At 54.7% G+C, this 115343-nt stretch carries 103 protein-coding genes, 2 tRNA genes and 1 pseudogene (2 of these 106 running past the window's edge); 62 read left to right on the top strand and 44 right to left on the bottom strand.

Translation table 11 applies throughout. From position 1 onward, the window contains the following. The 4 genes in view from ftsE to H6853_06320 are tightly spaced (at most 35 nt apart) and all read left to right on the top strand, a layout consistent with a single transcriptional unit that may run on beyond the window. Window positions 1-205: the 3' end of a cell division ATP-binding protein FtsE gene (ftsE, locus tag H6853_06335; protein ID USO03151.1), read on the top strand. Its footprint begins 494 nt before the window's first position; the window shows 205 of its 699 coding nt (coding positions 495-699); its start codon lies beyond the left edge, outside the window; the stop codon is at window positions 203-205. Between the two features lie 35 nt (window positions 206-240). Further along, on the top strand, window positions 241-1146 hold the full coding sequence (locus tag H6853_06330) for a permease (GenBank protein USO04626.1): 906 nt from the start codon (window positions 241-243) through the stop codon (window positions 1144-1146). A 17-nt stretch (window positions 1147-1163) separates the two neighbouring features. Continuing rightward, the gene (locus H6853_06325) at window positions 1164-1757 is read left to right on the top strand and encodes a YdcF family protein (protein USO03150.1); all 594 of its coding nucleotides are present in this window, start codon (window positions 1164-1166) and stop codon (window positions 1755-1757) included. Then, on the top strand, window positions 1754-2500 hold the full coding sequence (locus H6853_06320; protein ID USO03149.1) for a 1-acyl-sn-glycerol-3-phosphate acyltransferase: 747 nt from the start codon (window positions 1754-1756) through the stop codon (window positions 2498-2500). Before H6853_06325 ends, H6853_06320 begins: the two co-directional genes overlap by 4 nt. A gap of 722 nt (window positions 2501-3222) precedes the next feature. Here the strand turns inward: H6853_06320 and H6853_06315 are convergent. The 3 genes from H6853_06315 to H6853_06305 are packed head-to-tail and all read right to left on the bottom strand — an operon-like array spanning window position 3223 to window position 6239. Continuing rightward, window positions 3223-4194 (bottom strand): prephenate/arogenate dehydrogenase family protein, encoded by a 972-nt coding sequence (locus H6853_06315; GenBank protein ID USO03148.1) that lies wholly within the window; start codon window positions 4192-4194, stop codon window positions 3223-3225. Between the two features lie 24 nt (window positions 4195-4218). Next, window positions 4219-5319 carry a histidinol-phosphate transaminase gene (locus H6853_06310; GenBank protein USO03147.1) on the bottom strand — a complete coding sequence of 367 codons (1101 nt, stop codon included), beginning with the start codon at window positions 5317-5319 and terminating at the stop codon, window positions 4219-4221. Beyond that, window positions 5316-6239, bottom strand: a complete 924-nt coding sequence (locus H6853_06305; protein USO03146.1) for a chorismate mutase — start codon at window positions 6237-6239, stop codon at window positions 5316-5318. Before H6853_06305 ends, H6853_06310 begins: the two co-directional genes overlap by 4 nt. A gap of 79 nt (window positions 6240-6318) precedes the next feature. On the opposite strand from H6853_06305, the gene H6853_06300 reads away from it, so the two are divergent. Then, the gene (locus tag H6853_06300; GenBank protein USO03145.1) at window positions 6319-7359 is read left to right on the top strand and encodes a homoserine O-succinyltransferase; all 1041 of its coding nucleotides are present in this window, start codon (window positions 6319-6321) and stop codon (window positions 7357-7359) included. On the opposite strand, the gene H6853_06295 is transcribed toward H6853_06300, so the two are convergent. Genes H6853_06295 through H6853_06285 form a run of 3 tightly spaced genes read right to left on the bottom strand, consistent with a single transcriptional unit; the run spans window position 7354 to window position 9627 of the window. Next, window positions 7354-8106 (bottom strand): methyltransferase domain-containing protein, encoded by a 753-nt coding sequence (locus tag H6853_06295; protein ID USO03144.1) that lies wholly within the window; start codon window positions 8104-8106, stop codon window positions 7354-7356. The genes H6853_06300 and H6853_06295 overlap by 6 nt on opposite strands. Before the next feature lie 10 nt (window positions 8107-8116). Further along, a complete protein-coding gene (locus H6853_06290; GenBank protein ID USO03143.1) occupies window positions 8117-8566 on the bottom strand; it encodes a (deoxy)nucleoside triphosphate pyrophosphohydrolase in 450 nt (149 codons plus the stop codon). A gap of 5 nt (window positions 8567-8571) precedes the next feature. Then, the gene (locus H6853_06285) at window positions 8572-9627 is read right to left on the bottom strand and encodes a peptidylprolyl isomerase (protein ID USO03142.1); all 1056 of its coding nucleotides are present in this window, start codon (window positions 9625-9627) and stop codon (window positions 8572-8574) included. A gap of 124 nt (window positions 9628-9751) precedes the next feature. On the opposite strand from H6853_06285, the gene secA reads away from it, so the two are divergent. Then, window positions 9752-12490 carry a preprotein translocase subunit SecA gene (gene secA, locus H6853_06280; GenBank protein ID USO04625.1) on the top strand — a complete coding sequence of 913 codons (2739 nt, stop codon included), beginning with the start codon at window positions 9752-9754 and terminating at the stop codon, window positions 12488-12490. Window positions 12491-12500: 10 nt separating this feature from the next. Here the strand turns inward: secA and H6853_06275 are convergent, their stop codons facing one another. From H6853_06275 to H6853_06260, 4 genes are read right to left on the bottom strand one after another with little or no spacing between them, the layout of a single operon-like run. Further along, window positions 12501-12785, bottom strand: coding sequence for a hypothetical protein (locus H6853_06275; protein ID USO03141.1), 285 nt, complete (start codon window positions 12783-12785; stop codon window positions 12501-12503). A 49-nt stretch (window positions 12786-12834) separates the two neighbouring features. After that, the gene (locus tag H6853_06270; GenBank protein USO03140.1) at window positions 12835-14115 is read right to left on the bottom strand and encodes an HlyC/CorC family transporter; all 1281 of its coding nucleotides are present in this window, start codon (window positions 14113-14115) and stop codon (window positions 12835-12837) included. 9 nt (window positions 14116-14124) lie between these two features. Further along, window positions 14125-15237 (bottom strand): 3-dehydroquinate synthase, encoded by a 1113-nt coding sequence (locus H6853_06265; GenBank protein ID USO03139.1) that lies wholly within the window; start codon window positions 15235-15237, stop codon window positions 14125-14127. A 9-nt stretch (window positions 15238-15246) separates the two neighbouring features. Then, window positions 15247-15825, bottom strand: a complete 579-nt coding sequence (locus H6853_06260; GenBank protein ID USO03138.1) for a shikimate kinase — start codon at window positions 15823-15825, stop codon at window positions 15247-15249. A gap of 83 nt (window positions 15826-15908) precedes the next feature. Between H6853_06260 and H6853_06255 the strand changes: the two genes are divergently transcribed. From H6853_06255 to H6853_06245, 3 genes are all read left to right on the top strand, one after another. Beyond that, window positions 15909-17669: a hypothetical protein gene (locus H6853_06255; GenBank protein USO03137.1), complete on the top strand. Its 1761-nt coding sequence runs from the start codon at window positions 15909-15911 to the stop codon at window positions 17667-17669. Window positions 17670-17671: 2 nt separating this feature from the next. Beyond that, complete coding sequence (locus H6853_06250) at window positions 17672-18670, top strand: site-specific tyrosine recombinase XerD (GenBank protein ID USO03136.1); 999 nt, start codon at window positions 17672-17674, stop codon at window positions 18668-18670. 294 nt (window positions 18671-18964) lie between these two features. Further along, window positions 18965-19909 carry an acetyl-CoA carboxylase carboxyltransferase subunit alpha gene (locus H6853_06245; protein ID USO03135.1) on the top strand — a complete coding sequence of 315 codons (945 nt, stop codon included), beginning with the start codon at window positions 18965-18967 and terminating at the stop codon, window positions 19907-19909. A 151-nt stretch (window positions 19910-20060) separates the two neighbouring features. Here the strand turns inward: H6853_06245 and H6853_06240 are convergent, their stop codons facing one another. Further along, window positions 20061-20477 carry a ribbon-helix-helix domain-containing protein gene (locus H6853_06240; GenBank protein ID USO03134.1) on the bottom strand — a complete coding sequence of 139 codons (417 nt, stop codon included), beginning with the start codon at window positions 20475-20477 and terminating at the stop codon, window positions 20061-20063. 103 nt (window positions 20478-20580) lie between these two features. After that, window positions 20581-20850: a BolA family transcriptional regulator gene (locus tag H6853_06235; GenBank protein USO03133.1), complete on the bottom strand. Its 270-nt coding sequence runs from the start codon at window positions 20848-20850 to the stop codon at window positions 20581-20583. Between the two features lie 116 nt (window positions 20851-20966). Between H6853_06235 and H6853_06230 the strand changes: the two genes are divergently transcribed. Both H6853_06230 and H6853_06225 read left to right on the top strand, forming a co-directional pair. Beyond that, entirely contained in the window at window positions 20967-21482 is a 516-nt protein-coding gene (locus H6853_06230; protein USO04624.1) for a J domain-containing protein, read from the top strand. A gap of 137 nt (window positions 21483-21619) precedes the next feature. Beyond that, window positions 21620-22615 (top strand): AAA family ATPase, encoded by a 996-nt coding sequence (locus H6853_06225; protein ID USO04623.1) that lies wholly within the window; start codon window positions 21620-21622, stop codon window positions 22613-22615. Window positions 22616-22731: 116 nt separating this feature from the next. Here H6853_06225 and H6853_06220 read toward each other — a convergent pair whose 3' ends face one another. After that, a complete protein-coding gene (locus H6853_06220; GenBank protein USO03132.1) occupies window positions 22732-23073 on the bottom strand; it encodes a hypothetical protein in 342 nt (113 codons plus the stop codon). A 368-nt stretch (window positions 23074-23441) separates the two neighbouring features. Between H6853_06220 and H6853_06215 the strand changes: the two genes are divergently transcribed. Next, window positions 23442-25346, top strand: a complete 1905-nt coding sequence (locus H6853_06215) for a cobaltochelatase subunit CobT (GenBank protein USO03131.1) — start codon at window positions 23442-23444, stop codon at window positions 25344-25346. A gap of 27 nt (window positions 25347-25373) precedes the next feature. Here H6853_06215 and H6853_06210 read toward each other — a convergent pair whose 3' ends face one another. After that, window positions 25374-25661 carry a hypothetical protein gene (locus H6853_06210; GenBank protein USO03130.1) on the bottom strand — a complete coding sequence of 96 codons (288 nt, stop codon included), beginning with the start codon at window positions 25659-25661 and terminating at the stop codon, window positions 25374-25376. 113 nt (window positions 25662-25774) lie between these two features. On the opposite strand from H6853_06210, the gene H6853_06205 reads away from it, so the two are divergent. Next, window positions 25775-25990 carry a hypothetical protein gene (locus H6853_06205; protein ID USO03129.1) on the top strand — a complete coding sequence of 72 codons (216 nt, stop codon included), beginning with the start codon at window positions 25775-25777 and terminating at the stop codon, window positions 25988-25990. Window positions 25991-26098: 108 nt separating this feature from the next. On the opposite strand, the gene H6853_06200 is transcribed toward H6853_06205, so the two are convergent. Continuing rightward, a complete protein-coding gene (locus H6853_06200) occupies window positions 26099-26614 on the bottom strand; it encodes a hypothetical protein (GenBank protein USO03128.1) in 516 nt (171 codons plus the stop codon). Between the two features lie 147 nt (window positions 26615-26761). On the opposite strand from H6853_06200, the gene H6853_06195 reads away from it, so the two are divergent. Then, window positions 26762-28096, top strand: a complete 1335-nt coding sequence (locus tag H6853_06195) for a histidine--tRNA ligase (GenBank protein ID USO04622.1) — start codon at window positions 26762-26764, stop codon at window positions 28094-28096. Window positions 28097-28188: 92 nt separating this feature from the next. Continuing rightward, complete coding sequence (locus tag H6853_06190) at window positions 28189-28827, top strand: hypothetical protein (protein ID USO03127.1); 639 nt, start codon at window positions 28189-28191, stop codon at window positions 28825-28827. A 156-nt stretch (window positions 28828-28983) separates the two neighbouring features. Here the strand turns inward: H6853_06190 and H6853_06185 are convergent, their stop codons facing one another. Continuing rightward, on the bottom strand, window positions 28984-29388 hold the full coding sequence (locus H6853_06185) for a SufE family protein (GenBank protein USO04621.1): 405 nt from the start codon (window positions 29386-29388) through the stop codon (window positions 28984-28986). Window positions 29389-29534: 146 nt separating this feature from the next. Between H6853_06185 and clpX the strand changes: the two genes are divergently transcribed. From clpX to H6853_06165, 4 genes are read left to right on the top strand one after another with little or no spacing between them, the layout of a single operon-like run. Then, window positions 29535-30827, top strand: a complete 1293-nt coding sequence (gene clpX / locus H6853_06180; protein ID USO03126.1) for an ATP-dependent Clp protease ATP-binding subunit ClpX — start codon at window positions 29535-29537, stop codon at window positions 30825-30827. 26 nt (window positions 30828-30853) lie between these two features. Beyond that, a complete protein-coding gene (locus tag H6853_06175; protein ID USO03125.1) occupies window positions 30854-31813 on the top strand; it encodes an exopolyphosphatase in 960 nt (319 codons plus the stop codon). A 10-nt stretch (window positions 31814-31823) separates the two neighbouring features. After that, window positions 31824-33071, top strand: a complete 1248-nt coding sequence (locus tag H6853_06170) for an NAD(P)-binding protein (GenBank protein USO03124.1) — start codon at window positions 31824-31826, stop codon at window positions 33069-33071. After that, complete coding sequence (locus H6853_06165; protein ID USO03123.1) at window positions 33055-33996, top strand: LD-carboxypeptidase; 942 nt, start codon at window positions 33055-33057, stop codon at window positions 33994-33996. Before H6853_06170 ends, H6853_06165 begins: the two co-directional genes overlap by 17 nt. An 11-nt stretch (window positions 33997-34007) precedes the next feature. Here H6853_06165 and H6853_06160 read toward each other — a convergent pair whose 3' ends face one another. Beyond that, window positions 34008-34190 (bottom strand): hypothetical protein, encoded by a 183-nt coding sequence (locus H6853_06160; protein ID USO03122.1) that lies wholly within the window; start codon window positions 34188-34190, stop codon window positions 34008-34010. 183 nt (window positions 34191-34373) lie between these two features. On the opposite strand from H6853_06160, the gene H6853_06155 reads away from it, so the two are divergent. From H6853_06155 to H6853_06145, 3 genes are all read left to right on the top strand, one after another. Next, complete coding sequence (locus H6853_06155; protein ID USO03121.1) at window positions 34374-34712, top strand: ferredoxin family protein; 339 nt, start codon at window positions 34374-34376, stop codon at window positions 34710-34712. Window positions 34713-34988: 276 nt separating this feature from the next. After that, window positions 34989-35540 carry a CarD family transcriptional regulator gene (locus H6853_06150; protein ID USO03120.1) on the top strand — a complete coding sequence of 184 codons (552 nt, stop codon included), beginning with the start codon at window positions 34989-34991 and terminating at the stop codon, window positions 35538-35540. A gap of 922 nt (window positions 35541-36462) precedes the next feature. Beyond that, window positions 36463-37206 (top strand): hypothetical protein, encoded by a 744-nt coding sequence (locus H6853_06145; GenBank protein USO04620.1) that lies wholly within the window; start codon window positions 36463-36465, stop codon window positions 37204-37206. 199 nt (window positions 37207-37405) lie between these two features. Here H6853_06145 and H6853_06140 read toward each other — a convergent pair whose 3' ends face one another. Continuing rightward, window positions 37406-38884 (bottom strand): M48 family metalloprotease, encoded by a 1479-nt coding sequence (locus H6853_06140; protein ID USO04619.1) that lies wholly within the window; start codon window positions 38882-38884, stop codon window positions 37406-37408. 127 nt (window positions 38885-39011) lie between these two features. Between H6853_06140 and H6853_06135 the strand changes: the two genes are divergently transcribed. Genes H6853_06135 through H6853_06125 form a run of 3 tightly spaced genes read left to right on the top strand, consistent with a single transcriptional unit; the run spans window position 39012 to window position 41933 of the window. Further along, window positions 39012-39728, top strand: a complete 717-nt coding sequence (locus tag H6853_06135; GenBank protein ID USO03119.1) for a thermonuclease family protein — start codon at window positions 39012-39014, stop codon at window positions 39726-39728. Window positions 39729-39738: 10 nt separating this feature from the next. Then, window positions 39739-40701 (top strand): prolyl aminopeptidase, encoded by a 963-nt coding sequence (pip, locus tag H6853_06130; GenBank protein USO03118.1) that lies wholly within the window; start codon window positions 39739-39741, stop codon window positions 40699-40701. A 14-nt stretch (window positions 40702-40715) separates the two neighbouring features. Next, complete coding sequence (locus H6853_06125) at window positions 40716-41933, top strand: phosphoglycerate kinase (protein ID USO03117.1); 1218 nt, start codon at window positions 40716-40718, stop codon at window positions 41931-41933. A 204-nt stretch (window positions 41934-42137) separates the two neighbouring features. Here H6853_06125 and H6853_06120 read toward each other — a convergent pair whose 3' ends face one another. Next, a complete protein-coding gene (locus H6853_06120) occupies window positions 42138-43220 on the bottom strand; it encodes a DUF2336 domain-containing protein (protein ID USO03116.1) in 1083 nt (360 codons plus the stop codon). A 301-nt stretch (window positions 43221-43521) separates the two neighbouring features. Between H6853_06120 and H6853_06115 the strand changes: the two genes are divergently transcribed. Continuing rightward, window positions 43522-43797: a hypothetical protein gene (locus tag H6853_06115; GenBank protein USO03115.1), complete on the top strand. Its 276-nt coding sequence runs from the start codon at window positions 43522-43524 to the stop codon at window positions 43795-43797. 61 nt (window positions 43798-43858) lie between these two features. Here the strand turns inward: H6853_06115 and H6853_06110 are convergent, their stop codons facing one another. From H6853_06110 to H6853_06085, 6 genes are read right to left on the bottom strand one after another with little or no spacing between them, the layout of a single operon-like run. Continuing rightward, on the bottom strand, window positions 43859-45277 hold the full coding sequence (locus H6853_06110) for an AMP nucleosidase (GenBank protein USO03114.1): 1419 nt from the start codon (window positions 45275-45277) through the stop codon (window positions 43859-43861). Between the two features lie 53 nt (window positions 45278-45330). Further along, window positions 45331-45639 (bottom strand): hypothetical protein, encoded by a 309-nt coding sequence (locus H6853_06105; GenBank protein USO03113.1) that lies wholly within the window; start codon window positions 45637-45639, stop codon window positions 45331-45333. Window positions 45640-45694: 55 nt separating this feature from the next. Further along, complete coding sequence (gene ftsY, locus H6853_06100; GenBank protein ID USO03112.1) at window positions 45695-46879, bottom strand: signal recognition particle-docking protein FtsY; 1185 nt, start codon at window positions 46877-46879, stop codon at window positions 45695-45697. After that, window positions 46879-48168 (bottom strand): tRNA (N(6)-L-threonylcarbamoyladenosine(37)-C(2))-methylthiotransferase MtaB, encoded by a 1290-nt coding sequence (gene mtaB / locus H6853_06095; protein USO03111.1) that lies wholly within the window; start codon window positions 48166-48168, stop codon window positions 46879-46881. Before mtaB ends, ftsY begins: the two co-directional genes overlap by 1 nt. Window positions 48169-48191: 23 nt before the next feature. Continuing rightward, a complete protein-coding gene (locus H6853_06090) occupies window positions 48192-48797 on the bottom strand; it encodes an isoprenylcysteine carboxylmethyltransferase family protein (GenBank protein USO03110.1) in 606 nt (201 codons plus the stop codon). Window positions 48798-48833: 36 nt separating this feature from the next. Next, window positions 48834-49643, bottom strand: coding sequence for a diaminopimelate epimerase (locus H6853_06085; protein ID USO03109.1), 810 nt, complete (start codon window positions 49641-49643; stop codon window positions 48834-48836). Between the two features lie 394 nt (window positions 49644-50037). On the opposite strand from H6853_06085, the gene ffh reads away from it, so the two are divergent. From ffh to rplS, 5 genes are all read left to right on the top strand, one after another. After that, window positions 50038-51627, top strand: coding sequence for a signal recognition particle protein (gene ffh / locus H6853_06080; protein USO03108.1), 1590 nt, complete (start codon window positions 50038-50040; stop codon window positions 51625-51627). 141 nt (window positions 51628-51768) lie between these two features. After that, window positions 51769-52278 carry a 30S ribosomal protein S16 gene (gene rpsP, locus H6853_06075; GenBank protein USO03107.1) on the top strand — a complete coding sequence of 170 codons (510 nt, stop codon included), beginning with the start codon at window positions 51769-51771 and terminating at the stop codon, window positions 52276-52278. Window positions 52279-52361: 83 nt separating this feature from the next. Further along, window positions 52362-52856 (top strand): 16S rRNA processing protein RimM, encoded by a 495-nt coding sequence (gene rimM, locus H6853_06070; GenBank protein USO03106.1) that lies wholly within the window; start codon window positions 52362-52364, stop codon window positions 52854-52856. Then, window positions 52853-53629, top strand: coding sequence for a tRNA (guanosine(37)-N1)-methyltransferase TrmD (gene trmD / locus H6853_06065; protein USO03105.1), 777 nt, complete (start codon window positions 52853-52855; stop codon window positions 53627-53629). Before rimM ends, trmD begins: the two co-directional genes overlap by 4 nt. 126 nt (window positions 53630-53755) lie before the next feature. Further along, window positions 53756-54367, top strand: coding sequence for a 50S ribosomal protein L19 (gene rplS, locus H6853_06060; protein ID USO03104.1), 612 nt, complete (start codon window positions 53756-53758; stop codon window positions 54365-54367). 78 nt (window positions 54368-54445) lie between these two features. Here rplS and H6853_06055 read toward each other — a convergent pair whose 3' ends face one another. After that, window positions 54446-55129, bottom strand: coding sequence for a hypothetical protein (locus tag H6853_06055; GenBank protein USO03103.1), 684 nt, complete (start codon window positions 55127-55129; stop codon window positions 54446-54448). Window positions 55130-55285: 156 nt separating this feature from the next. Here H6853_06055 and leuC point away from each other — a divergent pair, with 156 nt between their 5' ends. From leuC to H6853_06020, 7 genes are all read left to right on the top strand, one after another. Further along, on the top strand, window positions 55286-56689 hold the full coding sequence (gene leuC / locus H6853_06050) for a 3-isopropylmalate dehydratase large subunit (protein ID USO03102.1): 1404 nt from the start codon (window positions 55286-55288) through the stop codon (window positions 56687-56689). 79 nt (window positions 56690-56768) lie between these two features. Beyond that, entirely contained in the window at window positions 56769-57629 is an 861-nt protein-coding gene (locus tag H6853_06045; protein USO03101.1) for a hypothetical protein, read from the top strand. A 118-nt stretch (window positions 57630-57747) separates the two neighbouring features. Further along, entirely contained in the window at window positions 57748-58506 is a 759-nt protein-coding gene (locus tag H6853_06040) for a hypothetical protein (GenBank protein ID USO03100.1), read from the top strand. A 209-nt stretch (window positions 58507-58715) separates the two neighbouring features. Further along, window positions 58716-59339: a 3-isopropylmalate dehydratase small subunit gene (gene leuD / locus H6853_06035; protein USO03099.1), complete on the top strand. Its 624-nt coding sequence runs from the start codon at window positions 58716-58718 to the stop codon at window positions 59337-59339. Continuing rightward, window positions 59336-60445, top strand: a complete 1110-nt coding sequence (leuB, locus tag H6853_06030) for a 3-isopropylmalate dehydrogenase (protein ID USO03098.1) — start codon at window positions 59336-59338, stop codon at window positions 60443-60445. Before leuD ends, leuB begins: the two co-directional genes overlap by 4 nt. Beyond that, complete coding sequence (locus H6853_06025; protein USO03097.1) at window positions 60442-60930, top strand: hypothetical protein; 489 nt, start codon at window positions 60442-60444, stop codon at window positions 60928-60930. Before leuB ends, H6853_06025 begins: the two co-directional genes overlap by 4 nt. A gap of 16 nt (window positions 60931-60946) precedes the next feature. Then, window positions 60947-61690, top strand: coding sequence for a slipin family protein (locus tag H6853_06020; protein ID USO03096.1), 744 nt, complete (start codon window positions 60947-60949; stop codon window positions 61688-61690). Here H6853_06020 and H6853_06015 read toward each other — a convergent pair. The 5 genes from H6853_06015 to H6853_05995 form a co-directional block, all read right to left on the bottom strand. Further along, complete coding sequence (locus H6853_06015) at window positions 61687-62562, bottom strand: tetratricopeptide repeat protein (protein USO03095.1); 876 nt, start codon at window positions 62560-62562, stop codon at window positions 61687-61689. The two genes, H6853_06020 and H6853_06015, sit on opposite strands and share 4 nt — an antisense overlap. 102 nt (window positions 62563-62664) lie before the next feature. Further along, window positions 62665-63303, bottom strand: a complete 639-nt coding sequence (locus H6853_06010; GenBank protein ID USO03094.1) for a hypothetical protein — start codon at window positions 63301-63303, stop codon at window positions 62665-62667. Beyond that, the gene (locus H6853_06005) at window positions 63300-64808 is read right to left on the bottom strand and encodes a hypothetical protein (protein ID USO03093.1); all 1509 of its coding nucleotides are present in this window, start codon (window positions 64806-64808) and stop codon (window positions 63300-63302) included. Before H6853_06005 ends, H6853_06010 begins: the two co-directional genes overlap by 4 nt. Before the next feature lie 82 nt (window positions 64809-64890). Continuing rightward, on the bottom strand, window positions 64891-66834 hold the full coding sequence (gene tadA / locus H6853_06000; protein ID USO03092.1) for a Flp pilus assembly complex ATPase component TadA: 1944 nt from the start codon (window positions 66832-66834) through the stop codon (window positions 64891-64893). A 154-nt stretch (window positions 66835-66988) separates the two neighbouring features. Further along, window positions 66989-67065: transfer RNA gene (locus tag H6853_05995), tRNA-Arg, on the bottom strand. Window positions 67066-67297: 232 nt separating this feature from the next. Between H6853_05995 and H6853_05990 the strand changes: the two genes are divergently transcribed. Together H6853_05990 and H6853_05985 are read left to right on the top strand one after the other, a co-directional pair. Next, window positions 67298-68626, top strand: coding sequence for a hypothetical protein (locus tag H6853_05990; protein ID USO03091.1), 1329 nt, complete (start codon window positions 67298-67300; stop codon window positions 68624-68626). Continuing rightward, a complete protein-coding gene (locus H6853_05985) occupies window positions 68626-69849 on the top strand; it encodes a hypothetical protein (GenBank protein ID USO03090.1) in 1224 nt (407 codons plus the stop codon). The genes H6853_05990 and H6853_05985 overlap by 1 nt, the downstream gene beginning before the upstream one ends. 159 nt (window positions 69850-70008) lie before the next feature. Here the strand turns inward: H6853_05985 and H6853_05980 are convergent. Further along, window positions 70009-70085, bottom strand: a tRNA-Arg gene (locus H6853_05980). A 124-nt stretch (window positions 70086-70209) separates the two neighbouring features. Here H6853_05980 and H6853_05975 point away from each other — a divergent pair. The 11 genes from H6853_05975 (at window position 70210) to H6853_05925 (ending at window position 81030) form a co-directional block, all read left to right on the top strand. Then, a complete protein-coding gene (locus tag H6853_05975) occupies window positions 70210-71022 on the top strand; it encodes a GNAT family N-acetyltransferase (GenBank protein ID USO03089.1) in 813 nt (270 codons plus the stop codon). A 2-nt stretch (window positions 71023-71024) separates the two neighbouring features. After that, entirely contained in the window at window positions 71025-71783 is a 759-nt protein-coding gene (locus H6853_05970; protein ID USO03088.1) for a 1-acyl-sn-glycerol-3-phosphate acyltransferase, read from the top strand. A 27-nt stretch (window positions 71784-71810) separates the two neighbouring features. Next, entirely contained in the window at window positions 71811-72035 is a 225-nt protein-coding gene (locus H6853_05965; protein ID USO03087.1) for a DUF3126 family protein, read from the top strand. Further along, window positions 71986-72465, top strand: a complete 480-nt coding sequence (locus H6853_05960) for a hypothetical protein (protein USO03086.1) — start codon at window positions 71986-71988, stop codon at window positions 72463-72465. The genes H6853_05965 and H6853_05960 overlap by 50 nt, the downstream gene beginning before the upstream one ends. A 13-nt stretch (window positions 72466-72478) precedes the next feature. Then, window positions 72479-73402: a hypothetical protein gene (locus tag H6853_05955; GenBank protein USO03085.1), complete on the top strand. Its 924-nt coding sequence runs from the start codon at window positions 72479-72481 to the stop codon at window positions 73400-73402. Between the two features lie 75 nt (window positions 73403-73477). After that, the gene (locus H6853_05950) at window positions 73478-74431 is read left to right on the top strand and encodes a hypothetical protein (protein ID USO03084.1); all 954 of its coding nucleotides are present in this window, start codon (window positions 73478-73480) and stop codon (window positions 74429-74431) included. 69 nt (window positions 74432-74500) lie between these two features. After that, on the top strand, window positions 74501-75796 hold the full coding sequence (locus H6853_05945) for a 3-deoxy-D-manno-octulosonic acid transferase (GenBank protein USO04618.1): 1296 nt from the start codon (window positions 74501-74503) through the stop codon (window positions 75794-75796). After that, window positions 75786-76751 carry a tetraacyldisaccharide 4'-kinase gene (gene lpxK, locus H6853_05940; GenBank protein ID USO03083.1) on the top strand — a complete coding sequence of 322 codons (966 nt, stop codon included), beginning with the start codon at window positions 75786-75788 and terminating at the stop codon, window positions 76749-76751. Before H6853_05945 ends, lpxK begins: the two co-directional genes overlap by 11 nt. After that, complete coding sequence (locus H6853_05935; GenBank protein ID USO03082.1) at window positions 76748-77614, top strand: hypothetical protein; 867 nt, start codon at window positions 76748-76750, stop codon at window positions 77612-77614. The genes lpxK and H6853_05935 overlap by 4 nt, the downstream gene beginning before the upstream one ends. 39 nt (window positions 77615-77653) lie before the next feature. Next, on the top strand, window positions 77654-79003 hold the full coding sequence (locus H6853_05930; protein USO03081.1) for a 3-deoxy-7-phosphoheptulonate synthase class II: 1350 nt from the start codon (window positions 77654-77656) through the stop codon (window positions 79001-79003). 389 nt (window positions 79004-79392) lie between these two features. Next, window positions 79393-81030: an NAD+ synthase gene (locus tag H6853_05925; GenBank protein USO04617.1), complete on the top strand. Its 1638-nt coding sequence runs from the start codon at window positions 79393-79395 to the stop codon at window positions 81028-81030. Between the two features lie 19 nt (window positions 81031-81049). On the opposite strand, the gene H6853_05920 is transcribed toward H6853_05925, so the two are convergent. Beyond that, window positions 81050-81433 (bottom strand): hypothetical protein, encoded by a 384-nt coding sequence (locus H6853_05920; GenBank protein ID USO03080.1) that lies wholly within the window; start codon window positions 81431-81433, stop codon window positions 81050-81052. A gap of 160 nt (window positions 81434-81593) precedes the next feature. On the opposite strand from H6853_05920, the gene H6853_05915 reads away from it, so the two are divergent. From H6853_05915 to H6853_05905, 3 genes are read left to right on the top strand one after another with little or no spacing between them, the layout of a single operon-like run. Next, entirely contained in the window at window positions 81594-82940 is a 1347-nt protein-coding gene (locus H6853_05915; GenBank protein USO03079.1) for a glutamate--tRNA ligase, read from the top strand. Between the two features lie 4 nt (window positions 82941-82944). Then, entirely contained in the window at window positions 82945-83673 is a 729-nt protein-coding gene (locus H6853_05910; protein ID USO03078.1) for an RNA methyltransferase, read from the top strand. Then, complete coding sequence (locus H6853_05905) at window positions 83670-84302, top strand: hypothetical protein (GenBank protein ID USO03077.1); 633 nt, start codon at window positions 83670-83672, stop codon at window positions 84300-84302. The genes H6853_05910 and H6853_05905 overlap by 4 nt, the downstream gene beginning before the upstream one ends. A gap of 33 nt (window positions 84303-84335) precedes the next feature. Here H6853_05905 and rpsD read toward each other — a convergent pair whose 3' ends face one another. Continuing rightward, window positions 84336-84953, bottom strand: a complete 618-nt coding sequence (rpsD, locus tag H6853_05900) for a 30S ribosomal protein S4 (GenBank protein USO03076.1) — start codon at window positions 84951-84953, stop codon at window positions 84336-84338. Between the two features lie 129 nt (window positions 84954-85082). Further along, entirely contained in the window at window positions 85083-85649 is a 567-nt protein-coding gene (locus H6853_05895) for a rhodanese-like domain-containing protein (protein ID USO03075.1), read from the bottom strand. A 98-nt stretch (window positions 85650-85747) separates the two neighbouring features. Here H6853_05895 and H6853_05890 point away from each other — a divergent pair, with 98 nt between their 5' ends. Next, window positions 85748-86089, top strand: a complete 342-nt coding sequence (locus tag H6853_05890; GenBank protein ID USO03074.1) for a carboxymuconolactone decarboxylase family protein — start codon at window positions 85748-85750, stop codon at window positions 86087-86089. A 120-nt stretch (window positions 86090-86209) separates the two neighbouring features. Here H6853_05890 and H6853_05885 read toward each other — a convergent pair whose 3' ends face one another. Then, on the bottom strand, window positions 86210-87883 hold the full coding sequence (locus H6853_05885) for a ShlB/FhaC/HecB family hemolysin secretion/activation protein (protein ID USO03073.1): 1674 nt from the start codon (window positions 87881-87883) through the stop codon (window positions 86210-86212). A gap of 451 nt (window positions 87884-88334) precedes the next feature. Between H6853_05885 and H6853_05880 the strand changes: the two genes are divergently transcribed. Both H6853_05880 and H6853_05875 read left to right on the top strand, forming a co-directional pair. After that, window positions 88335-98567, top strand: coding sequence for a right-handed parallel beta-helix repeat-containing protein (locus H6853_05880; GenBank protein ID USO03072.1), 10233 nt, complete (start codon window positions 88335-88337; stop codon window positions 98565-98567). Between the two features lie 477 nt (window positions 98568-99044). Then, the gene (locus tag H6853_05875) at window positions 99045-99752 is read left to right on the top strand and encodes an alpha/beta hydrolase (protein ID USO03071.1); all 708 of its coding nucleotides are present in this window, start codon (window positions 99045-99047) and stop codon (window positions 99750-99752) included. 210 nt (window positions 99753-99962) lie between these two features. Here H6853_05875 and H6853_05870 read toward each other — a convergent pair whose 3' ends face one another. The 8 genes and pseudogenes from H6853_05870 to H6853_05835 form a co-directional block, all read right to left on the bottom strand. Further along, window positions 99963-103742 (bottom strand): autotransporter domain-containing protein, encoded by a 3780-nt coding sequence (locus tag H6853_05870; GenBank protein ID USO03070.1) that lies wholly within the window; start codon window positions 103740-103742, stop codon window positions 99963-99965. 285 nt (window positions 103743-104027) lie between these two features. Further along, window positions 104028-104573 carry an invasion associated locus B family protein gene (locus tag H6853_05865; protein ID USO03069.1) on the bottom strand — a complete coding sequence of 182 codons (546 nt, stop codon included), beginning with the start codon at window positions 104571-104573 and terminating at the stop codon, window positions 104028-104030. 112 nt (window positions 104574-104685) lie between these two features. Then, window positions 104686-106020, bottom strand: coding sequence for a sensor histidine kinase N-terminal domain-containing protein (locus H6853_05860; GenBank protein ID USO03068.1), 1335 nt, complete (start codon window positions 106018-106020; stop codon window positions 104686-104688). Further along, entirely contained in the window at window positions 106017-106673 is a 657-nt protein-coding gene (locus H6853_05855; protein USO03067.1) for a response regulator, read from the bottom strand. The genes H6853_05860 and H6853_05855 overlap by 4 nt, the downstream gene beginning before the upstream one ends. A gap of 13 nt (window positions 106674-106686) precedes the next feature. Further along, window positions 106687-107421 carry a tetratricopeptide repeat protein gene (locus H6853_05850; protein USO03066.1) on the bottom strand — a complete coding sequence of 245 codons (735 nt, stop codon included), beginning with the start codon at window positions 107419-107421 and terminating at the stop codon, window positions 106687-106689. Between the two features lie 42 nt (window positions 107422-107463). Then, window positions 107464-108243, bottom strand: a complete 780-nt coding sequence (locus tag H6853_05845) for an SDR family NAD(P)-dependent oxidoreductase (protein ID USO03065.1) — start codon at window positions 108241-108243, stop codon at window positions 107464-107466. Continuing rightward, window positions 108233-110234: pseudogene (locus H6853_05840) on the bottom strand (AMP-binding protein). The gene H6853_05845 and the pseudogene H6853_05840 overlap by 11 nt, the downstream one beginning before the upstream one ends. Before the next feature lie 5 nt (window positions 110235-110239). After that, entirely contained in the window at window positions 110240-110938 is a 699-nt protein-coding gene (locus H6853_05835; GenBank protein ID USO03064.1) for a thermostable hemolysin, read from the bottom strand. A 179-nt stretch (window positions 110939-111117) separates the two neighbouring features. On the opposite strand from H6853_05835, the gene H6853_05830 reads away from it, so the two are divergent. The 5 genes in view from H6853_05830 to H6853_05810 are tightly spaced (at most 12 nt apart) and all read left to right on the top strand, a layout consistent with a single transcriptional unit that may run on beyond the window. Then, window positions 111118-112098, top strand: a complete 981-nt coding sequence (locus H6853_05830; GenBank protein ID USO03063.1) for a mechanosensitive ion channel — start codon at window positions 111118-111120, stop codon at window positions 112096-112098. A gap of 5 nt (window positions 112099-112103) precedes the next feature. Further along, a complete protein-coding gene (locus tag H6853_05825) occupies window positions 112104-113297 on the top strand; it encodes a cation:proton antiporter (GenBank protein ID USO03062.1) in 1194 nt (397 codons plus the stop codon). Next, window positions 113287-114264 (top strand): zinc transporter ZntB, encoded by a 978-nt coding sequence (locus H6853_05820; protein ID USO03061.1) that lies wholly within the window; start codon window positions 113287-113289, stop codon window positions 114262-114264. Before H6853_05825 ends, H6853_05820 begins: the two co-directional genes overlap by 11 nt. A 12-nt stretch (window positions 114265-114276) precedes the next feature. Further along, window positions 114277-115179 (top strand): 30S ribosomal protein S6--L-glutamate ligase, encoded by a 903-nt coding sequence (gene rimK, locus H6853_05815; GenBank protein ID USO03060.1) that lies wholly within the window; start codon window positions 114277-114279, stop codon window positions 115177-115179. A gap of 2 nt (window positions 115180-115181) precedes the next feature. After that, window positions 115182-115343 carry the start of a succinylglutamate desuccinylase/aspartoacylase family protein gene (locus H6853_05810; GenBank protein USO03059.1) on the top strand. It continues 870 nt past the right edge of the window, so 162 of the gene's 1032 nt are visible here — the first part of the coding sequence; its start codon is at window positions 115182-115184; its stop codon lies beyond the right edge, outside the window.

Here is a 115343-nt window from a genome sequence, read left to right as displayed (position 1 = left end):
CGGAAACCTCGATGACGAAATCGGTTTTCGCCTGATGACCCTTTTCGACCAGCTTAACCGCATGGGCACAACCGTCGTGATAGCCACCCACAACCTGAAGATAATGGAGAAATTCGGCCATCCGCGGCTTATCCTCGACCAGGGAAGCCTCGTCGTCGAGGAAAAGAAAAACTGGCTCCGCAGCAAACTGGAAGGTGTGTTTTGACAAGAAAAATTTTCCGGCGCGAGCGCTCTTTGGGCATGGCCCGCACACGCAGACGCTACGACCTGCCTTTGGAAGGCGGCGAAGGCTCCGGATTCCTGAGGCTTTTGATTGCGCTCATGACCCTGCTCGCCGTTTTGGGCCTCAGCGCCTCTTTCGTCCTGTCCGAAATGACGCAGCGCTGGTCTTCCGGGCTGGAAGGCCGCCTGAGCGTCGAAATCCCGGCAGAGGATTCAAACGGACAGATCATGGACGCCGAAAAAGTCAAAGACATGACGCAAAAAGCCGCCCAAATCTTTGAAACCCATCCGGCCGTTTCCGGCGTCGAAATCATGAGTGACGCGGAGATTCGCGATCTTCTCTCCCCGTGGCTGGGCAAGGACCTCGCCATGGGCAATATCCCCCTCCCCGGCCTGATTTCCGTGCATTTGCAGGAAGGCGCGGAGGTGGATCTGGACGCCCTGCAAGAGCGCCTGCAGAAAATCAACGGGGCCGCCCGCATCGACACCCATGAAAGCTGGCTGAAAGACGTCCTGCAATTTACCGGCGCCCTGCAATTTGCCGCCATGGCTCTCACGCTTATCATCGGGGCCACGACGATCGCCGCCGTTGCGGGGGGCGTGCGCTCCCAAACGGCCGTCCACAAGGACGCGCTGGAACTCCTGCACCTGATGGGCGCCAGCGATTCCTATATTTCAAGACAAATCCAGCGCCATATCCTTATCCTCGCCTTTCAGGGCGCCCTGGCCGGCGCGGCGGCCGGAGGTATTCTCCTGCTGCTGATCGGCTGGTTTTCGGTCGAAACACAAGCGTCTTTACTGCCCGAATTTTCCCTCAGCCTCCTCCAGAAAACGGAGCTTGCCCTGATTCCGGCCCTTGTCGCCTTCCTTGCCATGCTGACCGCCAGAAGGACACTCTTGCGCACTCTGGCACAAATGCCGTAAAAAGAGCCCCGATGATAATGATACACAGAATTGTTTCTTTTTCAGCCGCCGCGACATTTACCCTTTTTGTCCTTTGGGGGATCGGATTTTTATGGTTTGCGCTCGATGTCCGGACCATGAAGCCCGAACCTTCCGCCGAACCTGTCGAAGCCATCATCGTCCTGACCGGCGGGGAAAACCGTGTCAAGACCGGCCTGGACCTTCTCGAAGCCGGGCAATCGGACAAGCTCTTTATCTCCGGGGTCAACCCCAAAACAAGCACGCAGGATATTTTAAAAATGTGGAAAGACGGGCCGCACAAAGCGCCCTGCTGCATCACGCTGGGGCATGAAGCCCAAAATACGGAAGAAAACGCCCGCGAAACAAAAGACTGGATCGAAAAAAACGGTATCCAGTCCATCCGCCTTGTGACCTCCGATTACCATATGTCCCGCTCGCTTCTGGAATTTGGAAAAGGGCTGCCCGACCTGACCATCCTGCCCCACCCCATCCGTTCCGACGATATTTCCGTGCGCAACGCGAAATTCTGGAAACTCATTTTCGGGGAATATAACAAAACAATCCTGACATGGCTGCGCCTGCGCCGCACATCGCTGGAGGCTGACCCATGATAATCTGGCTGAGGTCCCTCCTGTTCAATATCGTTTTTTACTCTTTTTCGCTGTGCCTTTGCATCGCCGTTCTGCCTTGCCTTTTGCTGCCCAGAGCCGTCACGCTTTTTATAACCCGGCTGTATGTCCGGATTGTAAGCCTGCTGGAAGAACTCATCCTGGGACTGTCCTGTGAAATCCGCGGACGCGAAAACCTCCCCGAAAGCGGCGCTTACATCGTCGCCGCCAAACACCAGTCCGCCTACGAAACCCTGAAACTGCACTGCCTGTTCGACGACCCTTCCATCATCCTGAAACAGGAGCTTTTACACATCCCGTTCTGGGGATGGTTCCTGGGCAAACTCGACCCCATCGCCATCGACCGCTCGGACAAGGAAGGCGCCATGGTGTCCATTATCAAAGGTGCGCTTCGCGTAAAGGACCAGGGCCGCCCCATTGTCATTTTTCCGCAGGGCACGCGCGTGCATCCGCACGCCACCACAGAGGAAAAACCTTACAAAGGCGGCATTATCAAAATGTATAACGCGACAAAGCTGCCCATTATTCCCATGGCGCTGAATACCGGCCTGTTCTGGGAAAAAAACAGCTTCCTGAAAAAACCGGGCCGCGTCGTGCTGGAATTCCTGCCCGCCATCGAACCCGGCCTGCCGGAAAAGAAAGTCATGAAAGCCCTTGAAGACCGTCTGGAACTGAATTCCCTGCGCCTGATGAACGAGGCCAGAGAAAGAAATCCCGCTTTATAAACCATGAGTAAAACAAACCATGCGTAAAATGAAAGGCAGCCTCTCCCTTTTGACCGCTTTCCTCGCGCTTGCCGGCGCGTTATATGCGGGGCTGTGGCTTTATTCATGGCAACGCTTCACGCAGGAAATCGACTCCGTTTACGCGCAGGCGCCGGAAAAGGATCTCCTGTTTTTAGGTGCAAAGCCCAAAGTCACAGGCTTTCCCTTTGTGCCCGAAATCTCCTATACCCACGGCGTGCGTTACAAGGATGTGCTTGTCACCTTTCCAATGTTTCATGTCCGGGGATATCCCCTGCCGGGCCGGGCCTTAAACGCCGTTTTCCCCGAAGGGCTCGCCATCGCCGGAAAAGGGATTCCGGCCGGACTGGCGCTGGATTTTTTTAACGCCGTCATTCGCATTCCAAACGCCCTGCCCGAAAGCACCTACGCGGAAGACCTTCTGGACTGGCAGCAAAAAGGCGGCCTTATTGACGTGCCCTCTTTCACCCTGACGCGCGAAACCATGAGCGCCGCAGGGTACGGGCAGCTTTCGCTGGACGAAGACCTGCAGCCCGCCTTTGAGGCGCAGGCCGCCCTGCAGGGCTATTCCGATTTTATCGACCTGCTTGTGGCGCAAGACGCCATGGCCCCCTTTCCCGCCATGGCGTCCAAAGCGCTCCTGAACGGCCTGTCCGAAACGGACCCGCAAACGGGGCGGCAAAGCGTCTCTTTAACGGTTCAGGTCAGGAACCGGACCCTTTCCGCAGGTCCGGTGCAGGCGGTACGCCTGCCGAAGATTGCCTGGCCCCGGAAGAACCAGAAGGAAACTCAGGGTAGCGGTAATCCGCCTGCCCCGCTTCCACAATAGCCCGCCTTATCTCCCGCGTCTTTTTGAAAGTCTCGTAGAGATACTCCCCATCGCCCTTGCGGATCGCCTTTTGCGCCGCCGAGAGATCTTCGGTGAAGCGCTGCAGGATTTCCAGCACCGCATCGCGATTGTTCAGGAACACATCCCGCCACATGACCGGATCGGACGCGGCAATGCGGGTAAAATCGCGAAAGCCGGAGGCCGAAAATTTAATCACTTCCCCTTTGATATCCTCTTCCAGATCCGTGGCCGTTCCCACAATGGTGTAGGCAATCAAATGCGGCAGGTGGGACGTAATCCCCAAAACCAGATCGTGGTGGTCCGCATCCATAATCTCGATATCGGACCCGCAGGCCTCCCAAAGCCTGGTGAGTTTTTCGAGCTGGCGCACATCCGTATGGGCCAGCGGCGTCAGGATGCACCAGCGGTTCTCGAACAGTTCCGCAAAACCGTTTTCAGGGCCGGATTGCTCCGTCCCCGCGATCGGGTGCGCCGGGATTAAATGAACCTTCGCGGGCAAGCGCGGTTGCAGCGCCTTTATCACATCCTTTTTCACAGAACCGACATCCGTGACGATCGCGCCGGAATCCAGCGCCGGTCCGATCTTGTCCCCCACCGCCGCCATCACCCCTACGGGAACGCACAAAACAACAAGATCGCTGCCCTTCACGCTCCGGGCGAGATCGGTAGACACCTCGTCCGCCAGCCCAAGACGCTGCACCGTCTCGCACACCTGCCTCGATTTATCGGCGCAGATAATCCTGTCCGCGAGGGCGTGCTTGCGAATGGCCCGCGCCAGAGAAGAGCCGATCAGGCCAAACCCGATAATGGTCACTTGTTTAAACATAAAAAATCTTCCTCTTTTCCTACCTCATCCGGAATGGGATGCCCGGATAAAGTCCTTGACCCCCTCAAACACAAGCGCCATCTCTTCCCCCGTCCCGATGGAAATGCGCAGGCACGCCGGCAGTTTATAACGCTCCACCTGCCGGACAAGAATACCGCGGTCTTTTAAGAAAAGACGGCATTCTTCCGCCCTGCCGACGTCCCCGAAATCCACCAATATGAAATTGGCCGCGCTGGGGTAAACATGCAGGCCCAGCCCCGAAAGCTTTTCCGCCAGCCAGCCGCGCCAGCGCGTGTTATGCGCGATCGATTTTTGCACGAAATCCTCGTCCGCCAGAGCGGCCAGACCGGCCGCCTGCGCAACGCTGCTGACATTGAAAGGCCCGCGCACCCGGTTCAAAACATCCGCGATCTCCGGCGGGCAATGCCCCCAGCCCAGCCGCAGACCGCCCATGCCGTACAACTTCGAAAAGGTGCGCGTCACCACGACATTGCCGAACGCTTCCACCAGTTCATGCCCCGCGCTGTAATCCGGTGCATCCACATATTCCGCATAGGCGCAATCCAGAACCAGCAGCACATCCTTCGGCAAGCCTTCCCGCAAGCGCCGCACCTCGTCTCTGGTCAAATAACTTCCCGTGGGATTGTTCGGGTTGGCCAGAAAAACGATTTTCGTTTTTTCGCTCACCTTACCGAGTAAAGCATCCATATCGGCCTTGAGCCCCTTTTCCGGCGCGCACACAGGCACGGCCCCCGCCGCCTGCGCGTTGATCGCATACATCAGGAATCCGTGCTCGCTATAAAGAACCTCGTCGCCTGCGCCGACATACGCCTGACACAGCAGGGAAATGATTTCGTCCGAGCCCGCGCCGCAAACGATATGCTCCACCGGAATACCGTGTTTGCGCGCCAGCGCCGCCCGCAAATCCGCGCAGGAGCCGTCCGGATACCGGTGCTTGTCCAGCGCCGCTTTTTGAAGCGCCTCCACCGCCAGAGGAGACGGCCCCAGCGCCCCTTCATTCGAGGAAAGCTTCACAACGCGCGCCGCGCCATGCGCCTTGCTTTCGCCGCCGACATAGGGCGCAATATCCAGAATGCCGGCTTTGGGTTTGATGTCCGGCGTCATTTCACCGCGCTTTCTTTGGCCGGGACCGTTTTTGAATAGACAGGCGGCGTGGGATACCCCCCGACGCAAACAATTTTGGCGGATTCATCTTCCAGCGCCGCTTTAAACTCTTTTATCCTGTCTTGAGACCCATCGCCCATATACCGGTTCACCTCCAACAAATGCAGACGCCTTTCATCGGAATCCGCCGCAGGTTTCGAGGCCAGACTTAGCGCCGCCATGCCTGTTTTTTCCACCGCCCCCACAATTTTCGCCCGGCTGACCTCCGCGCCGCACTCGATCAGGAGAAACGAACGGTCCCGATCCGGCGTATCTTCATCGCCGGAAGAATCAAACCCCGATTTGGACACCACCAGAGCCTTTTGGTCCGGCCCCGCAGAATCCGGGTCATCCCCGTGCGGCAGGCGCACGATAATCTGCAACCTTTCCCCGCCGTCCTCCCCCAGATAAGACCACCAGGGATTCGGGTCCTGATTGTCCGGCCACGGCAAAACCGCAAACGTAACCCGTCCCTCCCGGACCGCCCCGATGGCGGAAGAGGAAGAGAGAATTTTCTGCATCGGCAGGCAGCTCCCGAAATAGTCCTTCGCCAGATCCCAGTATTCGGGATAGCCTTCCGGCGCCACCACAGCCACCTTCAGCCCCGTCTGCAGCAAAGACACCGCCCCCACCAGTTCACGCCAGATCCGCACCACCGCCATTTCAGGCAGCGCCCCGTGATGCCGCCCCAGCAGACGCCGGATCATCCGCGCCTCCCGCGCGGGCTGGACAATCTGGATATTATTTTTCCGCTTTTCCTCCCCAACCTTCAAAACCAGCTCCGCCCGTTCCATAAGCGCATCGTGAATACGTTCATCCAGCGCATCAATCTGCCGGCGGATTTTATCAAGCTGCGGGGAATTATAAGGTTTTTCTGACATAGACCTGACTTTCGCGAAACGGTATAACAAATAATATAAAGGACATCTTTGTACTGTGAGTAAACAGGGAAATCAATAAATGCCGCTTGTCGCCCATACCGGATTGCCGACCTATAAGCGCCTCCTTTCGGAAGGGCGGCAGATCCTCAGCCCCGAGCGCGCGCTCACACAGGAAATCAGGGAGCTTCATATCGGCTTTTTGAACATGATGCCAGACGCCGCGCTGGAAGCCACCGAACGCCAGTTCTTCCGGCTGGTGAACGAAAGCTCCCGCGTCGCGCAGATATACATCCATCCCTTCACCCTGCCCGAATTAAAGCGCGGGAAGAAAGCAACGGCCCATATAGACCAATATTACGAACGTTTCGAAAAAATCAAAGAAGACGGGCTGGACGCCCTGATCGTCACGGGCGCGAACGTCACCAACCCCAACCTGGCGGACGAGGCTTTCTGGAAGCCTCTCCAGGGCGTTTTGGAGTGGGCCCGCGCCCATGTCACCTCCACGCTGTGTTCGTGCCTGGCCACCCATGCGGTCATGGAATTCCAGTACGGCCAGCGCCGACAACCGCTGCCTGAAAAAAAATGGGGCGTGTACGAGCACCGCGTCGTCGACAGGACGCATCCGGTCGTCCGGGGCATGAACACCCGGTTCCATGTCCCCCATTCCCGCTGGAACGCCATTACCCCGGAGCAATTTAAAAAAGCCGGCATGAAAATCCTGATCCGGAGCGAAGAGGCCGGCGTGCACATGGCCACGAGCAAAGACGGCTTTCGCCTGATTTGCTTTCAGGGCCACCCCGAATACGACATTATGAGCCTTCTCAAGGAATATAAACGCGAGATCCTTTTGCATCTGGAAGGAAAGCGCAGCAATTACCCGCCTTTCCCGGCCCATTATTTCTCCAAAGACGTGAAGGAAATAGCCACAAATTTCCGGAAAAACCCGGCAGGCGAATTCCCGGAAAAAGAAATCACCAAACTGCTCGACAACACATGGTCCGACAGCGCGCGCTCCTGCGTGGGAAACTGGATCGGGCTTGTCTACCAGACCACTCATGTCGCGCGCAAAAAACTCTTCATGGACGGCATCGACCCGGAAAACCCGCTGGAGTCTTTATAGTTTCTCCCGCCGCGCGGCTTCCGGCACTTCCAGCCCGCTTTTGCGGATCCTTTTAAGCGCCAAAGAACGCTGCGTCTGCCCGGTTCCGGCATAAAGCTGCTTGGAGGCTTCCACAAAATGAACCCCGCCCATCGCGGGAAAAAGCATGCGCCCGATTTCCTCGAAATATCCCGCCGCCCGCAAAAAAAAGTCGCGCCGAAACGGCGGCACAAAGAGCGCTTTTTCGGTGCGCTCGTGCACAAATAAATTCTCCCGCAGGAAAAGTTCCACCTGCCGCGCCGAAAAAGGCGTTCCCTGCCCGAAAGGGCTCCAGTCGGCGCGCGCCCACATCCCCATCCGGTTGGGCACGATCATCAAAAGACGGCCGTTGCTCTTGAGCACCCGCCAAAGCTCTTCAAATTCCGGCGTCAAAAACCCCGAAAATTCCAGAGAATGCACCATCAGGATGCGATCCACCGAATTCGTTTCGAAAGGAAGCGCCGTTTCATCGGACAGACAGACAAGGTTTTCCCCGTCCGAAGGCCAGCCATGCGCCCCCTGCCCCGAAGGCATGACGCACACAACCCGCTCGGCCTTGTCCATATAGGACGCCAGATAAGGAACCGCATACCCCACGCCAAGAACACGCAACGCTTTCGTATCGGTGTCGGGCCAGAAATCCGCCACGCGCGCGCGCAAAATCCGCCGGACGATCCGCCCGCGCGCAGAGTTGTAAAAAGATTTCAGGTCATAGGCCGAGGGATGCATGTCCGGAAGCTTACAACCTGTCGATCAACTGGGCAATAAGGGGAACGTCCGCCGGCGGCATCGGATAGTTATAAAGCCCTTTGGGACGGACCCATTTCAGGGACTGCCCCTCGCGGGGCGCTGGAATCCCTTTCCAGACGCGGCACACATAAAGCGGCATCAGGAGATGAAAGTCATCGTAAGCATGAGAGGCAAAGGCAACCGGCGACAAACAGCACTCCCGCAACTCCACGCCGAGCTCTTCCTCCAGTTCCCGGCAGAGCGCAAATTCGGGGCTTTCCCCTTCCCGGACCTTCCCGCCGGGAAATTCCCACAGGCCCGCCATCGACTTGCCTTCCGGCCTTTGCGCGATCAAAACGCGCCCGTCGGAATCCAAAAGAACGCCCGCAGACACGAGAAGGACCGGAAGACCTCCAGGTGTTTGCGGGCGCGGTTTTTCAAGAGCCTCTGCGCAGCTCATAAAGACTATTCTCCGGCAGCGGGAGATGTCTCGTTCAGCGGGCCGCCGTTGATGTCAAACTGCTCGATCGTCGCGTCCTTGCGCCAGTCCTGAACCAGCGTATCCAGCGCTTCGCGGCGAAGCTCCGCCTGAATCATCGGCCTGACCTGCTCCAGCGTCGGTTTGGGACGCTGGCGAATATCTTCGACCTTGATGACATGCCAGCCGAACTGCGTTTTGACAGGCTCGGCCGTAAAGGCGCCTTTCTTGCCTTCAAAAGCGGCAGCCGAAAATTCAGGCACCATGTCGGCCTGGGCGAACCAGCCCAAATCCCCGCCTTTTACGCTCGTCGGCCCTTTGGATTTTTCCTTGGCAAGCTGTTCAAAATCCGCCCCTTCCTTGAGTTCGGCGATGACGGCTTTGGCCTCTTCCTCCGTATCCAGCAGGATGTGGCGCGCGCGGCGTTCTTCAACTTCCGGCACGGCGGTTATATATTTTTCATAGGCGTTTTTGATATCGCCCTCTGAAATTTCGCTATCCACAGCGCGCTGAACGTAGATGTTGCGCATAATCTGCTGACGCGCCATCGCAAGCTGTTCCTTCACTTCCGGATCGTTTTCCAGATCGGCCTCGTCCGCCTTGTTCTGAATTACGCGGGTGTTGATGACCTGATCCATAGCCAGCGGATAAACCTGCGTGGCCGGCAGCCTTTGGATATTGGCCGGCATGCCCTGAACGTAGCGGTAAACATCCACACGTGTGATCTCTTTTCCATCGACCTTGGCAACGACGGGATTTCCCGGCTTGACCTCCACCCCGTCAAAACTGGCAACCCCGGTTTCATTTCCGGCTTGCGACCCTTCTTCTTTTTCGGCCGATTGCGCAGGCGCCGTTTCTTCCTCTCCGGCCGCCGTGGCAACGTCATTGCCCTGCGCCGAAATCTCAGCCGCCGCGGATTCCGCTGCTTCGGGCGTTTTTTCCTTGTTCATCACAAGATAAGCCCCGCCGGCCGCCACCAGAATGGCGAGCGCGACGGAAAACAATATTGTCGTTGTCTTGTTGTTTTTCTGCTGTTCAGACATTTTATAACCTCACTTGAGTATAGCAAAAACAGGTAGGAACACTGCACTCTATAGCAACAAAGTGCAAGTCCGAATTGACATTACAGGCCGGATGCTTATACCAGATGGGCTTGGATAAAAAAGGATTCGCGTCTTGCTCGCTTTGGCACAAAAACTTTTTGGTTCACATAATGAACGGCAGCTTAAAAAGCTCTATAAGCATGTGGGGCCGATTAACGCCCTTGAGCCGAAATACGCCGCCCTCAACGACGAGGACCTCCGGGCGCAGACAAAGGTCCTGCGCGGGCGTCTGGCGCAGGGGGAAAGTCTTGACGACATCCTTCACGATTCCTTTGCCGTCGTCCGCGAAGCCGCCAAGCGAACGCTGAAACAGCGCCATTTCGACGTGCAGCTGATCGGCGGGCTGACCCTGAACGAAGGCAAGATCGCCGAAATGCGCACGGGGGAAGGGAAAACCCTTGTCTCCACCCTGCCCTCCTACCTCAACGCCCTGTCCGGCGAAGGGGTCCACGTGGTCACCGTCAACGACTACCTCGCCCGCCGGGATTCCCAGTGGATGGGCCAGATATACAAGTTTCTGGGGCTGTCCGTGGGCTGCATCGTCGCCAATATGCCCGAAGAGGAAAGGCGCAAAGCCTATGCCGCGGACATCACCTACGGAACAAACAACGAATTCGGTTTCGATTATCTGCGCGACAACATGAAATTCCGTCTGGAAGACATGGTCCAGCGGCCTTTCAACTTTGCCGTCGTCGACGAGGTCGACTCGATCCTGATCGACGAGGCCCGGACGCCGCTGATTATCTCCGGCCCCTCCGAAGGCTCCACAGAGCTTTACACCCGCGTCGATAAAATCATCCCCCTGCTCGATACCGACGATTACGACCTGGACGAAAAAACCCGCAACGTCTCCCTGAACGAACAGGGGAACGAAAAAGTCGAAAAACTTCTGGAAACGCACGGCATTATCACCGAAGGCAGCCTTTACGACGCCCAGAACATCTCGCTTGTCCACCACGTCAATCAGGCATTGCGCGCCCACAAGGTGTTCGCCCGCGACACCGACTACATCGTCAAGGACAACAAGGTCGTTATCATTGACGAATTTACAGGAAGGATGATGGACGGACGGCGTTATTCCGAAGGGCTGCATCAGGCACTGGAAGCCAAGGAACATGTCGAAATCCAGAAGGAAAACCAGACGCTCGCCTCCATCACCTTCCAGAATTATTTCCGCATGTATCCCAAACTCTCCGGCATGACGGGGACCGCCATGACCGAAGCGACGGAATTTGCGCAGATTTACAATCTCGGCGTGGTCGATATCCCCACCAATGTCGATGTGGCCCGTATCGACCACGACGACAAAATCTATAAATCCCTCGATGAAAAATTCGACGCGATCTGCAAGCTTGTCGAAGACTGCCGGGAACGCCGGCAACCCGTTCTGGTGGGCACCGTTTCCATCGAAAAATCCGAACGGCTCTCCGCAGCCCTGAAGAAAAAGAAAATCCCGCATCACGTCCTGAACGCGCGCTATCACGAACAGGAAGCCTATATCGTCTCGCAGGCCGGACGGCCCGGCGCCGTCACCATCGCCACCAACATGGCCGGACGCGGCACGGACATCCAGCTCGGCGGAAACCTGGATATGCGCCTTGAAGAAGAAATCCAGACGGACTGGCCCGAAGACAAAAAAGCAAAAGAAACGGAAAAAATCCGCAAGGAAATCGAAGAAAACGCGAAGCTCGTCAAAGAGGCCGGCGGGCTTTTTGTGATCGGCACGGAGCGCCATGAATCCCGCCGCATCGACAACCAGCTCCGCGGACGCTCCGGGCGTCAGGGCGACCCCGGCGCCTCCGTCTTTTTCCTGTCCGTCGAAGACGACCTGATGCGCATTTTTGCCGCCGACAAAATGGAATCCCTGCTAAAAAGCCAGATCGGCCTCAAGGAAGGCGAATCCCTGACCCATCCGTGGCTGTCCAAAGCGCTGGAGCGCGCCCAGGCCCGCGTCGAACAGCAGAACTTTGAAATCCGCAAAAACCTGCTGAAATACGACAACGTGATGAACGACCAGCGCAAGGTTATTTACGACCAGCGCCGGGAAATCATGGACTCCAGCGAAGATCTGGACGAACTGGTCACCGAGATGCGCCACGACGTGATTGAAGATCTCGTCATGCGCTGCATCCCCGCCGGCTCCTACGCCGAAAAATGGGACACGGAAACCATCGCCTCCGAATGCCAGCGCCTGTTGGGACTCTCCCTTCCGGTGGCGCAATGGGCCAAGGAAGAAGGCATCGGCGACAATGAAATCATGGAGCGCATCTTCAAAGCCTCCGACGAAAAAATGGAAGCCAAACAAAATATCGCAGGGACGGACATGTTCCGGCAGATGGAAAAATCCTTCGTCCTGCAAATCCTCGACCAAAACTGGAAAGAGCATCTTTTAAATCTGGACCACCTGCGACAAGGCATAAACCTGCGCGCCTTCGGACAGCGTGACCCCCTGAACGAGTATAAAACGGAAGCCTTCGCCCTGTTCGAAGCCATGCTGCAAAGCCTGCGCGAAACCGCCACGCAAACGCTCAGCCTTGTCGAAATCCAGATCGACCCGCGCGCCATGGCCGCCCTGCACCATCACGAAGAACCGGAAATGCGCGAAACGCGCAGCGACCCGGCCCTTGCGGGAACGGGCGAACTGCGTGAATCCCAGCAAAGACGCAGGGGCGTGCAAAACCTGCCCAAACGCAACAAATTTGACGAAAACGACCCGGAGACATGGCGGAAGACGCCGCGCAACGCCCCCTGCCCTTGCGGCTCAGGCAAGAAATACAAGCAGTGCCACGGGAAGGTGGAGTAGGTTAGGCTTTCTACTTTACTTGCCAAGAGGCCAAATAATCCCAGCCCCTCACACGATCAATCGTACGTGTGCTGCGATCATCTATAATAACGGGAATTCTGCCTGCGGCAGCCTCTCCCAGCGCCTCTGAAAGCCATGCGATAACTTCGCCCGGGTTATTCCTTGTAGATACGGTTCTACCGCCGTTGAGATGAACATTGGTGACTTCTTTACAACGCGAAGTCACCCTCTGCTGCATTCCTGTTACATTTTGCGGAGATACTTGTTTTTTAAATTCCTGACCCAATGTAGACATGCTCTACCCCTCTTTTTTAAAGAAATTCCTGCCATAACTAAGCAAAGGATTAAGTTATGTCAACAGATTGTCTCGGCGGGGTGACCCTGATTAAGGTCAGCTGGTTCCTCTGGCGTTTTACGATATCAAAACGGAAACCGTAGAAGCTGAAACTCTGCCCTTTTTCGGGAATGGATTTGGATTCGTGGATAATCAGGCCGGCAACCGTCGAATAATCCTGATCCGGCAACTCCCATTCGAATTCCCGGTTCAAATCACGGATGGTCACCGTGCCGTCCACCAGAAAAGAGCCGCCGGACTGCTTGCGCACGCCGCTCACCGCCACATCGTGCTCGTCATCAATTTCGCCGACGATTTCTTCCAGAATATCTTCCAGCGTCACAATCCCCATGAACGTGCCGTATTCATCAATCACCACGGCAAAATGCTCGCAGCGCGCCCGAAAGGCCTGAAGCTGGTCATAAAGACTCGTGCTTTCGGGAATGAACCAGGGCGGCGTCAGAAGCCCCTCTATATCAAAATGTTCCTCGAAATTTTCACCCAGCCCGGATTTGGCGCGAAGCTCCTTCAGAAGCTCCTTCACATGAAGAACGCCGATAATGTTGTCCGTATCGCCCTTGTAAACGGGCAGGCGGGTAAAGGGACTGTTTAAAACGTCATCGATGATTTTTTCGGCCGGGTTTTCGGCGTCAATCATAATCACGTTTTTCCGGTGCGTCGTGATTTCCTCCACCTCCACATCGGCCAGATCCAAGATGGAGCGCAGCATGGCGCGCTGGTCCTGCACGTCTTCCTCGCCTTCGTGCAGGTCGATCACCCCGCGCAAAACATCCTCGTCGCTTCCCTGGGGCGGAGACATATCCGTCCCGAGCACTTTCAGGGAAAGACGCACGACCCAGTTCACGCTTTCCACAAACGGCGCAAAAACCCAGATCACAAGCCGGATAACCGGCGCAATGAACACCGCCATCTTGTCCGCATGGTGAATGGCGTAGGTCTTGGGCAGGACTTCCGCAAAAATCAGCACCAGAATCGTCATGCCAAGCGTCGCGTAAACAACCCCGGCTTCCCCGAACAGCTTGATAAGGATGCTGGTGGCCATCGCGGAGGCCAGAATATTGACCAGATTGTTCCCCAGCAAAAGCGCCCCGATCATCCGGTCCTTGCGCTTGCGAATGTCGTTCACAAGGTCCGCCCGGCGGTTTCCTTTTTTGGACCAGGCGTGCAGCCGCGCCCGCGAAGCCGCCGTCATCGCCGTTTCCGACCCGGAGAAGAAGCCGGAAAGCAGAATAAGAACAAAAATGATCGCAACCGAAAGCCAGAAATCCATTTCTAAAACCTACATCGATTCCCGAAGAACCGCCACGACATCCTCCATTTTAACCTCCCGGCAGGTAAAAGCCTGCCCGATCCCTCTGGCTAAAATAAAGGTTACCACGCCCCCTTCGACCTTTTTATCATGGCTCATCAGCCCCGCAATCTCTTCCGCGCTTTGCGTCAAAGCCGGCGAAATATCGGACAGCCGCGTTTTCAGGCCGCAGCCTTTGAGATGCGTTTCAAGACGGGTTTTATCCTCCTGAGCACAAAGCCCCATCCGCGCCGACAGGTCAAAGGCCAGAACCATCCCGATCCCGACGGCCTCTCCATGCAAAAGCCGCCCGTCGTACCCCGCCGCCGCCTCCAGCGCATGCCCGAAGGTATGACCGAAATTCAGCAGCGCCCGCGTTCCGGCCTCCCGCTCATCCTGCGCGACAATCTCCGCCTTGGCCGCGCAGCTTGTTTCAATGGCGCGGGACAGGGGCCCTTCCTCCAGCGCAAGAACGTCCTTCCCTTTTTCCTCCAGCCAATCAAAAAAGTCCGGCTTGTTTATCAGCCCGTATTTCACCACTTCCGCGTAACCCGTTTTCAATTCACGCTCGGGAAGCGTTTTCAGGGTCTGCATATCGCAGATCACAGCCCGGGGCTGGTAAAAGCTGCCGACAAGATTTTTGCCCTGGCGCGTATTGATTCCTGTTTTCCCGCCCACGGAACTGTCCACCTGCGCCAGAAGCGTCGTGGGAACCTGCACAAACGGAATGCCGCGCAGGACAGCCGAGGCCGCGAAACCTCCCAGATCGCCGATCACACCGCCGCCGAGCGCGAACAAAACGGAAGAGCGCTCCACCCCGCCTTCCAGAAGCCAGTCCAGAACATGTTGAAGCCCCTCGTAACTCTTGGCGGGTTCGCCCCCTTCGATCAGGAGCGTATCGACCTGCGCCGCCGTTCCTTCCAGCGCCCCGCACAATATCTCCTGATGCGCCTTGACGTTCCGGTCCGCCAGAATAAAAACGCGCCGGCCCGCCAAGTCCATCGGCAACAAACCGGGCGCCTGCGCCAGAAGCCCCGCCCCGATATGAATATCGTAGGACCGCGCCCCCAGATCGACCTTCCATGTTTTGCGTGTATCGCTCATAACCCGGAACTATAGCTTTAGATGGGCCCGCAGCGCCATAACAACTTCACGCGCGACTTCTTGCGGCTCTTTCCCGACCGTTTCAACGGCCATATCGGCGCGGGCATAAACCGGACAGCGTTTGTCGCACAGCGCCGAAAACGAGGAAAAATCCTGCAGCTTCGGCCTGTTTTCATCCCCCTCAATGCGCACATACAGCGCCTTTGGGTCGCCGCGAAGCCAGACCGAAAGGCCACGCTCCCGAATGACCGCGCGCGTATTTTCTTCAACAAAAGCGCCGCCGCCGACCGCTAAAACGCCAACCTCTTCAAACAGGGAGCGTATCGTCCGGCCTTCGATTTTCCTGAATTCCGCTTCGCCGTCTTTTTCAAAAATTTCGGGAATGCCGCGGCCTTCGCGCGCCACAATCACATCATCCAGATCCCGGAACGTCACACCCAGAAGATCCGCCAGATGTTTGCCCACCGTCGTTTTCCCGGCCCCCATCATCCCGACAAGGACAGGACTCTTCCCAAGCTCCTGCAGTTTTTCTGTTACGTCTTTTGCCACGCGCATAAATTCGTCCCGAACCGTTCCTTCCGTCGGCATGTACTGGCATAAAAGAAAAAAATGTTCAATTGCAAAGGACGCGATGCTCCCTTATGGTCACGTCTCGAAATTAAAGAATCGCGATGAAAAAACACCTGTCTCTTCTTTTTGCCTTCCTGCTGCTGGCCTCTTTGGGGGCCGGCTTTTCCGCCCGTGCGGAAGACGCGGAAGACAGGGCCGCTGAAAAAGCGGTAGAAAAAACGGTAAAAACCTCCCCCGAAAATGCCATGGAAGATGCCGGGGAAAGCACGGAAACCAAAGAAACCGCAGACGGCGCAAAAACAGAAAACACAGAAAACGAAGAAACGCCGCCGCCGGAAATCGATTTCGTCTCCATCGAATCCGCCGGAACGATGAGCAATGTGCGCGAAGGCGCTTTGGGGAAAGGGCTTTGGAAAGACCAGAAACGCTCTGATATTCTGGCCTTGCTTGAAAACCTTCCGGCCCGCCATAAAATGCTCAGCCTGCAGCGCCTGAAAAAGAACCTGCTCCTGTCCGTGACCTCTGCCGACCTGATCGAAAACGACATCCCGCCGAAAGAAGGAGAAGACCTTCTTACAATACGGCTTCAGAAACTGATCGAATCCGGCCTGTATGACGAAGCCTACGACCTGTACACGCAAAATGTGGACGATCCCTATCACGACGCCCTCGCCCGGATCGGAATCCTGCTGATTATCTATAACGGCGAACTTCCAACCGCCTGCCTGGAAGAAAAAGTCCTCTCCAAACGCTACGGACAAGGCGCGTTCTGGAACCTCCTGCGCGAGAGCTGCCATCAGGAACTCGGCGCAGAGCCGCAGACGGGCGAAACCGCAGAAGCAGAAGACACCTTCAGGGACAGCCCCGTCCTGAAAGCCTCCTATAGCGCCGAAGGCTACGCCATCCCGTCGCAGGACCAGAAAACGCTGATGGCGATGAGCCTGCTGGAACGCGCCATCCTCTTCGCCCGGCATCAGGTGACCTACGACTCCTTCACGATAGAACCGGCGGCCCTTTCGGAGATTCCCTCGCCCCTCCTGACGCTCTTCATCAAGGACGAAACGCTCCCCGAATCCCTGTTTTCGCCCTTGCAAAAAGAAGCCGCGGCAAGAGGGCTTGTTTCGCCGGAAATCCTGCGCAAATCCGATGAAAATTACGAGAAAATCAGGGATATGGAACCCGGACCGGAGCAATGGAGCGCCCTGGAAGATATTTTATCCACAGAATCCTCCTTTCCTTCCCTGGTCGTTTTGAGCCCCTATATCGACCTTATTCTGGACAACCAGCCCGATGATATAGCGCAGGACACGCTGTTGGAAATTGTGACCCTCATGCTCCTGAATGACATCCGGGTTCCCCCTTTCTGGATCCGGAAAATGGAAGAGGCCGCACCAGAAAACCCCAAAAATTATGTCTACTTACAGACGCTTAAAGCGCTGGGAAACAGCGATGTAAAAGGAACCATTTCCCCAAAAAAATTGACAGAGGGGCTGGAGGCCCTTAAGGTCGGCGATGCCGAGCAAGTTCTTGCGATCATTGAAACACTTGACAAAAAGAGCGTTTTTGACCATAATCCGGAAAAATTTTATGGAAACAATTCCGCCTTGACTTTGGATGGATATTATGTAATGCCATCTATAGGCTTGACGAAGCAGATAGAAACCGCAAAAAAGGAGCAACAAACGGGACTTGTGGTTTTAATGCTTTTGAATGTGCTTCATGATAAACCGGAGCGTATATATCCGGAAACACTGCGAGAGACACTGGAAGGTCTTCAAGCTGTGGGGTTAATAGAAGATGCCCGCAAGGTTGCAAAAGAGAGCCTTGCGCGTATCATACAGAACAATAATAAAGGAGAATAAAAATGGGTCGTCCAGGTCGTCCAAAACTACCAAAACCGGATCTTCATCCTTCTGTGGATGGATTTCTGGATATGCTGACAACAGAGCGCGGGGCCGCGCTGAACACGCGTCACGCCTACTGGCGGGATCTGGCGGATGTCAGCCTGTATTTGCGTGAAAACCTCAACACCGATATCGACAGGGCATCCACGGATGACCTGAAAGCCTATATCGACTATCTGGGCAACAAAATTCATGTCAAAGGCAAAAACAAATCCCAGATCGCCGTCAGAACCGTCGCCCGGCGCCTGTCCGCCCTGCGCCAGTTCTACCGCTATCTGAACTCCGAAAATATCCGTCAGGACGACCCGACATCGACAATCGAAAGCCCGAAACAGGGCCGGACACTGCCGAAAACGCTGAGCCAGTCCGAGGTTTCCCACCTCATCAAGACAGCCGCAGAAAACGGCGGCGCGGAAAGCGTCCGTCTTGTCTGCCTGCTGGAAATGCTGTACGCAACGGGCCTGCGCGTTTCCGAACTGGTCGGATTGCCCCTGTCTGCCATCGGCGAAGAAACGCAATTCCTGACCGTTGACGGAAAAGGCGGACGCGAGCGCATGGTGCCGATTTCCGACCAGGCGCAAAAAGCGATCAACAGCTATCTGGGCGTCCGCACACAGTTTATCAGCCCAGAGGACAACGGAACGCAGGCCCAGTGGGTCTTCCCGTCCCGCACCTCCGAAAGCGGACATTTGACCCGCCAGCGTTTTGCCCAGCTCCTGAAGGATCTGGCGCGTGCCGCAGAGGTCGAGGAAGGCCGCGTAAGCCCGCACATCCTGCGTCACGCTTTCGCCACGCACCTCCTGAGCAACGGCGCAGACCTGCGCTCCGTTCAGAAAATGCTGGGACATGCCGACATCGCCACAACGCAGATTTACACGCACCTTGTCGGTGAAGGGCTTAAAGAGACGGTGGAAGACAAGCATCCCATCTCTAAAAAAGCAGCCGGGGCGCAGCGCTAGCCGCCGCCCGGGCCGTCCGTTAACTTTATTCCATCAGGCAGAGGTGATTTACGTCCCCTGCCTGATTTTTACCGTAAAGAGCAGTTTTGTTTTTAAACACCAAGGACACTAAGGACACGAAGAAATCGAGAAAAACCTAGGCGCGAAGCGCAATAAAGCATGTTCCGGCGTATTGATTCTTTTGTTTTTTGCGCCTTCGGCGCGATTATTTCCGGAGTGCTTTGTGGTCTTTGTGTCCTTAGTGGTTTATAAAAAATATTCCCGTTTTCGCAAAGGATAACAGGCTGAAAGCAGATGACTCAACTCGGCTTTGAAAAAAACATTTTGGAACTGGAAGGTAAAATTTCCGAACTCAGGAACGTGGAAAGCGATTCCGACGTCAATATCGCGGAAGAAATCTCCCGCATGCAAAACAAAGTCTCAAAACTGCTGAACCAGACTTACGAAAAGCTGACCCCGGCCCAGAAAGTGCAGGTCGCCCGCCATCAGGACAGGCCCCATTTCATGGACTATGTGGAGGCCATGATCGAAGACTTCACCCCGCTGGCCGGCGACAGGAACTTCGCCGAAGATCTCGCCCTCCTGGGCGGGCTCGGGCGCTTTAAGGGACGCTCTGTCGTCATTATAGGACATGAGCGCGGCCACGACACCGAAAGCCGCATCAAGCATAATTTCGGCATGACCCGGCCCGAAGGTTACCGCAAATCCCAGCGCCTGATGAAAATGGCGCAGCAATTCAACCTGCCTATCATTACGCTGGTCGATACGGCCGGCGCCTACCCGGGAAGAGGCGCGGAAGAGCGCGGCCAGGCCGAAGCCATCGCCCGCTCCATCGAAACCTGCCTGAATGTCAGCGTGCCCATTATCTCCGTGATTATCGGTGAAGGCGGCTCCGGCGGGGCCATAGCCATCGCCACCGCCGACCAGATTTATATGCTGGAGCATGCCATTTATTCCGTTATTTCACCGGAAGGCTGCGCCTCCATTCTCTGGCGCAGCGGAGATTACGCGCCCGAAGCCGCGGCGGCCCTGAAACTGACCGCGCAGGACCTTTATAAAATGAAACTGATCGACGGCATCATTGCCGAACCTGTCGGCGGCGCCCACCGCATGAGAGAGGAAACCATTCAGAATGTCTCAACCCAGATTGAAAAAGCCCTCTCCAAACTCTCCCCGTGGAACGGTGAAGACTTAAAAAAGGCCCGCCGGAAAAAATTCCTGGCCATGGGGCGCACGTAAAAATCATTCCCCGTCATTGCCCGAATTTGCGAAGCGGATTCCAGGGCAGTCCATAGACTCCCCTAGGATTGGCCACGCCAATCCGGGGAATGACGGTATAGAAAAAATGTCCGATTCTTAACTCAAATCACTATAACTGCGCAGACTTAGCTTAAACGGCCAGACGCCTTCCGGTTCCGTTGCCGGATTTTTGAAAAGCCCCGTTAAACGCTGTTTCCAGCCGCCCCCAATCCGGCGGCATGCCCGCCCGGATTTTCATGTTCCTGAAATTTCCATGACCGGCGCGGCGGTGCCCCTCTTCCGTACTCGAGGCCCTGTAATATAACATTAAAAAGACCCGGATAGCCGCGGTCAAAGACGTCTTCTTGTCTTTCCTGAGACTGATCAGCGAACAAAGATCATGGATGGAACAATTTTCGTAGTTCGAAATATCCTTCAACGCCTGCCACATTTCAGGTTCCAGCCGGACCGACGTGCGCTTGTCAAGAACCGTAATGTTCCGCGAAACCAGTGTACTTTTAAGTTCGTGCCCGCTCTCGCAAGCATCGTTGGCATAATACCCAGGCATCCTGCCTCCTTCCATAAAACAAAATGACAGAACAACACTTCATACAACCGTAAGGATATACGAATAAAAAACAATGCAACCTTGCAGTGTGTATTATGCTTTTCTAACATTCTTTCGGGCTAAAAGCCTTGATCGACAAGGCATGGAGCGGCCCGTCCATTTCCCGGCGCAACAGATTCAAGATCATGCGCTGGCGTTCGATCCTGGATTTCCCGTCAAAACGGCTCGAAACGATTCGAAGCGTGAAATGACTCTCCCCACTTCCGTCATGCCCCGCATGCCCCACGTGCCGGGCGCTGTCATTGCGAAGTTCCAGAAAATCGGGGGAGAGTTCTTTCGTAAGAATCTCTTGGATTTTTTGCGCCAAAGTCATAGGTTTCAAAACCTTATATATTGTATACTGGTAGAATTATGCCGAAGATCCGATTAAAAGCAAAGTCTCCCGAATTTGAAGATGGTGCGTCGAAAGAAAAAACGCATGCCTGCGACATGCCCGGCTGCTCTGCGGAAGGGTGTCACAAGGCCCCCAAAGACCGCTCCTTAAGCGAATATTACGTCTTTTGCGCCGACCATATCGGCGAATATAACAGGGCGTGGGATTTTTTCTCCGGCATGCACCCGGAGGAAATCGAAAACCACATCCTGAGCAGCCAGTACGGCGACCGCCCGACATGGCGGTATGACCCGGAGGCCCCCCTGGAGGAAATGCTCTACCAGACCGCCTGGCAAAGCTACCACTTCACGGAAAAAAAACCGCAGCGTGAAAAAACCTCCCCGCCGGAAAGCCCGCACAACACGCCGGAGTTCGAGGCGCTCGCGCTCATGGGACTGGCGCCGCCGGTGGATCTGCGCCTTATCAAAACACGCTACAAGGAACTGGCCAAAAAGCACCATCCCGACCTGCGGCCGGACGACCCGGAAGCCGAAGAACTTCTCAAGCGCATCAATATGGCCTATACCATTTTAAAGATTGCCTACGAAAAATTTGAAAAGATAGAGAAATAGTATGTAACAAGTTGTCACCCCGAGCGTAGTCGAGGGATCTTGAATTTATAAACCCAATAAGATCCCTCCACTCCCTTACGGTCGGTCGGGATGACAGGAAGGAAAAAATGCCTGAAAAAATCAAAGACAGCGAACCCATGTCCTCCTCCTTCGACATCACCAAGGTCGTGGGCAGCGAAGAAAAATACACCTCCATCCCCGATACGAAATATGACGTGCGGGAGACTTTCGGGCTGGATGTCGACTGGAAAGTGCCGGGCTTTAGAAACGACCATCCGAACGTGCCGGACGCCGACCCCACATACCGGTTCGACCATAACACGACCATGGCCATTCTGGCAGGATTCGCGCATAACCGCCGCGTCATGATCCACGGCTATCACGGCACCGGGAAATCCACCCATATCGAACAGGTCGCCGCGCGGCTGAACTGGCCCTGCGTGCGGATCAACCTGGATTCCCATGTCAGCCGGATCGACCTTCTGGGCAAGGACATGATCTCCATCAAGGAAGGCAAACAGATCACGGAATGGAAAGAAGGGCTGTTGCCCTGGTCGGTCCAGAACCCTGTGGCCCTCGTCTTCGACGAATATGACGCCGGACGGCCCGACGTGATGTTCGTAATCCAGCGCATTCTGGAGGCCGAAGGCCGCCTCACCCTGCTGGACCAGAACCTGATTATCCGCCCGCATCCGGCTTTCCGCCTCTTCGCCACGGCCAACACCATCGGCCTGGGCGACACCAGCGGCCTGTATCACGGCACGCAGCAGATCAACCAGGGCCAGATGGACCGCTGGAACGTCGTAGTACAGCTCAACTACCTCCCCCACGACACGGAGGAAGGGATCGTGCTGGCCAAGCTGCCGGACTTCGACACCAAAGAAGGCAAAGAAACCGTGAGCGCCATGGTCCGGCTGGCCGGCCTGACGCGGCAGGGCTTTATCAACGGGGACCTGTCCACCCTCATGTCCCCGCGGACCGTCCTAGCCTGGGCCGAGAACACGCAGATTTTCGGCAACCGCGACCTCGCCTTCAAATTCAGCTTCCTGAACAAATGCGACGAAATGGAATGGCCCGTTATCGCCGAGTATTACCAGAGATGTTTCGGCGTGGAAATTCTGGAAAAACCATAGATCGTCCTTGCGCGGAAGCGAAGCCAAGCCTGCCCCCGCCGGAGGCGGAGGAAGAAATCCAAAGTTTTTGCCGGATTGCCGCGCTCCCTGCGGGCGCTCGCAATGACGTATTTTGTTTAACCTTGAGACGGAGGTCTGGGTTTGGATACGGTCTCTATGTAGCATCTGCCGCTATCCTCATCAAACCCTGAAATCAAAGCGGGAATCTTTTCGCGTTGGGGCCCTGCTGCTTCTTTATACGATTTTTCCAGATCCACGGTAATCTCGGGCAAGTCCAGACGACAAGCCGTTTCCAAAGTCCATGACCCATCCGCCGCCTGCGCTTTTGTCAGAGGAGAAACTTTAGTGTCAATATCTGTTAAGGCACTCTGCAAAGCCGCGCCTGCGGTAAAAAAAGCCACAGATAAAGTCGCAACCAAACTCACACCAACCGTAGCCCGGATATTATCAGGTAACATCTCAAAAACCCCCTTTATTTCAACCAGAATGCTAACAAACTAAGCGATATGTAAAAAAAATCAAGCTTTTTCGTAAAATAGTTTTAGGAAGGTTTTTCACGTCAAGGACGCGAAAGGTGTCAGGGGTTTCTCTTTTTTCGTTATCCCGGACAAGCGAAGCGCGATCCGGGATCCATGCGGTTTAACGGAAATATTCAATGGATCCCGGCTTTCGCCGGGATGACAAAGAGGGACCGGGATGACGAGGAGGGACCAGGATGACGAAGAGGGGCCGGGATGACGAGGAGGAAGAATCCCCGGAGTGAAACGAAAAAAGAAAATTTCGTGATATTCGTGCGTTCTTCCCGGTCTTCGTGTTAAAAACAGACATGGATAAAACAACCGACCGGAACGAAAAATTCAAAACAGCCACGGCGGCGGCGCTGCGGGCGCTCGCGGGCAAAAAGAATCTGGATGTGACCTATACCGCCGGCGAAAAACCGGAAGCGCCCGCCCGCCCGGACAAAAAAGCGGCGCGCCTGCCCCTGCCCTCGCGGGACATACCCCCGGAGGAAAAGGCCCTTTTGCGCGGAAGCGCCGATTCCAGAGCCCTGCGCCTGAAACATCACGCCCCGCACCTGCACCTTGAAAACGCGCCGATGGCCCTCACCGCCGCCGCCGCGTTCGACGCCATGGAACAGGCCAGATGCGAAGCCATCGGCGCGCTTCAGATGCAGGGCGTTGCGCAAAACCTGGGCCGCCTGCTGGAAGACAAGGGAAAGCGTCTGGGTTACGACCGGATAGAGCGCCGCGAAGACAGCAATATCGCCGACGCCCTGCACGCCCTGACGCGCGTTGCGCTCACGGAAGAGCCCGTCCCCGAAAGCCTGCGCCCCCTTTTCGAGTTGTGGACCCCGTGGGTGGAGGAAAAGCTGGGCTGTTCACTATCTGAATTTTTTGCCCCCCTCTCCCCCGCAGGAAGAGGGAATCGCCGGGAAGCGCAGGGTGAGGGGGATAATATCCACGACCAAAAAGCCTTCGCAGAGCTTTCCAAAAAGCTTCTACGGGAAATCGGCCTGAGCGCGGGCGAAACGGGAGAAAGCGAAAAAACAGAAGAAACCGCCGAAGACGGCGAATCCGAACAGGAAGGCGGTGAAAACGGCACGGAAGAGCAAGCCGAAAGCGCAGCGGCAGCGGCAGCGGCAGCGGAAAGCGAAGACGACGGCAGCGAAGAAAACAATTCTGCCGCCGGCACGGAAGATACGGACGAAGACGGCTCCGCAACGGATGAAGACGCCGAAATGTCCGGCGATGCGCGCCAGAAACATTTCGAAAAATCCTCCCTCTCTTCCGGCGGCGAGTATGTCATTTACACGGAAAAATTCGACGAAGTCGTCAAGGCCGAAGACCTCGCCGACCCGGAGGAACTGATGCGCCTGCGCCAAATGCTGGACCAGCAGCTCGCCCATTTGCACGGTGTCATCGGCAAGCTCGCCAACCGGCTCCAAAGAAAGCTCATGGCCCGCCAGCAGCGCTCCTGGAAATTCGACCAGGACGAAGGCTATATCGACTGCGCCCGCCTCGCCCGCGTGGTCGCCAACCCCACCGTCCCCATGAGTTTCAAACAGGAGCGCGACACCAATTTCCGCGATACCGTGGTCACCCTTTTGATCGACAATTCCGGCTCCATGCGCGGGCGCCCCATTGCCATTGCCGCGGTCTGCACGGATATCCTCGCCCGCACGCTGGAGCGCTGCGGAGTCAAGGTCGAAATCCTGGGATTCACCACGCGGGCATGGAAAGGCGGACGCGCCCGCGAACTGTGGATCGAAAACGGCCGCCCGCCTCATCCGGGCCGCCTGAACGATTTGCGCCATATCATCTATAAGGCCGCCGACGCCCCCCTGCGCCGCGCCCGCAAGAATATCGGCCTGATGCTCAAAGAAGGATTGCTGAAGGAAAACATAGACGGCGAAGCCCTCGCCTGGGCGCATAACCGCCTCGCCCGCAGGCCCGAAGCCCGCAAAATCCTGATCGTTATTTCAGACGGCGCGCCGGTGGACGATTCCACACTGTCCGTCAATCTCTCCAATATCCTGGAGCGGGACCTGCGCACCGTCATCGCGTGGGTCGAAGGACTGGGACAGGTGGAACTCAGCGCCATCGGGATCGGCCACGACGTGGGGCGCTACTACGCCCGCGCCATGACCATCGCCGACGCGGACGAACTGGCCGAAGCGCTCGTCAAACGGCTCGAAAACCTCTTCCATCTGGATGAAAGAAAGACCAGATAAAACGGGCTAAAAAGCCCTTTCTGGAGGCTATTTTACAACAGGACCAGGTGCAGTTGCAGTGCGGGCCTGATAGTTTTTAACGGTTTTCGCAGCCAAAGCCGTGCACTCTGATGTATCGGCAGGAGCGTGCGAGATAGAAATATTGGGAACATCAATTACAGCCTCCACACGATTGTCAGGAGTTTTCAAAACAGCCTGAAAGCCCCTTCCATCATTCACACTTTTCCAATCAACCGTTAACCCTCCTTTACCCGCAATCATAGAAATAGAGCTGTGAGGATCAAATATGTGGTCATTTTCGTCTTTATACGACATTTTGCGTCATCCTTTTTATTTTCTGAAGTTTAATTATACTTTTCCGTAACTATAAAGAAGATTCTTTCCAATTTGCAACAAAAATTTTAAGATTGACAATCGTGCAGAAAGATATGATTGTGAACACTATGGAAAACAAAGCGTCAGATAAGGATAAATACGCCCCCATCGCGCACCGCGTGAACGCATTCCGCGCGGCCGCAAAAGCGATGGAGTATGTGAGCGATCCTGCAGAAAAAATGAGAGTCTACAACGAAGTAATCGGGCGCGCCGTCAAAAACGATGAGAATTGCGGGTCTGTCTTCAAGCCTGACAATAAGCCTCAGTAACCCCTCACCCACTCAGCCATCGCTTTGCCTTGCGCCAAAGCGGGGCTTCGTTGCCCTCTCCCTTAAGGGGACTCAGGATGAGAAAATGGGGCGTGAACCGGGCGTTTTTTACGATTTTCCCTGAATGCGGATGATCTTGCCGGACGCATGGTCGACCCTGACCTGAATCGGATCGTTCGCAGGCCGCGCCGCGTCTTCCCGCGAACCGGAAGAAGCGAAAAACGAAGATCCCCTGCCGGACGAATCGGAGGTTTCCTCCATCTGATCGGAAATCAACTTGATCATAAGATCCATCATTTTGCTGAAAGAGGTATTCATATTCGCCAGCACTTCCTTTATCAGGCCGGCCTGATCGCGGTTCACTTCCTGTTGCTGGCGCTGGAAATCCTGTTGCTGGCGCTGAAACTCCTGCTGTTGCACAAGCATCTGCTGAAACGTCTCATAGTCGAAAGACACAAAACCACCCCTTCCCTGTCCCGGGGGTCTTGTCGGAACGCCCGGGGAAAAATGCGGCGAAGCAGGCATGCAGGCGTGCGCCGAAAAGACGGCCCCGCTGCCGGACATGCGGACACCGCCCGCCGCCGCCAATTCTCCGAAACTTCGCGTCAGGTAGCCTCTGCTCATTCCCGCGAGGCCGAACACTCTCTCTAGCCGCATTTATTCTCTAGCCGCACTTGTTTTTTCATTCGGTTTGAATAGGATAAGATTACCATTTAATACGCTTTTATCAATTTCTTTTTAGGCATTTCGATAACAAGAAAATTATAAATTATTATGGATAACAAGATTTACAAGCCCGCGCCCATCAGCGGCTTTCCCGAATGGCTTCCCGAAGAACGGATTGTGGAGCAGCGCTGGCTCGACCATATCCGCCGCACCTTCGAGAGCTACGGGTTTTGCTCCATCGAAACGCCCAGCGTCGAGGCGCTGGAAGCCATCACCGCCAAGGGCGAAGTGGATAAGGAAATCTACGTGCTCGAGCGCCTCCAGAAAGATGCGGATGAAAAATCAGAAGCGCGGCTGGCCCTGCATTTCGACCAGACGGTGCCGCTGGCGCGCTATACCGCCCAGCATTTCAACGACCTGGTCTTTCCGTTCAAGCGCTACCAGATGCAGCGCGTCTGGCGCGGCGAGCGCCCGCAGATGGGCCGCATGCGCGAATTCACCCAGTGCGATATCGACGTCATTAATGTCGACCACCTCCCGCTTTCTTTCGACGCCGAACTCGCCGCCATGATGTATGAGGTGCTGGACGGGCTGGGGATCGGCAAGGTGCAGATGCGGATCAGCAACCGGAAGATTTTGATGGGGTTGCTAAACGAATGTGATCTTAATGAAGACCGTCATGTAGACGTTCTAAGAACCGTCGACAAGCTAGAAAAAATTGGAGAAGATGCCGTAAAAGAGATCCTCCTTAATGAACTAGACATGAGGGGGGTTGATGTTGATTCAATTTTGGCTCTGGTAAAACTGAAATTACCTCCAAAAAAGATAAGCGAATTGTCCGAAAACTGCCCCAGCACAAACAACCTAATTGATGAGGGCGTTCGAGAATTAACAGAAACAATAAACCAACTTTCCCACCTGCCGGAAGGGGCGGTGGTAGCGGACCTGTCCATCGTGCGGGGGCTGGATTACTACACCGGCACGGTTTACGAGACGATTCTGCCGGACGTGCCGGAATTTACCGGCTCGGTTTGCAGCGGCGGGCGCTATGACGACCTGGCCGGCAGCTTTATCAACAAGCATCTGCCCGGCGTGGGAATCTCTATCGGCTTTTCCCGCCTGTTCGACGTCATAAGACAGACGCGGCCCGACCTGATGAAGATCGGCCCCAAATCCCCGGCGGATATTTTAATGGTCCTGCCCGGCGAAGACCGGCGCGCAGACGCCGCCGCCACAGCAAGGACTTTGCGGACACGCGGATTTAAGGTAGAAATGTACCACGCGCCGCAAAAACTGAAAAAACAGCTCTCCTACGCGGAGAAAAAAGGAATCCCCTATGTCTGGTTCCCGCCGTTTGAAGAAGGCGCAGCGCACGAAGTGAAAGAAATGGCCACAGGCACGCAGACACAAGCGGACCCGAAAGAGTGGAGGAAAGAATGAGAAATCCAGACCGTCATCCCGGCGAACATCGGAATCCATACGATCTAGCCGATATATTCCATGGATCCCGGATCGCGCTTCGCTTGTCCGGGATGACGATTTTGTTAATCTTTCTGTCTCTTTCCGTACCTGCCGCGGCCGAAGAAACGCCTGCACCGGAAGAACAGGCCGCACAGGCGCAACAAACAGAGCCCGCCGCAGGAACAGAGGGCCCTTCCCCCGCCTTTCGTTACGCCCCGGATTTTTGCGACTTCGAAATCACGTTCCCCGAAGCCCCTTTCAAAACCAAGCGCTGCCCGCAGGGCCCCGGAAGCTGTTACGAACTCACCAGCTACACGATGGTCTACGACCTGCGCACGACCGTAGATGTCAGCGTCACCTGCAACCCCTCCACGCAGGAAAGTTTCGAACATTATACCGAACAGGTGATGCGGGCCGCCCTTGAAGGCATGGTCACGCGCAAATCCGTGGAAGACTATAAAATAGGATTTGTCGATGAGGGCAACGTCCGCCAGGCAACGCTCACGGGAACCGGCACCATCGGCCGCCAGAACAAAATCTACACGGCCCAGCTCTGGTCCGGGCCGCATTCCCTTCTGACGGTGCAGGCCGAACTGGTCGGCGGGGCGCATGAACAGGCCGACAAGGTCTTCGGAGACATCCTGCGCAGCATCCGTGGGAAAGAAGGAAAATACCTCCCGAAACCGGAGCCGGCAAAGGCGCGGAATTGACCCCCGAAGGGGGCATCCCGTTGGCGTGTCGCGTGAGCGTTCATCGTTTAAGGCCGGTTCCATCCTGTCATTTCCGAGCACAGCGAAGAATCTCCCGGAAAAATTGAGATCCTTCGCCTTCGGCTCAGGATGACAAAACGGGTGCTCAGGGTGACGTTAGGAAGACGCAAGCGTTTTGATCCGTTCCACCATGGAGAAAAATCCGTTCCGGCGGCTGGGGCTTAGATGCTGGTCCAGCCCCATGTGCGCAAAGGCGGCCTCGATATCCACCGCCATAATGTCCTGCGCGGTTTTGCCCTGATAAGCCAAAAGCAATATGGCAATAAGACCGCGCACAATATGCGCATCGCTATCGGCCGTAAAATAAAAACGCCCGTCTTTTTCCTCCGCCACCATCCACACGCGCGATGTGCAGCCGCGCACAAGGCTCGCCTGCGTTTTCAGGGCCTCCTCCATGGGAGAAAGCGCCTTTCCCAGATCGATAAGGTAGGCGTAGCGCCCTTCCCAATCGTCAAACAGCGCGAAGTTTTCAACCAGTTCTTCTAATGTGTCAGGCTGCATAAATTCACCAAAAATTAACCACTTCATGACCTTAATATAAAGTAGGTATAATATAATCGGATTAAGGGCTTGCGTGCTACTTAAACCGTGGGCTAATTTGAACAAGGGATTCATTATCGTTCGATAAAACATCAGGACATCACTCCATGAGCAAAGACGAAGACAAAACAGACAGCAAAAACACCCTTTACTGCTCCTTCTGCGGCAAGAGCCAGCACGAAGTCCGCAAGCTTATCGCCGGGCCGAATGTCTTCATCTGCAATGAATGTGTCGAACTTTGCATGGATATTATCCGCGAAGAAGACAAGACCCAGATGGTGCGCTCCGGCGAAGGCGTCCCGACCCCGAGCGAAATCAAAAGCGTTCTGGACGATTACGTGATCGGACAGGAAGGCGCCAAACGCGTTTTATCCGTGGCCGTTCACAACCATTACAAACGCCTGGAACAAGGCGGCACAGGCTCCGGCGCGGATATCGAGCTGTCCAAATCCAACATTCTTCTGCTCGGTCCGACAGGATGCGGGAAAACATTGCTCGCACAGACGCTTGCCAAGATCATCGACGTCCCCTTCACCATGGCGGACGCCACAACCCTGACCGAAGCCGGTTATGTCGGGGAAGACGTCGAAAACATCGTTCTCAAGCTCCTGCAGGCTTCGGATTACAATGTCGAACGCGCCCAGCGCGGGATCGTCTATATCGACGAAATCGACAAAGTCTCCCGCAAGGGGGACAATCCGTCCATCACACGGGACGTTTCCGGCGAGGGCGTGCAGCAGGCGCTGCTCAAACTCATGGAAGGCACGGTTGCCTCCGTTCCGCCACAAGGCGGACGGAAACACCCGCAACAGGAATTCCTGCAGGTCGATACCGCCAATATCCTGTTTATCTGCGGCGGCGCCTTTGCGGGCATTGAAAAAATCCTGGCCAACAAGGGACGCGGAACAACCATCGGGTTCGGCGCGGACGTGAAAAACCCGGACGAAAGCAAGGTCGGGGAGCTTTTGAAAAAACTCGAACCGGAAGATCTCCTGAAATACGGACTGATTCCCGAATTCGTCGGACGCCTGCCTGTTCTTGCCACACTGGAGGATCTGGACGAAGACGCCCTGATCACCATCCTGACCGAACCTAAAAACGCGCTTGTGAAACAATACCAGCGGCTCTTCGAAATGGAAGACGCCCATCTGGAATTTTCCGAAGATGCGCTCATCGCCATTGCCAAAAAAGCGATCGAACGCAAAACAGGCGCACGGGGCCTGCGCTCCATCATGGAGGCCCTGCTGCTGGACACGATGTTCGAACTCCCCGATATGGAGGATGTCGAAAAGGTCGTCATCAGCAAGGAAACGGTCGATGACGGCATTCCCCCTGTTTACGTCCTCGCTAAAAAGAAAAAACCGGGAACAAAAAAGAAGAGCGAAACGGGAACGAACTAAAAGCGCATAGAAGGTGTGATCGATAAATGGCGCAATCCAAAATAAAACTTGAAGAAAATAAAAAATACCGCCTGATTACGAGGTCCGATATGGACGGCCTTATCTGCGCCGTCCTCCTCAAGGAACTGGACGTCATCGACGAGATTACCTTTGCGCATCCCAAAGACATGCAGGACGGACGCATCGACACAAGGCCGGACGACATCACAACCAACCTTCCTTACGTGGAAGGCGTTTACCTGTCCTTCGACCATCACTCCAGCGAAATGGACCGCGTCGGCAAGCGCCCCTTCAACCATGTCATCGACCCGGACGCTCCGTCCGCCGCCCGCGTTGTGTACGAATATTTCGGCGGCGCGGCGCAGTTCCCGAACATCCCGGAAGAGATGATCGCCGCCGTGGATAAAGCCGATTCCGCCGCCTTCACCAAGGAAGATATCCTGAACCCGCAAGGGTGGGAACTGCTTAGCTTTATCATGGACTCCCGTACGGGACTGGGCCGGTTTCAGGACTTCAACATCTCCAACTTCCAGTTGATGATGAACCTCATCGATGCGTGCCGGGAACACAGCTCCATTGAAGACATCCTCGCCCTGCCGGATGTGAAGGAACGGGTCGACCTGTATTTCGACCACCAGTCAAAAGCCCAGGAACAGATCGAACGCTGTTCCACGATCCACCGGAACCTTGTCGTTCTGGACCTGAGAAAAGAAAACACCATCTGGGCCGGAAACAGGTTCGTCATCTACGGCCTGTTTCCCCAGTGCAATATCTCCATGCATGTCATGTGGGGAAAGAACAAGCAAAACACGATTGCCGCCGTCGGAAAATCCATCCTGAACAAAACCAGTAAAACGAATATCGGCGCGCTGATGCTTGAGTATGGCGGCGGCGGACACGAAGCCGCCGGCACCTGCCAGATGGAAAATTTAAAAGCCGAAAGCCAGATCGAAACGCTCATCGCCAGAATAAACGCGGACGGCTAACGGATCAGACATGAAACTCGCGATCGTCGGAACCGGAATCACAGGAAACGCCGCAGCATGGCTTCTTCACAAGGACCATGACATCACGGTCTACGAACGCCATCCACGGATCGGCGGCCATGCCAACACCATGCAGATGGGCAATCACCCGCCGGTGGATATCGCCTTCATGGCCTATAATGAAACGGGATACCCCAACCTTCTGGAGCTTTTCGACAGGCTCGGCGTTGAAACGGAAAAAACGGATTTTTCCTTCAGCGCCTCCCTGAAAAACGGAGATCTGGAATATGCGGGGCGAGATGTCCTGCAACAAAGGAACATACAAAAAGACGTCAAACGCTTCCGCGAACATGCCGCCGAATACCTGACGAGCAAGGAGCCGAACATGCCCATCGGCATGTATCTTAAAAAGAACGGCTACTCTCTTGCCTTTATGCAGAATTATCTTTTTCCGCTCGCCGCGACAATCTGGCATATCGGCATTGGCGAAATCGGAAAATTCCCCGCCCGCAGCTTTATCCATTTTTTCAAAAACCAGGGGCTTTTTTTGCCTGAAGAAGAGCAAAGCTGGCACAGCATCATCGGGGGCAGCAAAAATTATGTCGCCAAACTCACCGAGCCGTTTAAAGAAAACCTCCGCCCCGACAAAGAGGCTGTGTCCATCTATCGCCGCCCGACATGCGTGGAAATCACGGACAAGATCGGCCAGATCCACAGCCACGACCAGGTGATCCTCGCCTGCCACGCCGATCAAAGCATCCGCCTGCTTCAGGACGTGACAGAGCGGGAAAAAGAAATCCTGGGCGGAATCCCTTACGCCTTTTCAACCGCCTTCCTGCATCAGGACGAAAAATTCATGCCCGTATCGAAAAAAATATGGGCGGCGCGCAACTACCTGCACTCCACCAAAGAGGGCCGCGTTTGCATGACCTACTGGCTCAACAAAATCCACCCGTCCCTGAACACAAAAGAGAATTATTTCCTGACCCTGAATCCGCCTGCCCCGCCGGAAAAGACGATTCAAAAAACAAGTTACAACCATCCGCATTACACCCGCGAGGCCCTTAAGACGTGGCGAACCCTGCGCCAGATTCAGGGCGTCAACAAAACATGGTTCTGCGGCGCATGGTGCGGATACGGCAATCACGAAGACGGCCTGTCGGCCGGACTGGCGGTCGCCGAAAGCATCGGCCCGTCCATTCGCCCATGGAGCGCGGGAACCGCCTCTCCCGCCGGAAGCTATGCCTCGACCGAGTAACAGGCTCCGCCCCCCTCTTCGCCCGCCCGCATTGAAACAGGGCGGAACGATCGGCATCATCGCTCCTTCAAGCTTCCCTCCGCAGGTGCCGTTTGAAGAGGGAGTTGCCTTCCTGAAAAAAGAGGGATTCAACGTAAAAATCCATCCGCAGGTCGAAAGCAGGCACGGACAATTTTCCGGCACGGACGAGGAAAAAACCGAAGCCCTGCACGCTTTTTTCAAAGACCCGTCCATTGACGCCATCTTCACCGCGTGCGGCGGCAACGGCGCCATCCACCTGCTGGATAAACTCGACTACCCCCTTATCAAGGCCCACCCGAAAATCCTGATGGGCTTTAGCGACGCCACCGCCCTGCTCAACACCATTACCGCCCGGACAGGACTTGTCACCTTTCACGGCCCAAGCATGAGCAGTTTTTCCAAAATCAAACCCGAAGACCGGCAAAGCGTCGTGGCCCTTCTCAAGGGCGAAAAGGACTCTTACAATTTCAGCGCGGCCCGTATTCTTCGCAAAGGCAACGACAGCGGCGAGGGCGTGCTAACCGGCGGAAACCTCAGCGTCCTGCAAGCCCTGACCGGCACGGCATACGCCCCCGACATGCACGGCGCCCTTTTGTTTATCGAAGATACCAGCGATCATCTGAGCCGTTATGACCGGATGCTCGGCCATATGCGCCTTGCCGGATGGTTCGAACATCTCTCCGGCATCCTGACCGGCGACTTCCTGAACACACAGGACAACCCGGAGCGCCCTTTCGGATTTTCTATAGAAGAGCGCGTTCTGGAACACACGAAAGCTATGGACATCCCCGTCCTCTCGAACGTCCCCATCGGGCACGGCGAACATCTCACAGCCCTGCCCGTCGGCTGCAAAGCGCGACTCGAAGGACAGAGTCTGACCCTGCTCGAAAAAGCCGTCGCCTGAGAGTCCGTTTTTTAGTGAAGCGTTCTGTTCGAGAAAAGCCCCCCTTCGGGAACCGTCTGACCGAACAATTTAAGCTGGCGTAAAATACGGGCATGCTCTTCCGGCATCTCCCGCGCAGAATCCAGGCGCGCCTGCATCATCAAAACGCGCCCCTCCCGCCCCTCTTCGAAGGCCCGCCGCAGAATCTTTTTCATCAGATCGAGATTTCTTCTCCTCATTCTCCCATTTTACCAAACAGGTCTTAACGATTTCTTAAGTATTTTTCAGGAACTCTGCTGCGCCGCAAGATAAGATAACGCGCAAAAGATATTGCATCGCCCGTCCAAATACGCGAAATTCGGGGTCGGCGTGTTAAAGGCGAATTAGAGGATTTCATCATGACTTTTGTCGTTCTTGAAAACTGCATCAAGTGCAAATATACGGACTGCGTCGAGGTCTGCCCCGTCGATTGCTTCTATGAGGGGGAGAATATGCTCGTCATCCACCCGGATGAATGCATCGATTGCGGCGTGTGCGAACCCGAATGTCCCATCGAAGCCATCGTGCCGGATGTCGACCCCCGCGCGGAAGCTGTTCTGGAAATGAATCTGAAATATTCCGAAAGATGGCCGAACATCACGCGGAAAAAAGACCCGCTGCCCACAGCCGAAAAATACAAAGACAAGAAAAACAAGCTAAAAGAGGACTTTAGCGAGAATCCCGGAGAAGGTGATTGAAGTTCTTTTTAAGCTTTTCTTAAAGAATTCGGTTGAAATTTTACGAAATTTCAAGTATGCTCCCTGACATTGGCTGAACGAAGAATGTGAAGATCTGGCGTGCCGGCTGCCTGCTGGAAGGCAATTTGACCGCACGCAATGAAATCGAAAAGACCTTCTCGTTTCCCAGAATTTTGATCCCATGCCGCCAGGCATCATTGTGTGGCGGAAGGGTATTTTTGACTGTTTGAATACACCGCAACAACAAACGCAAAAGAAAAGAAAGGCACAACCAATATGGCTGATAACGACAACTTCTCTAAAGGTGATTATGTGGTTTACCCTGCGCACGGCGTGGGACAGGTCGAGGGCATCGAAACGCAGAATATTGCGGGTATGCAAATCAAGCTCTACGCCATTCACTTCGAGAAAGATCGTATGCGCCTGAAAATTCCGGTCATGAAAGCCGATGAATCCGGTCTGCGCAAACTCTCCACCGCAGGACGCCTGAAAGACGCCATGAAAACGCTCAAGGGCAACGCCCGCGTCCGCCGCACCATGTGGAGCCGCCGGGCCCAGGAATATGAACTCAAAATCAATTCCGGCGACCCTGTTGCGATCGCGGAAGTCCTGCGCGACCTCAAACGGAGCAACGACGATACGGAGCAATCCTACTCTGAGCGCCAGATTTACCAGTCTGCGCTGGAACGCCTCGCCCGGGAAGTCGCCGCCGTCGAAAAAACGTCCGAAGACAAGGCCACAAACCGCCTGGAAAAAATCATGGGCATCGATTCCAAAAAGAAAACCGCCCTGCTTCAGGCCGCCAACGACGCGCAGCAGGCGGCTTAAAAGCGGATATTCCACATAATTTTTTAAAGCGGGGCCCGGCGGCCCCGTTTTTTTTTGCTCATTGACATATAAATGAAAAGATGCAACCTTGCGCCTTACCATAAAAACAAGAGAGTCAGATCAATGAGTACCGACAGTAAAAAAAGAGGCTATCGGCGCAAATCCCTGGAAGGCGTGAAACAGCAGCACACAGAATTCAACAGGGCCGCAGAACAAGCATTGGCCGAGCGCCGGAGTCAGCTTGAGGCTAAACAGATACGCCCTTCTCTGTACCCTGTTGGATCCCGTGTTCTGTGCCGTCCATTTTCTGGAGATGACACAGAGGTGCCAGCTACGGTCATAAGACACAATAACTGCCATTTCGATTATATGCTCAGAGCAGATCGAGACGCACATAGAGATGTTAGGGGGCAACTCCTTTGGGCAGATTCAAAGGACGTTAGAAAAGCCCCTGCCGCCCCCGGACGAAACCGCACCCCGGCATAGAACCCCACAGGTAAACCCGTGATTCTACGGGCCGCGCGGCAATCCCGTTTCATGTCATCCCGAGCAAGGTCGAGGGATCTTGTATATATCCACCGTCAAAGATCCTTCGACTGCGCGCCTGACGGCGCTTCGCTCAGGATGACAAAAAGGGAGGCTTTCTGGATTGCTTCGTCAGCTTCGCTTCCTCGCAATGACAAAATTGAGGGGGGATTAGTATGCCGCGACATGACACTTCCATCTCCTTGATTTTCTTGTATAATGGTGTTGATTCTGGGAACTCTTCCCGTCCGCCTTCGCCCGCCGTCCGGGCAAACGTCCAAAAAGAAAACGCCTTTTTTCGCCCGTGTGCCAGACAACGCCAGATAACCGTTTCGTTTCTCTGAAAGCCCCGCAAAGGGTGTGGGCCGTGTCCTCCATTCACGGCGAAGCGCAGCGCCTGACGGACCTTCACGATTGCCTGCTGGAACGCATCGCCCCCGGCGACCGCCTTGTCTATCTGGGCAATTATACGGGATACGGCCCGCATTCGCGTGAAGCCGTGGACGAACTTCTCACCTTCCGCCGCCTCGTCCTGTCCCTTCCGGGCATGATCCCGAACGATATCGTTTACCTGCGGGGAGGACAGGAAGACCTCTGGCAGCGGCTGATGCAACTCCATTTTTCACAAGCGCCCGTCGATACGCTCCTGTGGATGCTGGGTAACGGCATGGGCGCCGCCCTGCAGGACTACGGCATATGCCATCATGACGGCATCGTCGCCGCCCGCGAGGGAATCATCTCCCTTACCCGCTGGACAACCTCCATCCGCGCCTCTTTGCGCCAGAATCCGGGCCATGACATTTTCATGGCGCAGCACCGCCGCGCCGCCTTCACCCATCTTCATGACAACGAAACGGAAGAGGACCGCTACCCCATCCTGTTCGTCCATGCCGGAATCGACCGCGCCAAAACCCTTCAGGACCAGGGAGACAGCCTGTGGTGGTCCGGGGAATGTTTCAACGATATGAACGAAGCCTACCGCCCCTTTGAAAAAGTCATTCGCGGATTCGACCCCAAACATCAGGGCATCAACATCAACTGCGTCACGGCCTCTCTGGACGGCGGCTGCGGTTTCGGGGGAGCCCTCGTCTGCGCCGGCATGGACGCGGGCGGAGACGTCTTCGAACTTCTGGAAGCCTGATTTAACCTGAACTATGGATAAGAGATAAATATTCCTGTCATTCCGAGTTAAAGGCCACGCAAGCGGCCTGAAGCAGAGGAATCTTCGTCGTTTGATATATTCAGGATCCCTCGACTTCGCCCGGGATGACATTCAAGGTGCCGACATACAATGATAGTTATCCATAGTTGGGCTTGCTTTAAAAATGCGGCACTTACCCCTACTCCACCACGATTTTATATTGCCGCCCTGCGACGAGAGACTCGCCCGCCTTCAAACCGTTGAGAACCCGGAAACGCTCTTCCCTGTAATCCCGAAACGCCATCCGACCCGCCAGAGAAGATACGCCCTGCCCCGGATCTGCCGTGACAACCCTGATCCGGGCCGGTGAAATATTTTTCTCGGAGTCCCTTAACCGCCGGAAGCTGTAAGTCGTTTTCTTCAGCCCCTCGACGATAGAGGCGGACGTTCCTGTCGGAATGGCCATCTGGAACCGGAAATACTGCCCCGGCTTCCATTCGATCGCCACGGCCCGGATGGTCACGGGCCGTCCCTGAACCGTGCCGGAAAAAGCCGCCGTGCCCGCCCGAAACCCGTTGATCGTTACGTTTTCGGGAGACGAAACCTCCTTGCCGCCGAGCCACCCTTGCGTCAGGTAGGTCAGGGGATCGCGTTTTTGCTTATCCCCCGCGGCATCGAACAGAATAATCGTTTTGCTGGCGCTGTGGGTCGCCACAACCTGCTGCGGCGAATTGTGAATATCGAACCCGTCCGGAACACTGAAGGTAAAGCCCAGCTTCGGATGATAAAAGCTCTGCCCGCGGACAAATCCCTGATCCGCGCTGTCCCCGTAGATCAGTCCGTTAATCGCATTCAAATGCGTCTCATGTCCCTGCACACCCTTCCCCGGCGCGTATTTTTGCGCTTCTGCCGCCGCCTGCACAACACGATCATGTGTTACGGGGTGCGTGGAAAAATAATTGAACCGGGACTCTTTCTGGCCGGAAATTTTCTGCTCCAGCTTGCTGTCCTGATCGAGACTGTTCAAAAAGCCGGCCATGGCCATCGTGTCGTATCCGCTGCGGCTTATATAGCGCACGCCCAGCTCGTCCGCCTGACTTTCCTGCCCGCGCGAATAGGATTTGATATAAAGCTCGGAGCCAAGCCCCGCCGCCCGGCTGACGCCCGGATCCCCCACGGCGGCGGACAAAATCGCCGCGCCAAGCCCGACCAGCGCCCCTTGCGACACACGCTCTGCCGCATGACGGGCCGTAATGTGGCCGATTTCATGCCCCAGAACACCCGCCACTTCCGCCTCGCTGTTGGCCAGCGCTAAAAGCCCGCGGGAAACGTAAATATAGCCTCCCGGAAGGGCAAAAGCGTTCACGACGGGAGAATCAATGACAAAGAATTTATACTGCACATCCTTGCGCTCCGTATGGGCCGCTATCTTGTTCCCGATCCGGCTGACGTAATCCGCCACGGGCCCGTCGACAAAATCCCCGAAGGTCTGCTGAACTTTTTGATGTTCCTGCGCGCCGACAGACGCTTCCTGAGAGGCCGGCAGAAGCGCCGTAAACTGGTTGTCTCCCGTCGCGGGATTGGTGCTGCAGGCACTTAAGAACATCATCCCGACAGCAAAAAAGAGCAAAAATATCCTCTTGCCAAAAACCCGTCCTCCGGTCCAAGCTGCTTTCATCATGCGCGTCTTCCTGTTCATTCTTCTGTTTCTTTCCTGCGGAAACCTCATTCTGCCACAGGCAAGGGCCGAGGGCCAAGACTCAAAAACCGATTTTTCCAGCCTGAAGCACACCGGGTCGGGCCGTGTGGACCAAGTCATTGACGGGCTGAGCGTCCTGCTCAAAAACAAAAAAATCGTCCGCCTGTCCTCCCTCGAGATACCGGACGAGGATTTTTCCCTCGCCGCAAAACAGGCCCTCGAAAAGGCCCTGCCCGAAGGCACCGAGGTCATCCTCTACCAGACACTTAAGGCAAAAAAAGGGCGGGTCAACAGGATGGGGCACCATCTGGCCCATCTTGTAACAAAAAAAGACCCTGTCTGGATCAACGGCCTCCTGCTGGAAAAAGGACTGGCGCGCACGCTGCCCTCGGAGTCCAATGCGGAAATGACGCCGCAAATGTACGCGATGGAAGAAAAAGCCCGCAGGAAGAACGAGGGCCTGTGGGCCAAAGACAAACAGCCCGTTTTAACGGCGCAAAACGCCGCCGAAGGCATCGGGCAGTACAGGCTGGTGGAAGGCACGCCCCTCAAAGCCGCCGTGATACGCAACAATGTCTACCTGAATTTCGGCCCGGACTGGAAAACGGATTTCAGCGTCATGATCGCCCCGCCCGTGCGCAAACAGCTTGCGCGGCAAGGGCTGGACGCGCTCTCGCTGGCGCACCGGCCGCTACGGGTGCGCGGCTATTTGCGCGCCTATAACGGTCCTTTCATGGAACTGGAACATCCCGAACGGCTTGAAATATTTGAAATAACTGACGAACAGAAAAAAAGCCCTGACAGGGACGCAAATCCCCAATAGATTACCCTTCATGGCCCGTAAAACCGCATATCCGGACTTGTTTCCACACCTCACGCCTTATTCCACAGGCTTTCTGGACCTGTCCCACGGCCATCAAATGTACTGGGAGCAAAGCGGCAACCCCGACGGCGTACCCGTTCTCTTTTTGCATGGCGGCCCCGGCGCCGGCTGCGCCCCCGTCCACCGGCAGTTTTTCGATCCGGAAGCCTACCGGATTATCCTCTACGACCAGCGCGGCGCCGGACGCTCTACACCGCACGGCAGCCTCGAACACAACACACGCGTGCATCTGATCCGGGATATCAAACAGCTTCAGACACATTTGTCCGTCGAACGCTGGCATGTGTTCGGCGGCTCATGGGGAAGCACCCTGGCCCTGTCCTACGCCGCCGCGTTCCCTGAAGACTGCATCAGCCTGATCCTGCGCGGCATTTACCTGCTGGAAAAAGAAGAGAACGACTGGTGGCTCTACGGCGCCCGCGCCCTCTTCCCCGAAGCCTGGGAACAATTCGCCGGCTTTATCCCCGAAGAAGAACAGGGCGATCTTCTGGAAGCTTACTACAAACGCCTGACCGGCCCCGATCCCGATACACAGATGGAAGCTGCCATTAGCTGGGCCCTGTATGAAAGCGCCTGCTCTTCCCTGATTCCCAACTACGAAACCATTACGACGGAGGAACAAAAAGCGCATGCGCTTTCGCTGGCCCGGATCGAATGTCATTATTTCCGGAACGAACAGATCGCCGCCGAAAACTCCCTTCTCAAAGCAGTCGAAAAATTCCGCCATATTCCGTCCGTCATTATTCACGGCCGCTATGACGCCGTCTGCCCGATCGTGACCGCGCACAAGCTCCATCTCGCATGGCCGGAAGCGGATTATATCGTCGTGCCGGACGGCGGGCATTCCGCCCTTGATCCGGCCATCCGTTCCCGCTTGATCCAGGCCACCGAACATGCCAAAACCATCTCTTGAACCGGGGAGATAAAATGAATTTTAAAACGCTCGAAACCATAAACAAAGAGATCCCTCTTGAAGGTAAAAAAATCCTGCTGCGGGCGGATTTAAACGTGCCCGTCCAGGACGGAAAGGTCAGCGACACCACCCGGATCGACCGCCTGAAGCCCACCATCGACACCCTGACGCGCAAAGGCGCGCGCGTCATCCTGCTGTCCCATTTCGGACGTCCCAAAGGCGAGGCTAAGGAAGAATATTCCCTGTCCTTCCTGCCGCCCGTTTTAAAGGCGCAGTGGGGACAAGAGGTTTCCTTCGCCGCAGAGTGCACCGGTCCTGAAGCCGAAAAGGCTGTAAGCAACCTCCAAAACGGCGATATCCTGCTGCTGGAAAATGTGCGCTTCCACAAAGGCGAGGAAACAAATGACGTGGCCTTTGCAAAGGCGCTGGCAAAGCTCGGCGATATTTACGTGAATGACGCCTTTTCCGCGTCCCACCGCGCCCATGCCTCGACCGAGGGCCTCGCGCATCTGCTGCCCTGCGCGGCCGGCCATCTGATGGAAACGGAACTTGGCGCGCTTCAAAACGCGTTGGAATCGCCGAAAAAACCCGTCGCCGCAATCGTCGGCGGAGCAAAAATTTCTTCCAAGCTCAGCGTCCTGAACAACCTCGTCCAAAAGGTCGATTTCCTGATTTTGGGCGGCGGCATGGCCAACACGTTCCTGTTTGCCCGGGGCGCGGAAGTCGGCGCGTCCTTATGCGAAAAGGATATGGCCGCAGAAGCCAGAAACATCATGGAAAAAGCGCAGAACAAGGGGTGCGAAATTATCCTGCCCACGGACCGGATCATTGTAGACACCATCGAAGAAGGCGCCCCGTACGAGATTGTTTCGCTGGCAGATATGCCCGAAGACAAGGAAGCCATAGATATCGGCCCCGAAACGATCCGCCATATCGGAGAGATTCTCCAGACCTGCAAGACCGTCCTGTGGAACGGCCCCATGGGCGTTTTTGAGGTCAAACCCTTCGACAAGGGAACAAACGAGGTCGCCAAAATCGCGGCAAACCTTACCAAAAGCGGACAGGTGCTGAGTGTCGCAGGCGGCGGGGATACCGTCTCCGCGCTCGCCAATGCGCATGTCCTCGAAGATTTCAGCTATGTCTCATCCGCCGGCGGGGCCTTCCTTGAATGGCTGGAAGGCAAAACGCTGCCCGGCGTCGCCGCCCTGAGCGCACACGCCAGAGCCGCCTGATCCAGGTCTTTATAGTCCATTTCGTTAAAAATCTGACGCGTTGATTGTTTTGGGTTGTTAACACGAAGACCACAAAGGATATGAAGTTTCACGAAGTTTTTCTTCTTCAAACAATGACTTCGTGTTTCTTCGCAAGCTTCGTAAGCTTCGTGGTAAAAACGATTTACCGGTTTTTGCGATGTCCGGCCTTAAGCGATGAACGCTTTAATGGCGGTACTTGTTTAAAATCTTCTGCGCCTGCTCCCTGTTGAGCATGTCATAAGCCTGAAGCGCCATACCCATCTTTTCCTGATCTATAACGCGCGCGTCTTTTCCGCGGGCTGCATGAGTCAGCAAAAAGAAGCTCATAAAATCCGATTTCCGGATTCCCATCGCCTTGCAGGACAGGGCCAGCCCCTTCCCCGTCGGCTGCTGTATCATGTTATAAACCGTTTCCCTGGACAGACCGCAAAAGACGGAATACATCGCGATGAAGCTGGCAAGCTGCCCGCGCTTTAACACGCTTATCATTTTGGAAATTTCAAGCTGCCCTCTTTCATGAAGCTGTTCAGCCGCACGTATCATCTGGCTGTTGGGCATAAATTCGCGCCGATCCGCATTTTTAAATTCGGAAACAACCTCATCTACGGCCGTTTTGAAACGGAAGGAAAACGATTTTTTAAGCTCCTCGCCCACAAATTCGTAAATTTTACGCGCAACGCCTTCCGGAAGTTCCGGCCGCATCAAAAGCGGGCGTGCAAGCGCATCCGACGTTTTGGACATCTGCGCAAAAATATCGATCGCGCGATCGCTCAGCGTTACCTTTTTGTTTTTGGTCAAAGTAACAGCCGTAGGAAAATCCCTCGTCTCTGCGAGAAGATCAACGACCTTCCCGCCAAGCCCTTCCCGTGAGGCGATGGAACGCCAGTGTGCAGGTCCTTTGGCTTTGATAATATAAATCAAGTCCATGTCCTGGAGAACCGGGCTTTGCCGCAACACAGGCTCCGCGATTTTAATTTCATCGTTGGCCAGTTGCAAAATAATCCGCAAGGGAACGTTATCCATCGCCGCAAAACGCTCCGACAGGGCCATCCGCAGATCTTCTTCGGCCTGACGCATAATCCCCATCAGAACGTCCGTGATAAGTTCCCGTTCCCGCGGGTTTAATTCAATATCAAGGAGATCCGCCATCACGCCCGTCAAAGCTGCGCGTGAAGAAGGATCCTGGCTGCGGGCCAGACCGTTCAGTTTTTGCTTGTCGTAAAGGCTCACCAATAAAGGAGCCACCTCAGGATAGTTTTCCAGCATCTCTTTTTATCCATCCCCCCGCCTGCTTTTCGGCACGTCCCCAAACTTTTGGCGCCGCCAGACAGTTTTTTTGTTAATTATCGTACTTTTTAAGAATATGACAAGAAAGGACCGTAAAAAACCAAGGAAATCCGCCCTGTTCATCTCTTGCCTTTATTCATATACAAAAATCATTTACAATCCCTTAACGACTGTGCATTTTCTTCATTTATGTCCACATTCTCCCATGTAATTCTTTGTTAACGCTTTCCTGTTATTCTTAACTTCACACTTATTTTTCTTCTATTCGGGGGTTCAAAACATGGTTGGCTTGGTCAATAGCGGCATTCAGCAACAAATTCCGGCGGCAAACACGTTCCAGCCCGGCAATAATGAAACGGCCCGTCAGGCAAATGAAGTACGTGAAGACTCGACCGAAACGCGCCCCACCGGAACGGCGGCAGCAAAAGGACAGGAAACGGAAACACGCAATAACGGCCACGAAAAAGAGGCAGAATTTCAGGCTTCCGCCAATCAGGACACCGAAAGGTCTTCCGGCAGTTCAGGCCGCGGAAGCGTGGTCGATATCACGGTTTAAAAATACCGGAACACCGGGAAGGAAGAGCGCTCTGTAAAGGAGCGCTTTTTTATTGGAAGATTTACTGAAACGCGACTTCGTTGAAAGAGCGTAATTTCCGGCTGTGCAGTTTTTCCGGCCCGATTTCGCGCAGAATCTCCATGGCGCGCAAGCCGATCTGCAAATGCTGCACCACCCTTTCGCGGTAGAAACTGTCCGCCATCCCGGGCAGTTTAAGCTGTCCGTGCAGCGGCTTGTCCGACACGCATAAAAGCGTCCCGTAAGGCACACGGAAACGAAAGCCATTCGCCGCGACCGTGCCCGATTCCATATCCAGCGCAATCGCCCGGCTCTGGCTGAAACGGATATTCTGCCGCACCGAAGCGCGCAATTCCCAGTTCCGGTCATCCACCGTGGCCACGGTCCCGGTCCGCAGGATTTTCTTTTTCTCATAGCCTTCCAGCCCCGTAATCTCGCTCACCGCCTGCTCCAGCGACAACTGGATTTCCGACAGAGCCGGAAGGGGAATCGTCGGGTTCAAATCGTGATAGAGCACGTTGTCTTCGCGCAAATATCCATGCGCCAGCACATAATCCCCCAGGCGCTGGGAGTTCCGCAGCCCCGCGCAATGCCCCAGCATCAGCCACGCATGCGGGCGCAGCACCGCCACGTGGTCCGTAATGGTTTTGGCGTTGGACGGCCCCACCCCGATATTGACCATGGTGATTCCCGATCCATCCGCCCGCTTCAGGTGATAAGCCGGCATCTGCGGTAAACGCGCGCCCTCCGCAGGTTTGGTAAAGCCGGTATAATCGGGCAGTCCCGCGAGTTTTTCACCGATTTTTACAAATTCATCGATATAAAACTGGTAGTTCGTGAAAATAACGTAATTTTGAAAATCCCCCGCCTTCGTGCCGGTGTAATGTTTCAGACGCAGCAGGCTTAAATCCACACGCGGCGCGGTAAAAAGCGCCAGAGGCATTGGCCCTTTTCCGGGAGTGTACGTCCCGTTCGGGATCTGATCGTCCAGTATATCCAGATCCGGCTGGTCGAACAGACCGGGAAGCGCCCTGATCTGCTCGGGCGACAAATCCTTTTCCAGATGAAAATCCTCCCCCAGGGCAAAATGGAGCGGAACGGGCGTATCGCTCACACCGATCTCCACAGATCCGCCATGGTTCTTGAGAAGGAGGCCGATTTGCTCCTCGTAATAATGCGCAAAAATGTCAGGCCGCGTGAGCGTCGTTTCGTAAAGCCCCGCCCCCTGTACAAAACCGTAGGACAGACGGCTGTCCTGCTGACGCCGCGCCGAACCCGCCTCTATCCTCACAAAAGGGTAACAGGCCCGGATTTTTCCGGCCGGCAGCTTGTTTTTTGTAAAAAGATCAAAGCTTTCGCGCAAATACGCCACATGCGCGTTATAAATCCCGCTGGCCGCCGCCACAGCTTCCCCGGCAGAGTCAAAAGCGCGCGTTTCGAATGATTTCAAAGCGTCCGACATAGCCTATTATCGCCCGAAATGGTTAATATTTCAATGAACCAACACCCTGCCGCTCAGGATTTCCGGAACGCCGGAAGCGACCTGCCGGGGACCGGCGAACGGCTTTCGGGGCATTTCTCTATCTCTGAAGAAAACGCCCATGTCTCTGCGCCGCGATAAAAATTCCCGCCTGCTTCCCGTATGGCAAGAGAATAAAGCCTCGTGGCTTCACAATAGCCGTCAGGCGCCGCCCGATGTGGAACGATCTCGGCCTTTAACAGATAATCACGCCCATAGTAATGATGTTTGAGCAGGACCTCCTCCCCAAGGGAAAACCGGCCGGTTTTTCCGGCATTCTCCGCATTAAAATCTCCACGAACCATTGCATTACTCCTTTTTTACGGTAAGTCTCCCGCCTCTTCCAGAGAGAGGCGGAGATTATTGAGCCACGCCCATCAGGGCTTTGGCGAAATCTTCGGCCTTGAAGGGACTGAGATCGTTTTCTTTCTCCCCCACGCCAATAGCATGAATCGGCAGGCCGAATTCACGCGCCAGAGACACGATCACCCCGCCCTTGGCGCTGCCGTCGAGCTTGGTCACGATCAGGCCCGTCACGTCCACCGCCTCTTTGAAAATCTCGACCTGGGAGTGTGCGTTCTGCCCCGTCGTCGCATCCAGCACAAGCAAAACGGCATGCGGCAGATTTTCGTCCTGCTTCTTCAGAACACGGACAATTTTCTCCAGCTCTTCCATCAGGTTGGCCTTATTCTGCAAACGCCCGGCCGTGTCGATCATCAGGATTTCAGCCCCGTCGGCCTTGGCCTTTTCGTAGGCTTCAAACGCCACGGACGCCGCGTCCGCGCCAATATCCTTTTTCAAAACCGGGCAATGGGCTTTTTTGGCCCAGACTTCCAGCTGCTCAATCGCGGCGGCGCGGAACGTATCCCCCGCCGCAATCATCACGGGCTTATGCCGGCGCATATGCCAGTCATAGGCCATTTTGCCGATCGTCGTGGTCTTTCCCGCCCCGTTGACGCCGCAAACCAGAACAACAAACGGACCATTTTCCGGTTTTTCGATCTCCAGCGGCGCCGCCACAGGCGCCAGAATTTCCGCCATGTTTTCGGCCAAAGCGGACCGTATCTCTTCGGGCTCCACCTCTTTATCAAAACGCGTTTCTGACAGGCCAGAGACAAGCTGCGCGGCCGTTTTAGGCCCCAGATCCGCCGAAATCAAAAGATCTTCAAGTTCCGAAAGCGCAGCGGCATCCAGCTTCTTTTTGGTGAAGATATCCGAAACCCCCTGCCCAATCTTGTTCGTGGACTTGGACAGCCCCCTTGAAAGCCGTGAAAGCCAGCCCCCTTCCGCGCTATGATCGCTCAGGTCTTTCGCTTCCTGCGCGTCCGCCACCGCCGTATGTTCCGGCACAGGCACCACCCCGAGTTCGTCCAGAATTTCCGCCGAGCTTTCTTCCAGTTCGCGCTCCACAAAATCCGGATTCATTTCCGGATCGGATTCGGTCAAAGGACCCAGCGCGGGATCCTTTGAATGATGAATAACCTTATCCTCGCGCTCTTCCTGTTCCTGCGCGGCCTGATTTTTCTTTTTACGCCATAAAACCATTATTGCACGTTTCCCGTTAAACAATCCCCCTCTATGCCCGTTATCCTAACACGCAGAAGGCTTCCGGGCGAATGATTTCCATCAATCCTGACCTGCGCAAAATGTTCCGTGTGCCCGGTATTGTCTTTCTCTACAATAACTTGGCGAGTCTGTTTCACATGAAACCTCAAGAACTTATCCACCTGTTTGTCCCCCAACTTACGCAAGAGCGCCGCCCGCGCTTTACGCACGTCATGCGGCACCTGCGGCATCCGGGCCGCCGGCGTTCCTTCCCTTTCCGAATAAGGAAACACGTGCAGGAACGTCAAATCGCATTCGGCGACAATATCCAGCGTCTTCTGGAACATCTCGTCGGTTTCGGTCGGAAAGCCGGCAATGATATCCGCGCCAAACGCCATATCGGGCCGGCAGGCCCGCGCCCTTTCACACAGCGCCGCCACGTCTTCCCTCGTATGGCGCCGCTTCATACGTTTGAGAATCATGTTATCCCCGGCCTGAAGGCTTAAATGCAGATGCGGGCACAGGCGCGGCTCCCCGGCGATAAGCTCCCAAAGATCCGCGTCTATTTCAACCGGATCAAGCGAGGACAAACGAATACGCGGCAATTCCGGCACCAGCGCAAGCACCCGCCGGATCATCTGCCCCAGCGTCGGCCGCCCCGGCAAATCCGCGCCGTAAGAAGTAACGTCAACTCCTGTAAAAACGATTTCGTTATAACCGCTTGCAACAAGTTTTTGAACCTGCCTGGCAACTTCACCGATTGGCACGGAACGCGAATTGCCCCGCCCGTAAGGAATGATACAAAACGTGCAGCGATGATCGCACCCGTTTTGCACCTGTACAAAGGCGCGCGCGTGCCCCTCCACCCCTTCGATCAAATGGGAAGCCGTTTCGCGCACGGACATGATGTCGTTGACGAAGACTTTAGCCTTATGCCCCTCACCCTCCCCATGGGGAGAGGGTGCGAGTGAAGGGTTCAAAATCCACCCTTCCTTCTTCAGTTTCACATCATTGCCCAGCACGACATCCACTTCTTCCATCTGTGCATAAGTCTGGGGATCAATCTGTGCCGCACAGCCGGTCACAATGATTTTAGCGTGTGGATTGTCCTTGCGGGCCCGCCGAATGGCTTGCCGCGCCTGCCGCTCTGCCTCTTTGGTCACCGCGCAGGTATTGAAGATAATCGCCTCCTCCAGCCCCGCATCGCACGCATGGGCGCGCATCACCTCGGACTCGTAAGTGTTGAGGCGACATCCAAAGGTCACAAGCTGCGGATGTTTTTTGGTCATAATAATCGTTTATTACAAGAGTTCTAGGGCAACATCAAGACCGGCCTGATCAAACCGGACTCTTGCAAAAACTCGGCAAATTCAAACAGGGGATAAGCCGCAAACCACCAAATCGCATCCAGAAAAGCCTTTTTGAGATATTTGGGCGCCACTTCAACTTTATGCGGCGCTTTGTAAAGCCTGAAATTCGGAAACAGCCGGGGAGTCGAATCCATATAATCCAGATAGGCCTGCCCAAATGTCTCTTTCAAAAACGCCTCTTCCCGCAGAATAAGAAAATGGTACAACACCAGAAACGTCAGCGGCATCACGATAATAATCGCAAGATGCGCCGAAATCAGGGCAACCCCCGTCATTCCCAGAAGGGAAAAGAAATAAAGCGGGTTGCGGCAAATCGAAAACGCGCCGTACGTGATAAGCTTTTCGTTTTTAAAACCGCCGAGAAAAGCCGTTGAATAAAGGCGGCCCAAAGCGCAGAAAGCAACCAGAACATATCCCGCGAAATCCAGCATATCATGGAACGGCGTTTCATACCCTACGAGCGCTTTGGTAAAAAACGCCGCGCAAAGAACAAGCGCAAGAACGATGCGTGAATTCCGCATCCTCGATTTATTAAGGCTTCTGGCCATCTCTGAACCTTTCTGCAAAAAAAAGGAAGGGGGACGCTAGACCATTTCCAGCCTGCCGTCAAAAACATATGCATAAGGGCCCGTCATCAGGACATGGCCGTCTTCTTCGCGCCATTCTATAACGAGGTCCCCGCCATCGAGCGTTACGGCGACTTTCCGGTCCGTCAGCCCCCGGCGCACCGCCGCCACGCCGGCCGCACAGGCGCCGGACCCGCAGGCCTGCGTCACGCCTGCCCCACGCTCCCACACCCGCATGCGCAAGTGCTGCCTGTCCTTCACTTCCACAAACTCGACATTGGTCTTTTCAGGAAAGAGCAGGTCCTTCTCAAAACGCGGCCCCCATTCTTCCAGCGGCGCGTTTTCCGCATCCTCGACAAAAAACACGCAATGCGGGTTGCCCATACTGACGGCGACAGGGTCGCCTTCCAGCGGCAAATGAAGCGTATCGCATTCTTTCGAAAGCGGAATATCCCGCCACGCCAGCCTGGGGGGACCCATATCCACGGTAACGAGATATTCCCCGGCCCGAACGCAAGAGAGCAAGCCCGACACCGTTTCGATGACAGCGTGGTCTTCCCCGGTTTCCTGCATTAAAATGTCCGCCACACAGCGCGTGGCATTGCCGCACGCCCCGGCCTGCGTGCCGTCCGGGTTGTAAATCCGCATAAAAGCTCTCGCCTCCGGGGCCTCAGGCGTTTCAATCACGATGAACTGATCGCAGCCCACCCCGCGCTGGCGGTCCGCGATCCGGGCAATACGCTCCGGCGTCAGGTTCAAATCCTGCCCCCGGCCGTCCATGATGACAAAATCGTTCCCGAGCCCATGCATTTTTTTAAATTTCAACATGGATATCTCCTAACACGTCATCCCGAGCGAAGTCGAGGGATCTTGCACGGGGAGCATTGACAAAGATCCTTCGGCTGCGCGCTAACGCGCTTCGCTCAGGATGACAACAAAGGTTGACTTTTTAATACCATCAATCTATAAAACCCCTCAAATTCCGGCATTTTGGATAAATGTTGGTGCTTAACGGTACACCCCGGTCGGCGAAGTTACGCTCACCGGGGCTGTTTTGGCATTTGTTTATTTTAACCACTAAGGACACTAAGGGCACAGAGAATCCGCGTGCGTTAGCACGCTATAAAAACAAAAGAGACTTTAAAAATTTACTGCGGCTGCGCCGTATTTTTCCGGGTATCTTCGTGTTCTTAGTGTCCTTAGTGGTAAGAAAAGAAAAAAGATGTTTGAAAGTCTGAGCGATAAACTGGGCGGGGTCTTTGACAAGCTCCGCGGACGGGGAAGCCTGACGGAAGAAGATGTCAACGAAGCCGCACGGGAAATCCGCGTCGCGCTGCTGGAGGCCGACGTCGCCCTGCCGGTCGTCAAAGACTTTATCGAAACCGTCAAAACAAAAGCCGTCGGCGCGGAAGTGACCAAATCCGTCACGCCGGGCCAGCAGGTCGTCAAAATCGTCCATGACGCCATGGTCGAAATGCTGGGCGGCGCACAAAGCACCGAAGAAGAACTGCGCTTTGCCACCCCGCCCTGCGCTTACCTGATGGTCGGGCTGCAGGGCTCCGGTAAAACGACCTCCACGGCCAAGATCGCACGTTTCCTCACCGAAAAGCACCGCAAGAAAGTCCTGATGGCCTCGCTGGATACCTCCCGCCCGGCCGCGATGGAACAACTGGCGGTTCTGGGAGAACAAACCGGCGTGGCCACGCTCGAAATCGTCAAAGACCAAAACCCGATCGAGATCGCCCGGCGCGCCATGCAAACCGCCCGCAAGGAAGGCTATGACATCGTCATGCTGGACACCGCCGGACGGCTTGCGATTGACGCGGAATTGATGGCGGAAGTCGCCGCCGTTTCCAAAGAAACAAACCCGGTCGAAACCCTTCTGGTCGCCGATGCCATGACCGGGCAGGACGCCGTGAATATTGCTCGAGAATTTGACCAGAAAGTCGGCCTTACGGGCATCATGCTCACGAGGATCGACGGGGACGCCCGCGGCGGCGCGGCCATGTCCATGCGCGCCGTCACAGGCAAGCCCATCAAGCTCATGGGGACAGGTGAAAAATGGGACGCGATCGAACCCTTCCATCCGGACCGGATCGCCGGGCGCATATTGGGGATGGGCGACGTCGTCTCGCTGGTCGAAAAGGCCGCAGATACCATCGAAGCCGAAGACGCCGCCAAAATGGCGGAAAAATTCAAAAAAGGCCAGTTCGACTTCAACGACCTGCTGACCCAGATGCGCCAGATGAAAAAAATGGGCGGAATCGGCGCCATGGCCAAGATGCTGCCGGGCCTTGGAAAAATGGCGGGCGCGCTGGAACAGGCCGGCGTGGATGAAAAAATGATGGGCCAGCAGGAAGCCATCATCCTGTCCATGACGAAGCAAGAGCGCGAAGCCCCGAAACTGATGAACGCCTCGCGCAAAAAACGCATCGCCGCAGGCTCCGGCACGTCCGTGCAGGACGTCAACAAGCTCCTCAAGCAGCAGCAGCAAATGCAGACCGTCATGAAACGCATGAAAAAAATGGGCATGGGCAAGATGATGGGCATGATGAAGGGCCTGATGGGCGGGAAGGACGCCGAACTGCTGGGGCAAAGCATGGACCCGGACGCCCTGGCCGCCGATATGGAAGCCAGCCAAAACGAGGGTCCGCTCGGTCCCAACCCGTTCGCAGGCGGCGCGATGCCGGGTTTAGGTGGCCCGGCCCTGCCCGGCCTGGGCTTCGGCGGCATGGGTGCCGATCCACTCCAAGGGCTGGGCGCCCGTGGCGGCAGCAAAAAGAACCGGAAGAAAAAGGGGCGGAGGAAATAGGTTTTAACACGAAGAACTTAAAGAAAACAAAAATCACGAAGACTTTAAGGAATCCTCTTCGTGATTCTTCGAGAGCTTCGAGAGCTTCGTGTTAGTTTTTTTAATTTTTAACCAAAACATTTAACAAAGGAGAAAGTAAAAATGGCACTAGCAATGAGACTGGCACGCGGCGGCCGGAAAAAACGCCCGCATTATTCCATCGTGGTCGCAGATAAACGTATGGACCGCGACGGCCGGTTTATCGAAAAACTGGGCACGTACAACCCGCTTCTTTCAACAGAAAGCGGCGACCGCGTCAAATTCAACGAAGAACGCGTCAAATACTGGCTCGGCCAGGGCGCGCAGCCGTCCCGCCGGATCGAGATTTTCCTGAGCGACGCCGGACTGGTCCCCAAACCGGCCGTACGGGTCAACCCGAAAAAATCAGCGCCGTCCGAGAAAACGACCATGCGGATCGAAGAGAAAAAAGAAAAGCAAAAAGCCGCTGCTGAAGCCGCCAAAGCCGCAGAAGAAGAAGCCAAGGCTGCAAAAGCCGCGGAAGCTGCCGCCCCGGCTGAAGAGGCGCCCGCTGCAGAAGAAGCCAAGGCTGAAGAGGCCCCTGCTGAAGAGGCAAAGGCTGAAGAGGCTGCTGAGGAAAAGAAAGCGGAATAAACCACAGAGACACGGAGACACAGAGAATTTTTTATATATTCTCTGTGTTTCAAACTCCGCCTCTCTGTGGCTCTGTGGTTAAAATGACAAAGCGCCTTTGCCTCACACAGATTGCCACGGCGCACGGGGTCAAGGGCCTCGTGAAGCTGCACGTTTTTGTAGAAGATACGAGCCTGTTGAACGGCGCGCTGTTTACGTCCGAAACGGGGCCGGAAACACTTTCGGTCACGCTCAAAAACGCCACGGCCAAACATTTTCTGGCTGAAATTGAAGGGATAAAAGACCGGGACGCAGCCCTCGCCCTGCGCGGCACAAAACTCTATCTGGACCGGGAAGCATTGCCCGAACCCGAAGAGGGGGAATTTTACGTCTCCGACCTGATCGGGCTGGACGTTATCGACGAGGCGGACGAAAAAATCGGCAAGGTTATAGACGTGGCCAATTTCGGCGCAGGCGACATGCTGGAAATCCGGCCCCTGTCCGGCCCCTCTTTCTACCTGCCCTTTACGGATGAAAATGTGCCGGAGATCGGAGAAGATTATGTGCGCGTCCATATCCCGGAAGGGTTGGTGGAATGACGTGGCACGTTAACCTCTTAACCCTCTTCCCGGAAATGTTTCCGGGGCCGCTGGGTGCGTCCTTGAGCGGCAAGGCGCTGGAAAAGGGCCTGTGGTCCTATAAGGCGGTAAATATCCGTGATTTTGCGGAAGGCGTGCATAAAACCGTCGACGACACGCCCTATGGCGGCGGCGCAGGCATGGTCATGCGCGCGGACGTGATCGAGAAGGCGCTGTTGTCTCTTTCCTGTCATCCTGATGGAGCGTCAGCGATGGAAGTATCTCATGAGATTCTTCGCTGCGCTCGGAATGACAAAAAACGTTCAGGCCGCCTCGTTTATTTAAGCCCGCGCGGAAAGCCGTTGACTCAAAGGCTGGTGGAAGAACTGGCGCAGGAACCATCCCTGACCCTCCTGTGCGGACGGTACGAAGGGGTCGACCAGCGCGTACTGGACGCCTATGCGTTCGAGGAAATTTCCATCGGAGATTATGTGCTTTCGGGCGGCGAACCCGCCGCGCTGATCCTGATGGATGCCTGCATCCGCCTGCTGCCCGGCGTCATGGGCAACGACGCCACCCCGGAGGAGGAAAGCTTCGGCCGCGCCACAGGCGGCCTTTTGGAATATCCGCACTACACCCGCCCCGCCGACTGGAAAACCGCTGGCGGCGAGGTTCTAGGCGTGCCGGACGTACTCAAATCCGGCGACCACGCAAAGATTGCCGACTGGCGGCAGGAAACGTCGGAAAAACTGACAAAAGAGCGCCGCCCGGACCTTTTGCCCAAAAAGTCATAATTTTCTTGCGTCCGGCGCCGCATTCTAGTAGAACCACCCCGAGTTTTAACCCGTAAAAACAACAAATGGGCCGCCGGCGATTGAAAGCTGATTATCGGGCCTTTATAAGGGAAAAGGTAAGAAAAGATGACCAACACACTGAAAAAATTTGAAAATCGCCAGATGGAGAAACTCTCCGAAGGCAAAAAAATTCCGGCCTTTTCGCCCGGAGACACCGTTAAAGTAAACGTCCGCATCAAAGAAGGCTCCCGCGAGCGGGTACAGGCCTATGAAGGCGTTTGCATCGCCCGCCACAGCAACGACGGAGACGTGAACGCGAGCTTCACCGTGCGTAAAATCAGCCTCGGCGAGGGCGTTGAGCGGGTCTTCCCCCTCTATTCCCCCCGGATCGACTCCATTGAACTGGTCCGCCGCGGCTCCGTCCGCCGCGCCAAGCTTTATTACCTGCGCGACCGCCGCGGTAAATCCGCCCGTATTTCCGAACGCACCGCCGGACACGGGCTGGACACAGAGGTGGATGAAGCAACCAAGGATATGACGCAAACGGCCAAGCGCGCCGCGAAAAAAGCCGAAAAAGGCAAAAACCGCGAAGCCGCCCGCAAGGAGCAGGAAAAAATCAAAGCGGATAAAAGGGCCGCCAAGGCAGAAGCCGCAAAAGCCAAAGCAGCGGAAGCTGCCGCTGCGGAAGCGCCTGCCGAAGCGCCTGCAGAAGCAGCAGAAGGCAAAAACGAAGAATAAGCCTTCTTTTCCAAATTCGAGAATCAAAAACGCGGCGCAAAAGGCCGCGTTTTTTTTACGAATGAAACTTTTGTATCCTTATTTCATGTCCATCGAGGGTGGACGCGTAAGAACGCTCCTTACCTGTTCCTGTTCATGATAGCCCAGCGGCCCTTCCTCAAGCCCTTCTATCAGATCCACGCGGTAGCGCGCGAGCGTCTCCGCCTTGCGAATGCCCGCCTGCGCCTTTTTTACAACGTAAAGATCGTCAATAACCAGGTCATATTTTGCGTTAAGCTCAGCGTTTTTATCGCCTAATTTGTTCATATTTCCCGCTTCTGACCACAATCTGTCATGGATAAGCTCCAGCCCTTGCTTAAGAGCCGGAAAATCCTGCGCCGACAAGTCCTTATCGGGTGTTTTCAGGAAATGTACATCCCCGACTACCCCCGTATATCCGGCAAAGGAGCTATAAATGTCCCTTGCCAGAACCGCCGCCCTGTTTTCTTCTTCACGAATTTTTTCCGGGGAAAGCGCTTCAAGCTCGAAGCAGTTTTTAAGCGTCGTCCCGCAGCCTTCAAGCTCTTCGGTATCCGCCTCTATAACCTGCCCTTTGCCATCCTTGACCGCATAGGCATAAGCCGTACTCGCACCGGCCGTCAGATCCAGAGGCGCCAGAAATTCATAATTTTCGAGATCTTCATCCCCCCAAAAAGCTGCCGTTGCGATCATGGTCAATCCAATCCCGTATCCAACGGCCTTTCGTATTAATCCAGCTCCCATCACACACCCTCTTGTTTCATAAATTAACGTTCGGTTAATTTATGCTTTTTTATGTATTATGTCAAGTAATTTACCTTCCCCCCGCAAAAAGCTGTTGATTTACAGGCCATACATCTTAAAGTACGGACCACCTGAAACATAAGGAATCTCAGCTTCATGCCCGGGCCCCGCAATTTATTCCAAAAAATATGGGACGATCACCTTGTCCAGGAAGGACAGGACGGAACCGGCCTGATCTATATCGACCGGCATCTGGTGCATGAAGTCACCTCTCCGCAGGCTTTCGAAGGGCTGCGGCTGGCAGGCCGAAAGGTGCGCAGGCCGGAGGCCACGCTGGCCGTCGCAGACCACAACGTCCCCACCACGGACCGCAGCAAGGGCATCGCCGAGGAAGACAGCCGTATCCAGGTCGAAACACTGTCCCAAAACTGCGCGCAGTTCGGCGTGCAGCTGTTCGACATGAACGACAGGCGTCAGGGAATCGTCCATATTATCGGCCCCGAACAAGGCTTTACCCAGCCCGGCATGACCATTGTCTGCGGCGACAGCCATACCTCGACCCACGGCGCGTTCGGCTCCCTCGCCTTCGGGATCGGGACGTCGGAGGTCGAACATGTGCTGGCCACACAAACGCTGATCCAGAAACCCGCCAAATCCATGCGGATTGCCGTGGAAGGCGCCCTCCCGGCCGGCGTCACCGCCAAAGACCTGGCCCTGCACATCATCGGGGAGATCGGCACGGCCGGCGGCACAGGCTATGTCATCGAATATGCCGGGGAAGCGGTCCGCGCGCTTTCCATGGAAGGGCGCATGACCTTGTGCAACATGTCGATCGAGGCCGGCGCGCGGGCCGGCATGGTCGCGCCGGATGAGACAACATTCGACTATTTAAAAGGCCGCCCGATGGCCCCGCAGGGCGCGGATTGGGAGAAGGCCGTCGCCTACTGGAAAACCCTGCCCGGCGACGAAAGCGCCTCCTTTGATCGGGAAATCCATATCAGGGCCGCAGATATCGCCCCGACCGTCACATGGGGTACCAGCCCCGAAGATGTCCTGCCGATTACGGGCGTTATCCCCTCCCCGTCCGACATTCAGGATGAAAACAAAAAACGCTCCATGCAGCGCATGCTCGATTATATGGGCCTTGCCCCCGGCACCCCGCTGCAGGAAATAAAAATCGACAAGGTTTTTATCGGCTCCTGCACCAACGGCCGCATCGAGGATTTACGCGCCGCCGCCGCTATCGCCAAAGGCAAAAAGGTCGCCACAGGAGTCCACGCCATGGTCGTCCCCGGCTCCGGTCTCGTCAAGGCGCAGGCCGAGGCCGAAGGACTGGCAGATATTTTGATTGAAGCCGGTTTCGACTGGCGGGAAGCCGGCTGCTCCATGTGTCTGGCCATGAACGCCGACCGCTTGGCGCCGGGCGAGCGCTGCGCCTCCACCTCCAACCGCAATTTCGAAGGCCGTCAGGGACGCGGCGGACGCACCCATCTGATGAGCCCTGCCATGGCCGCCGCCGCGGCAATCACCGGAAAACTGACGGATGTCCGGGATTTTTAAGTTTTGGCTTGCAAAACATTCTTATTTTCCGTAAAAATGCCTTTCTTTGTAACAAACCGCCGATAAAGAGGACCGTATCATGTCTCTGAACCGCTCCCCCCTTCGCACAGCCGCCGGCGCGTTTCTCATCGCCGTCTCTGCCAATGTCATGAGCGCGGAAAACGCCCCCGCAGAACCCCAGGCCGCCGGAATGGTAACCGCCGAAGACTACCGGAAAGAGCGAAAAGCGGCGGCGGAAAAAGTGCATGAAGCCATGGTCAAAGTCGGAGAAAGCCTTTTACGTCTTGAAAAGAGACCCATGCCTCCCTTTGCGAAAATCACCTTAAAAAGAGAAACCAGAAATCTGCAGATTCAATTGGACGCCTATCGTGCAGCCGGAGGATATGGCGACACACTGGACAGGGTCCCCACAGATGGCCTTCTCAATCCGGTGACTGCCGGAACCCTCTTCGACGTCGCGGAGCTTGAGAATATGAAAGATTTTCTTCTCGGCGGCGACAGTGCAAAAACAGAGGAAAAATCCGCCTTGACCGCCCTGAGAGAAAAGGCACACAGGCTAAACCCTGAAGCTTTTTCGGCAGCTCTGCGTTCCATGGCCCGGCTGGCAATACAGGGCTCGGAAAAAAAGGAGCAAAAAGTAACGGAGATGGCAAAAGCAGCCTTCGCCGAATGTGCGATGCCCCAAATGCCCCCGACGTCATCAACCCTTGTCTTCCAGGAAATGGAAAAGCTGGCGCAGGATCCCGACTATATCACGCCGCTTGTGCCCCGTCGCTGCGGTCTGTATCTGGGAGGCTTGCCTGCCGGTGAAAGGCAAACGTCGCAACTCGAAGCCCTGATCGCCATTTACAATGGGCTGCCGTCGGCAAATGACGACTGGTGCAAAAGCTGGATTTCAACGCCCGGTAAAGCGCACTACTGCCAACTGCGCGCCCTCTAACAAAAAGGTCCGGCCCCATGAAAACACGCGGAAAGCCTGTTTAAAACTTTGGCATAATCCTTTCGCATCTGCACAAATATGTGGTAAGCAGGTCGCGGAATATACGTCAGGGACGCCCATGTTTGACCCAAACTCTTTCAACCTTCTGGAACTGGACCGTATCATCGAGAGCTACGATTACGAAAGCGACCCGGTTTTATATGAACTCTTCCGCCCCGTCGAAGCCACGCTCTGGGGCTGCATCGAAAATTACGGCGCCGGAATCAATAATTTCGGCATCCAGATGGCGAACCATCTGCGCCGGACATCCCTGGATGTCATGAAATTCATGGTCGAAGAGCTGGGCTTTTCCGAATCGGCCGGCCGGAACTTTCAGGCCGCCAACCTGTTTCAGGACCTGGGAAAAATCCATCCCGATTACGACCCCCATATCTGGGTACTGCCGCACCGTCCCACCGAAGAAGAACGCGCCGAAAAACGCAAGCACGCCGCCCGCGGACCGGAAATCATCGAGTCCGCACTGGAAGGCGCCCCGCAGGAGCTTCTGGACCACCCGCATATCAAAACCGTCATTCCCGCCATCCAGCTCTTTCATCATGAGCGCGTGGACGGCAGCGGCCTGTTCCACAAAAAGGGAAACGAAATGGGCCTCGTCATCAAGGCCGTCTGTATCGCGGACGCCAAAGACGGCGACATGATCCGCCGCGGCCATCACGATTTTCACCGCACCGAAGCGCAGGCCCTGTTCCGGATGAAAGGATTGCCGGAATACGACCCGAAAGGGAAATATGTCGGCGCGTTTGACGATCTGCTGGATACATATATCGCCTACCGCGAAAAAATCTCCGGGCACTTCGACCCGCCTGCAAAAGCGTGAGTTTTTGAACCACTAAGGGCACAAAGAAATCGAGAATAAAACCGCGCACAGTGCATAAATACCAGACAACAGAACGTACCGGTTTTTATTCAATGCGCCCTCGGCGTAAATTCTTCCGGAGCGCTTTGTGCCGTTGGTGGTTAAAAAATACCGGACAACTCGTTTCCGGAAATCTTTGATTATTTATTTGAAAGCGTTATAAAAAACGCATGGAAAAATTTACAAAACTTTCCGGCATTGCCGCGCCTTTGCGCATGATGAACGTCGATACCGATATCATCATCCCGAAACAGTTTTTGCGGACCATTCAGCGCACCGGCCTTGGCGTCCATGCGTTTAACGACATTCGCTACAACGAAGACGGCAGCGAAAAACCGGACTTTGTCTTAAACAAGGAGCCTTACCGCCACGCCGCCATCCTTCTGGCGGGCGAGAATTTCGGCTGCGGCTCCAGCCGCGAACACGCCCCGTGGGCCATTGCGGATTTCGGCATCCGCTGCCTCATCGCCCCCTCTTTTGCCGATATTTTTTACAATAACAGCTTTAAAAACGGCCTGCTGCCGATTACGCTTCCCAAAGAGCAGGTGGAAGCGCTAATGAAAGAAGCGGAAGAAAATCCCGAGGGCGTAACGGAAATCGATCTGGAAAAACAAACGATCACGCGCGGCAACAAGCTTTCCTTCCCTTTTGACATCGACCCGTTCCGCAAGCACTGCCTCCTGAAGGGACTGGACGATATCGGCCTGACGGAAGAAAAAAGCGCCGCGATCGACCGCTACGAAGACAATATCCGAACGCAAAAACCGTGGTTATTCGAAGAGGCCGCCTCATGAGCACATCCTTCTCCCTCACCCTTCTCCCCGGCGACGGGATCGGACCGGAAATCATGGCACAGGCGCGCAAAGTGATTGCGTGGCTGGAAGCCGGCGGCGATTTAAAATTTAACCTGTGCGAAGATCAAATCGGCGGCGCGGCCTACGAACAATACGGCGTGCCGCTGGCAGACGAAACACTGGAAAAATGCCGGACAAGCGATGCGATTTTGATGGGCGCGGTCGGCGGCCCGCAATGGAACGGCGTGCCTTACGACAAGCGGCCTGAAGCCGGCCTGCTGCGCCTGCGCAAAGAATTGAACCTGTTCGCCAATCTCCGCCCGGCCCTTGTCTTTGACGCGCTGGTGGAAGCCTCCAGCCTGAAACCGGAGATCGTGAAAGGGCTGGATATCCTGATCGTGCGGGAACTCACGGGCGGCGTTTATTTTGGAGAGCCGCGCGGCATCGAGGATCTCGGCAATGGCGAGCGCCGCGGGGTGAACACGCAGGTCTACACGACGTCTGAAATCCGGCGTATCGGAAAAGTCGCCTTTGATCTCGCCCGCAAACGCGGCAACAAGGTCACCTCCTGCGAAAAAGCCAATGTCATGGAAAGCGGAAAACTCTGGCGCGAAGAAATCACCGCCCTGCATGAAAAAGATTTTTCCGATGTCACGCTGGAACATATGTATGCCGATAACTGCGCCATGCAGCTTTTGCGCGCGCCTTCGCAGTTCGACGTGATCGTCACCGACAACCTTTTCGGAGACATCCTTTCGGACGAAGCGGCGATGCTGACAGGCTCCCTGGGCATGCTGCCCTCCGCTTCCCTGGGCGAAAAAGGCGCCGCCGGCCTGTATGAGCCCGTCCACGGCTCCGCCCCGGATATTGCGGGTCAGGGAAAAGCCAACCCGCTGGCCACCATTCTCAGCCTTGCCATGCTCCTGCGTTATTCCCTTGATCTGGGCACGGAAGCCGACAGGATAGAACGCGCCGTCCAAAATATTTTGAACAAAGGCGTGCGCACATCTGATATTATGGCCGAAGGCTGCCGCGAGGTTTCAACGGACCGGATGGGAGACGCCTTGATCGAAGAACTGAACAGGACACAAAAGGAGGCCGCATGATCGCCAGTTTGATATTGGGACTGCATCTTCTGGGCTTTATCCCCATGGAAAACGCCGCCGTTTTCCTGTTTATCTACGGCGGCCTGCTTGTTCTGGCGGAATTCTTTTTACCTTCAGGGCTGGCCGCCTTTAACGGCGTTTTGTCCCTGATCGCCGGATTTGCCCTTTACGCCGGACCGGAAAGCGTTCTGGGCCTTTATGTGGGATGGGGCGTTTTCTTCGGCATCGCCTTTGCCGAATTTTTTGTTCTCGGCGCCTGCATTTTCCTCCTTCTCCGCTACCGCCGGCAGAAAATCACAACCGGCGCGGAAAGCATGATCGGGCAAGAAGCCGCCGTTCTGGAATGGAACGGAAAAAAAGGCCGCGTGCGCATTCAGGGCGAGACATGGCAGGCGGAAAGCGATGACGCGCTCGACCTGCCAGCCGAAACGAAAGTCACCGTCAGCGCCATTCGGGATTTAACACTTAAAATTACAACTTCATAAATAAAGGGAAAAAATCATGACAACATTCTTTGCCCCTGTTCTGGTCGGTCTGATCGTCTTGCTCATGGCCTCTATCCGTATCGTCAAGGAATATGACCGCGGTGTCGTTTACACCCTTGGGAAATATTCCGGCACGCGCGGACCGGGCCTTCAGCTTATCATCCCCGCCGTCCAGGTCATGGAACGCGTCGATACGCGGATCCGCACCGAAGACATCCCCTCGCAGGACGTCATTTCCCGCGACAACGTCTCCGTGAAAGTCAACGCCGTGGTTTATTACCGCGTGATCGACCCCGCACACGCCGTCAACCGCGTGGAATGTTTCGAGGTCGCCACGAGCCAGCTTGCGCAGACGACCCTGCGCTCCGTCCTTGGGAAACATGACCTGGACGACATGCTCTCCAAACGGGACCAGCTCAATCAGGATGTGCAGACCATTCTGGACGGGCAAACCGAAGGCTGGGGCGTCAAAGTCGCCAATGTCGAGATCAAGCATGTCGATATCGACCCGACCATGGTGCGCGCCATCGCCAAGCAGGCCGAAGCCGAACGGGAACGCCGCGCCAAGATTATCAATGCCGAAGGAGAATTGCAGGCAGCAACGCAACTGGACGAAGCAGCAACCATTCTGGCCAGACGCCCCGAAACCATGCAGCTGCGCTATTTAAGCACGCTCGGAGAATTCACAAACGCAAAAGGCAGCACCATTGTTTTGCCTATGCCGCTGGACCTGCTCAAAGCGCTTGAGAAAAAAGTCTAAAGCCTCCTGAGATAATACAGGCGGTCGTAAATGCGCCCGCGCGGCACAGAGAGTCCTGCGCCGTAAGCGGCATCCGTTTCCAGCGCCTTTTCATACAGGGGCAGCGCTTTTTTATGCGCCCCGCTCCGGTCGACCATCACCGCGACATTATAAATATAGCCCGCCTTTTCCGGCGCCAAAGCCGCTGCAAGACTCATATAACGGATCGCCTCTTCCTCGCGCCCTGCCCGCGCGCTCACCAGACCAAGCTGCGCGGCAAGCGCCGCATTTTCAGGATGGCGCGCATGAAGTTTTTTTAAAATTCCGAACGCAGAATCATAACGCCCCGCTTTGAGCGCCTTCTGCGCGGACGCCAGAAGCGTTTCCTCCCCGGAGACCACAGCCTTCCTTTTCACGGACGCAAATTTTTTCGCCGGAAGGGAAGACGGGTGCGCCTCCATCTGCGCCGGAGTCAAAGGCTCTATTCTGAAATTCACCTCCCGGGCGTATACGCTTTTTGACAAATCCCTGACCGAAAGCGCAGGCCCTAAAGACACGCGCCCGCCCGGCGGCGCCTCGAAACTTTTATTTTCCGAGACATGGGTCCGCCGCACCATATCCGAAAGCTCCTTCGCCGCAGGCGCCGTCCAAACCATGGCCGCCGACAGCGCCTTGTCAAACGCCGCCGGATAAGACACGTCCGATGCGGGAAAAAACAGCCCCCCACTCATCATCACCGCCGCCAGGATTAAAGGCATCGCCATGCGCGCCTTATCCCTCCCGCAGGCCGCTGCGGCATATACGCGCGGCCCGGCCACCACACCCTGAAGAGGGTAGTGCGCGGCCCTTTCATACGCCTCAAGGAAAGCAGCCCTTCGATGTTTTCTGGTCACAAAAACAGACATCGGCCCTAAAAAAACACAAAAGAAAGAAGAAAGGCGGAATCGCCCCCTACCACCTGAAGCGTAGCAAATTCAAAGCTGTTTGTGAAATTTTCAAAACGAAGGGGCGCCGGAAGGGCTCGAAAACGCCGGCATATCCTTTTCCGGCACGATCGTCTGCCAATCCCCGCTCATCTCTGCGAATACCAGAAAATGACCGGATTCATCCTTCCTTCGAATATGCATATCTTTCACGCAGACAAGGCCGGGAAACGCTTCCTCAAGAAGGGAAAGAAAGCGGTGAAGAGGCTCATCCCCTTTTGCTTCCACGCTGATCTTCAGCCTGCTTTTCAGCAGCCTGTATTCTTTGCCCCCGCCTTCAGGAGCCTCCAAAGGCCCGATTTCAAAATCGAGAGCCGATAAACCGGATTTTTCCTTGAGACGGTCAAAAGCTTTTTGCGCCTCCAGACGGTTTTGCCCGTTAAAAAACCCCTGCGCTTTCATCTGATCGAAGCGGGCCTTTTGCCGGCTAAAGGTCAGGTAGCCGGCTCTCAGTTCCCTGATTTCCGTTTCCATAGAAATAACGTCCTGCCGCACCCCGGTCAGCTCTTCATGCATGGCCAGCGTTTTCGGCTGGAGAACGACAAAATGATACCCCCCCAGAAAAACAACCCCTGCCAGCAAGGACGCCAGAAGCCTGATCCGCTTCCGCCCCAGAATGTCCGCCGAAGCTTTTGAAAGTTTTTGTCTCATTCGTCCCCCGCCCCGCCAGACACAATGGAAATTACGGCCGTCAGTTTTTCCCCGGCGGACACAGAGGACGGACCGTCTGTATATCCCGAAAATTTTCCGCGATATCCCATCCCCGCAACATGGCGGAGAATATCGACCTGCGCCGCCGGAAATTTTTTCCGGACCGCGTCACGAAAATGCAGACTGGCCTCATAAGCTTCCGCCGGCGAAAGGGTTTTGGGAAAAGACAAGGTCACAACCGTCTTCCCTTTTGAAATATCCATTTCCTCCAGCGCCATTTGCGGCTCCAGCGCCTCCCCGACATCCCGCAAGACATCCAGCGGCCTGAGCCGCGCATCCTCTATCCTTTCAAAGACCGCCGAGGCATCGCGCACGAACGCAAAATCATAGCCTGTTTCACGTTCCCTGCTCCGATCTTCTTTCAACGAAAGCGCAATCCCCGCTTTTTGCTGCGCGGCCAGATCAAGGTTATGGCGAAGCGTCGACATATCCTGCATGCCGAAAAAAATCTGAAACGCGAAAAGAAAAAGAAAGGACGTCATAACAAAGGCGGCAAAGGCGGCGGCGCGGCGCGGCAAGGAAATACGCGAAAGTCTCCTGTGCCCCAGCGGCAGGGAAAAAATACGTTTTTTCGCCACCCATGCAACATGGACCGGATCGGCGCTGCATACATCGTCCTGAGGCCCCAGACGCAAACCCAGAATATCCGCCGCATCCAGAGACGACAGGAAATGAACCCTTCCTTCCGTCCGCAGCGTCTCTTCCAGAAAATCTGTCGGCGCACTGCCGCACACGACAATAATGTCCAGACCGTCTGCGGCCTCATAACCAAAACGGGAGAGATAGCCCATTGTCGTTTTAAACTCGGCGATAATTTCTTCGGACCATTCCCCGGGATCGACATTTATATCCGCCATCGGAGTCATCCGCGTGAGCGCAAGTTCGCCGTCGCGGACAACTATCTGCCGCAGTCCGCCGCTTTGGTGCTGCCCCATGAACAAGGACCACTTCGCCTGCCGGTCTCCTTTGCCCGCAAGCTTTCGGGACAGGGCCCGGACCATCCCCGCGCTCTCCACAGGCAAAAGACAAAACCCGTCCACGCGCGCAAGGGACAGCCGCACCCCTTCCATCACCTTACACAGCGCGCCGGTCATCGGAACGCCCGCGAACAAATACATCGCGCCGGAAACCCCCCGCTCTTCCTGCCGCAGGCTCCGCTGCTCCGACAAAGACGCCCCTTCTTCTTTCAAACGCAGCGCCGCCCGAATGGGATGAGGCCGAAACACCTCCGCAAGCCGCCGCCGCAAAAGGACAAAGCGGTATAACGGGCCCGCATGCGGCACGCGCTCTTTACGATAATGCTGCTCTACCATATCGTTCAAAATAAGGACGCGCTTTCCCCTCGTCTTTTTGGAAATCAGCCGCGCAAGCGTCTGCTCAAAATTTGCGGTCTCCCACGAAAGCAAATCCACAAAATGAATGCGGGCAGGTGTTGCTTCATACACAAGCAACCCTTCATCCTCCATAAGAAGAACGCATCTGGACGGAAATAAAAAAGGAATGTGCATGATGAATTCAGGCCCAAAATTATTTATGGATTTCAACGATTTTAGACAAAGCCTCCAGATCGGTAACGCCTTCCAGCACTTTCAGGATGCCATCGCAGCGCAGGCTTTTGAAGCCTTTTTCCCGCGCCGCAGCCTTTAGCGCCAGCGCCGTTCCTCCCTCCGCCACAATTTTATCCAGATCCTCGTCAAACAGAAGGGTTTCAGCAATGCAGGTCCGCCCCTTATACCCTTGCCCGCCGCATTGATCGCACCCGCCCTGACGCGCCCGGAAGACTTTATCAATCTCAATCTCCTGACCCTTTATCCCCTCCTGAAGGATTTTCCTTTCCGCCGGCTCCGGCGTGCAGGCTTCCCTGCATTCCGGACAAAGACAACGTACCAGACGCTGCGCAATCAATGCCGTAATATTTCCCGCAAGCATCCCCGGCGCCAGCCCCAGATCAAACAGGCGCGGCAGCGCCCCGAAACAGTCTTTTGTCTGCAGGGTCGTATAAACGCGGTCCCCGCTCATCGCCGCCTGAAGCGCCATTTTCGCGGTCTCCGGATCTTCAAGTTCCCCGATCAGAATAACATTCGGATCCTGACCGAGAATAGCCTGCAGCCCGTCCGCAAACCCGATGCTCCCCTGCTTAAGCGCCGTTTGCCGGATCATCGGCAAATAATATTCAATCGGGTCTTCCAGCGTCTGGATACTCACATCCACCGAATTGATTTCCCTGAGCATCGAGTAAAGCGTCGTTGTCCTGCCGCTTCCGCGCGGACCTGTGACGATCGTAAGCCCTTCGGGCCTTTCCTGCGCCTCCTTGATCCGTTTAAGGTTATGCTCGCCAAGCCCCAGTTTGCGCAGCGCCATAACGCCGCTCTGACGGTCCAGCACGCGCAGCACCATATTTTCACCATGCACCGTGGGCAAAGAAGACACACGGAAATCCACATGGCGCCCGCCAACCTTCATCTCAATCCGCCCCTTTTGCGCCGTAACGCTATCGGCGACGTCCAGACCCGCCATCCGCTTGATACGCTCCAAAATCGCGCCCCAATACTGGATGTGGAGGATCTGGGCCGTAAAAAGAACGCCGTCCACACGGTAACGCAGCCGGACAAAATTTTCTTCCGGCTCAAAGTGAATATCCGAAGCCCCAAGATTCACAGCTTCAAAAACAAGCGCATTGACCAGACGCACGACAGGATGCGCATAAGCGCGCTCTTCCGAAAGCGCGCGAGTGTCCAGATTTTCTTTATTTCCTTCTTCAAGTTCCTTGAGTATCTCATTGATAGAAGACGCATATCCGTACGCCGCATCAATGGATTCATTCAAAATAGCCGGCGTGGTCAAAAGAGGCGTAAACACCGTCCCTTTCGGCAAAAACCGCCGGAGCGTATCCAGCGCCACCACATCATAGGGATCCGCCATCGCAAGGCGGAACTCGCCGTCTGTAACAGAAACCGGCAGAACCTGATGATACTGGCAGGTTTGTTTGTCAATCAGGGACAGCGCCCCTTTATCAACAAACATCTGGGAGGGATCAAAAACCTCAAAACCGGATGTTTCCGCCAGAAACGTTTCCAGAATATCGGCGCTCATAAACCCCAGACCAACCAGCACCTCGCCCAGCAGTTTTCCGGAGTTCTTTTTCTCCTCCAGCGCCGTGTTCAACTGATCCGTCGTGATAATCCCCATCGACACAAGCTGCTCGCCGATACGGGGCTTCCCCCCCCAGCCCGCAGACGCATCGTGCCGATCATCCCGCCCGGAAACACTGATAAACTCGCGGTCTTCGTTTGTGATGGCCCCTTGCGCGCCGTCGTCCCCGCTCTCTTCCTCCACAGGCGCCTGTTCCGGAGAGGCTAAAATATTTTGCGCCTCTTCCCCTTCCTCCACATCGAAAAAACCGTCCGCGCCTTCAATCACAAGGCCGGAGTCAGGGAAAAGAGGATTACCGGTACTTTTTTTCTTCGACATCGGAAAAACAAACGATTGTTTATGTCAAAACCAGAAAGACGCACGCCCTTACCTTATTACCCCAAAATGGTTAACAAAAAGATTATGAGGGCGCATGACCGGGCGCGATCAGCGACTTGCGCGGCCTGCGGTCTTTCCGGGGATAAAAGTGAGATGGCGCGCCTGAGAGGATTCGAACCCCTAACCTCCTGATCCGTAGTCAGGTGCTCTATCCAGTTGAGCTACAGGCGCAGATGCACCGTATTTGGTACATGCGAGCGAGACACTACCCCAGAGCCGCTTTTCATTGCAAGGGCTAAACTGAATTCGAAGTCAAAAAATCTCCGAAAAAAATCTTGGGGCTTTTTCACAAATAAGCCGCCCTTCGGCTTGACAGCCCGCCTGTTTTAAGGTGAATTGAGGCGCTTAGCATAATTATGGCAGAAAATCATAGCAGGGGCCGCTTACGGGCAAGATAATGCAAATGAGTCAAAACATTAGAACAATAATCCTCCCCCTTTTTAGCGCGCGCAGCCCCGCCTGTTTCGCACTGGCGTGCCTGTCCGTCTGCGTCCTGACAAGCGCATCCGGCCCCGCGCAGGCCCAGATTGACATGAACAAAAAACCTGTCCTGGTCATCACAAACGAACCCATGCCGGCGACGGATATCCTGCCTGTCTATACACAGCCGGAAAAAGCCCCTGACATCACGCCGGACCAGCTCTCCGGCCCGTCCTATTTCGAGCCGACCCAGACGGTCGTGGGCCAGAAGATCGACACCCTGAGAACCGACCTTTTTGCGCTCCAAAGCCGCGTAAGCACCTTGTCCGGCAAGCTGAGAAACATTGAAAGCACCACCCGCAGGCAGGCTTCCGAATATAACGCGAATGTCGCCACGATTAACACCCAGCTTCAGGCCGGAACGACGCCGGGCAACCCGAGACTGGTCGGACGGCTCGGGAATGCGCAGAAAAAACTCGACGATTTCTCCCAAAGCGTCGCCGAGCTGAACGCGCTGACGGTTGATATCACGGCCCTGTCCTCCAACGCTTCTTTCCTTCTGGATGCGGCGCACGCGACGTATTCCCTCTCGGGCGCCATCGAGGAAGATCACGTCCGGCTCGCCCAGCTCGAAGACCAGATAGACGGTATCGTTGTGATGGTCGAACGCCTTTTGAACGCTGCAAATGACGACATTATGCGCACGACAGCCTTCCTGAACGCCGAACACAGCAACCTGCGCACCCTCGCGCTCGGCGTCACAACAGGGAATATGTATGGCGAGTCCCTTTCCAACAGGCCCTTCACCGGCGGCGACATGATTCAACCCGCCCGCTATGATGCGCCCATGGCACCGATGGCGCCCATGGCTCCGGTTCCGCCCGTTCCGATGTCCGATGTGCCCGCCGCCGTCTATGACGCGCCGATGGCACCGGTCGAACCGATGGCTCAGGTCCCGATGTCCGGTATTCCTGCCGCTGCTCCCATGCCTGTGGTTCCTGTATCGCCAGGGCGCCAGCCGCTCGCCAAAATCCGTTTTGACCGGCCGGATGTGAATTTCCAGCAGCCCGTCTATCAGGCCGTCTCTCAGGCCATGGAACGCTACCCGCGGGCAACATTCGAGATCGTCGCGGTCCATCCCCTGTCCGACAACGCCGCCCAGATGGCGATTGAAAGCACGCGCGCGCGCCGGAACGCCGAAAAAGTCCTGCGCAGCCTGAGCCAGATGGGCCTGCCCACGGACAATATCGAACTGACCGCTTCCCAAAGCCCGGAAGCGCAAACCAACGAAGTTCACATTTTTATCCGCTAGTGTCCTCAACATCGAAAACCGCCGCGATCGCCCTTCTCCTTATTATCATCGGGGCCTGCGGTTTCGGCGTTGGCTATAAAATATCCTCAACAGATGACCTTGCCGCGCTTTTCCCCTCCCAATGGGCGGAAAAGCTGACCGCTCAACACCAAAACAAAAACCTGACCTACATCTCCGTTGTTCCCAGCATCGGCCCCCTTTCCAGAACGGTTTATACCGGCCCTCTTGAGATCCGGCAGGAGAAGGTAACGGCGGCGCTTCCGAATGAAAAAGCGAAGGACGTCAAGGTCGGGCAGCGCGTCATTTTCTACGACCGGAATGAGGCCCCTCACCCCGTTCCCGGCGCCATAGAAGCCGTCACGGTTGAAGGGGAAAACACCGTTGTCACATTTAATCTTGTGGCTTTTGATACGGATGAACAGGAAAACAATGCGGCGGAGGAGGATGTGACGGAAGCCGAAACGACCGCCCAGCCGGATGCACAGGACAAGCCGGATCAACCGGACGAAATGGCTCCTGCCAACACCGCCCCGGAGGATACCGGCCCGGAAAACGAAGCGTTATCGTTAGAGAGCAATTTTTATGGGAAGCGTGACGATTCATGCGAAGATCTCGCGCAGGAAGCCGCAAAAAAGGCCCCCCTGAAAGATATTGAAAATTACAAAGCCCGCATCCTTCTCGAAGACAGGGACTTCGTCCGGCGCCTGCCTTATGAAACGCTCGTGTCCACCGACAAGGGGGACCGCTATATCTGGATAACGCTTCCAAACGCAGACGGCTCTTTTACGCTCAGGCGCCACGCCGCCCCGCGCCTGATGGACGGAGACAAATATTACGAAGCGGAATATACCATCGGGATGGAAACGCCTGTTCTCCTGAACCCGCCGGAAGATTTGCAGGACGGCCAGATTGTAAAAAATGTCGAAACCTTCATCCTGAGCGCCCCTAACCAGTCGCTGATCGAGCTTGCCGCAGAACAGGGCTTTCTCCGCCTTGTCGAGGAACGCCGTCAAAAAGAAGAAAAAATACGCGAAGAAATGGGCGTCGCCGATTGCGGAAATGTCGTGGATGAACAAGGATATCCCCTGAAGAAAAGCCGGGGGACCCCGGCCGGCGGACAGAGCGGCGCCTGCGGAAGCGCGCCTAAACCGGTCTTTCCTCCTCCCGACGACGGAACCGCCTTTTTCACCAAAAGCAGCGGCAGCAGTTGCGGCGGGAGGTAAAACCGCGCTAACGCCCTTACCGGTATCGCTCTTGCCGTAAATGGCGTCCCCGAGAGGACTCGAACCCCGCATCACGTTCGTGATGCTTTTATAAAAAGACGGAGGTGGGCCGCATCGCAATTCCGGTAACGCACTTACCGGTATCGCTCTTGCCGTAAATGGCGTCCCCGAGAGGACTCGAACCTCCGACACCCAATTTAGGAAACTGGTGCTCTATCCAACTGAGCTACGAGGACATTATGAAAGCCTTTTAAATTAAAGCCTTTTCAGATACCGCCCCCCTTTTACCGCAAAAGCTACAGAAAACGCGAGCGAAAAAGGACTAGATATCTTCGGAAACAGCTATTAGTGTCAGGCTTCATGGCTGATACCTGCACCGACATTGAATCGATCGAAGTCCGCCTGGCGGAAAACGAGGATGAAATTGAAGCCTCACAGCGCCTGCGTTACAAGGTTTTCTACGAAGAATATGGCGCGATCCCGACCGAAGACATGGCCCGCAAAAAGCGGGATATCGACGAATATGACGCCATCACGGATCACCTGATCGTTATTGACCACGACCTGCCCGAAGGGCCGGACAGGCTTGTCGGAACTTATCGCCTCCTGCGCCGCGAAATCGCGGACAAATATGGCCGGTTTTACACAAGCGGCGAGTACGACATCGCCCCCCTTCTGAACAGCGACACGAGCCTTCTTGAACTCGGGCGCTCCTGCGTTTTGCCGCCTTACCGGACGCGCCCGGTCCTGCAGAAACTCTGGGGCGGCATTGTGCATTATGTCGTCGATCACAATATCGAGCTTATGTTTGGCTGCGCGAGCCTGCACGGCACAAATATAGACGAGCACGCGCAGGAACTGGCCTATCTCTACCATTACCACCTGGCTTCGGACGACCTGCGCCCCAAAGCCCTGCCCGGGCGCTATGTGGACATGAATCTCTGCGCCAAAGAAGATATCGACCCCCGGGAAGTCGTCCGGCGGCTGCCTCCTCTCGTCAAAGGATATCTGCGCCTCGGCGCCTCTATCGGCGACGGGGCCGTGGTCGACGAACAATTCAACACGACGGATGTGTGTATCGTCCTGCCGACCGACCACCTGAGCGAAAAATACACCAAGCATTACGAACGGATTACAAAGAAGATCATCCCCCTCAAAAGCGGAACCAGATAGCCATGCGCTCCGTCATTGCCGTCCTCAAACTGTGTGTTTTCCTTATCTACTGCGCCATTGTCATTCCGGTGCAGGCTCTTACCCTCCTGTTTTTTCAGGAAAAAGGGCAAATTCCGCCGCATATCTTTCTAAAATGCGTCTGCCCCCTGTTTGGCATAAGATACAAAATCAAAGGCACACCCTGCCTGAAAGGCCGGACGCTTTTTGTCGGAAATCATTTGTCCTATCTCGACATTCCCCTGATCGGCGCCGCCCTGCCGATTTCCTTCATCGCCAAGAAAGAAGTCGCCGGCTGGCCCCTTTTCGGATTGCTGGCCAAACTGCAACGCACCGCCTTTGTCGAGCGGTCCCGGCAGGGAACGATCGAAGGGCAGGACACGGTTGAACACCGTCTGGAACTCTTAAAGCACCTCGTTCTCTTCCCGGAAGGAACATCCAGTACCGGAGAGGCTGTTCTCCCTTTTAAATCAAGCTATTTTGCGCCGGTTTTAAACAAGGATATCACAGTCCAGACTTTTACCATCAGCCTGCTCCGCACCGACCGGGCCGCACCGCTCAACCGGGATCTGTACGCCTGGTACGGCGACATGGACCTTGCCCCCCATCTTTGGCAATTTGCCAAAAGCCGGGGTGTGGATATCTGCATAACCTTCGCGGCGCCCCGCACCGCCAAAGACTATACGGACCGGAAAAAGCTGGCGCAGGATTGTTACGAAGAGTGCGTAAAGGGGTTGATTTCCGCAGAAAATCCGCCTAATTAACATCTGAAACGAAAGAGGAAAGACATCATGGAATTCTCCCCCGACGAACTCGTCAGAGTCCAGGCCTATTTGCGCAGCACCTTCAGCAACGACAATCTCGCCGTGCGCCCCCGCGCCCAGACCCCCGATTCGATCGAGATTCTGATGAACGGCGAGTTTCTGGGCCTTGTTTACAAAACGGTGGATGAAGGAGAAACCTCCTATGATTTCAACATGTCCATTCTCGATATCGACCTGCCGCAGGTTTCCTGATAAGGCCCTTCCGATCTTCCTTCTGGTTTTGCTGGTAACAGCCGCCCCGGCGCGGGCCAGTGAGAACCTGATCTTTAAGCCCGCAGAGTCCCACTATAAAAGCCGGATTGTCGCCGCCTTCGTTGAAACGCTCGATCCAAACGAAAAAGGCCCCTTTCTCGTCGCAAAAACAGACCTGAACGGGGACGACGTTCCGGAATATTTTGTAAAATCAACAAAATCCTCAGATCTGAAAAACCACTGGATTATTGCGCTGAAGCGCCGAACCCCGACTTTTTTAACCAAAATCCCGGCAAAAAAAATTGTCGTCAGCGACAAAAAAACCTACGGCATCCGCAAGTTAATCGTCTATAATCGTCCCGAGAATGACTTTCGCAAGGAAATATTCGTCTGGAATCCCTTTCTTTTTCGCTTTGAACCCGAAAAGTAAGATACAATGGTAAATGATGCTCACCAGAGATAACACCGCCGAAAAACTTTTCCGTCTTCTTTTTTGTACGGCGGTATTGCTCTGCTCCGCCCTTGTTGCAACGAAAGCATACGCCGAAGACGACGACCTCACCGGCTGCGCGAGCGACACATGGATCGCCATGTACAACCAGGCCACGCTGCAGGCCCGGCGCGAAACCGTTATGAACCAGACCTTTATCACCAAGCCGGACAGCGTTTTGCAATATAGCTGCTTTGAAAAAGCCCTGCAGTATACGGAAAAATACGCAGGCCCCGTTTTCAGCGAAACGGACCACTGGAGAGGACTTCCCGTCATTATCGACGGAAAAAGCGTGTTCAATCCCAAGAAAAAAACGGTCTACACAAAGACGGCCCTGGGCAGCACCTCCCTGGACATGGCCATTACGTCCGCCGTGCGCAGCGCCATGAAGCCTTACCTGAACGCGAATTTCAACCACACCATGCTCGGCGGCACGACCGAAATCCCGGGAAAAGTGGACGACTGCAAGCTTATGAACACCGTCTGGAAAGCCGCGCAGTGCAATAATTTCGAAGACTCCAAGGTTTTTTACAAGTTTGAAGAGCTGATCGGGTACGATCCGCGCCAATATCCCCCCGACATCCCATGCAATTACACGGGAATCGAACAGGAGCACATAGATATCGCCCAGAACAAGGGCTTTGCCCATGCCAAATTCTCTAAAGTCAAAACGCATTTGAAATACCTGCTCAATGAAGGCGGCGGCAACTGCCCCCGGACCATCGCCACCGGCGTGTTCGTCTACCGGGTAAGGGCCGCAGGGCAAATAGGAAGAATACACGATTATAAGGACGCCGTTTGCTCCAATGTCGGCTGCGTTTATAAAAGCAAAGGAAAGAACTATTCGGATGAGGAAACCAAGAAACAGTGCCAGTAAGCTTTTAAAATGAAAGAGTTGTTTGCCACGAAGCCCCTTTTTCGGGTAAAATAGAAAGTCAGGAAAGTGATTGCCATGCGACATTATATTATTCTGTTTTTTGCGTTAGCCCTCGGCGTATTCTGTGGCACGACACGGGGCTATGCCGTGGAGATCGCGCCCCAGCCCTGCGACCCGAACTACTGGACGACCCTGAAGGAACGCGCATGGATGGAAGCAGAGCGCGAAATCATGCAAAACCAGAACCTGATTTTCAAACCGGACAGCGTTCTGGAATATACCTGTTTTGACAAATATGTGTCGCACGGCGCGAAATGGCTGGGCGATATTTTCGTCCACACTTATTACTTCGGGAAACAGATTATCAAAAGGGGGGAACACCCGCACGCGCAGGAAATTGCGCTTCAACTGGTTGTTACCAATGCATTGAAGGAGTATCTCAAAGGGAGTTTCCAATATAAGTTTTTTGCAGAGCGCTCTCCGCTCTTAAGAAATCCTCCGGGGATCACAAACAGTTTCCCGATTACCGATGCGACGACTATGAAGAGTTACAGTTGCAAGGTCATGAAGGAAGTCTGGAAAGCGGCAAAATGCATCAACTTCATTGACGGAGAGCCTTTTAAAATCTCGGACGGGCTCCACCCCTTCATTACCCTTAAACCCGGCCCCGAAGGCGGCGAAACGGTTCCGGGGTACGACGTCTTCGGAGATGTCCGGAAATGGCCGGAATATTGCGACGACCCGATCAAGGGGCAGGAATGGGTCGATGCAAACAAGATCGCCATCAACGAAAACGACATGAAATACAAGTTCGAAAAACCGCTCAAAAAAGCCTATGAGGATGTGCGTAAAATGGTGGAACCGGGATCCTGTGTCGGAACCCTGGAAACCGGCGTGATGGTCATCCTGTCCGGAACAAAAGAGCAGGTTGTCGACAATGTCTGTACGAACCCCGGCTGTACGTATCTTCTGGATGGAAAAATAAACCAGACGAGCAGCAAATCCACACGAAGAGGATCGTGTAGATAATCCGGCTTTATACGAGTTTCCTTTGATTTTCTGTCCAAGCAGCCCTAATGTCAGGGCTGTTTTGGCATGATGACGCAATTTTTATATAAAACCCTGACAAGCCTCAGCGGCCCTGCCCTTTCGCTTTTGCTGGAAAGGCGGCTGCGCGCGGGGAAAGAAGATGGAAAGCGCCTCGGCGAGCGGAAAGGAACGGCGCAGAAGGCGCGCCCGCACGGCCCGCTCTTCTGGGTCCATGCGGCAAGCGTTGGCGAGGCCCAGTCGGCCCTTGTCCTGATCGACGCCCTTTTGGCGCAGAATACGGCCCTTCATATTCTCGTAACGACAGGAACGCTCACCTCCGCCCGTCTTATGGAGAAACGCCTGCCCGAACGCGCCCTTCACCAGTTCGCGCCGCTGGACCATCCGCGCTGGACAAAACGGTTTTTAGACCACTGGAAGCCCGATGCCGCCCTCTGGATGGAATCGGAGCTCTGGCCGAACATGCTTGCGCAGATTCAGGACAAGCATATCCCCGCCGTCCTTGTGAATGCGCGCATGTCCCAAAAATCCTTTCGTCACTGGAAAATCGTAAAGCCTTTTGCCCAAAACATCCTAAGCAGCTTTTCGCTCATTCTGGCCCAGACGCAAAAAGATGCGGACGCTTATGAAAGCCTCGGCGGAAAAAACGTGACCGTCACGGACAATTTAAAATACGCCGCCGCCCCCCTGCCCTGCGACGAAGAGGAACTGGGCAGGCTTCAAAAAGCCCTCGGCAGCCGGCCCGTATGGCTCTATGCCAGCACCCACGCCGGCGAAGAGGACCTCGCCTGCCGCGTTCACAGCGCTTTGAAAGAAACGGTCCCGGACCTGCTGAGCGTCATTGTCCCGCGCCACCCCGACCGCCGGGACGAAATTTTAACCGCCTGCCGGACAGCCGGCCTGACATGCGCCTTGCGCGGACAAGAGCGTCACGCCCCCGGCAGCGGCGAGGAAATTTATATCGCCGACACGTTGGGAGAGCTGGGCCTGTTTTACCGCCTTTGCCCCGTCGCGGTGATCGGCCGTTCCTTCAGCCGGGACGGCGGCGGCGGGCATAACCCGGTCGAGGCCGCGCAGCTCGGGTGCGCCGTTCTCACCGGCCCGAACGTGCAGTTTCAAAAACAGATTTTTGATGAAATGATCGAAAAGAACGCGGCCGTCAAACTCCAAAGCGAGGCGGAACTGGAAACCGCGCTCGCCCGTTTTTTCAAGGAGGCCGATACCCTCCAGACCGCACAGGCCAGAGCCAGAGATTTTGCAGACCGGAAAACAGGCGTTCTTGAACGCGTCCTGACAGAACTGGCGCCGGTGCTCGAAAACATTCAGGAGCAAAAAGATGCGGCTTAAAACACCGAAATTCTGGGAAAAACCTTCCGCGCTTTCGACCCTGCTGTCCCCCCTGTCCTGCCTCTATCTGGCCGGACATAAAATCCATCAGGCCCGCCAAAAGACCCCCTATACGTCAAAGCTCCCCATTTTGTGCGTCGGCAATGCCGTCGCGGGCGGCAGCGGGAAAACGCCTGCGGTCCTCGCCCTGACGGACCTGTTGCTGGAAGGCGGCCTGACGCAAAGCCCGCTGATCCTGACGCGGGGCTATGGGGGACGCCTGAAAGGACCCACCATGGTCTCGCCCGACCACCATACATATGAAGATGTCGGAGACGAAGCCCTCCTGCTCGTATCCAAAGCCATGACCTGCGTTTGCGCCAACCGGGGATATGGCGCCCAGATGGCGGAACTCGGCGGCGCCGACCTGATCCTGATGGATGACGGCCTGCAAAACAGGCAACTCGAAAAAACGCTCAGCCTGATGGTGGTCGATGAAGCGCAGGGACTCGGAAACGGGAAGCTGCTGCCCGCCGGCCCTTTAAGGGAGCCCCTGAAAGACATACTGGCCCGCACAGACGCCATCCTCCTCGTCGGGGAAACCCTGCCTTTCAAAACAAACCTGCCCGTCTTCAGGGCCGCCATCACGCCCCGGAAGACGGACCTGCCCGAAGGCCCCTGCATCGCCTTTGCCGGACTGGGGCGGCCGGAAAAATTTGAAAAAACGCTTCGGAAAAACGGGATAGAAATTCAGTCCTTTCACAGCTTTCCGGACCATCATCCTTACCGGCCCGAGGATCTGGCTCTTCTGCTCCGGGAAGCGGAAAAAAGCGGCGCCCGGCTCCTGACGACGGAAAAAGACCATGTGCGCCTGCCCGGCCCCTTCAAAGACAAAATTGTGCCCTTTCCGGTCCGGATGGTTTTCGAAACCCCGGAAAAACTGCTAGGATTTTTAAAAACAGGTTTATCGCGATGAAAAAAATCCGTTATTTTTTTGAAGCGGCGGCGCTTTACGGGGCTTTTGCGCTGTTCCGCCTTCTGGGAGTGGACCGGGCCTCCGCCTTCGGCGGGTGGGCCGGACGGACGCTCGGCCCGAAAATGGGAGCCTCCCGTAAAGCCCTGACCAATATCCGCCGCGCCTTCCCTGAAAAAAGCGAAGCGGAGCACCGCGATATCCTGCGGGATATGTGGGACAATCTGGGCCGCGTGATGGCCGAATACCCGCACCTTAAAGAAATTTGCGAAAAACGCATCGAACTGGTGAACGATGACATCCTTGATGCCTACGGGCTCGACAAACCCTTTCTTATCCTCGGCGCCCATCTGGCCAACTGGGAAGCTTCTTTTCTGGCCGGCCCCATCATAAAGGGCGTATCGCTGGACGGCGTTATCCGCGAGCCCAACAACCCGTTTGTCCAAAAATTACTGGCGAAATGCCGCAACCCTTTAGGCCAGACCGTCACCTTTCCCAAATCCCGCGCCGGCGCCATGCAAATGGTCAAGGCCCTGAAAAACGGGCGGCGCGTGGGAATCCTGATCGACCAGAAATACAATGAAGGACTGCCCATCCCTTTCTTCGGACGGCCCGCGATGACATCTCCCGCACTGGCGCAGCTTTCCCGAAAGTTTGACTGCCCTATCTTTCCCTCCCGGATCGAACGCCTGAAAGGCGCGAATTTCCGTATCACTATCCATCCCGCCATCATGGCAGGAGAAAGAAGCGACGAGGACATTATGACCCAGGCCAACCGGGTCCTTGAAGACTGGATACACGCGGCCCCGGGCCAGTGGCTCTGGCTGCACCGCAGATGGGATTCAAAAGCGCTTCAGAACGCATAAGACTTGTTCTTGCAGGCGCAATAGCTTAAAAACGCTTGCATGACAAACTGGACCCCGAACACATGGCGCAATAAAGAAGCGCAGCAACTCCCCGTCTATCCCGACCCGGAACGCCTGAAATGGGCCGAAGGGATTCTGGCAGGAATGCCGCCGCTGGTTTTTGCCGGAGAAGCCCGAAACCTGAAAAGCCAGCTGGCCGACGTCTGCGCCGGAAAAGCCTTCGTCCTGCAAGGCGGGGATTGCGCCGAAAGCTTTAACGAATTCGGCGCCAATAAAATCCGCGACACCTTTCGGATCTTGCTCCAGATGGCCGTCGTCATGACCTTTGGCGGAGCCATGCCGATCATCAAAATGGGCCGCATGGCCGGACAATTCGCCAAGCCGCGCTCGGAGGATTTTGAAGAGCGCAACGGAATCAGGCTTCCCAGTTATCGCGGAGATATCGTCAATAAACTCGAATTCACCGAGGAAGGGAGAATTCCCGACCCCGAGCGCATGATCCGCGCCTACAACCAAAGCGCCGCAACGCTGAACCTCCTGCGCGCCTTCGCTCAGGGCGGCTATGCGGATTTAAACCAGGTCCACCGGTGGAATCTCGGCTTTGTCAAGGACAGCCCCCTAAGCGAGCGTTATGACGCGCTGGCGAACGAGATCGGCCGCGCCCTCAGATTTATGAAGGCCTGCGGCATTACGGGCGACAAGGTTCCCTCCATGCGGGAGACGGATTTTTACACCTGTCACGAAGCCCTGCTCCTGCCCTATGAGGAAGCCATGACCCGCGTCGATAGCACGACAGATCAATGGTACGACACCTCCGCCCATTTCCTGTGGATCGGGGCGCGCACCCACCAGACGGACGGCGCGCAAATCGAATTTGTAAAAGGCATCCAGAATCCGATCGGCATGAAATGCCCGCCAACGCTTGACCCGGATACACTTTTGCGCCTGATCGATATCCTGAACCCGGACAACGAGCCGGGCCGCCTGAGCCTGATCGCCCGCATGGGCGCAGGCAACGTGGAAGAAAAACTCGCGCCGCTGGTCCGGGCCATTCGGGCGGAAGGACGGGAAGTCGCGTGGATCTGCGACCCCATGCACGGCAATGTCGAAAAATCCTCCACGGGATTCAAGACACGCCGCTTTGATAACATTCTGCAGGAAGTCAAAGAGTTCTTCGCCGTCCATAAAGCCGAAGGCACGCATCCGGGCGGCGTCCACTTCGAAATGACCGGCCAGAACGTCACCGAATGCGTTGGCGGCGCAGAAGATATCACGGAAGAAGACCTCTCCAGCCGCTATCACACGGCCTGCGACCCGCGCCTGAATGCCAACCAGTCCCTGGAGCTGGCCTTTCTGGTCGCGGATGAGTTGAAGGATTTGAGAAAATAACTCTTACCGTCATTCCTGCGAAGGCAGGAATCCATCGAAAACAAAAAAATGGAAAAGAAATTTTTTGTCTATATTCTAGCCAGCGGCCATTATGGAACCCTGTATGTTGGTCTGACATCAAACCTGACAAAAAGAATATGAGAACACCAAACTAAGGAAATTGAAGGTTTTACAAAAAAGTACGGTGTAACGCATTTGATGTATTATGAAATACATGAACTTTTTGAATCCGCTGTTACACGTGAAAAACAAATAAAAGCGTGGAAGCGCCAATGGAAAATCAATTTGATTGAAAGAAACAATCCTTTTTGGGAAGATTTAAGCGTTAATTTGGAAGCCGCTTAAACGGGTAAATGGATGCCAGCCTTCGCTGGCATGACGGTAGTAAAATGGCAAATTCTTTGACACTGACCCTTGCACAACTCAACCCGATTGTCGGAGCGCTGTCTTATAATCTGGAGAAAATACGCAAAATCCGCGATACCGTGCCGGAAGAAACGGATCTCATCCTCTATCCGGAAATGATCCTCACAGGCTACCCGCCCGAAGACCTCGTGCTCAAACCCTTTTTCATGGAGAAGGTGGAGGAGGCCGTGGAAACGCTTGTGAAAGAAAGCGCCGCTCAAAAGCCGTGGCTGATTGTGCCCACCCCGTGGCGGCAAAAAGGGAACCTCTATAACGCGGCGCTGGTGATCGGCGAAGGAAAAATTCAGGCCGCCCGCTTTAAACACCGCCTGCCCAATTACGGCGTCTTTGACGAACAGCGCCGCTTTACCCACGGCCCCCTGCCCGAACCCGTCGATTTCAAGGGAACCAAGATCGGCCTGATGATCTGTGAAGACATGTGGTACCCGGAAAGCGCCGCCCATCTGAAAAAACAAGGCGCGGAAATCCTCCTCGTTCCTAATGCCAGCCCCTTTGAGGCCGGTAAGAAGACTGTCCGCATGGATCTGGCCCGCCAGCGCGTGAGCGAAACCGGCCTGCCCCTGATTTACCTGAATCAGGTCGGCGGACAGGACGAACTGGTCTTTGACGGCGGCTCTTTCGCTCTCAACGAGGCCGGAAACGTAGTCCTGCAGGCCGAAGCGTTCGCCGAAGATATTCATCACACCCTTTGGGAAAAGAGTGACGATTCTGCGCAAGGCCGCTGGCTATGCCTGACCGATACCGTTCACCCCCCCTATGAAGGCCCGGAAGAGCTTTACCGGGCCGTGACGCTCGGATTGCGGGATTATGTACAAAAGAACGGCTTTCCGGGCGTTTTGATCGGGATGTCCGGCGGCATCGACAGCGCCCTGTCCGCCGCCATTGCCGCCGATGCTTTGGGGCCGGAGCATGTGACCTGCGTCATGATGCCCTCCCCCTTTACCTCGAAGGAAAGCCTTGAAGACGCCGCAGCCTGCGCGGAAGCACTGGGCACGCATTATGAAATCCGCCCGATCGAACCCGCGATGAAAGCCTTCGAAGAAACGCTGCATATCACTTCAGGCATCGCCCATGAAAACATGCAGTCCCGCTGCCGCGGGCTGATATTGATGGCGCTGTCCAATGACGGGGGAAAAATGGTCCTTTCCACCGGCAATAAATCCGAAATGGCCGTCGGATACGCCACGCTGTACGGCGATATGTGCGGCGGATTCAACGCGTTAAAAGATTTATATAAGACACAGGTTTATGAATTGGCCCGTTGGCGGAATACGCAAAGCCAAGTTATTCCGGAAAACATTATCACCAAGGCCCCCACCGCCGAACTTAAAGCCAACCAGCGCGATCAGGACACGCTGCCTCCTTACGAAGAACTTGACGATATTCTGGCCTGCCTGATTGAAAAGGATATGGGGCTGCCCGATATCGCCGGACACGGACACAGCCCCGAGACAGTGCGGCGCGTATGGCAAATGCTCGACCGGGCCGAATACAAGCGCCGGCAGGCCCCGCCGGGGGTTAAAATCACCTCCCGCGCCTTCGGCCGCGACCGCCGCTACCCGATTACGAACCGGTTTTTGTTAGATATTGGAAAACAGTAAACCACAGAATATCGCGGCGCTAAGAAAGAATAAACGCGCTCTTGAAACTTGTGACTTTCCCCTTCTTTTCCGCCATATATTTTAGAGCATCAAGCAATTGAACCATATTTCCCGAAGTTTCAGGAGGTTTTCCCTCTGCACTGGCCCGCAGAGCCTTGACCCTTTCCCTGCTTGAGATTTCGGCCAGCCTTGATATCGGGACAACGCCATTGTCTGAAAGCACCTTAAGCCTAAAAACATCCCCCGGCGTTTTGGGATTGATAACTCTTTCAACAGAATCAAGCCCCACGCTTGCCATTCTTAATCCAGCCTTGCTCTCTCGAACAAAAGCCAGGTGCAGCCTGGAGAGAGGAGATTCGTTTTGATTATAAAGTCCTGCATAGAAACGCGCAGTTAAATGCATAGTGAGTTACCCTTATCTTTAATTGCGATAAACATCCGTAACGTACAACTATATGAAAAGCAAGAAATATTAATGGAACATATTGAAAACACCCAAAGAACGCGGTACTCATACATTTCCCGTCATTTCGGGATGACATTTTTAAGAGAAGAGAAACCAGATGAGTACAAAAGTCCGCTTCGCCCCGTCCCCCACCGGCTATTTACATGTCGGGAACGCCCGCACCGCCATCATTACATGGCTGTTTGCCCGCAAAACCGGCGGCCATTTGCTGCTGCGGATCGACGACACGGACACGGAGCGCTCCAAACCCGAATATGAAACCGCCATTGAAGACGGCCTGATGTGGATGGGGCTCAGCTGGGACGAAAAGACAAACCAGAAAGACCGTCTGGGACGCTACGCCGAAATCGTCGAACAGCTTAAAAAAGACGAGCGGCTTTATCCCTGCTATGAAACGCCGGAAGAACTCGGGCTGAAAAGGAAATCCCAGCTCTCCCGCGGACAGCCGCCAACCTACGACCGCGCGGCGCTTGCGCTAACCGATGCGCAAAAAGCCAAATTTGAGGCCGAAGGCCGCCAGCCCCATTGGCGCTTCAAACTCGAACACAAGCCCATTGAATGGCACGATCTGATCCGGGGCCCTGTGGCCTTTAAAGGCGAAGACCTGTCCGACCCCGTGGTCATCCGGGAAAACGGCAATCCGCTCTATCACCTTTGCTCCGTCATCGACGATGTCGACTATGACATGACCCATGTGGTGCGCGGCGAGGACCACGTCTCCAACACCGCCACCCATATCCAGATGTTCGAAGCCCTCTCTGGAAAAGCGCCTGTTTTCGCTCATCTTCCCCTTATCTCGGATATCGAAGGCGGAAAGCTCTCCAAACGCCTCGGCTCTTTGAGCGTCAAATCCGTGCGGGAAGAGGAAAAGCTCGAAGCCATGTCCCTGGTCTCCCTGATGGCACGACTCGGAAGCTCCGATCCGATAGAGCCTTTTTCCAACATCCAGCCTTTGATTGACGCGTTCGATTTTTCCAAATTTTCCAAAGGCGCGCCCAAATTCGACATGGAAGAGCTGCTGCGCCTCAACGCCAAAATTCTCCACGGCACCGCCTTCGAAGACGTAAATGTCCGGCTGGCCAATATGGGAATGCCGGAACTGGAGGAAGATTTCTGGAACACCGTGCGGCCGAACCTCCAGAAACTGGAAGATATCCGCGAATGGTGGAGAGTCGCCAACGGCCCCGTGACCCCCGTCATTGAAGACGCGGACTTTGCCGCGGCAGCGGCGGCGCTTTTGCCCCCCGCCCCGTGGGATGAAACCACCTTCCAGAACTGGAGCAACGCCGTGAAGGAAAAAACAGGACGAAAAGGAAAAGACCTGTTTATGCCGCTGCGGCAGGCTTTGACAGGCATGGATCACGGCCCGGACCTGCCCGGTCTGCTGCCTCTTCTGGGCCCCGAAAAGGCCAAAGCGCGCCTGACGTCCAAAAAAGCGGCTTAAAAACATGCCCGCCCCCGCGATCCTCCTGATCGAACCCCAGATGGGAGAGAATATCGGGGCCGCCGCGCGCGCCATGCTCAATTGCGGCCTCACCGACCTGCGGCTGGTGCGCCCCCGCGACGGCTGGCCCAATGAACGAGCCGACGCCATGTCCTCCGGCGCTTTGGATCAAATGCCGGATGTGCAGGTGTTTGACACCACGCAAGAAGCCCTGGCGGACGTCCAATACAGCTACGCCACCACCGCCCGCCGCCGCGACATGGCAAAACCCGTTTTGACGGCCCGCAGCGCCGCCGAAGACATTCATGCCCGCACAAACCAGAAAACCGCCTTTCTCTTCGGCCCCGAACGCGCAGGGCTTGGCAACGAGGATGTCGCGCTGGCAAACGCCATTATCACCATTCCGGTCAACCCCTCCTTCCCGTCCCTGAATCTCGGTCAGGGGGTTTTGCTTTGCGCCTATGAATGGTTTCAGGCACAGGATCAAACCCCCGCCCTCCTGCAGGAGAACGATCCCGCCCCGCATGCCGAACTGGACAATCTTTTCGACCGTCTGGAAGACGAACTGGACGCCCATCATTTTTTCAAATCCGCCGATATAAAACCCACCGTTTTGCGCAATTTAAAAAACACCTTTGGCCGCGCCGAAATGAGCCATCAGGAAGTCCAGACCTTTCACGGTATTCTTTCGGCCCTGACCGGCAAAAAAAGCATCGGAGAAAAAGGCAAATGAGCGAAGCCGAAGAAAGCTATATCCGCGACCCGTCCTTCTGGGCCGTTATCCTGGGAAATTTCATTTCCATCGTCATGGCCTACGTGCAGCAATGGCCCCTGTATGAAATCATGTGGGTCTACTGGAGCCAAAGCGTCGTGATCGGGATCATCAACGTCATCCGCATGCTGTCTTTAAAAGAATTCACCACCAAAGGCATGACAATGAATGACGCGCCCGTCCCGGAAACGCAAGAAGGCAAACGCGGTGTCGCGACGTTCTTTACGTTCCATTACGGTTTTTTTCATTTCGGTTATGCCGTTTTCCTCTGGCAGGAAATGCCCCTGAACGAACTGCCCGCAGACGATCTTGCGTTCCTTATTCTCGCGATTTTGACCTTTATCAGCATTCACGGCTATTCTTTCCGGCATAATTTCGCCGCCGATTTCAAACAGCAAAAGCCCAATCTGGGAACCCTGATGTTCTATCCTTACTTACGGATTTTGCCGATGCATCTGGTGATTATCACGGGCGGCATGATGGGCCACAGCGCGATCCTGACATTCATGGTCCTGAAAACACTGGCGGACGGCGCGATGCATCTTGTCGAACACCGCCTCTTCAGAAAAGCAGCAAAAAGCCGCCTGTGAAAGGCGGCTTGATACCTTGATTTCCCAAAAATTCTACCGGGAATAAAATTCCACGACAAGATGCGGCTGCATCTGAACCGGATAAGGCACGTCCTCAAGCTGCGGAACCCGCAGGAAGGTCGCTTTACAGGCTTTTTTATCCACCTCGAGATATTCCGCCACATCGCGCTCCGCGCTTTCCATGGCCTGCAACACCATCGGCATTTGGCGGGATTTTTCCCTCACCTCGATCACATCCCCTTCTTTGACCTGATAGGAGGGAATATTCACGCGTTTCCCGTTCACCAGCACATGGCCATGAGACACGAACTGACGCGCTGCAAACACCGTCGGCACAAACAGGGCACGGTAAACGACAGCGTCCAGACGGCATTCCAGCAGCCCGATCAGGTTCTGGCCCGTATCGCCTTTCAGACGGTTGGCTTCCTGATAATAACGGCGGAATTTCTTCTCCCCGATATTGCCGTAATAGCCTTTAAGCTGCTGCTTGGCCATCAGCTGCATACCGTAATCGGTCGGACGCCCGCGGCGCGCGCCGTGCATCCCCGGTCCGGTCTGGCGAATATTGTAAGGAGATTTCGGACGCCCCCAGAGATTGCATCCCAGGCGGCGGTCGATTTTATGTTTTGACTGCGGTCTTTTTTCGCTCATTTTTATGAGTCCTCTTCTTTATCTGTTATTGTCCCGCTTCCCCTTTCGGGATTGACGCTTAAACCGTCAACGAGGACCACGCCCTCTTTACAGGAATGGCTGGATTTATAGGATTTTATCGAAAAACTGTCAATTCTTTAATTGAGACGGCTTATTCCACGGCATGCGCCGCAAAACCATGCCCATTCCGCACCAGCCGGTCACCCCTTCGAGAAGAAGGCCGAGCCCAACACATCCCGCCAGAACAAAAGCAAAAGCGTGCAGCGCATACCCCGCGATCACGGACAGCAGAACAAGAAGGCCGACAGCAATATGAACCTGCCTCATTATGGGAACGCCCCCTTCCGGAGACGGAGACGGAAGGTCGTTCGAAACAACGGGAAAACCGGCCGCTTTCCACCCTTCTATCCCGCCTTCCAGATTATAAATTTCACCCCGCCCCTTTAAATGTCCCAGATTTCCGGCATTCACACAGGCCTGCAGACCGCGCATGCCTTTCAAACACTGAAACACAATCTTTTTGTCCTCCGGAATCTTCATTTGCGGCAAAAGCTCCTCCACCCTGTTCAGAGGAATGGAATGGGCGTATAAAATATGGCCGGTCCGGAACTCCTCCGGCTCGCGCACGTCGATTAGAACGGCTTCGTCTGCCTCCAGCCAGTCTTCAAGCTGTTTATATTGGACTGTTTTTGTCATTTGTTTTTCTCTTGTATATTATTTCTTTCTAAAGTAACAAATCTTTATATCACATAGTTTCTTAAGACAAGCCGGTTATTCTTAAAAGGAGATAAAATATGACCAAAGATTATAAAACGATTACAGACGATATTTCCGCCTATTCCCACGAACTTCGTAAAATAGTCCCCGACGCCATGAACGGCTTTTCCGCCCTTGCCAAAGGCGCAACAACAAACGGCGCGCTGGACAAGAAAACAAAGGAATTTGTCGCGCTGGGAATCGGCATTGCCAAACAATGCGACGGCTGTATCGGCTTTCATGTCAAAACCCTGATTGAACTGGGCGCCACTCGCGAAGAAATCGCCGAAGTGCTTGCCATGACCATCTATATGGGCGGCGGACCGTCTTTGATGTATGCAGCGGACGCTTTGCGGGCTTACGACCAGCTTTCGAAATAATATCTTTATCATCCTGAGTTCCGAGTTGAAGGCGAAGAACCCCAGCGTTTTCCGGAGATTCTTCGCCGCCCCCGGAATGACAGGGTCGAACCTGAACCGAGAACCTGAACGAGGAACGCTCTAGAAGCTTTTGCTGAGGTTGAAATAGACCTTCGGATCCTGATCGTTTTGCGTCTGGACATCGCGGTTAAGAGGAAACGCCACCACAAGACCCGCTTCCGTCGCGCCGGAGAAGCTAACTCTCAAGCCGCCGCCCGTTGCCGTCAGCGTATCATGTTTTGCCGAACTGGTTGTAGCATCCTCATCCCACGTCCTGCCGGCGTCAAAAAAGCCGAAGAGCTGGTATTTATCGATATACTCCATATCGAATTTGCCGGGATTGTTCCACTGAAGCTCTGCTTTTCCTGAAACGCCGTGATCTCCAACGATTTCGGAAGGATCGAACCCGCGCACGGAATTAATGCCGCCAACGGCAAATTCCTCGGCAGAAAGCAAAGGCCCGTCCGCCCATTGACCGCTTCCGGCCAGGAAGAGGTTTACATCCTCCACGATGCGCTGCAGTCTTTGGGCCTGAACTTTAAGTTTCGTAAATTTGGGATCTCCCGCCGCGCGCGTAAGATTGGCGTCGCCTTCGTCGCTCGCTCCCATGATATCAAGCCCCTGCGAAAGCTCTACATCGAAGGCATTGACAGCCACGCCAAGCAGCGTATCCAGAAAATCGACTTTCGCACCCACCCGCGCCGCACGAATATGGTCCTTGCGGGTCAACTCGGCATTGTTGGAGCTTTTAACATTGCGCCAGTCCAGAACCGCCCGGCCCGCAAGATTGAAGGCCCGGGAGCGGACAAACGGATGTTCCACCTGAATCCCCATCGTGCTGGAATGTCCCCGGACCTCAAACTGTCTCAGATCATAACCGGGATCCGTATCCGTCAGGCTGCCAAACGCTTTTATTTTCGTTCCCCACGGACCGATAGGCTGTTCATAGCTCAGCGCGCCATAAGCCAGTTCGTGACCGCCATCCGGCGCCACCACAACCTGCCCGGTAACAGCTTCCCCTAACCCGAGCCATGAATTCGCGCTCCCGGCCGCCCCGAACTGGACGGGACCGAGATACCGGCTTCCGAAGTCATCCGCCGTAATCAAAGCGTCGTAAGGATCACGCTCCACGATAATGAGCATATCCGCACCGCCCGGCGTTGTTTTTGAAGGGCTCAAAATGCTTCTGGCCTTGACGCCCGGCAGATCGTTGATGAGGAGAAGCCCCCGCTCCATATCCTTGACATTCAGCGCGCCGCCCGCATTCACATACGAGGCGTATGACCTTATGGTATCGACAAGAAAGGAGCCTTCGCCCTCATCCGTCTGAATAATGACGTTATCGACAAACCCTTCCACAATCTGCAAGCGCGCAATGCCGTTTTCAATGGTTTGCGGCGGCACGACAACCTGCGTCAGTAGATAACCGTCATTCCGGTATTTCAGGGTCATCTCATGGGCAATGGCATACAGGTCCGCCAGAGAAATTTCCGTCCCGATTTTCCCTTTATAAAGACTGGAAAGCTGTTCCGTCGTATAGGCGCTGGCCCCGTCTATCTGCAGCCCGCCAAATTTGAATTTTATATTTTCGGCCCCTGCAGGCGCCCCTTTAAGCTCAAGATCCTGAATGCCGATATCCGGCCCGCCCTGGGGAATAAGGAGTTCCTGCTGGAACTGCTCTTCCGCGCGGCCCGGGTCCGCAATAATGGTTTGCTGTTCAAGCTGCGCATAAGCAGGCGATCCTGAAACGCCCATTGCCAAGAATGAAGCTGCAGCAACAAATACGCAAAGCTTTTTCATATCAGTTTCCTCGGTTTTTCGCTTACCCTGTAGGCATGCCTTTAAAGAGATGATAACGCAAAAAAAAACAGGAATCAGACCGCAATGCGATCTTTCCAATATCATTACTACGCCAACCGAAGACAAATATCAATACACAGACTGTATGCGCAAGTAAAAATTAACCTTTCAAACAGGAAAAACCTATACCTGAGAGCCCTGAAATTTTCCTGATTTTACAGAACTTTATGCCCTTACCCCCCGAAAACGTTAAAAAACTTTTAACAAATGCTTGTAAATTAGCCGGATTAGTGGCAAAAACCAGATATCTGCTACAAGAAAGTTTTTTCTGATTTCGTCCACATGGATGTTTTCGTCTTTTTCGACCGCCTGTGAGCCACTTCAGAACAACCAATGGAGAATGACAATGAGAACATCGGCCCCCCTTTTTAAAAACTTTGGTTTCGTCGGTAACGCCGGCAAGAAACTCCTGACGACGACCGCGCTTACCGCGGCGGGGTTGATGGCGCTGGGTGGGTCGGCGCAGGCGGACAACTGGGTGGATCTCACCACGACCTCCGGAAGCACGACCACAGACCTGTCTCAGGCGAACACAACAAACCTGAATCTGAATACGCAAAGGGCCATTGTTGAAGGCGACCTCGACATCAACTCAAACTGGACCGTTAATGTCTCCAGAGGAAATCTGGTCGCCATTGACAGGGAAAACGATCCGACCTTTATCTTCGGACATTTGAATTGCGCGGGCTCCTGTCATGTCATCGACGCGAACGGAGTTTTCGTTGGCGCAAGCGGCTCCATTAATGCGGCAGCTATTAGTCTTTCCGACGGTGAATTGCTGAACCCTGCCGGATTCATGGCGGGCGGCCCCGTCCAGCTCGGAAACTTTTCAGGCGCCGGTATCATCAATCAGGGGACCATTACGGTTGCCGATGCAGGTATTGCAGCCTTCGTTTCTCCCTTCGTTTCCAATCAGGGCATCATCAACGCCAGAATGGGTAAAGTCGTCATGGCAGCCGGTGAAACGGTTACCCTCGACCTGTACGGCGATAACCTGTTCGAAATCGCGGTAGAGGGTGAAGTCGCGGACGCCCTGCTCGAAAACAAAGGCACCATCAACGCCGAAGGCGGCACGGTTATGATGACCGCGCAAGCGGCCAAAAACGCCGTTGACAATGTCATTAATATGGACGGCGTCATCGATGTATCTTCCGTAACGCAAAAAGGCGGAAAAATCATTCTCTCCGGCGGGAAAAAAGGCGTTGTAAACGTCTCCGGTAAAATGGATGCCTCCGGCACGGACGGCGGCGATGTCGATGTGACCGGCCAGAATATCCTTGTCGCTGACACGGCCGAAATTCTGGTCGGCGGCGGAAAAGGAAATGACGGGAAAGGAAACGGCGGCGACGCCTATATCTATGCCGATAATGCAGCCATTTTCCGCGGCCTGATTCTGGGCCGTGGGGGCGTTAACGGCGGAAACGGCGCGAACGCCGAAGTATCCGGCCCTTACGTTGAATATACCGGCCTGACAAACCTGCTGGCTTACAACGGGATAAACGGCACATTGCTGCTTGACCCGGTCGACGTCAAAATTCAGGCCGGCGGTGCAGGCGTTATCCCCGGCACAAACGTCTTTGACCCGACGGGTCTGGGCAACACCACCATTCTGGGATGGGATACAATTGATACGGCACTTGGGCTTGGAAATCTAACCATCACAACAACGGGAAATGCCAGTCAGACAAATGACGGCGATATTAAAGTTGAAGCGTCCCATTTGTACAGCAGCGCAAACGCGCTGAACCTCTTTGCACATGAAGCCGTCCGGATTGATGATGGCGTGTCCGTTATCAATATCGGCACAGGCGATATCACCCTGCTGGGCGGATGGAACGGCAGCCTTGCCAGCCCCGGTTTTGACAATTCAATCACCGATCCTAATCTGGGCCGCGTTTACTTCCGCGCCGGCAGCAGCGTTGTCACCTTCGGAACCCTGAACCTTCTGGGCCGCAACCTGATTGACATGCAGGCGGGCTCCGCTGCCGCCGCGACAAACGTCAACATGGTTTCCGACCAGATTGTCATGGATACATCAGGCTCGCCTGCTTTGGTCAATGCAACCGATACAGTCTCTATTTCGCGCAACCGCACGGGCGATATCTCCCTTGGCGCCGACCATGGCGGTCTGGTTCTCTCTCAGGCCGAGATTGCCAATATCGGGGCAACAACGCTTGAAGTTGGCGGCGCCACGACAGACCTCACCGTTGACGGCGTTGACACGACAACAGCCACGATTTCCGGCACGGTTTTCTTGAGTGCGGCCGGAGACATTGAATTTGACGGCGCGAACGTCTTCAACGCTTTGAACGCCACAGCCGGCGACGATGTTCTGGTGGATGGTGGATCTTCGATCACCACCAAAACGGGCGGCGTATCCCTGACAGCCAACAACGCCGTCAATGACGGCCTGACCGTCATGCAGGTTGAAGGCACTATCGACACCACGCTTGCTGGCGCTGCCGGAACGGTCGATCTGAACGCAAATAATCATTTTGTCGAGATCGACCCGACAGGCTCCGTCCTGACGGATGGCGGTAAACTCACCGCAAATTCCAATGTCGGATTTGATATCGACAATGGCGCAACGGTCAGCCTTGGCAATGGCGGCGCGCATATCAATGCGCCGGTGGTTCATCTGGGAGACGACATTGACACGACAGGCCCGATTACGGGAACCGCCTCCACGGTTGATGTTGAAAACGACGATGCCGAAATCCAGGACGGCGTTGATGTCGCCGCCAATAACGCAACCGTAAACGTTGCGGCGGGCACATATAATGAGTCCGTGAATGTCAATAAAGCGGGTCTGAAGCTTCTGGGGAATAATGCAGGGACCGCCGGATATGATCCGCGCGACCCTGAATCCATCGTAACGGGCGGCTCCCCGGCCTTTACAGTCAATGCAGACAACATCACGATTGACGGCTTCACCATGGACGGCCCGACGCTGACCTATGGCGTTTTGTTAAATGATGTTAAAGGCACGAAAATTTCCAACAATATCATTAGCCGCTCCAGCATCGCCGGTATCGGCGGGGTGGTCGATCACAACAACGCCCCTGTCGGCACGCTTCTTGTTGAAAACAACAAGATTGACGATTCCAACACCGGGGACGGTATTAAACTTTGGGGCGACAGCGCCGGTGAAAACGGCAAGCAAGCTCTGGTCGGGGTCAAAATCGACATCCTCGGCAACGAAATCGGCACCGATGGCGACGACACCGGCAGCGACGATGACGGCGTAAGCGGCAACGGCATAGTGTTCGGACAGGTCGGCGACGATGACGGCACCATTGCCGACGGCGGCACCAACGTATCCGCCGTGATTAATATTAAAGAAAACGATATCGCCGGCCTTGAAGGCGTTCGCTTTGACGGCAGCGTTGACGGCGCGACCCTTGACCTTTCCGACAATACGGACATTTCCGGCTATGTCGGCGACGGCGTCCGTTTTGCAGGCAAAGTGACAAGCAGCAGCGTCACAATCGCAGGGAACACGGAGATTGGCGGCTTCGCCAACGGTATAAGCTTCAGCGGCATTGACGGCGGCACCGTAGATATCCTGAACAACGACTCCATCCGCGGTTACTTCGTGGACGGCGTCAGCTTTGGCGCCGGCAGCCCGAGTATCTCCGGCGGCGCATTCGTGACCGTTGCCGGAAACGCCATTCAGGGGGACGTTGACGGGATATATGTTGAAGACGACATTACAGGGCCCGGCACGAAATTCTGGGTTGGCGGAAACACCATCACCGCCGGCGGCGACGGGGTGGATATCGACCATATCGAAAACGGCGCACAAGCGAATATCGGCGGCGTTGTCCCCCACGATTCCGCTTCCACCAGCGTGAACAAAGGCAACGTCATTACGGCAGGCGGCAACGGTATTGAATTCGACGCCGGTGTCGATGCAATCGCACTTGTACGCAATAACCGTATTTCTGCCGGTGATGACGGCGTAAATGTTCGCGACGGAGATCCGGGCCACACAACGGGCGTTGACAGCGGCGCCTATGTGGAAATCTCCAGCAACCAGATCGGCAGCATGGGAAGCGATACGATCGGCGATGATGGCATTGATTTTGACGACTCGATCACCGGCAACGCGACGGTGCTTATTTCCGGCAACGCTATCGGCCGCTCCGGCGCCAAAGTCGGTGACGACGGCATTGACATCGACACAGTCACGGGCGGCGCCACTGTCAGCATCATAAACAACACAGATATCCGTGCCGCCGATAACGGCATCGAAATCAGCGGCCCTGTAAACGGGGGCGCCAGCGTCACGATCTCCGGCAACAATCACGGAATCCACGCCGACGACCACGGCATTTACTTTGGATCCGCCCTTTCCGGCGGCGCTACGGTCAACATCCATGACAACATTATCGGCGCAAACGAAGATCACGACAGCACCGGGTCCGGCATCTGGTTCGACGGCACCATAACAAGCGCCACCGTCAATATCGGGGACGGCGCATATGGCAGCTTCACAGGCGGCGCGTCCAACATTATCCGCGTTGACGGCAATGCCGGCGGCAGCCAGTCCGGCCTCGACGGGATTCATTTCGATGACGACATCGGCTCCGGCGCTGTCATTAACATCGATGGCAACCGCCTCGGTTATTTTGCCTTTTCCGTCGGCGGACCGCTTACGGAAGAACGTCTGGCCGATGACGGTATTGAATTTTCCGGCGAGATCAAAGGCAACGCCGATATCAACATCACCGACAACTACATCCGCGCGAAAGGTGACGGCGTGCGGTTCTCCGACAAAATCCGCGATTTTGCTAACGTCCTGATCGGCGGACTCGGTGACAATAACGCCATCAATGCCTGGCACAATGGCGTGTCCTTTTTGAACGACATAACAGGCCAGTCCCTGGTTGAAATCAGCTATAACGGCATCACGGCGTCTAACGACGGTATCTATTTCGGCGATAAGATAGACAACGCCAAAACAACCGGCGGCATCTCCGAACAGGAACTTCTTATCAAAAACAACACCATCTGGGGCCGGAATAACGGGATCCACTTTAACGGTGAAATCGACGGAGAGCGCCACGACACCCGTATCGCCGGAAACGATATCGAAGGGGAAGACGGCCAGGGGATCGTCTTTGACGACGATATCGACGAAGCGCACGTTCGCATCGTTGAAAACACCCGCATTGAGGGTGAAAAAGACGGAATCCGTTTCCTTGGCGACATTGAAGACGGCGCCCGCGTCAATATCGACGATAACGCGAAGATTGAAGGCAAGGATGAAGAAGCCATCCACTTCTTCAGGAAAGTGGCGGACAGCTTCGTCAGCATCTTCAGCAACGACGATATAAGAGCCGGTGAAAACGGCATCGAGTTCAACGGCGAGATCGATAATTCAACAATCGTCATCAGCGAAAACAATCACGGAATCCACGCCGACGACCATGGTATCCTGTTCACAAACAGCATCCATAGCGGTTCCGACATCGACATCCATGACAACATTATCTCCGCCAATGAAGACAACGGATCGACCGGCGACGGTATTCACTTCGGCGGTAACATCTACACAGCCACCATCAATATCGGTGACGGCGGCGGCAGCAGCTTCGGCAGCGACCCCTCCAACTTCATCCGCGGAAAAGACGGAATCCATTTCGAAGGGTCTTTGAACAAGGGATCGCAGATTGTCATTGACGGCAACCGCATCGGATACGGAAAAACGTCCGGCGGCAGCACCTATGAAGACCGCGTGGATGACGACGGTATCCAGTTCGATGGTGAAATCAGAGGAAATGCCGACGTTAAAATCACGGACAACTACATCAAGTCCGACGATGACGGCATAAGTTTCCGCAACAACGTTAAAGACGACGCGCGCATCCTGATCGGAGGCCGTTATGACGGCAACACAATCGACGCCGACGGTGAAGGCGACGGCATTCAGTTTGAAGACAAGATTGAAGATCATTCCCTGATCGAGATCAGCCACAACAGCATTTACGCAGACCGTAACGGCGTTGTTTTCAACGACGATACCAGCAACCACCTCCATAGCGGCCATGAAGAGGAAATCCTGATTGCCTACAACACGATCGACGGGGACGAAAACGGTATCCTCTTTGAAGGAAGGGCAAGCCATGCGCTACATGACATCGTTATCCGCGACAACTATAAAATCCGCGGGGACGGCAAAGGCGACCACGGTATTTCCTTCACAGGCGGCATCGACGATGCGGAATTGACCATCAAGCACAATGATGAAATCTACGGAGCCGAGGACGGTATCCACATCACCGGCCAGTTCTTTAACGATGCCAAAATCAGAATTCACGGCAATACGGACATCAAAGGAGACAATGACGACGCGATTGAAGTGAATGATTACGGAAGCGACTGGGGCCTTGACCTCGAAATTGACCACAACCACGCCCATTGGAGCGGCGATAACGGCATCTATGTCAGAAACATTGAAAACGCCGATATCCATGACAACACCGTTCACGATGTCGATGGAAACGGCATCTACGGCAGCCACATTGACAATGGCAATATCGCATCCAACACGATCTACAACACCGGCGGAAACGGTATCCTTGTCAACCCGACGGATCACATTGATATCGCCTACAACACCATCCATGATGTTGACGAAGACGGCATTCGCGTCGATGACGGCCATGGCGCCGATATCTGGGGCAACCATATCGGCCGCACCGGGGATGACGGTATTGATGTCAACGACAACGACTATGTCGATATCTGGGACAACTATATTCACGATACAGGCAGGGATAGCGAACATGGAGACGGCATCAGCGTTGACAACAGCTACCGTGCGGAAATCAAGAAAAACAGGATTACCGGCGCAGGCCGTGACGGCATCAATGTCAAAGACAGTAACAAAACGGTCATCGGCTGGAATAAAATCTTTGCCGAAGGCGGGAATTACTATTACCACGATTACGGTCAGGAAGGCGCCGGACGCGACGGAATCCATGTCGAAAACAGCGATGATCTTCTGGTCATCGGCAACGACGTCACCGCCGATCTCGGCTACGGCCACAAGGGGGCCATTGACCGTCTTGGCGCCGGACGTCACGGCATTTATGTCGAGGGCGGCAAAGATATCGACATCATGTATAACCATATTCTGGGCGATAGCGAACACAGACGCCATTACTACAACTCTGTAGATTCTGTCGGGGAAGACGGTATCCACGTCACCGCCGCCGAAGACATTCTGATTAAGAAGAATGAAGTGTCGCGCGCCGGGGATGACGGAATCGAAGTTATCGTCGGAAATGTCGAGGAGCGCCGCGAGATCAGACTGGGCATCACCTCTATCCGCGATCGCGGCAGACATGAAGACGATACCAACAAGGTTATTATCATCGGGAACGAGGTCTCGCGGTCCGGCGATGACGGTATCGTCGTCACAACGGAACAGGATTATGACCGTCGTGAAGAAAACAAAGGGCCGGGTGTTCAAAGCTTCGGCTCTCAGGGAGGCAATGACTGGGATGACAACAGAAGTGACGGCAAAAAGCTCTTCATTAAAATTGCCGACAACGACGTTGAAAAATCCGGCGATGACGGCATCGAAGTCAACCTGAAAACATCCGCCGGCAATAACGATAACAATAACTTTCCGGGCCCCGTTGGCTTCCTGCAACAGGAGGAAGGCTTTGGCGGCTTTGGAGGGCATCATGACAGGCCGGATAACGAGATCCTGATCTCCGATAACAATGTTTCCAAATCCGGCGATGACGGTATCGTTGTGAAAATCGCGCCGAAGGAAGAGAAAAATGGAAACAATGAAAAACCGGATGAGTTTTTCATGCAGACTTCCTCGGGCATGGACAACAATTCCGGCGGCATCAGGAACTACGTCAGAATCGACGGAAATAAAGTTTTCCATTCCGGCGATGACGGTATCCAGGTCGATATCACGACAGACGGTGGCAGCAATTACAACAACCAGCCGCCCACGTATGCTTCCAAAGGCTTGGAACAAAACGAAGGGTTCTTTGGCGGCTTTGGAGGGCATCATGACAGGCCGGATAACGAGATCCTGATCTCCGATAACAATGTTTCCAAATCCGGCGATGACGGTATCGTTGTGAAAATCGCGCCGAAGGAAGAGAAAAATGGAAACAATGAAAAACCGGATGAGTTTTTCAGGCAGACTTCCCCGGGCATGGACAGTAATGCCGGCGGCATCAGGAATTATATCCAAATTGATGGGAACAAGGTCTTCCACTCCGGCGATGACGGCATCCAGGTCGATATCACGACAGACGGTGGCAGCAATGACAACAACCAGCCGCCCATGTATCTTTCCAAAGGCCTGGACGGCTTCGGGGGACAGCATGACAGGCCGGATAACGAGATACTGATCTCCGATAACAATGTTTCCAAATCCGGCGATGACGGTATCGTCGTGAAAATCGCTCCGAAGGAAGAGCGTCACAACGGCTATGGCAACCCGGGCAAGTTCGCCGTTCAATCCCTGCCGGGCATGGACAACAATGCCGGCGGCATCAGGAACTACGTCAGAATCGACGGAAATAAAGTTTTCCATTCCGGCGATGACGGTATCCAGGTCGATATCACGACAGCGGCAGGAAGCAATGACAATGGCTATCCTCAAAGCCCTGCCCCCAGAGGCTTGGAACAAAATGAAGGGTTCTTTGGCGGCTTCGGGGGACATCATGACAGGCCGGATAACGAGATCGTGATCTCCGACAATCTGGTTATTGATTCCCGTGATGACGGAATCGTTGTGAAAATCGCTCCGAAGGAAGAGCGTCATAACAACGGTTACGGCAACCCGGGCAAGTTCGCCGTTCAATCCCTGCCGGGCATGGACAACAGCCGTGGCGGCATCAATAACTACGTCAAAATCGACGGAAACAAAGTTTTCCATTCCGGCGATGACGGTATCCAGGTCGATATCACGACAGACGGAGGCAGCAACGGCTACGACTATCCCCAAACCACTGCTTTCAAAGGACTGGGGCAAAGCGAAGGCTTCTTCGGCGGCTTTGGCACACAAAACAAAAACACCATCATTGTCTCAGGCAACAAAGTCGGATTCTCCGGCGATGACGGCATTGATATAAGCGTCAAAACCGAAAAAGACAAAGAAAGAAGGGGCTTCCAGGATAACTTTATGTCTCTGGATTACCCGGGCTATTCCGGAAGCGCGACGACCTCAAACTTCATTAAGGTCTCCCATAATGACGTCTTCCGCTCCCGCGACGACGGCATCACCATTGATGTGGACAACCCGCGCGGCGAAAGGATGTATAAGGGCGGCTATGACGACATGTATGATAGCCCGCTGATGACAAACAGCTTCGGCCCTGATTACGGATATGGGGGATACAGAGGCGGCAATACCAACAAGGTTGTCATTATTGGAAACGACGTCAGAAACTCGGATGACGACGGCATTCAGGTTGTCGCCAACAAAGGCTCTGACGTTGATCTGATCATGGTCAGAAACACCGTAAGAGACAGCGGCGATAACGGTATTCTCCTTATCTCCAAAGGCGGACGCCACGGCGGTTACTATGGAGGACCGCAAACGGAGGAAAAAAGCCTCGAGCCGTCCGTCTCCCTGCTTTCCGGATATGGATATGGCGGCGGTCATTCTCATGGCGGGGTCTTCAACTCCACGCTCATTGACAATATCGTCGAAAACTCCGGCTCGAACGGCCTGTACGTAAAAGGGCCTCACCATGGAGATGTGGTCCTCAAAGGAAACACGTTTATCAACAACCCGGTCGGCGCCCGTTTTGAAAGCGGCCGGATTGATGTCTCCGATGAGGAAAGACCAAACACCTTTATCGTGACGCCCGATTACGAACTGCCTGAAGGCTACAAATATGTCACCGGCATGCAGTTTGACCTGGCCAAAAAATGGAAACCGACCAGCCTGACCATCGTTGGCGAGACACTCGGCACAACAGCCTTCTACGGCTTTATCAACCGCGGTGTCGGAACGGCCTACTATGTCCGTTTTGAAGACGGCGCCATCCTCGATAAATACGGCAATGTCATTGAAATCGACGGTACGCGCGTCGATTGGGACGGCTTTGTGCCTGCCGACAACCTCGACGGAGACGGAAACATCCCCGCCTCGGTTCTGGCAGCCATTGAAGCCCGCCTCTTCGATGCGGACGATCCTCTTCTGAATGGCCGCGGACAAATCTTTGTCGGCACCCCCGCCGAAGAAAGCGGAGCGACCGTCGCGCAAGAAGACATCTTCAACTATTTCGGCCCGTTCAGAGGAACACTCTCCGGTCTGAACGTGACGATTCGCGGCTTGCCGGGCATTCCGGGAGGGCCTTTGTCGCTGAACGCGATCACCCCGTTTGCCGGCGGAGAGGGTGAAGGCGAAGGTGGCGGCACGTCACCCGAAGACCTCAACGCCATTGAAGCGGCAGCAGGCGGCGGTGAATCGTCCCCTTGCCTGGGAGATGCCGTAGGCATTGCGGAAACAGGCCAGAGCGTGAACGTGACTTACGGCACAAGCCCTGAAGAAACATTGGCCGGAGCCGCGAGCTGTTCTTCCGAACTCTAATATCCATAAGACAGTATTTTATAAAAAAGGCCGGGATTTCCGGCCTTTTTTTCGTCCAAGGGAAAAGAAACAGGGCTTTGAACGGCTGAAAGACAGCCGACCGTTCCCCTTAGAGCATTCTACGATCAGGTCTGGTCACAACCATTTTTGTCATCCTGAGCCGAAGGCGAAGGATCTCAAAGTTTCCCGGAGTTTCTTCGCTGCGCTCGGAAATGACGGGATGGAGCCAATCTAAACGATGAACGCTCTATTGTTCCATTGGCGATCAGTGTGAATATGTTACTCTGTTTTGTTCAATAAGAGAGGAGAAACAACGGCATGGCGTTCCCCTGCGCCCTTAAATATCATCCGGTTCTGTCCATCTGCGCCGCCTCTGTTTTATCACTGGGCGCCTGCGCAGACATCCCTTCACGAACCGGGCACGCAAACGAGATATCCCAAAAAAACCGCTTACACCGCCATGATATCTCAACACAGATGTTTCAACTTGCCAGCTGGCAAAAGCTAACAGCGCCGGAGGGCCCCATTCATCTTTATATTGAAGGAGACGGTCTGGCATGGCTCAGCCGTTCGACCCCCTCAAAAAACCCGACGCCAAAAGAGGCTGTCGCATTGGAACTGGCCGCCAACGACCCCGCACCAAACGTCGTTTATCTTGCGCGGCCCTGCCAATATACCGATTTTGACTTGCCGCATAACAACTGCCACCGCGACTACTGGACCGGAAAACGCTTCTCACAGGAAGTGTTAGAAAGCTACCACAGCGCCTTGAATCAATTAGAAAAAGACTACAAAAGAGGATTTCACCTTATCGGCTATTCCGGCGGAGCCAATATCGCGGGCCTATTGGCCGCCCGGCGCGAAGATATCCTGAGCCTGCGCACCGTTGCCGGAAATGTTGATAATGATTTTTTTACCCGGTTTCATAACGTAAGCGACATGCCCTACTCCTTAAACATGGCCGATTACGCTGAAAGCCTCTCGGCACTCCCGCAATATCACTTTATCGCAGAGAACGACGCATTCGTTCCCCCGCCTGTTTTCGAAAGCTATGCCGGGAAAGCCGGGTCTTCGGCCTGTATCCGGGCCGAAATCGTCAAAGGGACAGAGCATATAAAGGGATGGGCCACGCGCTGGCGCGATCTGCTGAAAAGAACGCCGGCCTGCTTACCCGGAAAAAATTAGTGCGTTCATCGCTTAAGGCCGGCTCCATCCTGTCATTTCCGAGCACAGCGAAGAATCTCCGGGAAACGACTGGATGCCCGCCTGCGCAGGCATGACGCAAGTTGGAAGACGCATTCATCCGCGGCTAAAGCCGTGATGTTCTGTCCTGCCGACCGCATAAAAAAAGCCCCGCTTCTCAGCAGGGCTTTTTATTTTTATAAAATTTATGGATTAGAATTTATATCCGGCACGCAAGGACGCAGAATGCGCTCCGAAGTCAGACTTGCCTTCGTATTCGTAATCTGCCGTCAACGCCCAGTTGTTTTCCAGATCATACGTCACAGCAGCACCGACGTTGAACGTTCCTTGTGCAGGATCCGCACCATTTGTCGAGAAGGACGCGCCGCCACCTGTAAACCTGGAGGTTGCCTGTACTTCATCACCGACCAGATCGTAACGATATCCGGCATTGATAGAAGGACGAACGCTGTTTCCGGAATTGTCTTCCAGATCCCATTCGGCTTTCACGCCCAGACCGACCTCGAAAATATCCATGTTATCAAGACTGACAACCTGGTTCGCGGTGGAGCCCGTTTCGGTGTATCCGTCGATATCGATGTGCTGATAATTCACCAGCGCTTTCGGCGTCAAAGTCAGCCTGTTGCCCGCATCGAAGTCTTTACCCACTTCCGCATATGCAATGTACTGATTGCTGTCGAAGTCGGCTCTGGCGTCGTTACCGGCAATACCTGCAACATTATGACGGGTCTGGTCGATGTCGTTATAGGCATATCCCAGCACACCGCTGACATAAAGGCGACCTTCATAATCATGGCTTCCGTAAACAGATACCTGATAGCTGTCTACATCGGTTTCGGTGTTGTTCGAGTTTTTGGAGTCCACGTCCGTATTCGCATAGCTGAGAGACACCCCGATAACACTGTTATCCAGAATGTTTTCCGAGTCGATACCAACGGCTACGCCGTATGTGTCGGCATCATAACCGGCGACACCGTCACGTCTGTCCTGGTCGGCCATTTGACCAAAGCCTTTCAGCCATGTCGTAACGCCTTCTCCCATTTCACCGGCAACCATACCCGTATCTTCACCCGTGCGGGCCGCTGCAAGACGCATGTTGGTCGCACCGATATTCAACGCGCTAGCCTGCGTTCCACCGGTAACAAAACCGCCATCCACCGTCGGGGTAAGGGATTCGAGTTTCGAATCCAGTTCCGCCACCGTCGATGCACCCTGAAGAGCCCCCTGAACGCCGTCAAGACCTGCGTCACCGGCGGCCCCCAAAGCCTCAAGAACAGTCGCAACGTTTTTGTTGTTGGTGCCTGTCGCCAGAGTATTGCTCGCCGTACGATTCGCAACCAGAACAAGGTTGTCATCATCCGCCACTTTCTGGGTAAAGGTCAAGAACACGGAATCGTCTGTGATCGTCGTCGTCAAATCAGCGACACCGCCGCCGCCTGTACCGTCAATGACCGTGTATTCGGTCGCATCGGCTACAAACTCGGTCGTATTCACCGTAACGTCCACAACAGCAGTCGCATCGACCGTCGCCGCACCAGCGGAAACGATCCGGCCGTTTTCGCCGTCAGTGTCCCCTGTGATCTCGAATCCCAACGTCTGCCCGGCATCTACATCAACCGTTGTACCGGCCGTCAGAATGTTGCTTCCGATCGTTGTCGTGTCCGCAGCCTCAATGGCACCGGTAACAGCAACGGTTTTGGCCGTTCCACTGAGAATCAGAGCCAGCAGCTCGGACCCGTCAGCCGCGATATCACCGCCAACCGTACCGTCACCGAGGAACGTCACCGTACCTTCGCTATCCGTTCCGGTCAGGACATCATCCCCGATCGCGACAAGCGCGTCGGCAAAACTGATCGAACCGTCTCCTGTAAAGTTGACATCCTGAACCGTTGTAACCTGGCCGGAAATGGTCACAGACCCCGCGCCAACGTTAATGTCATCATTGACATCAACACCGCCGGAAACCGTTACAGCCTTACCGGCAACACCGTTAAAGTTCACAACATTCAGAGAGTTACCCGCCGTACCGAGGCTGCCTGTAACCGTAGAAGACCCTGCAAATGTTGCAGTCCCTTTATCGTCAGATGTATCCTGAACCGTACCGGTGAAGTTTGCACCGTCCCCGAATGTTACCGTACCGGCATTATCAGCCATATCGACATCATTCGTCACCGTCGTGTTTCCGTCAAAGGCGATATCGCCAGCCCCGGAGAAATCAATGTCCGCAGCACGCACCGTTCCGGAGAACGTGGCCGTTTTACCAGCGGCCCCGGCCGTAATCGTTTTCAGCGTGTTTGACGCGCCAACATTACCGGAAACGGTTGTTGTTCCTTCAACGGTCAACGTACCCGCACCAGCCGCACCGGATGTGTTGTTGACGGTCCCCGTGATATCGAATCCGTCCGCAATCGTCACCTCACCGTCTGCGCTAAACCGGGTATTCCCCATCACAGCCCCGTCAAAATCAATGACACCGCCCGCATCGCTCACCACAAAGGTTGTGGCCGTGGCCGTATCATCAAACTGGATTTCTCCCGTACCGGACTGTGTGACCGTTGTTGCAGACGTTGCCGCGTTAAACGTCACCGTTCCCGTTCCGCTGTTGGTGATCGATCCCAGCGTGTTCGTTCCGCCGACAATGCCGGACACGGCAAATGTACCGGCAGATGTCGTCAAGGTACCGACACCGTCCGTGCCGGAGGTGTTATCGATCGTTCCCGTCACGGCATGGCCAAGCGCCAATGTACCGCCGCCGGTGAAGTCGAGGTCGCCTGTAACGGCACCGCCGGAGGTCAATGTCGTTCCCGCTCCGATATTGATATCGGCCGCTTCCAATGTGCCGCCCAACGTCAGGCCCGTTCCCGTACCGGAAAGCGTTATCGTGTCGATCTGGCTGCTCGCACCGACATCCCCCGTAACCGTGGCAACGTCGCCGCCGGAAACAAGCAGGCTATTGTCATCATTCGCATGACCGCCTACGATCGCAGGGGTCACGGTGAACGCGCCATTCGTCGTATCCAATGTCAGCGTATTGGTGTCGGCAGTCGCGCCCGCCCCGATTGTAATCGGTCCGGAAGCAACGGCGCCCTGAATGGTAACCGTTGTATCCGTGGCGTCTGCGCCCAGGTTAATGGCATCAATTTCCGCACCGAAACCTGTGACAAACGTTACCGTAGAACCGCCGACAACACTCACATTATTCGTGTCGCCAGCGCCAAGACCTACAATTTGTCCTGTAACTGTTGATGTTCCAGCAGCCGTTCCAAAACGGACATTGTTCGTCGCGTTGGCGCCGTTCCCGCCGCCGATGTTGATCGCGCCGGCATTCACAGAAGCCCCGAAGGTCACATCCATCGGATCCACCGTGTCCGCGCCGATCGCGATTGTGTCAATGGCGTTAGATACCGTTGTTCCACCAATCGCGCCCGTGAATGTCACGGTGTTCGCGCCGCCATCCGTATTCGTTACCGTCAGATTCACGGTATCGGTAGCATCTGCCGCATTGATTGTTGCTGCAAACGTGTGGTTTTCAGCCGCAGCCGTATCCACAGTCAGCAAGGTTGTCGCATCCGCAACCAGGCTTCCGACAGAAATAGGAGATGCCGAAACATTCCCAAGGAAGTTAACAGACGTTGCGTCCGTAATATTGATTGCGATATTACCGGCTGTTTCCACGATATCGTCCGCAAATGTCAGAGGGTTCGTGACACCAGACACATTCATGGTCAATGTTCTGGAAGCAATATTCATGATAACCGAATTCGTGCCCGGCGCCCCCAGAACGACGGCCGCGCCACTTGTGTCAACGGTCACTGTGTTTGTTGCATCTGTTTCCGTTACCCCTGCAGCATCTGTCGCCACAATCGCAACGCCATTTGTCAGTTCCGTCTGAGCCAGGGCGGATGAAGATCCGGCGCCAAGAGCGATGACTGCTGTTCCGGCCAAAAGAGCCGCTTTCAGATTTAATTTCATTATTTTTTTCTCCTTCATTATTTTTTTCTCCATAAATTATAAAAGAATCTCAACCCACAGTAGGGAATACGTTTCAGTAAGGCAACCCCGCCCAGTTTGAACTTTTTGTGAACATTGCCAGAGACAGCGAAACAGGATCACTGACAAAACCGTGTGGAATTGGTAACAGCATTGCCCCTGTCATTCCAGCCCTCTTCAGCAAGTTTTCTCTATTTTCCACAGCACTGTTGCAAAAAAACCACAGGGTATACTGCTCCTGTATTCGGAAAGTTATGACTATTCATTTTAAAAAAGAGCGCTGGAAAACCCCTTGAGAGTCATCTCGACCTTGATTTTCTTCTGCTTTGCATCCAGGAAAATGATTTTAAGAACTTTGCCCGCCCGCATGGTTTTTACGAAATCAGGGGACAAATTCATATGAGAAACACATCCGTCCTGACCGCATGAATACACCGGTATTTTCAACGCTTCGTTTTCATCGACCTGCAGCGCAATGCCTTTCCCGACAACAATCCCGAGAGGGAGGACAACCGCCATTTTTGCGTCTTTTGTTACACCCTCCGGCAGGGAAACCGCCACTTCCGCGATACGCATATTATTCTGTTTCAGGACAAGGCTTTGAAACGCCTCACATTGATTTTGCCTTTTATCAATACAACGCCTGACCCACGCGCTGTTACTGCTTTGACCCGCCGCAGACGACAACTGCGCGCTGCCATTCGCTTTGTCTGAAAGCATTCTGTCCTTCTGACCGGGAAAGAAGAACCACGCCCCGCCGGCAAAGGCAAAGACAACCAGAACAAGTACAATAATCTTAACGTTAGACGACATGCTTATGGGCCCCTTTGTTTTTTATCTTCTCTATCACTTTACCTTGGGGCCAGCAACTCGGCATTACGCAGCGGCACAAGATCGGAAACCGCCCCCCCCTTTTCCGCGTTTTTTAAAGAGGCTTCCACTGCAAGGTGACTTTCAAGCCGTGCGGGTCATTGTCCCTGAGCCGGATTTCGACATCGTGGGCGGAAGCAATCCAGCTGACAATGGACAGCCCAAGGCCGCTTCCCGCCTGACCGGACTGGTCCACCCGTACAAACCGCTGAAACACTTTCTCCTTGTCCTTATCGCTGATGCCGGGTCCTGTATCGGAGATGTCCAAAAGAGCGGCTCTGGAAAGAGACACCTGAACCTCCTGCCCCTGCGGCGTGTATTTGACCGCGTTATCAAGAAGGTTTCTCAGCAAAATCATGATCGAATCCTCGTGCCCTTTTATGAAAACATCGTCTGCAATCTCGGCGTGAATCGTAATCTTTTTCTTCTCCGCCTGTGGCTGTATATCGTCAACGCACTCATACAGGCACTCGGAAAGGTTGACGTCCGATTTCGGAAATTCTTCGTTTTGAATACGGGACAGCGATAAAAGCTGCTCGACGAGCTGGGTCGCGCGATCTATCGAGTCCTGCAAGTTTTTGAAACTATCGGCAGATTCAGGCATGCCGTTCGCTTTTTTCTGAAGCACCTGTGTCTGGGTTTTCATCGCCGCCAGCGGCGTGCGAAGCTCATGGGCCGCATAATCGGTAAATTCGCGCTCCCGCCGGAAACTTTCCCCTATGCGCCCGAAAAGCCTGTTGAGCGCCTGCACCAAAGGAACGATTTCTTCCGCCACGGTTAATTGCTCTATCGGCGAAAAATCATCGGGGCTGCGTTTATCCATGTTGGCCGATATTTTGATAACAGGCTTTAAAACCTTCCGGACCCCGATCCAGACAATAACAAAAATCAAGGGAATAAAAACAAGCCCCGGCAGAACGAGAGCCGCCATAATCTGGGAAATAACCTCGTACCGGATATCATAGCGTTCCGAGGTTTCGATTTTGATGCCGTGCTCAGGATCAAGGAACACGAAAAAGCGCCATTTGTTTTTTTCAAACTGGTGGTCGGAAAAACCGGGCGAGGCTTCAAAATCCGAGAAAACAAGCGTATTGGGAGATTGTGTGATAAGCGTATTGTTAACCCAGATACGGAACCCTATTTTTTGCTCGTATTTATGTTCCAGATTGGCGTTTTCAACTCCCAGATGAAATCCTTCATCTTCCAGAATTTCATGCTCGGTTAACTGCAGAAGGATTTTAGCGGAATGTACAAGCTGGGCGTCATAGACCTCCTCAACCTCATGCCACGCAAAAATAAACCCTATAAGAAGGGTTAAAGAGGTCGCGATCAGAACCGGAATACTGATCCATACAATCAGATCTTTGCGCAGGGAGTATATTTTGCTCATTTGGGAATAATATACCCCACACCGCGGATTGTCTTGATAAGATCCCGCCCCAACTTGCGCCGCAAGGACGCGATATGAACCTCTATGGTATTGCTTTCAATGTCCTCGGAAGACCAGTCGTAAATGCTTTCCATGATCTTATCTTTACTGACCGGCCGGTTGATATTGCGGATAAGGCAGTCAAAGACAGCCCGTTCCCGACCGGACAGCATAACCGCTTTGCCTTTATGCGTGAGATTGCCGTTGGCCGGTTCATAGGAAAAATCCCTGTGCCGGATAACCGGAGCGCTTCCGTCATTCCCGCGGCGAATCAATGCCGCGCAGCGCGCCAGAAGCTCTTCCAGATCGAAAGGTTTTACCAGATAATCGTCCGCCCCGGCATTCAGGCCCTCGACCTTGTGCCGGATAGCGTCACGAGCGGTTAAAAGCAAAACAGGAATCGTTTTTTTGTTCTGGCGCAGCTTTTTCAGAAACTCCAACCCCGACATACCCGGCAGATTGATATCCAGAACAACGAGGACATAAGACGTCGTGGCCAGAGCGTCTTCCGCGTCTTCCGCATGACGCACCCAATCCACAGCGAAAGATTCCCTTAGTCCTTCCGCTGTGGCCTTTCCCAGATTTTTGTCATCTTCAACAAGAAGCAAACGCATAAATCAGACAGACCTAATTGTATCTTTGCACCTGCTTATTTTTGCTTTTCTCGTTGATTTTCGCAAGGGCGGCTTTGATTTCCTGCCTGCGTCCCGCATCCGCCAAAGGACGTGAAGGACGGTCTGGCGCTCTCAAAGCGCGCTCCATGTAGACTTTCGCCTCATCGTAGCGCCCGTCCTCCAACAAAAAATCTCCGTAGAAAAAGTTCGGATCAATGCCGTTCGGATTAATCTGCAGGGCCTGCTTAAGATTTTTTTCCGCCTCTTCATCATCGCCAAATCCCACCGGCCAGCCGGGCACCTGATAGTAAAGGGAGCCAAGAGACGTGTAAGCCGACCCCTCCAGCGCGTTAGGGTTTTGTTTTAAAGACGCCTCAAAAAGCCCTTTGGCCTTTTTGACTTTATCAAGCGCGCCCAGCCCGCCTTCTATGCCGGCCTCCGTAGAGAGAATAATACCCTCCCAGATTTTCGGCTCCGGCGCATCCGGATAAGCCGCGCTCACCTGAGCAGCCTGTTGTCCCAGTCTTTGAAGCGCCTCAACCTGCGAATCCTCATCGGCAACCTGGTATTTGATGCGCGCCCATTCTTTTTGCAAAACGGCAACCTGTTCCATCGCAGGATTCAAGGCGGCGGCATTTTGAGAAAGTTCCGTTGGCGCCGTCGCCGGCTGCTGAGCATAAGTTTGCGCCATGGCCGGCGCCGAAAGCACCAGGACGGATGTTGTAATAAGAAGTAAGGTTTTTTTCATTGTTTTTCTCCTTGATTGAATTTGTCAAAATTAAAAAATAATTTACGCCGCCCGTGCCTTTTTGGACTGCGCCTTTTCAGACCCACGCGCAGGCGTTTTGGAAGCGTCACTGTCCAGCACCTCTTCCCCGATCTTACGGTTTTTCTGCAAACCGGCATCAATGAGGGACGGGAAATTCGCATTCATAAAAGCAAAGAAACGTTCCGGCCAGCCAAACCGGACTTCTTTCTCCCGGTTGACGAGCGCCTGAAAAACGCGCTGCGCAATATCCTCCGGAGAATCGTATTTAACGCCTGTGCGCCGGTTAACCTCGGCCTTCACACCGGAATTCATACCCGTTTGTACGGCGCGCGGCACAATATGCGTCACGGAAACGCCGCTGCCTCCAAGCTCCCGCCGCAAGGCATCGTTAAACCCTTTCAGCCCCGCCTTGGCGGCAACATAGCCCGTCAAATGCGGCAAAGGAATCAACGCGGTCATGGAGCCCATATTGACAATCTGCCCCGAGCCGCGCTTTTTCATGCCCGGCAAAACGGCCTGCGACAGGCGGACAGGCACCATCATATTCAGATCAATCACAGCCTCCAGATCCTGATTTTCACAATAATCGAGAACATTATACCCGGCCATATTGATCAGGATATCCGGCGTATTGTCTTTCAAGTAGGCGCAGGTCCGGTCGAGGTTCCCCACCAGATCGCCATCCCTGTCGAGATCGTAGACGATGACGTTCGCGCCGGCGTCTTGCAAATGTTTCACCAAAGGCGTGCCAATGCCGCCTGTTCCACCGGTTATGTAGACTGTCTTGTTTTTAAGCGGCATTTTGAACGGCTCCTTCATGCGGGATGGCGCACATCACATTCGCAAAAAGGCGGAATGTATTCTGCGCGACTTCGATAATAGCTTCCTGATCTTCGGGGTCTGTGATTTTATTCACCGTTTCCTCAAAAAATTTCATATGCGAGATATCCAGTTCCCCATGTGAATAGAGATAGGAAAAGGCTTTTTGCGGGAGGTCCAGCGCTGTTTTAACCGCGCTTGCCCCTTTTTCCGCAATCTGGACGGACGTGCTTTCCAGCATAAAAACCATTCCTAAAAAACCGACGGGGTTTTTACGGTTAATGTAGTCGTAATTATAAGCATTCATAACCTGCGTTTCGAGATTGGGTTTGGAGGCCCGCGCCGCTTCCTTGTCGCCGCCGGCAGATTCAATGTCGTTTAAAATCCATTCCTCATGCCCGACTTCTTCCTCCAGATATTCGATAATGGCCTTGTGCAGCCATTTCTTTTCCTGCGGAATACCCGCGCCCATATTCATCAAAAACGGCACCGTATGTTTGACGTGATGATAGGCCTGCGTCAGATAGGCGATATAGGTCTCCCGCCCGATCTTTCCTCCCAGCCCGTCCACCAGTTGCGGCACGGTATACAATTCCGCCCGCGCGCTTTCCGTTTCTTTAACCAGCCTGTCGTAAAAGCTCATCTTTTTCTGTTTCCTTTGCGTAGAGTGTTAAAATCTGGTTCCGGCGCGGACGTCCCGTTCCGGTGAGCGTGCCCGCCTCCACCGTAAAAGGCGGGACAACCTGAAAATCCTCAATGCGGGCATAGTCCGGCAGGGCCGCATTGGCCTTATAAACCGCCTCCCGGATATCAGCCTCCGGAGAGGAAGGAACAATCAAGGCGCTTAAGTGAGCCTGAGCGTCCCCGTAGACAAGGGCCTGACCAACAGGGGCCTGCGCCAGCAAAGCGGCCTCCACCCATTCCGGCGAGACATTGCGCCCGTAAGATGTAATCAGAACGTTTTTCTTCCGCCCCGTGACCGTCAGGAAACCGTTACCGTCTATTTCGCCGAGATCTCCCGTCGAAAGCGTTTGCGGCGCTTTTTCGCCGATATACCCTAAAAACCCGGGCGCCTCGATCCGGATTTCCCCTTCCGTGACACACGCACGAACATGCGGCAAAAGCTTTCCGGCACTTCCGGGCTTATCCTCTTTGGGCGTATTCAGGGACACAACAGACGCGCACTCCGACAAGCCGTATCCTTCATAAACGGGCAGACCCATTGCCCGCGCCTTTTCGATAAGGGAAGGATCGACTTTCGCCCCGCCCACAGCGATAAATTTTAAATCCGGCAGCGGGCCTTTTGCCGCCGTCTGCCCCATTAGAATCCTCAGGATTTCAGGCACGCAAATCGCAGAAGTCGCGCCCTTCAAACAGTTGTGGACATTCCCGTAACTCGCCCCGATATCCTGCAACCCCGCTAACCGGACCGTGCAACCCGCCATCAGCCCCGCGTAAACGCCCGCCACGTTTTCCAGCAATACAGAAAGAGGCAAAAGACAGGCATGCGTGCCGACAAATTCACCCCCTAAAACGCTGACAATGCTTGATGCGACGTTCTCCATCGCCGCTTTCGGCAGGCATACGCCCTTCGGCTCTGCCGTCGTACCGGAGGTAAATGTGATTTTGGCCGTGCCCTCCGGCAATTGCCCCGCCAGAGAAATCCCCGTCGCGTTTATCCCTTCGGAAGAAACAAGATGAGACACGCCCGCACGGCGGAGCACGTGGAAAACCTGATCCTGCGTAAAAAAAGGCGGCAGCGGCACACAAGGCACACCGGCTTTCAGGGCCGCCAAATCCCAGAGGACCCACTCCACGCCATTATCCAGCGCAATCCCTAAAACAGAAACGTTCTCCAGCTTTTGCGCGCGTTTATCAACCTCTTTGACCAGATCTCCGTAGCAAACGGATCTGGCCGCGTCTTGCAGCGCCGTTTTTTCAGGCGCATGGGATTGAATCGCTTCAAAAATCATTCCGTTCAACTGTCCTGCTTATAGTGCAAACGCGGGAACAGACGCGGACGGCATTCTTCAAACTCCGCGCCCAGAGCGATTTTAAGGCGTTTGATGCCGGTCTCCACACTTCCCACCAGAACGCGGGGCTGCGTATCGTAATACGTTCCCCAGTTTTGGCCGTCTTCCTGTACCGCCGCTATGTCGGCCTCACAGATTTTGCGCGGATTCAGGCCCGTCCGCTCAAAATAACGGTGCAGGAAATCCGTTCCCGTAATCGCCGCGTAACGAATATGTTTATTGTTCAGGTAAGACGCCAGCGCCGCAAATAAAAAAGCCGAGGCGCCCTTCCCGGCAGAAGCCAGATTGCCGATTTCAACAATCTCACGGCGCGGACAATTCAGGATACTCTCCATGGGCGTACCGGTGTAGCGTTCCAGAAACAGGTTTTCCCGGTCCGCATAACGGAACCCGACCGCCGCCAGAATATCGTTATCCGCATTGCGGACACTCATCAGGATGGGGTAATCAACCCGGATATCCGCATCATAGCTTTGTTTATAAATGGCTTTGATAAAGTCTTCGACGCGTTTGCGTTCGGGCTCAAACATGCCCGTAATGCTCACGACAGAAGGGTTGAGCCCGCTGATTTTCGACGCGCGGCTTTCCTTAAGGTGAAGATTGGCCGTATTCAGATTGTTTTCACGGTATTGAAGCGTAAGCATCGGCAGGATTCCTCGATTGTTTCGTCCTTTGAGTCTTAAGGATGCCTTTTGAAACTGAAGCGAAACTGAAGGCAAAATTTTATTTTCCGGATGTTGCATATATGCCGCAGCCCCTTACAGGCATAAAATTCTATAAAAGACATATTGGGAATAATATCTCTTCATAGTATGCTGCCCCTATGAAAAACGTATGGCTTAACATCCTGAAACCCAAAGGCTCCCTGGCGAAATGGCTCCTGTTTTTAATGATAGCCGTTATCCTTGTTCTGGGCGCTTTCGGGCATTTTGATGTCATCAAGCAATATACGGACACAGAGGCCCTTTCCTTTAAAATGGGCAGCTACAAGATCAGCGCCTATGAAGCTTTGAAAGCAGGGCTGATTATTATCCTTATCTTCTGGACGGCCGCTATCGTATCGGACATTGCGGAAAACCGCATTGGAAAATTCAGAAGACTGAGGGCCGCCAACCGCGCCCTCCTGCTCAAGATAATCCAGATTATCATCTACTTTATTTCCTTTTTGTTTGCGCTGGACATTCTCGGGATCGACCTGACGGCGCTTGCCGTATTCAGCGGCGCGCTCGGAATCGGGCTTGGATTCGGCCTGCAAAAAATCGCATCGAACTTTATCAGCGGAATTATTCTGCTTCTGGAAAAATCGGTGGAGCAGGATGATCTCGTAGAAATGGCAGACGGCACATTCGGATTTGTCCGCAGGGCAAACGCACGTTTTCTACTGCTCGAAACCTTTGACGGGAAAGAAATCATGATCCCGAACGAGGATTTTATTACCAGCCGCGTAATCAACTGGACCTACAGCAATTCGAAAGGACGCGTTGAGATCATGCTCAGCGTTTCTTACGGCTCCGACATAGAAAAAGCCCGCGAGCTTATCCTGGAAGCGGCCAAAGCGCATCCGCGCTGCATCGCCGAACCGGAACCCAAATGCTATCTGAGAAACTTCGGCGACAGCTCCGTCGACTTTATCCTCCATTTCTGGGTCGCGGATGTCACGACGGGACGTTGGGAGCCCCAGAGCGAGGTTATGTTCGACATATGGAACAAGTTCAAGGAAAACGGCATTGAAATTCCGTTTCCGCAGCGCGACCTTCACATAAAAAATCCGGATATGCTGAAGGTGAAAATACAGGGTAAATAGTCCCTATGGAAGATCACGGCACATTAACCCAACTGGCATTGCTTCTGGCCGCGGCCTTTGCAGGCGGTGCATTATTGCAGCGCCTGAATCAGCCCGTTCTGGTCGGGTATATTCTGGTCGGTTTCATACTAGGCCCCTCCGCTTTGGGAATCGTTCACGACGAAGAACAGATTAAAACGCTGGCGGAGCTTGGCATATTGCTGCTCCTGTTTATTGTCGGACTGGAACTGGACCTCAAAAAATTCGCTCCCGTTTACAGGGCGGCCATCATTGTAACCCTCTCACAAATCGTCATTGCCTTGGCGGCTATGTTTGCCCTTGGTTCCTTTCTTGAGTGGCCGCTGGCCCGTATCCTACTGCTTGGCTTTGCGCTGTCCCTCAGCAGCACCGCTGTCGCCATCAAGTTATTGCAAGATATGGGAGAGCTGAACACCACGCTGGGACGAGCGGCAATCGGCATCCTGATTGCGCAGGATATCGCCGTTATTCCGATGTTGCTCATCATGGGCGGCATGAGTGGAAACGGATTCAACCTGCTGGAAATCCCAAAAATCCTGCTGGCTATCGGCTTTATGGCCAGTTTAATTGTTACATTAAACCGCAAACCTCACTGGTTTGCCAGATTAATGGATATGGTTCCGCAGGAAAGCCAGACGGCTGTGACGGCTTTGGCCATCTGTTTTTCGGCAGCAGCCTTGTCAGGACTTGTCGGCCTGTCGGCCGCGTATGGCGCATTTCTGGCAGGGCTTGTTATCGGAAATACGGCAAAACGCTCGGCCTACGAAGAACATATCAAGCCCATTTTTGAAGTCCTGATGATGATGTTCTTCCTCTCTATCGGACTTTTGATTGACCTTGATTTCCTGTCTGAAAAATTCTGGCGTGTCATGGCCCTTCTGGGAATCGCCATGATGCTTAAGACCATCGTGAACATCACGATTTTGAGAGGGTTGGGATTTTCGCGCCGAAATTCCCTTGTCATGGGAGCAACATTGGGCCAGATCGGAGAATTTTCCTTTGTACTGGCCGCACTTGGCCTCTCTACCGGCGCCATTATGCCCGAAGGTCACAAATATGTGGTTTCTATCATCGCGCTATCTCTGGTGATTACGCCGCTTTGGCTCTATGGTATAAGACGGATGAATTTGTTGAGCAGGCACAATAAGAGACACAGGGAAACAAGAACACATGGTGAGTAAAGACGGCATTCTTCACGCCTGCACGATAGAAGGAAACGGCGAAGGAACCCCTTTAGAGGGCAAAGCCGTTTCACAGGCCGTCAAAGACGATACGCTGGCATGGGTGCATCTGGATAAAAACGACCCTGCCGCACGTCAATGGCTTGAACGTGAAATCACCTATCTGGACCATATTATCCTTGACGCCCTGCTGGCCGAAGAAACACGCCCCCGTATCCTTGAATTTGACGAGGGAGCCCTGCTGATATTGCGCGGCGTAAACCTCAATGAGAATGCGCAGGCCGAAGACATGGTTTCCATCCGCATCTGGATTGACCAAAACCGCATTATCAGCGTCCAGCGCCGGTCTTTAAAAGCCACGCAGGATATTCGGGAGCGCCTGATGTCCGGCAAGGGCCCCAAAAATTCAGGCGATTTTATCACGATGATGGTTGCCCGGCTTTTCGAGCGCATGGAGCCCGTTTTTTCGGAACTCGATGAAAAACTGGACGATATTGAAGAAATCGTCATGGAAGCGCCGGACACATCGGAACGACAGATTATTACCGCTATCCGCAAACAGGCCATCATGTTCCGGCGTTATATCGCCCCGCAGCGGGACGTGATTGCGCACCTGCGCACGTCCGACCAGCCGTGGCTGGACCATATGCACAAGCGCCGCCTGCAGGAATCTCTGGATCAGGTGGTCCGGTATGTGGAAGACCTGGATACGATGCGCGAACGCGCCCAGATCGTTAAGGACGAGTTGACAAACGGGCTCGCCGACCGAATGAACAAAAACATGTATGTGCTGTCCGTTATTGCCGCTATATTCCTGCCGCTCGGGTTTCTGACAGGCCTGCTCGGCATCAATGTCGGAGGAATACCCGGCGCCGGAAACGGTTATGCCTTCTGGATATTCAGCGGGATACTGGCGGGTATCGTCACAACACAAATCGCCATTTTTAAAAAACTGAAATGGTTTTAAAGGACAGACATCATGAAAATCGGCATTCTTTCACGCGGCCCGAAACTGTACTCCACATGCCGTCTGGTCGAGGCGGCCAAACAGCGCGGCCATCACGTACAGGTCATCGATCCGCTGAAATGCTTTATGAACATCAATTCGACGGACAACGAAATCCACTATCAGGAAAAAATCCTGCATCTGGACGCCGTGGTATCCAGAATTGGCGCGTCCGTCTCCTTTTACGGGACGGCGGTTGTCCGGCAGTTTGAAATGTCGGGCATTTACGCCCTGAACGGGTCGCTGGCGATTACGCGTGCGCGCGACAAACTCCGCGCCCACCAGATTTTGTCCCGCAAAAAACTCGGCATGCCCATTACAGGCTTCGCCCACTCGACCAGCAATATAGACGATCTGATTAAAGTGGCGGGCGGCGCCCCTCTGGTCATTAAACTTCTGGAAGGAGCACAGGGAAAAGGCGTTATACTGGCCGAAACCAAGAAAGCGGCAGAAAGCGTTATTGAGGCTTTCCGCGGCCTTGACGCTCACTTCCTTATTCAGGAATTCATCAAGGAAGCGGGAGGGGAAGACATACGCTGTTTCGTCATTGGCGAAAAAGTCGTGGCCACGATGATGCGCAAGGCAACCGACGGGGATTTCCGCTCCAACCTCCATAGCGGAGGAATCGCCGAAAAAATAAAGATCACGCCGGAAGAACGAAGGACCGCCATTACGGCCGCCAAGGCGATCGGGCTGGACGTTGCCGGCGTGGACCTTATACGGTCCCATCGCGGGCCTTTGATACTGGAGGTCAACTCCTCCCCCGGACTGGAAGGAATTGAAAAAACATCCGGCAAGGATATCGCGGCGCTGATGATCGAGCATGTCGAAAAAAATGTAGAGATTTCGAAAAAAAGCCGGACAAACAAGGGGTAAAAATGACCAGAGAGATCGTGATAGGCGGCACATCCATCAAACCGGGAGAGCGCAGACGCATTTGCCTTGATGTGGCCAAGCTGTACGATTTTACGGACATGAACATCCCGATTGAAGTTGTGCGCGGCAAAGAGGAAGGCCCGGTCCTGTTCGTCAGCGGCGCC

Source organism: Rhodospirillales bacterium, assembly GCA_023898765.1.
Taxonomy (GTDB): Bacteria; Pseudomonadota; Alphaproteobacteria; order Micavibrionales; family Micavibrionaceae.
This window is presented reverse-complemented; position numbering and strand designations above follow the sequence as displayed.

Bases quoted from the DNA above. Each gene is read 5' to 3' on its own strand.
- H6853_06330 (USO04626.1), top strand. From the start codon at position 241: ATGGCCCGCACACGCAGACGCTACGACCTGCCTTTGGAAGGCGGCGAA.
- H6853_06325 (USO03150.1), top strand. From the start codon at position 1,164: ATGATACACAGAATTGTTTCTTTTTCAGCCGCCGCGACATTTACCCTT.
- H6853_06320 (USO03149.1), top strand. From the start codon at position 1,754: ATGATAATCTGGCTGAGGTCCCTCCTGTTCAATATCGTTTTTTACTCT.
- H6853_06315 (USO03148.1), bottom strand. From the start codon at position 4,194: ATGTTTAAACAAGTGACCATTATCGGGTTTGGCCTGATCGGCTCTTCT.
- H6853_06310 (USO03147.1), bottom strand. From the start codon at position 5,319: ATGACGCCGGACATCAAACCCAAAGCCGGCATTCTGGATATTGCGCCC.
- H6853_06305 (USO03146.1), bottom strand. From the start codon at position 6,239: ATGTCAGAAAAACCTTATAATTCCCCGCAGCTTGATAAAATCCGCCGG.
- H6853_06300 (USO03145.1), top strand. From the start codon at position 6,319: ATGCCGCTTGTCGCCCATACCGGATTGCCGACCTATAAGCGCCTCCTT.
- H6853_06295 (USO03144.1), bottom strand. From the start codon at position 8,106: ATGCATCCCTCGGCCTATGACCTGAAATCTTTTTACAACTCTGCGCGC.
- H6853_06290 (USO03143.1), bottom strand. From the start codon at position 8,566: ATGAGCTGCGCAGAGGCTCTTGAAAAACCGCGCCCGCAAACACCTGGA.
- H6853_06285 (USO03142.1), bottom strand. From the start codon at position 9,627: ATGTCTGAACAGCAGAAAAACAACAAGACAACGACAATATTGTTTTCC.
- H6853_06275 (USO03141.1), bottom strand. From the start codon at position 12,785: ATGTCTACATTGGGTCAGGAATTTAAAAAACAAGTATCTCCGCAAAAT.
- H6853_06270 (USO03140.1), bottom strand. From the start codon at position 14,115: ATGGATTTCTGGCTTTCGGTTGCGATCATTTTTGTTCTTATTCTGCTT.
- H6853_06265 (USO03139.1), bottom strand. From the start codon at position 15,237: ATGAGCGATACACGCAAAACATGGAAGGTCGATCTGGGGGCGCGGTCC.
- H6853_06260 (USO03138.1), bottom strand. From the start codon at position 15,825: ATGCCGACGGAAGGAACGGTTCGGGACGAATTTATGCGCGTGGCAAAA.
- H6853_06255 (USO03137.1), top strand. From the start codon at position 15,909: ATGAAAAAACACCTGTCTCTTCTTTTTGCCTTCCTGCTGCTGGCCTCT.
- H6853_06250 (USO03136.1), top strand. From the start codon at position 17,672: ATGGGTCGTCCAGGTCGTCCAAAACTACCAAAACCGGATCTTCATCCT.
- H6853_06245 (USO03135.1), top strand. From the start codon at position 18,965: ATGACTCAACTCGGCTTTGAAAAAAACATTTTGGAACTGGAAGGTAAA.
- H6853_06240 (USO03134.1), bottom strand. From the start codon at position 20,477: ATGCCTGGGTATTATGCCAACGATGCTTGCGAGAGCGGGCACGAACTT.
- H6853_06235 (USO03133.1), bottom strand. From the start codon at position 20,850: ATGACTTTGGCGCAAAAAATCCAAGAGATTCTTACGAAAGAACTCTCC.
- H6853_06230 (USO04624.1), top strand. From the start codon at position 20,967: ATGCCCGGCTGCTCTGCGGAAGGGTGTCACAAGGCCCCCAAAGACCGC.
- H6853_06225 (USO04623.1), top strand. From the start codon at position 21,620: ATGTCCTCCTCCTTCGACATCACCAAGGTCGTGGGCAGCGAAGAAAAA.
- H6853_06220 (USO03132.1), bottom strand. From the start codon at position 23,073: ATGTTACCTGATAATATCCGGGCTACGGTTGGTGTGAGTTTGGTTGCG.
- H6853_06215 (USO03131.1), top strand. From the start codon at position 23,442: ATGGATAAAACAACCGACCGGAACGAAAAATTCAAAACAGCCACGGCG.
- H6853_06210 (USO03130.1), bottom strand. From the start codon at position 25,661: ATGTCGTATAAAGACGAAAATGACCACATATTTGATCCTCACAGCTCT.
- H6853_06205 (USO03129.1), top strand. From the start codon at position 25,775: ATGATTGTGAACACTATGGAAAACAAAGCGTCAGATAAGGATAAATAC.
- H6853_06200 (USO03128.1), bottom strand. From the start codon at position 26,614: ATGAGCAGAGGCTACCTGACGCGAAGTTTCGGAGAATTGGCGGCGGCG.
- H6853_06190 (USO03127.1), top strand. From the start codon at position 28,189: ATGACGATTTTGTTAATCTTTCTGTCTCTTTCCGTACCTGCCGCGGCC.
- H6853_06185 (USO04621.1), bottom strand. From the start codon at position 29,388: ATGCAGCCTGACACATTAGAAGAACTGGTTGAAAACTTCGCGCTGTTT.
- clpX (USO03126.1), top strand. From the start codon at position 29,535: ATGAGCAAAGACGAAGACAAAACAGACAGCAAAAACACCCTTTACTGC.
- H6853_06175 (USO03125.1), top strand. From the start codon at position 30,854: ATGGCGCAATCCAAAATAAAACTTGAAGAAAATAAAAAATACCGCCTG.
- H6853_06170 (USO03124.1), top strand. From the start codon at position 31,824: ATGAAACTCGCGATCGTCGGAACCGGAATCACAGGAAACGCCGCAGCA.
- H6853_06165 (USO03123.1), top strand. From the start codon at position 33,055: ATGCCTCGACCGAGTAACAGGCTCCGCCCCCCTCTTCGCCCGCCCGCA.
- H6853_06160 (USO03122.1), bottom strand. From the start codon at position 34,190: ATGAAAAAGATTCTGCGGCGGGCCTTCGAAGAGGGGCGGGAGGGGCGC.
- H6853_06155 (USO03121.1), top strand. From the start codon at position 34,374: ATGACTTTTGTCGTTCTTGAAAACTGCATCAAGTGCAAATATACGGAC.
- H6853_06150 (USO03120.1), top strand. From the start codon at position 34,989: ATGGCTGATAACGACAACTTCTCTAAAGGTGATTATGTGGTTTACCCT.
- H6853_06140 (USO04619.1), bottom strand. From the start codon at position 38,884: ATGAAAGCAGCTTGGACCGGAGGACGGGTTTTTGGCAAGAGGATATTT.
- pip (USO03118.1), top strand. From the start codon at position 39,739: ATGGCCCGTAAAACCGCATATCCGGACTTGTTTCCACACCTCACGCCT.
- H6853_06125 (USO03117.1), top strand. From the start codon at position 40,716: ATGAATTTTAAAACGCTCGAAACCATAAACAAAGAGATCCCTCTTGAA.
- H6853_06120 (USO03116.1), bottom strand. From the start codon at position 43,220: ATGCTGGAAAACTATCCTGAGGTGGCTCCTTTATTGGTGAGCCTTTAC.
- H6853_06115 (USO03115.1), top strand. From the start codon at position 43,522: ATGGTTGGCTTGGTCAATAGCGGCATTCAGCAACAAATTCCGGCGGCA.
- H6853_06110 (USO03114.1), bottom strand. From the start codon at position 45,277: ATGTCGGACGCTTTGAAATCATTCGAAACGCGCGCTTTTGACTCTGCC.
- H6853_06105 (USO03113.1), bottom strand. From the start codon at position 45,639: ATGGTTCGTGGAGATTTTAATGCGGAGAATGCCGGAAAAACCGGCCGG.
- ftsY (USO03112.1), bottom strand. From the start codon at position 46,879: ATGGTTTTATGGCGTAAAAAGAAAAATCAGGCCGCGCAGGAACAGGAA.
- mtaB (USO03111.1), bottom strand. From the start codon at position 48,168: ATGACCAAAAAACATCCGCAGCTTGTGACCTTTGGATGTCGCCTCAAC.
- H6853_06090 (USO03110.1), bottom strand. From the start codon at position 48,797: ATGGCCAGAAGCCTTAATAAATCGAGGATGCGGAATTCACGCATCGTT.
- H6853_06085 (USO03109.1), bottom strand. From the start codon at position 49,643: ATGTTGAAATTTAAAAAAATGCATGGGCTCGGGAACGATTTTGTCATC.
- ffh (USO03108.1), top strand. From the start codon at position 50,038: ATGTTTGAAAGTCTGAGCGATAAACTGGGCGGGGTCTTTGACAAGCTC.
- rpsP (USO03107.1), top strand. From the start codon at position 51,769: ATGGCACTAGCAATGAGACTGGCACGCGGCGGCCGGAAAAAACGCCCG.
- rimM (USO03106.1), top strand. From the start codon at position 52,362: ATGACAAAGCGCCTTTGCCTCACACAGATTGCCACGGCGCACGGGGTC.
- trmD (USO03105.1), top strand. From the start codon at position 52,853: ATGACGTGGCACGTTAACCTCTTAACCCTCTTCCCGGAAATGTTTCCG.
- rplS (USO03104.1), top strand. From the start codon at position 53,756: ATGACCAACACACTGAAAAAATTTGAAAATCGCCAGATGGAGAAACTC.
- H6853_06055 (USO03103.1), bottom strand. From the start codon at position 55,129: ATGGGAGCTGGATTAATACGAAAGGCCGTTGGATACGGGATTGGATTG.
- leuC (USO03102.1), top strand. From the start codon at position 55,286: ATGCCCGGGCCCCGCAATTTATTCCAAAAAATATGGGACGATCACCTT.
- H6853_06045 (USO03101.1), top strand. From the start codon at position 56,769: ATGTCTCTGAACCGCTCCCCCCTTCGCACAGCCGCCGGCGCGTTTCTC.
- H6853_06040 (USO03100.1), top strand. From the start codon at position 57,748: ATGTTTGACCCAAACTCTTTCAACCTTCTGGAACTGGACCGTATCATC.
- leuD (USO03099.1), top strand. From the start codon at position 58,716: ATGGAAAAATTTACAAAACTTTCCGGCATTGCCGCGCCTTTGCGCATG.
- leuB (USO03098.1), top strand. From the start codon at position 59,336: ATGAGCACATCCTTCTCCCTCACCCTTCTCCCCGGCGACGGGATCGGA.
- H6853_06025 (USO03097.1), top strand. From the start codon at position 60,442: ATGATCGCCAGTTTGATATTGGGACTGCATCTTCTGGGCTTTATCCCC.
- H6853_06020 (USO03096.1), top strand. From the start codon at position 60,947: ATGACAACATTCTTTGCCCCTGTTCTGGTCGGTCTGATCGTCTTGCTC.
- H6853_06010 (USO03094.1), bottom strand. From the start codon at position 63,303: ATGAGACAAAAACTTTCAAAAGCTTCGGCGGACATTCTGGGGCGGAAG.
- tadA (USO03092.1), bottom strand. From the start codon at position 66,834: ATGTCGAAGAAAAAAAGTACCGGTAATCCTCTTTTCCCTGACTCCGGC.
- H6853_05990 (USO03091.1), top strand. From the start codon at position 67,298: ATGAGTCAAAACATTAGAACAATAATCCTCCCCCTTTTTAGCGCGCGC.
- H6853_05975 (USO03089.1), top strand. From the start codon at position 70,210: ATGGCTGATACCTGCACCGACATTGAATCGATCGAAGTCCGCCTGGCG.
- H6853_05970 (USO03088.1), top strand. From the start codon at position 71,025: ATGCGCTCCGTCATTGCCGTCCTCAAACTGTGTGTTTTCCTTATCTAC.
- H6853_05965 (USO03087.1), top strand. From the start codon at position 71,811: ATGGAATTCTCCCCCGACGAACTCGTCAGAGTCCAGGCCTATTTGCGC.
- H6853_05960 (USO03086.1), top strand. From the start codon at position 71,986: ATGATTTCAACATGTCCATTCTCGATATCGACCTGCCGCAGGTTTCCT.
- H6853_05955 (USO03085.1), top strand. From the start codon at position 72,479: ATGATGCTCACCAGAGATAACACCGCCGAAAAACTTTTCCGTCTTCTT.
- H6853_05950 (USO03084.1), top strand. From the start codon at position 73,478: ATGCGACATTATATTATTCTGTTTTTTGCGTTAGCCCTCGGCGTATTC.
- H6853_05945 (USO04618.1), top strand. From the start codon at position 74,501: ATGACGCAATTTTTATATAAAACCCTGACAAGCCTCAGCGGCCCTGCC.
- lpxK (USO03083.1), top strand. From the start codon at position 75,786: ATGCGGCTTAAAACACCGAAATTCTGGGAAAAACCTTCCGCGCTTTCG.
- H6853_05935 (USO03082.1), top strand. From the start codon at position 76,748: ATGAAAAAAATCCGTTATTTTTTTGAAGCGGCGGCGCTTTACGGGGCT.
- H6853_05930 (USO03081.1), top strand. From the start codon at position 77,654: ATGACAAACTGGACCCCGAACACATGGCGCAATAAAGAAGCGCAGCAA.
- H6853_05925 (USO04617.1), top strand. From the start codon at position 79,393: ATGGCAAATTCTTTGACACTGACCCTTGCACAACTCAACCCGATTGTC.
- H6853_05920 (USO03080.1), bottom strand. From the start codon at position 81,433: ATGCATTTAACTGCGCGTTTCTATGCAGGACTTTATAATCAAAACGAA.
- H6853_05915 (USO03079.1), top strand. From the start codon at position 81,594: ATGAGTACAAAAGTCCGCTTCGCCCCGTCCCCCACCGGCTATTTACAT.
- H6853_05910 (USO03078.1), top strand. From the start codon at position 82,945: ATGCCCGCCCCCGCGATCCTCCTGATCGAACCCCAGATGGGAGAGAAT.
- H6853_05905 (USO03077.1), top strand. From the start codon at position 83,670: ATGAGCGAAGCCGAAGAAAGCTATATCCGCGACCCGTCCTTCTGGGCC.
- rpsD (USO03076.1), bottom strand. From the start codon at position 84,953: ATGAGCGAAAAAAGACCGCAGTCAAAACATAAAATCGACCGCCGCCTG.
- H6853_05895 (USO03075.1), bottom strand. From the start codon at position 85,649: ATGACAAAAACAGTCCAATATAAACAGCTTGAAGACTGGCTGGAGGCA.
- H6853_05890 (USO03074.1), top strand. From the start codon at position 85,748: ATGACCAAAGATTATAAAACGATTACAGACGATATTTCCGCCTATTCC.
- H6853_05885 (USO03073.1), bottom strand. From the start codon at position 87,883: ATGGGCGTTTCAGGATCGCCTGCTTATGCGCAGCTTGAACAGCAAACC.
- H6853_05880 (USO03072.1), top strand. From the start codon at position 88,335: ATGAGAACATCGGCCCCCCTTTTTAAAAACTTTGGTTTCGTCGGTAAC.
- H6853_05875 (USO03071.1), top strand. From the start codon at position 99,045: ATGTTTCAACTTGCCAGCTGGCAAAAGCTAACAGCGCCGGAGGGCCCC.
- H6853_05870 (USO03070.1), bottom strand. From the start codon at position 103,742: ATGAAATTAAATCTGAAAGCGGCTCTTTTGGCCGGAACAGCAGTCATC.
- H6853_05865 (USO03069.1), bottom strand. From the start codon at position 104,573: ATGTCGTCTAACGTTAAGATTATTGTACTTGTTCTGGTTGTCTTTGCC.
- H6853_05860 (USO03068.1), bottom strand. From the start codon at position 106,020: ATGAGCAAAATATACTCCCTGCGCAAAGATCTGATTGTATGGATCAGT.
- H6853_05855 (USO03067.1), bottom strand. From the start codon at position 106,673: ATGCGTTTGCTTCTTGTTGAAGATGACAAAAATCTGGGAAAGGCCACA.
- H6853_05850 (USO03066.1), bottom strand. From the start codon at position 107,421: ATGAAAAAAACCTTACTTCTTATTACAACATCCGTCCTGGTGCTTTCG.
- H6853_05845 (USO03065.1), bottom strand. From the start codon at position 108,243: ATGCCGCTTAAAAACAAGACAGTCTACATAACCGGTGGAACAGGCGGC.
- H6853_05835 (USO03064.1), bottom strand. From the start codon at position 110,938: ATGCTTACGCTTCAATACCGTGAAAACAATCTGAATACGGCCAATCTT.
- H6853_05830 (USO03063.1), top strand. From the start codon at position 111,118: ATGAAAAACGTATGGCTTAACATCCTGAAACCCAAAGGCTCCCTGGCG.
- H6853_05825 (USO03062.1), top strand. From the start codon at position 112,104: ATGGAAGATCACGGCACATTAACCCAACTGGCATTGCTTCTGGCCGCG.
- H6853_05820 (USO03061.1), top strand. From the start codon at position 113,287: ATGGTGAGTAAAGACGGCATTCTTCACGCCTGCACGATAGAAGGAAAC.
- rimK (USO03060.1), top strand. From the start codon at position 114,277: ATGAAAATCGGCATTCTTTCACGCGGCCCGAAACTGTACTCCACATGC.